Here is a 100,941-nt window from a genome sequence, read left to right as displayed (position 1 = left end):
ACCTCGACGGTGTCGCCGACCTTCTTCAGCCAGGTGGTAATGGTGCCTTCGGTGACTGATTCACCGAGCTCCGGCATCTCAATAGAGGTCGCCATGTTTGTGCACTCCTCGAAAAGTAAAGAAATCTCGTTTTAAGACGGTTATTACAAATAAGCTTACAGGGTGAAAACTCTGCTTGCCCGTGGGCTGTGCCCGCCCTCGGCTGGTACGTGGAATAGCTCATTCCAGTCAGGATTTCAGCCGGGCGGGGCGTAGTCGGATGACCGGCTACTTCGTGGCCAAATCCTCAATCACAGAGAACATCGTACGAACCGGAACGCCAGTGCCCCGCTTCGGGGTATAACCATACTCCCCGGTCGTATTGAAGGCCGGGCCGGCGACGTCAATGTGAACCCATTCAACATCCTCGCCAACGAATTCGCGTAGGTATGCAGCGGCCACGCTCATGCCGCCAAAGCGGGAATTGGTGACATTCCGCAGGTCTGCCACCGGCGACTTCAGTGCCTCCGCCAGCTCAGTTGGAATCGGCATTGCCCAACCGTTTTCGCCAATGCCCTGTGACAGCTCCGCCACGCGGTCACGGAACTCGTCGTTACCCAGTACGCCCGGGGTGCGCTCGCCAAGAGCGACCAGCTGCGCACCGGTTAAGGTAGCGGTGTCGATGAGGTGGGTCGGCTTGTCCTCACAAGCACGGACAATGGCATCTGCGAGCACAAGGCGGCCCTCAGCGTCGGTATTCAGAATCTCGATGGTCTTACCGCCGTATTGCGTAATGACATCGCCCGGACGGTAAGCCTTTCCACCGGGCATGTTCTCGGCCATTGGAACGGTTGCGGTCACCGGAGTGGATACACCTAGGCGAGCAGCCAGTACGACCGTGGCAATAACAGCCGCAGCGCCCCCCATATCGGAGATCATGTTCTCCATGCTGGCGCCCGGCTTCAGCGAGATGCCGCCGGTATCAAAGGTAATGCCCTTGCCGACCAGTCCCAGCGACTTCTCTGCCGATTCATCGCCCTTCCAGACCAGGCGCACCAGGCGCGGCCCGCGCGAGGATCCATCACCCACGGCATTGAGGCCTCCGAAACCGCCGGCGCGCAGGGCGTCGTCGTCAAGCACCTCGACTTCGAGTCCTGCGTCACGACCCAACGCCGCAGCTGCATCAGCAAACGTCTCGGGGTAGAGGTGCGACGAAGCCGTATTGACGAAGTCGCGCGCAGTAGCAACCGCATCCACAATCGCTGCGGCGCGCTTTACGACGGCATCATCAGCGCCCAAAACAACAACCTTCTGGGTAACCTCGTCGGTGTCTTCGTCGCTCTTCTGACCGGAGTAAGAGTAAGCGCCCAGCGCGAAGCCCTCGGCAGCAGCCTGCGGGTCGATGGTGCCGAGAGTGTTAAAGACAACCTTGGCCTTTTTCATACGGCGAGCAGCGGCACCACAGGCACGGCGGATGTCCTCGGCATCCAAATCTTCGGAGCCCACGCCAACACCGGTGACACTGTCGACATTCAGGCCAGCTGGAGCCGGGATTGTGGTCACAGACTCGGCCTTAGCGCTTGCGGAAACTGCCTCAAAGGAAGCGAGAAGCTGCTCTGCAACCGAACCGATGGCCTCTGGCGCGACCAGTTCGAGGCCCTCCTCGCCGTCGATAAGCGCGACGAGAACCGCGTCTGTGTCCGCGGGCAGCGACTCGCCGCCGGCGATGACCACGCGAGTGCCGATGGCCGGAAGGCGATCGGACAAAATTGCGGCGTTGCGAGAGACGCCGAACTGCGCCGAATCATTGTTAGCGGGGACTGACATGTAGTTGCATCTCCTTGTAGTCGTACTATGTGGTACACCACCGTATCCCTATTTGCCGGCTCGTGTCCTTCACCCCTGGACAACGGACTGGCGAGACAGCGCCACGACAATTGGAATGTACCCGCGCCTAGTGCCCGCGACGCTGACATTGGCCTGACTAACACGGTCTTTCGGGGGCGAGTATTAATACGACTCGATCCTCGACGGTTTAGGATGAAAGACATGTCTGCTTTGGAATTTGCAATCGAACGTAACCCGAATCCACTCTCTGATGCCGAGCGCGAGGAAATTCTGGCCAACCCTGGTTTTGGTAAGCACTTCACCGACCACATGGTCCGAATTGACTGGACTGCAGACAAGGGCTGGCATGATGCCAAGCTGCAGGCCTACGGTTCGATTGAAATGCAGCCGTCCTCTTCAGTGCTGCACTACGGGCAGTCGATTTTCGAGGGTCTGAAGGCGTACCGCATGCCGGATGGTTCCATCGTTACCTTCCGCCCGGAGCAGAATGCTCGCCGCTTCCAGCACTCCGCTGATCGCATTGCAATGCCGCAGCTGCCGGAGGAGACCTTCCTTGAGGCTATCCGCCTGCTGGTCGAGGCCGATGCAGCGTGGGTGCCGCCAGCCGGTGGCGAAGAGTCCCTGTACCTGCGCCCAATCATGTTCTCCACCGAGAGCACCTTGGGTGTGCACCCGTCCAACTCCTACACCTTCTTGCTCATCGCTTCTCCTGCCGGTGCGTACTTCTCCGGTGGCATTAACCCGGTGACCGTGTGGATTTCCCACGAGTATGTGCGTGCCGCTCCGGGTGGTACCGGTGCTGCGAAGTTCGCAGGCAACTACGCAGCCTCTCTGGCGGCTCAGCAGCAGGCAGAGGAAAAGGGCTGCGACCAGGTTGTGTGGCTGGACGCTGTCGAGCGCAAGTACATCGAGGAAATGGGTGGCATGAACCTGGCGTTCATCTACCCGGATGAAACCGCTGAGGCTGGTGTTCGCCTCGTGACCCCAGAGCTGTCTGGCTCGCTGCTGCCGGGCATTACCCGGGCATCGCTGCTGCAGGCAGCTCAGGATCTCGGCATGAATGTGGAGGAGCGTCGCATCTCCACCGAGGAGTGGAAGAATGACGCCACTTCTGGTGCCATGAGCGAGGCTTTTGCCTGCGGTACCGCTGCAGTTATCACCCCGGTCGGTTTTGTGAAGTCCGCTGAGGGAGAGTTCAAGGTCAACGGTGGTGAGACCGGCGAGTGGACTATGAAGCTGCGCGAGCGTCTGACTGGTATTCAGCACGGTGAGATTGAGGATGTCCACGGTTGGATTTACAAGCTCGTTGAGGCCTAGTTTCGGCATCGAGCTTTGGCTCGGCCGGGCCTGGGTTTGGCCGAACCTTGGTTCGGTACAGACTTAGGTATAGGCATAGGTCGGCAAAAAATAAATAAATAATAGGTACTGAAGTTTGGTACTTTCGGGGCTCCTGCTCAGCGTGTGCTGGTCAGGGGCTTCTTTTATGCTTTGCGGGTTACCCAACGACTGCGCCGCTGTGCTCCGGGTTCATGCATTGTTCATAGGGCATTTGTTTAGCCGTTAAAACATCTCTAGCGTGACCAGAGTCACTGTGAAAAACTACCAACACGATTGGTTCTCTATAAGTGGGAGAAAGTTTGAGGCGCTGTGATGGTAGTAATTCGAAACTTATTTAGAGATAGTTCCTCGTCAAGTAGTTCAAAGCGCCTAACGGTAGCCGTCGTCGTCACGCTGTTGCTGGCGGTGTGGACAATCGGGTTTACTGCTATTCCGACTCCCGTGGCTGCAGCTCAGGATACGCCTGCACCGTCCGGAGCGGAGCAGCCCGCTCCTTCGGGCGAAGGCGGCTCGGGCGAAGCAAAGGCAGAGCTAATCATGGATCTGTCTGGCTCGATGCTTGCCGACGATGCTGGAGGTACCCGCCTCGATGCGGCAAAGCGCGCATCCACGGAGCTAATTGACTCCCTCCCGGAGGACGCGCTGCTTGGCATGCTGGTTTATGGCCAGCGTGAATCCAGTGATGAAGCCAACCGCGAGCGTGGTTGCCAAGACATCGAGGTGCTGTCGCCGGTTCAAAAGGTGGACAAGGAAGGCCTGAAGGGCAAGATTGCCGGGTTGCAGGCCAAGGGTTACACCCCGATTGGCAATGCACTGCGTAAGGCTGCCGAAGAGCTAGGACCGGACGGGGAGCGGTCAATTATCTTGGTCTCCGATGGTATTGATACTTGTGCGCCTCCACCAGTGTGCGAGGTCGCCAAAGAGTTGGCTGGACAGGGCGTTGGCCTGACCATTCACACCGTGGGATTCAAGGTCGATGAAGAGGCTCGCGCTGAGCTTGAGTGCGTCGCGCAGGTATCTGGTGGACAGAGCATGACCGCCGATGATGCCAACCAGCTCGCAGACCACATGAAGTTCTTGACTCAGCGGTCAGTGCAGGGCTACGAAACCACGGGTACTCCGTTCGAGTTCTCCGAGACTAAGGAAGGCGCGAAGTGGCTCGGCGAGGGCAAGTACCAGACGACGCTGGTGCCAGAGGTTGCCCAGCACGATCGCACTCCGCTTTATTACCGAATCGCAGTGCCGAAGGGGCACAACGCGATTGTTACCTCAAAGGTGTTAGCGAATATCGATGCTGAGGGTAAGGGCCAGCAGGATGTCCGAACTGAAGTTGACGAGATCATCAATGAAACCGGCGGAAAATGCCAGGACGACGGTCGCATGGGGGCGCTGACTGGCGCCGAAGCTAGTGCCGATTCGTGGACTCCAACGTCAGCTGATGCAAGCATTCTTGATTGGGATAGCGACCGCATCGAATCCAGTTGCGATCAAACCAAGTGGCTCGTCGCAAACAACATGTGGGTCTATGATAGCGAATCAGTAGCGGACTATCGTGATGAACCCGTGAAGGTCGAGGTTAGCGTTCAGTTTGAGCCAGTGCTGAAGAAGCAGGATGCTGACAAGCTAAATGAAGGGCGGTCTTCCTCGACCGGGGACAAAGCCTACAAAGAGGCCACCTTTGGTGAAGCCAAGCCCGTAAATGGCGGCAATAACGCAGCCCAAGCGCCGGAAGTTAAATCTGGGGATACTATCTCCGACACCATCGTCCCCGGTGAGCAGAAGTACTACAAGATCCCTGTCGAGTGGGGTCAGCGACCTGTGGTTGCTGCTCGCACTGGCAATTCGGAGCGCGACAATGCCGATTCCATGGGAGTTGCCCTGCTGAATCCATTCGAGGTTTCCGTTGCGGATGGAACGATGCACTTTTATAGGGATTCCGAGGCTCTGAATTTGGCAACAGATCGTCCGATTGAGTACAACAACCGAAACACCAACGTTGGTGGACGACCCGTAGCCAACGCCGGTTACTACTACGCGACTGTCCGAATGGCTAACTATCGCCCCGATGAAGAGATAAGTGGCATCGATCAGCCGTTCCAGCTCGCATTCCTCCTGGATGACAAGCCAACCAAGGGGCCTGACTGGCGACCGACCGACAAAAATGGCCCGACTCCATCCGACAAGCCGATTCTGGCCAAGGGGGAGTCGGAAACGGAGGCGTCAGGGGATTCCTCGGAAGATGCGTCGAAGGAATCTGATTCCTCGGATACGGATTCTCAGGCATCCGCATCCGCGTCGGACTTGGAAGACGGGGGCATGAACCCGCTGGTTATTGGCACCGTTGTTGCTGTTGTGGTTGTGTTCATCGGTATCGCAGGTGCGATTGTCTACCAGAACAAGAAGCGCAAGGATTAAAAAGACCGTAAGGGTTGGGAAGACTGTAAGGGGGGGAGCTCCCGAATAGTAGGGGGGTTAACCCGCAAGAATGTGTCCGCTTGGCATATCGCCGGGTGGACACACTTTTTCTGCTTAACCCCAAAGCTGACAACCTTAAAAATTACGGGGCTGCACATGTGAAACTGTAGGAGTTTATAGCACTTCAGACCATTTTTCGGGCTATTTTTGCTATAAACGCGGTCACTAACTTGCATTGGCCCGCCGTCGCTAACATAACCGCAGTCACTAACCCCCACTTAACCCAAGCCCGGGAGTACTAGCCCAACATAGAAAAGCGCGCCCCGTGCATTGCTGCGACGGGACGCGCTTTTTTAATTAGCTGGGAGGCTAGAAGGTGTGCTCGTTCTTGGCGCCCCGGCAAACGGTCGGCGCAAAATAATTTGGGCGAGCCCCGAAACGAGCCTCCTGTACTCCGCCTTCCCGGCGGTGTGCCCTCAGAATACGTCCGCGTCAAAGCGACCGTCAATAGTTCTTTTTAAAGAAAACCCCAACGGGGGCAACGGGCGCATTTTCCCTGCTAGAACGCTATGGCAAGTACCACGGCACAGACAGCGCACGTTACCTCAATGACCGCACCAAACACGTCACCGTTGACTCCGCAGAACCTCTTGACGCAGTGCCGTGTCAGCAGCAGCGTAACGCCCAAGCTCAGTGCACAAGCGACCACGCCCACGAGCCCAACCATCCAGCCCGACACAGCTAGTAACAGTGTCCACCAGCAAGCGACTGTCACTGTGGACTGAGTACCAGCAGTCAAAGAGCCGAAGCCGCTGCTCGAAAAAGGCGGAAAGTCACGCCAGCAGGCAGTCGTTGCCGCCGCGCGAGAGGCTACAAAAGGCAAGCACAGTGCAACCACCCCAGGCCACACCTGGCCGCCAGACCACTGCGCCAGCACACTCGCCACGATTGCCGCAAAAGCAGTGGTGGTGGTCAACATCGTTAGCACAATGGAGCCCACGCCCATCGGGCCTGTGCTGGGATCTCGCAGCACCTCCTGCGCCCCCTCCGGCGGCTTATATGAGCCCAGGGCATCCGCCACATCCGCCAGCCCATCCAAGTGCATCGCTCGGGTCAACATCTGCGCCGCCACCATGATCAGGGTGCCGCCGAGGATCGGGGTGACGTCGTAAAGCGGGGGCGTGCGTAACGACGTTGTTGCAAACAACCCCGCGGTGATGAGAACGGCGCCAGCGGCGGGGACGAGCCCGGCTACTGGCAGTGCGGCAATGGCGCGGCGGCCGGTAATGCGGTCGAACACGCTCGCGCCTTTGAAAGGCAGGATGGTGAGCCAGGACAGGGCAGTGGTGATGGCCTCGGCGAGGGCATTGCCGTGAGCGGAGAGATCGCCGTTGAGGTTGTCTTGGTGAGACGGGCCGGCTTTGTCGGACAAGTCGATTAGTCCTTGGTGCTCACGCCTGCGTCGGCGAAGGTGGCCATGTTGCGCAGGACTGATACGCCGGACTTAACCAGCGGTAGGGCAGCGACGGCACCGGAGCCTTCGCCGAGACGCATCCCGTATTCGAGAAGTGGTTCCTTATCCAGGTGTCGAAGGGCAAGTGCGTGCGCGGGCTCTGCTGACCTGTGGCCAGCGACCCACCAATCGCGGGCGCCCGGAGCGAGCTGGTCAGCCAGCAGAGCAGCGGAAGTGACAACCACTCCGTCCAAAATTACAGGAGTGCGACGCACAGCTGCTTGCGCCAAGAATGCCGCCATCACGGTCATATCCGGCGAGGAAATGCGACGGAGCACCTCAACCGGGTCATTGCGCAGCCGGCGGACGCGGAACATGGCATCGCGCACGGCAGCGACCTTGAGTTTCCACCCCTCGTCATCAATACCAGTGCCTCGGCCGACGACGACCACCGGTTCGGAATTGGTCACGGCACCAATCAGTGCAGCGGCCGGAGTGGTGTTTCCGATGCCCAGGTCGCCGGCAATGAGCAGGTCAGCGCCTTCATCAACAGCGGCGTCGGCAATAGCGATGCCCGTGCGGATTGCCCTATCGACCTCATCCTCGCTCATCGCATCCTCGCGGTCGATAGAGCCACAGCTGCGACGGATACGGTACGGCCCTTCGGCATCGTGATCGAGGGAAATGTCAACACCGGTGACAGAGGCCCCTGCGATGTCAGCGATAGCGTTCACGCCGGCCCCCTTTGCCTCGATATTGGCAAGCATCTGGATAGACACCTCGGGTGGATACGCGGACACGCCACCTTGGGCAACGCCGTGGTCACCAGCGAAGACGTAAACGCGGCAATCGTTCAGGTCACGCGGAGGGCATTCGCCCTGACAAGCAGAGATCCAAATACCAAGCTCTTCCAACCGGCCAAGTGATCCTGCGGGTTTAGTCAACTGCTCATGGCGCGCGCGGGCGGCCTGTTCAGTCTCTTCGTCAGGGCGTGCTACCGGTCCAAAATAATCCGCGTTCATACTCTCAAACGCTACCCGAAAATGATTTGTGTACCGACCATTGGTGGGCAGTTATTCGCCTTGTTAAGAAGACCGTCACAGGGAGAGGCGCGGAGTGAACCTAGCTCGCCGCCTTGACTTCCATGGGGCAACCAGCCACAACTAGGACAACACGATCGCAGACAGCTGCGAGCTGCTGGTTGAGAAGACCAATTTCATCACGGAAAAGCCGCCCTGAGCGGTGCTCGGGAATGACACCGAAGCCCACTTCGGGCGACACAATGAATAGGTCGGAATCTTCGGGGAAGTTGCGCACGGCGTCGATAAGCGAGTGCGTCCACTGCGCGACGCTGCCCCTGGGCGCCTCCCATAGCCCCTGCACGTCGATGATGTGCGTCAGCCAGGTGCCGACATCGTCGAGCAGCATGCGCCGCTCCGGCGACGCGAGAGCTTCCGCCGCATCGACGTCATCAATCGTGTACCACGACACTCCGTGCTGTTGTGCTTGTGCTTGACGACGAATGCGGTGCTCCTCGACCCTGGAGTGAAAGTCACTATCACCTGGCCAGGGCCGTGCCGTTGCGATGTAGTGGAGCGCGGTTGAGCCAGCGGCATCTGTGTCATCGCCGGTTGAGGCTGCGGCGGTGGCCAACAGCTCGTGCTCAGCCCATGAGGACTTGCCCGAGCGGGCGCCACCGAGAACCAGAGTGCGCATGGGGGATGGAGCTACTTAATCTCGTCGCCGATGTTGACCTGCGGACGCGGAGTACGCAGACGACGCGGCTGAGAAGCGCGGGAGTAAGCGTAGAAGCCCAGCCCCCAGGAGCCCTCCGTGGTCTTTGGGAAGCGCTCACGCGTCAGTTTGTTGGCACGGCGGCCGATGTAGATGCCCTCGATGATCAGGGCAATGATGAGAACCATCGCGATGAGAGATGCGATGTTGGCCAGTTTCGGCAGGGAAGTGCCAATCATCATAATCAGCAGCAGAATCAGCGCGAACGGGAGGAACACGTTAGCGAGGAAGCGACGGGAATCGACCCAGTCGCGGACAAACTTGCGCTCAGCGCCCTGGTCTCGTGGCAGCATGTACCGCGGATCGCCTGCGGCCATACGCTCGTCGGCGATGCGGCGCTGCTCACGGCGCTCGGCGCGCTCGCGAGCCTTGACGGCCTTGCGCTCCTCCTTGGACATGGATGCCTTGAGCTCCTTGCGGCGCTGGCGAGCTTCCTTAGATGTTAGCGGTGCTTCGACCGGGCCACGGCGGATGCCGCGTTCGCGCTCAACCTCGTTGCGTTTCGGGGTGGGGCGCCCCTTCTTGGGAGTAAAAGCACCGCTGTGCTTCTTCCCGGACTGCTGAGACTCTGCAGCGGTGTCCTTGGCTCCGCTGGTGGCTGCGTCGTCAGCGTTGGCTGCGGCAGCCTTAGTTGCGTCAGTTGCCTTGGACTTCTTGTCATTCTTTTTCCACGGTAGATCCACGACCCCAGATTATAAGGTCTCCAAGGTGCTTCCCTAATTAGGCTGCAGGTTGAGATCGGATGGGGCTTTGAGGGCGGCCGTGGTGCGGCTGCGGTGTAGTGACGGGGCGGCTGCGGTGTAGTGACGGGGCGGCCGTGGTGCGGTTGCGGTGTCGTGGCAAAAAGAGACTTCGGAAAAAGAGAACCACGAATTGGGAATTAAAGATTGGTCGGTAAGGTTGTGATAAATAATGACGTAGCCGACCTTGGGGTCGACTCGCACACTTAAACACTTCAACAAGGAGGACACGCGCTATGACTACTGCTCAGAGCACTGGCGTTACCCTGACCGAAGCTGCGGCTGCCAAGGCAAAGGCACTTCTGGATCAAGAAGGTGCCACCGACCTGGCACTGCGTATTTCCGTGGCTCCGGGCGGCTGCGCCGGCCTGCGCTACCAGCTCTACTTCGATGACCGCAGCCTCGACGGCGATGTCTCCGAGGTTTTCGGCGGCGTCAAGCTGGTCGTTGACCGTCAGTCGGTTCCGTACCTGTCTGGTGCCACCATCGACTTTGCTGACACCATTGAGCAGCAGGGTTTCACCATCGACAACCCGAATGCCACCGGCTCCTGCGCTTGCGGTGACTCCTTCAACTAAGTCATTAGCTGAGCAGAGCTGCTAGCAGGCGCTGTAAAAGCGACGGATAGTAAAAGGCTCGGACCCACCCGTGTTAACGGAGTGGAGTCCGAGCCTTTTTAGTTCCCGCAGATACGGTGGGTTAAAGGACAAAAGTGTGTTCATCCGGCGTGTCGCCGGGTGGGCATCTTTTGGTACTTAGCTCGCAATGCGAGTTGGCGACTGCGTTTATGTTTGGCGGCGGTGGGTCGATGCGGGTTAGTGACTGCGGTTATGGCAGGCGGTGGCAGGCCAATGCAAGTTAGTGACCTCGCTTATAGCAAAAATGGTCCGAATTATGGTCTGAAAGTGCTATAAAGTTGGGCAGTTTCATACTTGCAGCCCGTATTCACATGTGTATTCACGTGTGCAGCCCGTAATTTTTGGGGATGGTGCCGTTTTTCTTCATCTGGCCTGCGCATATGGGGCTTCGGGGTCTGTTTCGTGTCGTCTGGAAAGCAAACCAAGACCCCGTTACCACGTGCGCGTGCCAGTATGGTGGATTGAATGAAAAATGGGCTTATATATGGGCTTATATAAGGAGCGAGACCTTGTATAAGCTCTATAAGCCCAATCTATGGGGTCTGGCCAGTCACTATCTTGAGCGTCAGACACACTTTGTCTATTAACCGGATACGGTGGCGGCTGGCCAGGGCTGGTGGGGGCCAGCGGGCTAGGGCCAGGGGGACTTTTGACTCAAGCATGACCTATGGCTCGAGACTAACGTTTGGTCGCATATAGGCGACCATAGGTTGACCTTGGAGCCAAACGTCAGCTGTGAGCCATAGGTGCCAAGAGTGGCCATAGCTGCCGGGCTATAGGTGCCAAGAGCAGCCGGGAGCTACCGGGGGCAGGATGAGGTTGGCGCGCGGGGACCGTCGTAAAGCGAACCAGACCGTCCTAAGAGCGAACTAGAGCTCGACGGGGTAGTCGCGCTGCTCGATGTCCGGCGTGATGCGGTCTTCGATGAAGATGCCGTGCCAGACCATGAACGCCAGGATGGTCCAGAGGCGGCGGGAGTGGTCGCGCTCGGTCGGGTGGTGCTCGGCGAGCATCTTGAGCACGGCGTCCTTATTAATGAACTCATCAGTCTGGGACTCGCGGATGATGTCCTCGGCCCAGCCGTGGAGCTCGTCGCCTGCCAGCCAGTGGCGAATCGGCACTGGGAAGCCCAGCTTGCGACGGTTGAGCACGTGTGCCGGAACGATCTGCTCCATTGCGCGACGCAGTGCGTACTTGGTAGTGCCGTGGGAGACACGCATGTCCACAGGCAGGGTCTGCGCGACATCGAAGACCACACGGTCGAGGAATGGCACGCGCAGCTCCAGGGAGTTAGCCATGGTGATTTTGTCGGCCTTGACCAGGATGTCGCCACGCAGCCAGGTGAACAGATCCAGGTGCTGCATACGGGTCACCGGGTCCCAGCCTTCAGACTGCGCGTAAATCGGCGCTGTGACATCGCTGTGGTCCCATTCCTTCTTTGCCCACGGTAGGACTTCCTGCAGCTGCTCGAAGTTAAAGGAACGGGCATTGCCGTAGTAGCGCTGCTCCAGCGGAGTGGTGCCTCGCTGCAGCAGGGACTTGCCGCGCATGCCCTCCGGCAGAGCCTCACCGACCTTAGCCAGACCGCGCAGCAGGGGAGAGGGGACCTTCTCGAACGCCTTCAGCGACAGCGGCTCCTTGTAAATGGTGTAACCGCCAAAGAGCTCGTCTGCGCCCTCGCCAGACAGCACGACCTTAACGTGCTTGCGGGCCTCTGCCGCCACGAAGTACAGCGGTACCAGCGCAGGGTCAGCTACCGGGTCATCGAGGTACCACATGATCTTCGGAATCGCACCGGCGAACTCCTCCGGCGAGACGACCTTCACGATGTGCTCGACACCGATGGCAGCGGCAGACTCCGCAGCCACATCGACCTCGGAGAAGCCCTCGCGCTCGAAGCCAGTGGTAAACGTCAGCAGGTCCGGGTTGTGGCGCTTGGCCAAAGTTGCAATAGCAGTGGAGTCAATGCCGCCCGACAGGAACGAACCCACCGTGACGTCGGCACGCATATGCTTCTCGACGCTGTCCTCCAGCGCACGGGCAATGCGGTCAAATACGTCCTGCTCAGCGCCCTTAGCCACCGGCTGAATCGGGAAGTTCGGCTTGAAGTAGCGCGTCTGCTTAACCTCGCCACCGGGTGTAACGATGGCGGTGCAGCCCGATTCCAGGCGAACAATGTCGGTGTGCAGAGACTCCGGCTCCGGCACATACTGCAGGTCGACGTAGTGCTCCAGCGCGCGCTTATTCAGCTTCTTCGCATCGATGCCCATCTCCGGCGCAGCTTCGAGCAGGGACTTCTTCTCAGAACCGAAAATCGTGCCGCGCTCGGTGGTGGCGTAGTAGAGCGGCTTAATGCCGAACGGATCGCGCGCCAGGAAAAGCTTGCGCTCGACGCTGTCCCAGATAGCAATGCCGAACATGCCGCGCAGGTGCTTTACGACGTCCGCTCCCCAGTGGTGGAACCCAACGACAATAGGTTCACCATCGCCGGAGGTATTAAAGGTGTAGCCTACCTTCTCCAGCTCCTCGCGGAGTTCGACGAAATTGTAGATTTCGCCATTGAAGGTCATGGAGTAACGATTCGGCTGATCCTCCGGTCCCCACTGCAGCGGCTGGTGGCTGTGGGCGATATCAATAATGGACAGGCGGTTGAAGCCAAAAACGGCGTCCTCATCGTGCCAAGTGCCCGCATCGTCAGGACCGCGGTGCCGCATGCAGGGCAGAGCCCTTTCGACAACGGGAACGAGCTCCGCTGCGTCAGAGTTTGCAGTCAGGATTCCGAGAAGACCACACATGCTTCGTGCGCGCACCTTTCACTTAGTGTCACTTAGTGGATTTCGGCGGCTCCGTAGCCAAAGACTCAGCGCGACTGGTTGTCGTCTGAGCCGGTGGCCGTGAAGGACCGCCGCGTGGCTGAGTAGTTGGGTTGAACCAAGATTTGGCTGGGCTAAACCCTATATTGGCGCCACATAGAAATGCTGCACCTACTTTAATGCCTTTTGAGTCAAAGAGAGAATGTCTGAGTCTGCCGTGTCTAGGTCTCGGAGCGGATTGCGTGGAGCGGTACGTGTGTCGGTGCGTGGCGCAAACACTAAAAAATTCATAGAGTTGAGAGCGTCAACTGGGTGTAACTGGTGAGAATGCCACCCCCGATAGGCGGGTCTTTCTCAGTATTTTATTAGGGCAGATATACTCAAAGGCACCCCACAGCCATATTTATTGTGGAGAAAGCTTAAGAATCGACTACTCTGCTTGGGTAGGACGAAACCTTAATCGGTTATCGAAAATTGTGTGGATCAGGAAGGCAGACACACGTGAATCAGCGTAGAAAGTTCGGAGTCGCCCGTAAGCTTGGCGTCCTCGGCGTTGCCGCCGGTAGCGCAGCCCTGCTTGCCGGCTGTGACGTTAATCCTCCGGAGAACGGCTTCTTCAAGCTGCTCCGCTTTGGTTGGCCGGAAGGTGTTACCCCGGAAGCGCAGTCCATGGGTAACTTCTGGGTTTGGACCTGGGTTGCAGCTTGGATTATCGGCATCATCGTTTGGGGTGTCACCCTTTACTCGATGGCAAACTTCACGGCTAAGAAGGCTGAGAAGAAGGGCAAGGGCGAGTTCCCGCGCCAGACTGCATACAACGTCCCGGTTGAGCTGTCCCTGACCATTCTTCCGATTCTGATCGTGATGGCTCTGTTCTTCTTCACTGTTCAGACTCAGGACAAGGTCACTGCTCTGGATAAGGATCCAGAGGTCACTGTCGACGTCACCGGTTTCCAGTGGAACTGGAAGTTCGGTTACGCCAACATCTCCGCTGACCTGATGGGCGGCCAGGAGTACAACGGTCGTATTGAGAAGCCGGCTGATGAGCAGTTCTTCACCGAGGGCGGCCACGAGGTTCCGTCCGACGAAGACCGCGCAAAGCAGAAGGAGTACCCGGTTCACGGTCGCTCCAAGGAGAGCCTCGACTACCTGCACTACGACGAGATTGAGACCCTCGGTACCACCGAAGAGGTTCCGGTCCTCGTTGTTCCGGAAGACACTGCAATTCAGTTCGACCTCGCGTCCGCTGACGTGATTCACTCCTTCTGGGTCCCTGAGTTCCTCTTCAAGCGCGACGTGTTCCCGCACCCGGAGGCCAACAAGTCCAACCGTGTCTTCCAGATTGAGAAGATCGACTCGGAGAAGATGGCTAACCGCCCGGAGGACAACCCGAGCGACAAGGTCAAGAACGCTTTCGTCGGTCGTTGTGCCGAGATGTGCGGTACCTACCACGCAATGATGAACTTCGAGATTCGTGCTGTCTCCCGCGAGGCATTCACCGAGTACATCAAGTTCCGCCAGGAGAACCCGGAAGCTACTAACGCTGATGCTCTGAAGCACATCGGTGAGCCGGCATTCGCAGTCTCCACCTCGCCGTTCAACTCCGGTCGTGTCGACACCCGCGACATGGGTGACCGTGGTGCTAACACGATTGACCTGAACGCTACCGCCAAGTAAACCCAGCAAGATTCTTACCTAAAGGAAGTTCTCAAATGAAGTCTGCAGCAAAGCTCTTCTACGGACTTACCGTGTTCCTGGGGTTCATGGCTGTCGTCTACATCTTCGGCACTCAGTACCTCCAGGACACCGGTAACGTCATCAACGAAAGCCAGGGTCGCCTTGAGTGGGCCGGCGCAACCGGCCTGGTCCTCGCAGCTCTGATGACTCTGATGCTCGGTGGATACTTCCACTTCACTGAGCGCCGCTCCGACATCACCCCGGCCGACTTCGAAGAGGCAGAGGTTGCCGACGGTGCTGGAACCCTCGGTTTCTTCTCCGCTAGCTCGATTTGGCCGTTCGTGATGACCATGGGCATCCTGCTCATGGGCTACGGCATCGCATTCATGGCCTACTGGCTGATTGTTCTTGGCGCGGTAATCCTGATCGTCGCCACCACCAAGCTCAACACTCAGTACATCACTCCGCCGGAGAAGCACTAGTCCGAGTGCAAGCCGACTGAACCACAGTCGTAGATAACCGAAAAGTCTCTCCCACTAACAAGGACGTTAGTGGGAGAGACTTTTTTGTTTTGCGATTCGGCATTAAGCGAATTCGACAGGTTTTTGCCCCTTAGGTAACTCGACGACTTCGCCGTCGGTCACCTGCAAATGACGCGCCTCGAGCGAGTTGATCATGCGGTGATCGTGGGTAATCACAATAATTGTGCCTTCAGCAGACGCTATAGCGTCCTGGACCTGCTCGATTAGATCCACACTCAGATGGTTAGTAGGTTCGTCGAGAAGCAAAATCTCTGGTGGATTGGCGACAACGAGCGCCAATGCCACACGACGCTGCTGTCCGATGGACAGATCACCTACAGGCCGATTGGCGTCCTCGGGGCTAAGCAGCCCAAAATCGTCGAGAGGCACACGCGCATTGGGCGCAAGATCGTACAATTCACGGGCGGACTTCTTTGGATTCTCCCAGTCTTGTTCTTGCGCCAGCATGGCTACTCGACAGTCCTCGCCGATGCGCACCTCGCCAGCCTGCGTCTCAACTTGCCCCATGATGGTTTTGAACAAGGTAGATTTACCGGCCCCATTCGGGCCGGTGATGACAACTTTGTCACCGGGCCGAATAGTCAGCGAACCAACCCGAATACGATCTGGAACGACTACCCCGCGCATCTTGATGTGGAAATCTTCATCGCTCCCCGAAGCAGCGCGCTTGGTTGGCAGAGGTGCGGTCAGCGGCGCGTCAAAGCCCAACAGGGCCGGGGGCCGCTCTACCCCTTCCTCAATGAGCTCCTCGAGTCGCTGTTTAGCAGAACGCACGCGACGGGCGATTTGCCGCTCGACACGACCCCCACGGCGGTCATAGGCCATCTTGTTGTTATCAGTCATTGCACGCCCCGGAGAGACCTCACGCGCACCATTCTCGATGGTGTCCTCCAGCCGATTGCGCTCATGCTCCTCAGAGCGCCACTGGTGCTCCCACAACTCACGCTGGTGGTGACGGTGCTTCGCATAGTCGGAGTAGTTACCGCGGAACAGCCCAATGCCCGGACGCCCCGGCACCAAGTCCCCAATCACAGTACAAACGGCGTCCAGGAAGTCACGGTCATGTGTTGCCACCACAACCACTCCAGGGTGGTTCTGAATGGTGTCAATCACAAGCTGGCGACCGCGTTCATCGAGATGGTTGGTGGGTTCGTCGAGAAGCAAAATCTCTGGCTTTCGGATGAGCGTAATCGCGAGCCCCAGCCGCGCCCGCTGCCCGCCAGAAATCTCGGTGGTCAGTTGCTCTGTCAGGGGAGCACCGTCCGGAGCAGTGCCGGTCAGGCCGAGGTGATCGAGTACAATCTCCGCGTTATGTTCGGCGTTCCAATCGTCGTGAGCCATGACGTCCGAGAAGACCTTCGAATACGCCTTCTCCGCCGCTTCAGATTCCTCTGGGGACTCAGCTACGGCCATCGCCTCAGCTGCCTCTTCCAACTCCGCTAGACGACGTTTCGAGGGGCCGAGAGCTTCATCGATAAGCATTTGCACCGTGGAGTCGAAAGGCGCTTCCAGCTCTTGGGACCCGAGCACACGCGTGCCAATGTGAGTCACGGTACCGCTCGTGGGCCGACGACGACCGGACAGTAGCCAAAGAAGAGTGGATTTGCCGGCCCCGTTGTCTCCGACCAGACCGAGAACGTCGCCGTCGGAAAGCGTAAGCGAGACATCGCGCAGAACGGGCGTGGCTTCGTAGTCGAAGTTGACTCCGTTGGCGACCAGCTGCGTGGCGTTGTTGGAAAGATCGGTGGTGGGGGAGGGGCTCGTAGACATAAGTCCATTTTAGTACTGGTAGACAGCACATTTGGTATCCGACATTTTTGGGCTGTAGCGAAGCCAAAGGAATTTTGGGTAACAAAAAACCACCCCGGACAACATCCGAATTGAATGTCGACCGGGGTGGTCTTATTTGAGCGCAGTAGAAAAACTACCGCTGCGTTCTACTGCTCGAGCTGGCGACGCTCTTCAGCGTTTTGAGCTTCGAGGTCACGGAACATCTGAGCCTGCTGCTCGTGGTTCTCGTGCTCGATACGAGCTGCCTCTTCAGCGATCTCCGGGGAGTCCGGGGTGAAGAAGCTACCGCGACCCGGGCTACCAGCGGCGCCCAGTTCGTTCATGGTCTTCGGGACGTAAGCACCCTGGTACTCGAGAGGAACGGCGTGGCCGTGCTCGTCGACCGGACCCAGTGGCTGGTGGACCTCGATGAAGGAACCATCAGGCAGCTGGTTGATAACGCCGGTCTCAATACCGTGCTCCAGGACAGCGCGGTCAGAGCGCTGCAGGCCGATGCAGATTCGGTAAGTGACGAAGTAAGCAATCGGAGGCAGGATAATCAGACCGATACGGCCAACCCAGGTCATAACGTTCAGCGAGATCTGGAAGTGGTAGGCAATCAGGTCGTTACCACCGGACAGGGTCAGCAGGGTGTAGAACACCAGAGCCATGGCACCCAGGCCGGAGCGAACCGGCACGTCGCGCGGACGCTGCAGCAGGTTGTGGTGAGCGTTGTCGCCGGTAATCTTCGCTTCGATGAACGGGTAAGCGAAGAGCAGGACAACCAAAATACCACAGAGCAGGGCGACCCAGAAGACTGCCGGGATGGTGTAGGAGCCCAGGTAGAGCTCCCACGGTGGCATGACACGGGCAGCACCGTCAGTCCACAGCATGTAGATATCCGGCTGGGAACCAGCGGAGACCTGCGACGGGTTGTACGGGCCAAGGTTCCAAATTGCGTTGATCTGGAAGATACCAGCGAACAGCGCCAGGAAGCCGAAGGTAATCAGACCGAAGGAAACGGACTTGACTGCGAAGATCGGGAGAATACGAACGCCGACGACGTTGTTCTCAGTACGACCAGCGCCAGGGAATTGGGTGTGCTTCTGGTACCAGACCAGAGCCAGGTGAGCGGCAATCAGACCCAGCAGCAGAGCCGGGAGAATCAGCACGTGTGCAATGTACAGGCGCGGAATGATCAGGTCACCCGGGAAGTCGCCGTTGAACATCATCCAGTGCAGCCAGGTGCCGATAATCGGTAGGCCAATGATGATTGCGGACATAATACGCAGACCAACACCGGAAAGCAGGTCGTCCGGCAGGGAGTAACCCATGAAGCCCTCTGCCACGGACAGCAGCAGCAGGATGGAACCGATGACCCAGTTAGCCTCACGCGGCTTGCGGAATGCGCCGGTGAAGAAGATGCGGAACATGTGCGCCATGATGGACACGGCGAACAGGAGAGCACCCCAGTGGTGGACCTGGCGAATGAACAGACCACCGCGAACCTCGAAGGAGATCTGCAGGGCGGTCTCGTAGGCGCGAGACATCTCGACACCGTTGAGTGGCGCGTAGGCACCGTCGTAAATGACCTTCGACATCGACGGGTCGAAGAACAGAGTCAGGTAAACACCCGAGAAGAGCAGGACTACGAAGGAGTAGAGTGCAATCTCACCCAGCAGGAAGGACCAGTGGGTAGGGAATACCTTATTGAGCTGCTTACGCATGCCGCCAGACAGGGTGTAGCGGTCATCCATATTCTTAGCAGCGGTTGCTAGTTTCGTTGGATTACTCATGACTGACGCTCCCAGAATGCCGGACCGACGGGCTCAATGAAGTTGCCCTCTGCGTACATGTAGCCTTCTTCATCAACGCTGATCGGCAGCTCCGGAAGAGCGCGAGCAGCTGGACCGAAGACCGGCTTGCCGTAGTGCAGTGCATCGAACTGCGACTGGTGGCATGGGCAGAGAATACGGTTCGTCTGCTGTTCGTACAGAGAAGTCGGGCAACCAATGTGTGTACAAATCTTCGAGTAGGCGAAGTAGTCGCCGTAGTGGAAGTTTTCCTGACCCTTGCGCAGGATTGCCTTTTCTGCGTCCTGAGAACGCAGACGGATCAGCATGACCGAGTTACGGGAGCCGTGAATCGAGTGCATGTGAGCCTCGTAAACATCGGCATCCTTGGAGTACTTGTCGCCGTCGTTGACGTCCTCCTCCGGAAGCGGGAAGACAGTTTCCATGGAACCGGCGGACAGGTCCTCTGGGCGGAGGCGTACCAGGCGGGAGACACCCTTGGTGGTGTAGCCGTGCTCGCCCTCTTCAGCGATAGCACCGGTGTCGCGGCCCAGGTAAACCTTGTGGCCCTTTTCAACGAGGGTCCAACCGGTGGTCCACAGGGTGCCGTCACCAGTGACGTCAACGTCGTGGCGTGGCTTCCACGGGTTCTTAATCATGCCACCAATCGGCAGGATCATGCCGATACCAGCCAGGACGGCACCGGTGCCAAGGAGGCCCTTGATAGCGGAGCGACGACCCAGGGTGGAGGTCTGCCAAGAATCGTTCAGCAGGGCAACGATGGTCTTCTGGTCGACTTCTTCGGACGGACCATCGTGGCGACGCTGAACCGAAATCTCTTCTGGGATGAAGCGCTTGGTGAACTTAACTGCACCAATACCCAGGGTGAGAATGCAGCCGCCGAGAGTGATACCCAGCAGCGGGGTGTACATGGTGTACAGCCACAGACCCTCTTCGCCGTGACCCTTGTAGTGCCACGGGTAGAACAGGTAGATGGCGATGAATGCCAGGCCAAGAATGACCGACAGTGCCAACCAAATGGTGACACCGCGAGCCGCGCGCTTTTCAGCCGGGTCGTTGGCAATCGGGAAGCGTTCCTTGCGGTAAGCAATGGTCACGTCATCGAGTTCAGCACCCAGACGAGCGAGATCCGCATTGCTCATCTTCGACAGCTCTTCGGAGCTGTACTTCTTGTTTTCGTGATTACTCATCGGCGGGATCCAATCCAAAGAGCGGCCGCTACGAGAGCGACGATGCCTACAATCCACATGACAAGGCCTTCAGCAACCGGGCCAATGCCACCAATGCCCCAACCACCCGGGGTTGGAGTCTCCTTGGAGTTCTTGATGTAGGCGATGATGTCCTTCTTCTCGTCAGCAGACAGCTGGCGGTCAGAGAACTTAGGCATGTTCTGCGGGCCAGTCAGCATGGCCTGGTAAATCTCCTGCTCGTTAGCAGGATCCAGAACCGGTGCGTACTTACCGCTGGACAGTGCGCCGCCACGACCGGTGAAGTTGTGGCAGGAAGCACAGTTCAGACGGAATAGCTCGGAACCGCGAGCAACGTCAGCCTTGTCAAGCTCACCGTTAGGGCCGGCGTTCTTACCACGGAGGGACTCCATAGCGATGGAGCCGTCCTCATCGCGGACGATGCCAGCGCCGCCACCGTTAGCCTGGACGTAGGCTGCGATAGCCAGCGTCTGCTCTTCGGAGTAACGCGGGGTCTTACGTGCTGCCTGAGCTTCGTTGCGGAGCATCGGCATACGACCGGAGTGAACCTGGAAGTAAACCGAGCCCTCGCCGACGCCAATCAGGGACTTACCGCGGTCCTTAACGCCCTGAAGGTTGGCGCCGTGGCAAGTAATGCAGGCAACGTCGTAGAGTTCCTTACCCTGCTGAATCATGGCGGCTTCGTCCTGCTGTGCAGTAGCCGTCTGTGCATCAGGGGTCAGAGCATTCGCGAGGAAGCCTGCGCCGGTGAGGGCGAGAGCCATAGCCATAATGCCGGAGGCAGTACGGCGCATCTTGCGGCGGCCCTTTGACTTCGGGGCCGCAGCCAAGGACGTGGTGTCCTTGGTTTCGGAGGTAGTGTTTTCCATCTTTTTCCCTTTGAGACTGTTCGTGGAAAGTGGATGGGCTGTAGGCCGTACTCAACAAAGGACGGCCGATACGGCCTACTGGATGAAGTAGATGGTGATGAACAGGCCAATCCACACGACGTCGACGAAGTGCCAGTAGTACGAGACCACAATGGCAGCAGTGGCCTGTGCCGGGGTGAACTTCGCCTTGGAGGTACGGATCAGCACCACAACGAAGGCCAGCACACCCGCGAGAACGTGGGCTGCGTGGAAACCGGTGGTGATGAAGAAGACCGAACCGTAAATGGAGTTCTGGATGGTCAGACCGTGGCTGACCAGGGTGTAGTACTCGTAAGCCTGGCCAACGAGGAAGATCGCACCAAGTGCGGTAGACAGTGCGTACCACTTACGGAGTGCGAAAACGTCGCCACGCTCGGCCGCGAACACGCCCCACTGGGCAGTGAACGAAGACGACACTAGGATCACGGTGATCACCAGTGCGTACGGGACGTTGAGGTGGCCGGTACCCCAATCCCACGATTCGCCCTGGCCGTTCGCGCGTGACACGAAGTACATCGCGAACAGACCGGCGAAGAACATTAATTCCTGAGACAGGAACACAATCGTGCCGACACTGACCATATTCGGTCGGTTCAGTGTCGCAGCACGACGTGGTGCTGTCATACCTTGATTTTCAACTGCGCTCGTCACATCTAACAGTATGTACTGTTCTTAAGGAGTAGTCACGTTGCAACCCCCATTTTTGTAAAAAAATTCCTAAAAACCCAGGTCGCAAGGAAAGGTTTCTGAGAATTTCACTAATTTTCCCCCCGGTGGGAACTTTCCGGTGTCGCTATCCGACGCGGTCAAAATTCTGCTTTCTGCTCTACTGAGATACCTAGAGTCCATCCCCCTGGACTTTTCGGGCTCGCCTCTGTCTGGGCCAGCATCGGCGATACATGTGCGTTAGCTGTCGGTCAGTTTATCGCAGGTTTGGCTCTATTTAATACCGTATTTTTCCAGTTGCCCCAATGGGGGTGAGATTTTCGGCAGACGCAAAAGGCGGACCTGGTGATGCGCGCGATATGTGGGGGAGGTATCTTGTCTTATTACGTACATCATAGTAGAAGTTTCCCAATTTGCGACTGGCGTAGTGCACCTAGTGAGCAGTATAAGCAGCAGTACTAAGGTGCAGCCGTATTAATAAAGTACGTGTACAGACTTGACTATCTAGTGGAAGGGAGTGGCGATGAGCGAGATCGGCGATAAGAGGGCGGTCGAAAACTGGCGCCATGTTCTCTCCACGATTGGCGCTGGCCGCGAGGTTTCGGGTGAGGGCATTCGATTCGCAATGGATCAGATTATGTCCGGTGCTTCCGGGGATGTGCAGACTGCAACGTTTGCATTTGGTCTCCTCGCTAAGGGGATTACGGCTGCCGAGCTCGACGCTGCAGCTGAAGGCATGCTCTCATTTGCCCGTCCTGTCCATGATCCACAGCTCGCCGGTGTTATTGAGCGCGGTGCGGTCGATATCGTGGGCACCGGTGGGGATGGCGCAAATACCGTCAACATCTCCACGATGTCCATGATTGCCATCGCCGCCTGTGGTGTGCCGGTGCTCAAGCATGGTAACCGCGCGGCTTCTTCGAAGTCGGGCGGCGCTGACATGCTGGAGGCCTTTGGTATTGATATTGAGGACGGTCTCGTTACTTCTTCGGAACATCCGGATTTTTATGTTCGCTTCCTCTTTGCTGCTCGCTTTCATCCGGCCATGCGCTTCGCTGGACCGGTGCGCAAGGAGCTAGCGGTTCCGACAGTCTTTAACCTGTTGGGGCCGCTGACGAATCCAGCACGACCGCAGGCGAGCTTGATTGGTTGTGCTTTCGAAGATCAGATGGAGACGATGGCGAACACCTTCGCCCGCCGTGGTCAGCGTGCGTTGGTGGTTCGGGGCAGCGACGGTCTCGACGAGATTACCGTTACTGGCCCCACCAAGGTCTTCATTGTGGAAAACGGTGAAGTCGCCGAAGACGTCATCGATCCTCATGACTATGGCATGGAGTACTCCGAGATTGATGCTCTTCGAGGCGGTGACCCCGCTTACAACGCTGATGTTGCACGCCGCATTTGGGCTGGCGAACTCGAAGGTCCGATTCGCGATGCAGTCATCCTTAACTCGGCCGCCGCAATTGCCATTTCGCGTGGTCTGGGTGGCCGTCCGCTAAAGGAAGTCATGGACGACTCGATTGAAGAGGTCAAGGAAACGCTCCAGTCGGGGCTGTGCATGGACATCCTTACCGCTGCAATGAAGGGTTAAGGTTCGCGTCGCGCTTCACGACGTGCTTGCTGCGCGTCAATAGCCCACTGAAGGTATTTTCCTGCGCCCAACCTGGGATAGGAATACTCGCCTCCGGTGGGCTTTATTCGTACCTCTGGGCGTTGTAGCCATTTCCAGATAATGCTGAGTTCATCAATCGATGCTCCTTTATATAAGGAGTCATCTGGAGTAACTGTTTGAGCTGAATTCTCCATGAGGTCGATGATGTAGTTCATATCCGCGCCGCGTGGCGCGGTGCTGGCGCCGGCCAACCTGCCGTAGCGAATTTCCGCTAAATGCCAGCCGCCATTGCCATCAGGGAATGCTGCTTGTAGGGATGGGATGGCTGCAAGCATGCTCAGGCGCTGCTGCTTGTCCAAGCTGATGATGAATTCCGCAGTGCGGTCACGCTGCAGTGCCGCGCGTTGGAAGCGGTGTGCTTCGGCAAGTGCTGATATCTCCACAATCATGTCTGCGATTTCATCGGTGCCGGTGGTGGAGATCTGGGCGGTTGTTATCGCAAAGTCGTCGTGAAGCTCGGAGAACCTGTCGCGAATGGCGGTGGCCGTGTCGCGTGTGCGGAAGGGGCCGAGGCTGCGAGCATCGGTGGCTGCCCGGCTGATTTTGGCTGGCCGACCGGGGCCAGCGGGGACAATGTACCAGCCGCGAGTTGGTTCGGTGCGCTGCCGGTTGTAGGGCGGGCGGAGCGCGGAGATTAGACGCGCTTCGCGGATTTCGGCAGCGAAGCCGTGTGGGCACTCGATGATCTCGACACGTTCGGCCAGGGAGACCATTTCCGTAATTTTGCGACGCGAGTCAGTGCCGTTGAAATACTGCAGGAGTCTACGTCGCAAATCGAGAGCTGTCCCTATATATAAGGGGTCGTCGTTTCTCGAGCGAAAAACATAGACGCCAGGGGAGTGCGGGGCATCATCGGCAAGGTGTCGTTTAGCGCGGATCTCGGGAACGATGGTGGGCGAGTAATGCACTAGCTCGGAGGCTGTTTGGACTTCATCGCTGGCAAGTCTCTCCATGAGGTAGTGAAGAACATCGACGGTTGCGATTGCGTCGTCAAGCGCGCGGTGAGTGGGACGATTTGGAGAACCGACGTACCGTGCGAGCTGTGAGAGTTTGAAACTGCCAACTTGTGAGCGGTCGAGGACACGACGGGCCAATGTGAGAGTGTCTACGACGCTGGGGCTTGGCCAATCTACGCCCAAATCCGTGCAAGCCTGGCGGAGGAATCCAATATCGAACTTGGCGTTATGCGCGACCCAAACGCTTCCCTGGGCGAATTCTAGGAACTGAGCTATGACAGTGCCGAGTTGTGGGGCGGACTCAACATCGGCGGTGGTGATGCCGGTGAGAGACGTAATGTGGTCGGGGATTTCCATGCCCGGGTCGATGAAGCTGGAAAAGGTGCCAATTGTTTTACCGCCACGGGTTTTGACGGCCCCAATTTCAATGATGTGGTCGTTCTTGGCCTTCAGTCCGGTCGTTTCCAGGTCTACAACGACAAAGGTGGTATTGAACAGAGAATCATCGACGGCGCCTCCGAGGGGGAAGTGCTGTTGTCCAGAATTCACGTCAATAATCCTATTCTGAGTGCTCCTGATTGTGTTAAATCTGTGAAACTTGAGCAAATTGGGCTTCCGAAAAACTGAGTGTGATGCAAAACACATTCTGGGTTCGTGGTGAAAATGCGCCGACTTCGAAGTGCTAAGTGTAAAGTTCCCTACGAACTTCAAAACGCCAGGTAGTGATAGATTTATCAAACCGTTATCATTCTGTTGTGGGGGAAGTGTCTAGTTATAACGGGTTGATAACGGTTTAGTTCTATTGATGGTAACAACGCGTCCTAAGGCGGTTTTCTTGACGGATGGCTAGACAAAACTTGATGCCATTTCGTAACCTAATCGAGACATTGAAACGGGGCCACGAAGTTGGTGCCGGTCATTGATAAGAAAACACAGAGCCTTATCGAAGCTCTGGAGGGTCTAAGTAGTGAGAACCTCGAGAGATTCGAGCCGGGGACCCACCTCAAACCTTGGGGGTGAATCCCAAAGGGAAAATCCCGGAGGGTAGGAAGTCTTCCATTCTTCCGAACCCGTCAGCTAACCCGGTCGGCTAAACAGGAAGATTTTGGAGTTTCAAAACAATGGGCAAGCACCACCGCCGTTCTAACTTTGCACGCAACGCAGTCGCATTTGGCGCAACCATCGCAGGCGTTACCGCTCTGGCCGTTCCGGCAGCTAACGCTAACCCGCTGAATGACATCCAGGGCGCACTGAATGGCTTTGATAGCCCGCAGGTTGCAGGTCTGCAGGATGTTGTTGGCAAGGTCAACGAGGTCACCGGTCGGGTTTCCGCTGGCAGCGTTGCAAACGTTGCAGCACCGTCCACCGGTTCGGCAATCGTTTCCGCTGCACGTTCCAAGATTGGTTCCCCGTATGTTTGGGGCGCCACCGGTCCGAACTCCTTCGACTGCTCCGGTCTGACCTCCTGGGCATACCAGCAGGTTGGTAAGTCCATCCCGCGTACCTCCCAGGCTCAGGCTTCCCAGGGTGCCCCGGTTTCCAGCCCGGCACTGGGTGACATCGTCTCCTTCTACTCCGGTGCTACCCACGTCGGTATCTTCTCCGGTAACGGCAACGTGATTCACGCTCCGCAGTCCGGTGACGTCGTCAAGGAAGCTCCGATGAACTACATGCCGGTTCACAACTTCGTCCGCTTCTAATCTGTTTAAACGGACGACAACTTGCGGGGCCTAGTTGCTCCGCAAAGTCTTGGCTCTTTTTAGGGTCACCGAGGTGAGCGCCCGGGTGCTGACGCTATGTACGTCGTAAAGCACTGCGGGAGGCGCTTGCCTCGTTTTTGTTTTTGCACAACGTTTGCACGACGTATGGGGTAAAAGGCCATCCTGAATGCTCCCTTTGGATACCCCTTTACGCTGGTGGTTTGTCAGTGTGTCGTTTCGCGGCAAGGCTGCTACAATTTGCTCGGTTGCGTCAAGCGGTTTGATGTGTAGATTTTCGGGGAAGAAATTTGAATACAAAACTTGAAAAGGGTGTGGATTTGTCGCGTTACCGCGGTTCTCGTTGTCTCCACCACTCTCGTCGCGGTGTCGTCGGACTTACTGTCGCGACTGGACTGACCTTCGGCTCTGTGAGCCTAGCGCCGATTGCGTCTGCGCAGGATGAGCAGCCTGCCCCGGATTTGGCTACTGCCGACGGCATCATCGCCGAGCTGGAAAAGATTTCTCGGGATACCGAAGGGGTTTCTGAGGAAGTTACCGAGCTGGATTCCCAGGTTCAGGCCAAGGAAGAGGAACTCCGCCGCGCCGAGGGCGAACTGCAGAACGCTGAAGATCAGGTTCTTCGAGCGCAAGATGACCTCAAGGTGCTATCTGGTGAGATTTCGTACTTCGCTAAGAAGCGAATGCGAGGCGAAATCGTCGACCCGTTGTCCGCTGCGCTCGGATCTACCAGTGCCCAGGACGCTATCGACCGTGCGGGATATATCAACAAGATGTTCCGCGACAATGACGAAGTTGTCAGCCGTGCGGTGCAAGCCCGCAAGGATGCGGAGGATGGCAAGGCCAATGCGCTGCGTCTGCAGAGTGATATCCGCAAGCAGCTCGATGACCTGTCCAAACGCCGCGATGATTTGGACAGGCGCAGCGCCGAATTTGATGAGCGCGCAGAGCGCGTCAAGTCCATGGTTGATTCGCTGAGCCCCGAGCAGCGGGAAATTTGGATTTCCAAGAACAACCCAATCACCGAAGGCCTGGATAAGCTGCTCGGATCCTCCGGGGCAGTCGATGCCGCGATGTCCAAGCTGGGTTCCCCGTACTCGTGGGGAGCTGCTGGTCCCTCCGCATTCGACTGCTCCGGTCTGATGTACTGGGCGTACCAGCAGATTGGTAAGTCCATTCCGCGTACCTCGCAGGCGCAGCTCGCCGGTGGCACCCCGGTAAGCCGTGACCAGCTGCAGCCAGGCGACATCATCGGTTACTACCCGGGAATCACGCACGTGGGCATGTACATCGGCAACGGTCAGATTGTCCATGCTTCCGACTACGGCATTCCGGTCCAGGTCGTTTCCATCGACCAGGGCGGCCCGTACCAGGGCGCTGTCCGCTTCTAACTAGCGGCAGGCGGCTTCGCGTCTTTTTAGTCAAGGTAGATAAACTCGGCTCCATGTCTGCGCGCGTACTGCTCATTACGAATGACTTCCCGCCTCGCGATGGTGGAATCGAGTCCTACCTGCGTGATTTCTGTGCTCGTTTGGATCCAGAGAACCTCGTAGTCCTCGCGTCCTCGCGAGCCCCCGAAGAAAAGCTCCGCGCCTACGACGAGTCGCTACCGTACCGCGTCTACCGCATGTGTGATTCCGTGCTGCTGCCGCTACCGCACGTAGCTCGCCGCGCCGCTCAGATTATTCGCACCGAACGCATTGACACCGTCTGGTTTGGTGCCGCCGCGCCACTTGGTTTGCTTGCCGACGCGTGCCGTCGCGCAGGTGCAACCCGCATTGTCGCTACCACTCATGGACATGAAGTGGGCTGGTCGATGCTGCCATTGACCCGCCATATGTTGGGGTGCATTGGTAAAAGCTCCGATGTTGTGACCTATATTTCCCGCTACACCCGTGGTCGATTCGCCGCAGCTTTTGGCCCGCAAACCGCATTTGAACGCCTTCCCTCCGGTGTTGATATCAAGAGGTTTTCCCCGGACCCCGAATTGGGGCAGGAGATTCGGAAGCGCCACGGAATCGGTGAGTCCCAGCCACTTATTGTCTGTATCTCCCGGCTAGTGCGCCGAAAAGGACAGGACATGCTTATCCGCAGCATGCCTAAGGTTCTTGAGCGGCACCCAGACACCAAGTTGCTGATTGTCGGCGTTGGTTCGCTGGAACGAGAGCTGGAAAAGCTGGCGGAAAGGCTCGGGGTCGCTGACCAGGTTATTTTTGCCGGTAAGGTCTCCTTTGAGGATCTCCCTGCCTACTACAATGCAGCCAGCGTTTTCGCCATGCCGGCCCGGACCCGTGGTCGAGGTCTCGATGTGGAAGGACTCGGCATCGTCTACTTGGAAGCACAGGCCTGTGGTGTCCCCGTGATAGCTGGCAATTCCGGCGGCGCTCCGGAGACTGTCATTGACGGTGAAACGGGCATCGTGGTCGATGGGAGCTCGGAGCGCAGTGTCGCCACCGGTCTGGTTGAGATTTTGGATAATCCGGAGCGGGCGGCGGCGATGGGAGCCCGCGGTCGGGAGCATGTCGTGCAGTCGTGGACCTGGGAGGTCATGGCTGCGCGTGCTCGCCGAATTCTCCGAACCTGCGCAAGCCCTTTATAATTAACTGTTATGGCCATCGATATTCCGATTCATCCGAGCTCAGACGAGTCCACCACCGCTGATAGCCCGGCCATCGGTTTTGATATTGGTGGAACAAACCTGCGTGCTGCGGTGGTCAGCGCTGATGGGCAGGTGTTGTACCGAGTGCAGACCAGCTCTGATGGCAGCGTGGATGCCATCGAACGTGGCATTGTCCAGACTTCTGAGCGCTTGGTTGAGCGCTTCCCAGATGTCAGCGCCATCGGCTTAGCTGTAGCTGGTTTCTTGGATTCTGACCGTCAGACGGTTCGCTTTGCTCCGCATCTGCCGTGGCGCGATGCGAACGTCGTCAAGCGTTTATCCTTGCTTCTCCCGTGCCCCCTGCAGCTTGAGCACGACGCCAACTCAGCCGCGTGGGGTGAGTATCGCTTTGGTGCGGCTCGCGGTGCGGATAACTGGGTGCTTTTTGCGCTCGGTACGGGAATTGGCGGCGCGATGATGCAGGGCGGTGAGATTTATCGCGGCGCGTACGGCACGGCACCGGAATTCGGTCACCTTACCGTTGTGCCAGATGGTCGGCCCTGCTCCTGTGGGAAACGCGGTTGCTTGGAGCGTTACTGCTCGGGTACGGCATTGGTTACGACTGCGCAAGAGCTCTCTGAATCCGGTCGCTACTTCTCTCGGCTTACCGACGGGCTCGTGGCTGGCTCGGTGACTGGTACCGATGTCGTCTCGGCTGCTCGGCAGGGGGATGATTTGGCTCTGGCTGCGGTTGATGATTTCGCTACTTGGTTGGGGCGTGGCCTGTCGATGGTGGGTGATGTTTTTGATCCGGAGTTGATTGTCATCGGTGGAGGCGTTGCCTCGGCTTCTGATTTGTACCTAGACAATGCTAAGGCGGAGTTTGCCCGGAATCTCACCGGTGCCGGCTATCGTCCGGTGGCGGAGGTGCGAATCGCTGAGCTCGGTGCCGATGCCGGGTTGATTGGTGTGGCAGATATTGCGCGCAGCGTTGTGGCTGCTGAGGATGCGGCGTCGTCCTAAAGCGTAATTTGGGGGATTTTTGGGGACCCCGCCCGCGAAAAAGTGGGGGGGAATAGCTGCGGAGTTGGATCCCTGGACGATGTGAACCTGTATAGTTTTAAACTGTGAATAATCGCTGGTACAAGTTCTTTAAGTACATCCTCATCGGTCCTTGGCTGCGGATTTATAATCGCCCCTACTACATCGGTGGTGAGAAGATTCCACAGGAAGGCCCAGCGCTGATGGTGTCGAACCACCTCGCTGTGATGGATCACTTTTTCTTCCCACTGGTCTGCCGTCGTCAGCTGACGTTCCTGGCGAAGGCGGAGTACTTCACCACGCCGGGCTTTGTCGGCGGTATTCAGAAGTTCTTTTTCTCTTCGGTCGGGCAGGTGCCGATTGACCGTACGTCTGGTGATGCGGCTCGCGATGCGCTGAATGCCGGTTTGAAAGTGCTGTCGCGCGGTGACCTACTGGGCATTTCCTTGGAGGGAACTCGCAGCCCGGATGGTCGACTGTACCGCGGTAAAACCGGTGCGGCGCGTGTGGCGCTGGAGACCGGTGTACCGGTGTTTCCAATGGCGATGATCGATACGGAGAAGGCCAACCCGATTGGTTCGTGGATTCCGCGTCCGGTGAAGGTTGGCACGATTATCGGCGATCCAATCGATCCGTCGGAGTACAAAGCCAAGTACAGCGATGAGTACGAAGCGGCCAGGGCGCTGACAGATGATCTGATTAAGGAGATTCAGAAGCTCTCGGGTCAGGAATATGTCAATGCATATGCGACCGATGTGAAGAAGTCCTTGGAGGCCGGCAACGGCTATCCGGAAGGGACCGAGCCGGGTGGCGAGCTGACTATTCCGGCTCCGGGGCCGAAGCCGACCCCTCGTCGCTGGTTTCGACGCGCTCGCTAGAATAAGGCGCAGATAGTTTTCGCGACAGCGGGGCTGCACACTTCCTATGCCGATTTGGTGCGTGGGAAGAACTGCTCGGTAGGGCTCCACATTTTTTCAGTCGCGAGATAGCCGACGCGAGGCTGAGGCTGGAGAGGATTCCACACCGTGCGTTATTTTTATGACACCGAGTTTATTGAAGACGGCAAGACAATTGATCTTGTCTCCATCGGTGTCGTAGCTGAGGACGGCCGCGAGTACTACGCGGTGTCTACCGAGTTCAATGAGAGTAAGGCTGGCCCGTGGGTGCGGGCCAATGTGCTCAATCAGCTGCCCAATCCCTCATCCCCGCTGTGGAAGAACCGGGACACTATCCGCGAGGAACTACTGGCATTTTTCACAGAACCCGGTACAGGTAGCCCAGAGCTATGGGCTTGGGTGGGGGCCTATGATCACATTGCGTTGGTGCAGCTTTGGGGCGATATGACCAAGCTGCCACAGGTCATGCCGCGCTATACCCGCGAACTCAAGCAGTATTGGGAGATGGCAGGCAAACCACGGCTGCCCAAGCAGACCGCAGGCAAGCACGACGCGCTGGCAGATGCCCAGCACAATCTAGTGAAATTTCAGCGGATTGCAGAGAAGATGCCGCTTGATTAGGCAGCGGAATTCGAATATTTGGTGACCTGACTAACACCCTTCCGGCGTGGGCACTACAATGAACTTCTGTGAGTTGGACTATTGATCTCCCTGTAGATGACCTGCCCGATCTGCCGCCGCTTCCCGGTGACATGGCTGAACGCTTTGCTGATGTCATATCGCGCCAAGCTCTACAGCAGCCAAGCTGGGATGCCCGTGCCGCCGCTAACGTGCGACGCATTCTCGAAACGGTGCCGCCAATTGTGGTCGCGCCCGAGATTCGTAAGCTTCGCCAGGAGCTTGCCGACGTCGCCAATGGTAAGGCCTTCCTGCTGCAGGGCGGTGATTGTGCAGAGACCTTTGAGTCCAATACCGAACCACACATTCGCGCCAATGTGAAGACCTTGCTGCAGATGGCCGTTGTGCTGACCTACGGCGCATCCACACCTGTCGTGAAGATGGCTCGCATCGCTGGTCAGTACGCCAAGCCGCGCTCGAAGGACATTGACGGTGACGGCTTGCTCAGCTACCGCGGTGACATGGTCAACGGCGTTGAGCCGACTGAAGAAGCTCGGGTTCACGACCCGGCTCGAATGGTGCGTGCTTACGCCAACGCCTCTGCGGCAATGAATCTGGTACGTGCCCTGACCGGTTCGGGCACCGCTGACCTGCACCGTCTGCACGAGTGGAACCGAGAGTTCGTCAGCAACTCGCCGGCGGGGGCTCGCTACGAGGATCTGGCACGCGAGATTGATCACGCGCTGCAGTTCATGGCTGCCTGTGGTGTTGCGGACTCCAACCTGCAGACCGCGCAGATTTACTGCTCGCACGAGGCACTGGTTGTTGACTACGAGCGCGCCATGCTGCGCCTGTCTGAAAACGATGGCAACCAGGAGCTTTTCAACCTCTCGGCGCACCAGCTGTGGATTGGTGAGCGCACCCGTGGTATCGAAGACTTCCACGTCAACCTTGCCGCCATGATTGGCAACCCTGTCGGTGTGAAGATTGGCCCGACCACCACGCCGGAGGAAGCTGTCGCTTACGCCGACAAACTTGATCCGTTCTTCCAGCCTGGCCGTCTGACCCTGACTTCGCGTCTGGGCAATGACAAGGTTCGCTCCGTGCTGCCTCCGATTGTCGAGGCTGTGGAAGCTTCTGGTCACAAGGTCATTTGGCAGTGCGACCCGATGCACGGCAACACCTACTCGGCCTCCAATGGTTACAAGACTCGCCACTTCGACCGCATTGTCGACGAGGTTCAGGGCTTCTTCGAGGTTCACCGTTCGATTGGTTCGCACCCGGGCGGTATCCACGTGGAGCTGACCGGCGAAGATGTCACCGAGTGCCTTGGCGGTGCGCAGGACATTTCCGATGTCGATCTGCCAGGCCGTTACGCATCCGCCTGTGACCCGCGCCTGAACACTCAGCAGTCGCTGGAGCTGGCCTTCCTGGTCGCCGAGATGCTGCGCAACTAGTTCAGCTAGGTACAACGAGTGCAGCTAGCACAGTGCTGCACTCCTTACAGTGCTGCACTCTTTACAGAGTGCTGACCGAAATGCTGTCGCCCGCTGTGGCCTTCGCGCCCGGTCGGGGTGACTGCAACACGATGCGGTCGTCATCGTTCACAGAGCCGTCGATGTCAAGCTGAAGATGCTGTTTCTCCGCTTCACGACGTGCCTGCGCAACGGTCTTACCCAGCAGCTGCGGAACCTTTACTGCCCTGGACACGGTCAGCGTGACAGTTGCATCATTGGGGTTAACCAGACGGCCTGCACTCGGCGAGATTGCGTCAACGCGGCCATAGTCGCGCGATGACGAGGACGCGTCCTTTACCTCGCTAACCTCAATGCCCGCGCGCTGCAGCATCTTGCGGGCAGTATCCTCCGACTTGCCCACCACATTGGGCACTTCGATGCCGTTGTTAATGGTCAGAGTCACAGAACTTCCGCGTTCGAGGCCAGTACCTTCCTCAGGAGACACAGAAATAACCTCGTCCGGCTCAGCAGAGGACGAGAACTCTTCCGATACTTCCCGGACTTCCAGCCCGGCCTTGCTCAGCAGCTCACGAGCTTCATCCTCTCGAAGCCCCACAATCTTCGGTACCCTCACCGGTGCCGGGCCCTTGGAATAGTGCACGGTCACAACTGAGCCAACATCGACGGACTGGCCTGGAGCGGGGACCGCAAAGACTAATCCGCCGGTGGAGACATCATCGGAAAAGACGGGGTCTCCGACCTCTTCTTTCAAGGTTCGCTTAGCTAGGGCTGCGCTGAACACTTCCTTGGAGTGGTTCGCAGGATATGCGGGCACGGTTGGGCGTCCGAGGCTGACCAGAACACGCACATCATCACCACGGACAACCCGCGCACCAGCCAGCGGCTCCGAGCCAATAATCTGGGACACTGCTACATCGTTGTCGTAGCGTTCATCGACCACCGGTTCAAAGCCCGCTTCGCTGATTGCGGTCATCGCCTGTGGCTGTGACAGCCCAGTGATGGAAGGGACCTCGCCGTAGCGGCCAGAGCCCAGCCACCATGCACCGAGGCCCATGCCCAAGGTGGCAACCAGCGCGATAATCAGCCACAATGCGCATCCGCGACGCGTCCGCTGCCTGGTAGCACGACGGCTCTTCGGCGTCTGTGTCTGAGCAGATCGCGGCTGCAGATGCTGGGGCCCCTGAGAACCCGGCGGCAGCGGATATTCGGGTGGATCCGAACCTTCAGCTGGTATGACGGCTCCGCCCTGCGGGGCTGGGGTTTCCCAAGCAGCGGAATCGTACCCATCGTGGCGTTCGAATGCGCGCGTCCGACCCGCATCCGGGTCATCGAAATCATCGAAGAGCTTCGGTGGTCCCGGTGGTAGGGGAGAGACAGGGCCACCGGGTGTGTCCGTCGAGAAGCCATAGGCATCGTGACCGAATCGCTCTGGTGTCGTCTCTGCGGTGTCGTGGCGTTCATCCGCATGGCCGATGTCCGGGTGTACCGGACGGCGAATGTCCGGGATGAAGTCCTCGGCCGCGGCGGCGTTGGCGGCAGCCGAATTCACAGGGGAAGGCACGCGGAACGGCGGCAACTCCAATTCGTCTACAATTTCTTCGAGTGCGTCGGCGAATTCCTCGGCAGTTGCAAACCGATTTTCCGGCTTGCGGGAACAAGCACGGGCGACCAACTCGTCGAACTCCTCCGGAACGCCGTCGATGAGCTCGGATGGCGGCGGGACATCTTCGTTCAGGCGCTTCATAGCGACGCCCAGCGAAGAATCGGCGATAAACGGGGTAGTGCCGGTAAGCAGCTCAAAGAGCAAAATGCCCGCCGAATACACATCGGAGGCGGGGGAGATGGACTCGCCCGTGACCTGCTCTGGGGCAAGATAAGCCACGGTACCGACGATGACGGAGTTGGAGGTCACCTTGGCATCAGCGGCCGCGCGCACTAGACCGAAGTCCGCTAGCTTCACGCGCCCGTCCGAGGCAATTAGCACGTTTTCCGGCTTAATATCGCGGTGCACCATGCCACGGGAATGCGCCACGGACAGGGCACGAAGAACCGAGCGCATAACGACGGCAGCCGCGTGCGGAGGCATCGGACCGCGCTGACGGAGCAGTTCGCGCAGTGTGCCGCCGTCGACGAATTCCATAATGAGGAACACATGCCCAGCCGGGTCTGTGCCCTGGTCATAAACATTGACCAGCGACTCATCATTGAGATGCGCGACCGCGCGAGCCTCACGTTCGAAACGGATACGGAAAGACTCGTCGTCGACAAAGCGCGGGTCCATGACCTTCGCAGCCACCCTGCGATCGAGCCGCAAATCGGTGGCGCAGTACACGGTGCTCATCCCACCGTGCGCGATGGTGGCTCCAATACGGTAGCGACCATCGAGAATCTGCCCCTCGACAAGCTGCGACATAAATCAGCCTTCCCTGTTCTAATCAGTTGCTTCTAACAAGTATATGGGGACGTACCGGCTACGAAGCCAACGCGCTAAAGTGACCAGTGTGAGAAAGATTCCAACTTGCCACGATGTCCTGAGCGCCGACGAACCCACTCTTGCGCTACCCGATGCCGCTGACCTCATTGGCGTCGCCGTCACCCGAATTCACGCATTGCTGCAGGAAGGACGCCTTATTGCAGTCAACCGCAACGGCATTGCACAAATTCCCGCTCGCTTCTTCGAGGACGACGAGGTCGCGCGTTTCGTTCCTGGCGCACTCGCATTGCTTGCCGACGGAGGCTATACGCGAGAGGAAGCGCTGGAGTGGCTATTCACCGAAGATGAGTCTCTGCCTGGGCGCCCGGTGGACGCCCTGCACGGTCATCTCGCTCGCGAAGTAATGCGCCGCGCACAGGCTATGGCATTGTAAGCTCGGACAGCGTTCTACGCCCTCGATAGCTCCTGTCGCAATCGCCCGGTCACTGCTGCGAAAAGCAGTGGTAGGGCGATTTTTGCTTTTCGAGCGCGCCCCACTTGTGCGCGCTGCGCGAAGACGTTGTAGTTAGCTCGCTCAATCTCGCCGAGGATATCCGAGTAGAGAATCTCCGCAGCACGGATGGCCTGTCGGCCGGGCACATCCAACATGTCCACGCCGACGCTGGCTTCGGCATAGAGTGCGCGGTTGCGGGCGACGAAGTAGGCCAACGTCTGGCGCACCGCAGGGGTCGTCTGCCCAGTAGCGACACAGTAACTAATTTCTTCGGTACTCACACCGAAGGCCTCCCAATCATTCAGCGGTAGGTAAATGCGGCCACGCTGAAAATCCTCGGCAATGTCGCGGAGAAAATTAGTCACCTGAAAGGCTCTGCCCAGACACTCGGCGTAGGGGGCGGCTTCTTCACGGGAGACTCCTGCGCAGGTGCCCAGGATGGGCATCATCTCCAGGCCGATGACGGCAGCGGAGCCCCACATATACGAGTCGAGCTGCTCCCAGGTTTCAAAATGTGCGATGTGGCAGGATGTGTCGGGCACGTCCATCAGCATGGAGTGGATAAAGTCCGCAGAGAGCTGTGGATCGATGTAGTAGTCGCGAAAAGTCTGCGCGGCCGCCGAGATAACGGCACGGTCGCGGTCGCGGTGGACGTCGTCAAGCGAACCGGTGACGACGGCTGAGTGGAAGAGCTCGCTTAAGTGCGTGACCGTTGCTTCGATGTGCGCGGGGGAGCAATTGGTGTCGGCGGGGCAGTCGACGTAGTCATCGACTATCCGCGCCCAGGCGTAGAGGGACCAGACCGCGCGTTGCTGACGGGGTGTCAATAGTCGTGTGGCCAGGGAATACGTGCGACCGTGGGAGGTCATAATATCGCGGCAGAGCTCGTAGGAGTTCGGCAGCGCGATGGTTGAGTGGGGCTGTGGGGTGGGCATGGACAACTATGCGACCTCGGTCGATCGCGGCAAGGGCGGTGTCGTGGAATCCGTGTTGGCGGCGGAGTTATCGTCGCGCCACGGGTACTTCCAGCCGAATTTTCCAGTGGTCAGCCAGCCGGTGGCCAGCCAGCCGAGAACGGTGATGATAATCATCCAGGGCACGTCGTAGAAGCGGTGATTGCCACCGCCGGCGAACGACAGCGACAGGATGAACGTGAACATCACGGTGCCCTGAATAACCCATCGTGGCGGGCGAATTGTTCCCATGGGGGTCAGCAAACTGGCGTAGTACCAGGGCAGTGCCACGGCATTAAAGACGCAGGCCACGACGTAGGCGGCAATCATGCCAGCGACATTGTTACGTGGCGTGGCTCGGAAGTAGAACCAGGAAATCACAAGTCCCACCAGCATGATGACAGAAGAGACCACGCGTGTGTGGCTGACAACGACGTTAAAGCCGATGTCGTCGTTGAACCACACCATGATGCCGGAAATCACACCAGCGACCGCTGACGGTGCTGCCAGCGGATTAATGACCTTAGTATTGCCACTGATCTCGGAGACCCAGCCCCAGCTCGAACCGGTCAGCCAGGTCACCACCGCAAGCGTACCGACGCAGACTGCGACCAACACGATGCCAACACCGGCAATCGCCGGAATCTTCCGCAGCATCTGTTGAAGCGTGGTGATGGGCTCGCTCCTAGTCAGCACGATCCACACTACGAAGGGCAACGCCAAGACAGCGGTGGCTTTCAGAGCGACACCGATCCCGATGAGGACAGCAGCGATCAGACCACCCGGCAACCGCTCCATGCGCAGTGCGGCAACCAGCGCCAGGCTTACCAAACCGACCATCAGTGCCTCGTTGTGCATGCCCGCAATCAGATGCAGCAGCACCAGTGGATTGAGCACGCCGAGCCATTGCGCGAAAGCCGGGTTTGCTCCAAGCGCTTGGGCGATTCGCGGAATCGACCAGACAATGGCGGCGAAGCCCAGCAGGCACACGATGCGGTAGAGAATCACACCAACGGTGATGTTGTCGCCGACGATGCGCGTGATGGCTTCACCGATGCCCAGATGCAGCGGGCCATACGGAGTAGTGGTGTTACGCCAGTCTGCGGATACCTCCAGCAGCATTGGCCCCGGGTTGGCTGCCGCACCTTCGGTGTAGGGATCGAATCCGTCGCGGACCATCGCCCCCTGCATGAGATACGAATAAACATCACGGGAAAACAGCGGGGCAGCCAGTGATAGGGGAATTGCCCAGGCCAACAGAGTGGAATTGAAACGGCGCAACGTGGACTCATCGCTGGCATCACTTGCCGCACCTGTAGCACTTTCCGTACCGCCAGGGAGGGCGGAAGCGGTTACAACGTCCCGGATAGCCCCCTTCGAAAACAGCAGCTCCCGCCCGATGCGCAGCCACGAGACCAGCAAGAGGGCAATGCCCACCCAAATCACAATCTCACAGAAAATCTGACCGTGACCGTAGGTAATCCAGTCGAGACCGAGAGCGTGAACAACACCGCCACGGTAGCGATTCGCACCGGAACCGTAGGAGCCCAGAGCGATGAGGATGCCACCGTAAACACCCAGCTGAGCACTCCGCGATAAATTCATGTCAACCTAAACAATCGATAAATTGCTGATTCATTAATCTTAGTTGGTCAGTGACCACCGGCAGACATCCGGGAGACACTCGGGGAGCTACGGCGTTTCAAACCGCTGTGCCGCAAGTCGGCCGGAAATCATGACTGTCGGCACACCAACACCCGGCACAGTCGTCGATCCCGCCAGCACCACATTCCCCGGCATCTTCGGAGAGAAGTTGCGGGGACGGAACGGCCCCGTCTGTCGGAACAGATGTGCGAGCCCAAACGGCGAGCCAACGCCCATGTCGCGTTCTCGCCATTGCTGCGGGGTGTCTATCCGTCCCACTCGCCACTTCGTGGAGATTCCGGTCAGCCCGCGGCGCTCCAGCTCGGCGGTTATCTGCGCCACATAGTCCGAACCAATCCGTGACCAGATCAGATTGGCTGACTGCAAGTTCGGGCACGGCGCAAGCACACTGACGGGCTCCCACGCCACGCCGTTCGCATCTGTGACGATGCGCTCCGGTGCGCTCACTGCAGGCCTAGTGACCAGCAACGACGGGTCTGACATCAACTTTCCATGGCGAGGTGACGAGATTTCTTCGAAGGTTTCGTTCCACTTCTCGCCAAATGAAATCAGGTGATGCCGCTTCGGCCACCTTTCGGTCTCCGAAACCGGAATCAGTCCGTGCGCCACCACTGCCGATGGGGAAAATCGTACTGGGAACAGCCGTCGCGGTCCCGTCCGCTTTACGACGTCCCGAATGCCTCGCCACTTCGATGAACCGCTGGCGGCAGAGGTGGCGGCGTCATGAAGCCAGTTCTGCAGAACCGGTAAATCAGTAGTAGCGATGACAGCATCGGTGGAGCGCTCGCCAGCTGTCGTGGTGATGGCAGAGACGAGGTCGGTCTCGTCGAGCTTCAGGCCAGTGACATCAACGTCAAATTCGATGGTGCCGCCAGCTCGGCGGACGGCCTCGGCGAGTAGTTCGACAACTGCGCCCATCCCGGAACCGAATGCGGGGGAGTGCGGATAGTAAACACCCATCGAGGTGTCCATGTGGGAGATGCAGCCGTAGACCGCACGGGCCTTGGCCGGAGGTACACCTGCGTAAAGCGCCTGGAAGCTGAACACGCGAGCGAGGTCATCATCGTCGAGGAATGCACGAATCTTAGGTTCGAGGGCGCCGAAAGCGCCGAGTCGGAGGAGCGTAGTCAGATCGCGAAGCGCGCCGGGCCCGGTGAATAGGTCAGTGACGCGGTCAAAGCTGCGTGACATGAAGTTGTCGAAGCAGGCATTGAAAAGAGTCTGTAACCACGTGCGGAGTTTGCGGTAACCGGCGATGGTGGAGCCAGTGGCACCAAAGCGTGCGAGCTCATCGGCCATCATGTCTTCGTTGGAAAAAACGTCAAGTCCACCGCGGGTGGCAAATTCGGCGCGGTAGGTCGGTGTGATTGGGGAAGCCGAAAAGCCTGGGTCGATATCGCGCGCGTAGAGGCCGACGGCGGCGAGGGCATCGTCGACAAGCGAGGGCATGGTCCATACAGTTGCGCCGGTATCGAAGACAGCGGTGAGCGATTGCCCGTCGACATCGACAGAGATGGGTTCGCTGGCGCAGCGCCCTCCGACGAAGCTTTCCCGCTCGAGGACAGCGACGTCGTAGCCATCTGCGATGGCGTAGAGTGCGGCGGTAAGTCCGGACAGACCTGCACCGATGATGGTCAGTTGTGGTTTGGCGTCCTTATGAGGCCGAGCGACCGCACGGCGCAGACGTGGGGAACTAGTGGGGACATGAGCGTTGGAAGCGGCGGACATGACTACGCAACACCTGGTCTAATGCTGGCGAGCGGTGGCTCGAACTCCCATGGCGATGAGGTTCTCGCGCGAGGTTGCAGGCAGGTCGGCGTTTTCGATGGTGGCGAAGGCGCGGCTGGTCAGACGGTCGATTTCACGTTCGACGGCATCGGCAGCGCCGGAATCAGCGATGAGATTGCGCAGTTCATCGATATCTGCAGCAGACGTGACCGAACCCAGATGCTCATCGATAAAACGTGCCTTTTCAGGTGCGGAATCGCGGTAGAGGTTCAACGCTTGGCCGACCAGGACAGTTCGCTTGCCCTCGCGGAGGTCATCGCCGGCCGGCTTGCCCGTGATCTCGGGGTCGCCGAAGACCCCCAGCTGATCGTCGCGGAGCTGGAATGCCACACCGATGTCACGGCCGAAGCTGCGGTAGGCCTCAATCAATTCCGTCGGTGCTCCTGCAATCGCGGCGCCGATGTGAAGAGGGCGCTCAATGGTGTAGGCAGCAGTCTTGAACAGATTGATCTTCTCAGCCGTGCCGACGCGGCTGTCGCGGCTGGCCTCGGCAGTGATGTCAAGCAATTGGCCGCCAAGTACCTCGGTGCGCATAGCACGCCAGGGGATAAGTGCGCGGGTCAACGCTTCCGAGCTGAGGCCCGAAGCATGCAGCATGTCATCAGCCCAGGTCAGGGCAACATCGCCAATGAGAATAGCGGCGGAAATGCCGAAGCGGTCGGCGGCTCCATTCCAGGCATTAGCCTCGTGCTTGGCTTCAAATACCTTATGAATGGTCGGTGCACCGCGGCGCGTATCAGCATCATCGATGATGTCGTCGTGGATGAGAGCACAGGCCTGAATGAGCTCTAAAGCGCTCACTGCGTTCATCACAGCTTGGGAATCCTCTGCAGGGGCGAAACGACCTTCGAGGCCGGCTGCCCCCAGCCATCCCTGCCAGGCAAAAGCTGGACGCACTCGCTTGCCCCCGTTGAGGACGAAGGAATGGAGCGAATCTATGGCCTCGCTGTAGACCGCATCGACCGAGGCGACATCGTCGCCACGGCTTTTGAGGTAATCCTCCAGCGTTTTGGTAACAGCTGCTGGCACTTCGCGGGGTTGCAGCGCGGCCAAATCCAGTTCTTCGCTCATGTGGGCCTCTCGTCGATGACGGGTAATGCTGCTTTAAGGATAGGGCACCGCTTAGTATGAGTGACTATGTCCTCAACAATGCCACTGTCGCCAGGCCGCCAAGTGACAATCCGCCAGGCACTTTCAATGCCGAGCGCGGGCAGTATTCCATTCTCAGTCGAGTTCATGCCGCCGCGTGACGACGCTGCGGAGGAACGCCTTCTCCGTGCGGCTGAGGCCTTCCACGATCTCGGGGCCTCCTTTGCATCGGTGACCTATGGTGCCGGTGGTTCTAGCCGCGACCGCACCCTGCGAATCGCCCAGCGGGTTTCTAAGCAGCCGCTTACGACACTTGTGCACCTGACCTTGGTGGAGCACACCGTCGATGAGCTGCGGGAAATCCTGCGCTCCTACCTAGACGCAGGGTTGACAAATCTGCTCGTTCTGCGTGGTGACCCTCCGGGCGACCCGCTTGGCCCATGGGTGGAGACCGAAGGGGGTCTGCACTACGCCAGCGAACTAATCGAGTTGATTAAGGCGGAGCCGGAGTTCGAGAAATTCGAAATCGGTATTGCGTCGTTCCCGGAAGGGCACTACCGCTCGCCGGATCTGGATCATGACACGCAGTACACGCTGGCCAAGTTGCGCGCGGGGGCCGAGTACTCGATTACGCAGATGTTCTTCGACATTGAGCACTATCTGCGGCTTCGAGACCGCCTGGCAGAAGCGGATCCGGTGCATGGCGCCAAGCCCATCATTCCGGGACTGATGCCGATTACGTCGCTGCGCTCTGTGCGCAGGCAGGTTGAGCTCTCCGGGGCACATTTGCCATCCGATTTGGAGGAACGCCTAATCAAGGCTGCAGATGGTGATGAGCAGGCCAACAAGGATGAGATTCGCAAGATTGGTATCGATTTTTCGACCAACATGGCAGAGCGTCTCATCTCCGAAGGTGTGCCGGGACTGCACTTTATGACTATGAACTTCGCTCGCGCTTCCCAGGAGGTTTTGCACAACCTCGGCATGGCTCCCGCATGGGGCACCGGCCAGGATATGCTGCGTGGCGGTTTTTAACTGCTAAAAGTCCTGCATGTCGCGGACTCTCCGTGCCCACAGGATGCCTAGCGCCGAGGCCAGCACACCGGCGGCTGTGGTCACACCGGCAAACAACAGGAATTGATTCCGTTTGGTGGACCCAGTCGGCGACGATGCCCAGACGGTATGGTTCTCGCCACTGGCGAGTTGCCATTCGACCTTGTTCGGCTCTGTCTGTCGGCCATTGGAGTCAGTAACCTGCTCTGGGAACGTAACGACGAAATCAACCTTCGCGCCGGGCAGGTGGGTCAAATCCATGTGGCCGTTCATTGAAATCTTGCCACCACCTGTACGGTCCAGGTCGATGTCTATGCGGTCGTCGGAAAGCTGGCGGAGCGTATCGGTGAGTTCGATGAAGTGCAGCTCGTTAAACGCGACTTCTATCTTTCCTGTGGATGAGTCGATGACTTCCTGTGAGACACGGTCGGAGAGATCTTCCGGTGCTTTCCACTGCTCAAATTGGGAACGGAATCCTTCCTCGGGTGTGACGTGAACTGTGCCCGAGACCCGGTCGTCGCCGGAAATGGTAAAGCCAGCCTGCGCGTCGAAGCAGCCGCTGAGTGGAAAAATAGCGGCTATTCCGGCGAGTGCTGCGGTGATGCGCAGATGCCGATGCCGTCGACGCGTTTTGGTAGGTTCACTCGGCGATGGTGTCACGGGGAAGATCTACTCCTAGAACTGCAAAGGGACGGGAGTCACCTGTGAAATAAAAGTTCCTTAAAACATCCTTGAAACCAAATTGACGGTAGAGCTGCCATGCTCTATTGGCCTCATTTGGGTACTCCGGGGTGGACAACAACACCCGCGCTTCCGGTCGGGAATCAACCAACTCGCGCAGCAGCCGTTTACCGAGTCCCTGCCCCTGAAAACTTGGGTGAATGTGAATCTCAGACAGTTCGGCGTAGTTGCCCAAGAGCTTGACGACGTCCGGTAGCGAGCGCCCGTCCATGAGCAATCCATCCCTGACCTGGCGATACCACCAGTGTGTATCCAAGCCTGTTCGGCAGTAGCCGATGCCAACCAACCTGCAGCGCGGATCACGGAGAGCCTGGGCAGGGGAGAGTTCTTTGGGGTGGGCGATGGCTGCGGCAGCCATGAATCCCGGTTGCGTGGTCTGCTTCTTCCACTCGTGAAGACGGCCGGGCAAGATAGCTGGGTTGTACTTCATCGCGGTGATGTAGAGCGCCACTGCTTCTTGCAGCCGGAGATTGAAGTCTCCTGCTGTCATCGGAACCACGCTGTATTTCACAGTGACCAGATTAGCGACTTAGACGAACTTGGTTGTGCAATTACTGCAATAACATTTAATCGAACAAGTGTACGAAGTTGTATCGGGTGGAGTCCGGGGTTGGGGATAGATTGCAGTCGAACCCCAAAGGGGGAATAGAAAATCCGTGCTCATGTGAATGCTCAGGCGAAAAGGAGGGCAGTGTGGTGGCAAGGTCGAATGTGGTGGAGTTCAGGGCGATTTCGCAGTCGGGTTCGGTCGCCCCGGTTGGCGTCTCAAAGCAGTCGCTGAAGCTCTTGGGGCGGGCCGAGGTCCTGCTAGCGAATGCCCAGAAGGTTGACTCTGATGAGATGCTGGAGCTTTCTTACTGTGCAGCGCTGCGCTGCGCTGGGGCGTTGTTGAATCGCGACGTTGGGTCGGTAGCTGGGGGCTCTGGCACGGGGTCTCGTTCAGGTTCGACAGCTAAGCGCCGTCGTTCGGCAACACAGAGTGCGTGGTTGCGTTTAAAGAAAGAGCAGCCTGAATTCGACAGCTGGGTATTCAAATTTGAGCAGTTCACTGCGCTGCGTGAGGAAGTCCGGTTGGGTATCGCTCGCCGCATTGATTCGCAGCGGGCGCAGGAGTTGTGGGATTTAAGCTGCGCGTTTCTAGAGGTTGTTCGGGCTGAGTTGGGTGTTTTGCCTGCGGCAGCATAAGTTGGTGGGGTCGCAGTAAAAGTTGCTTTCCTAAATAAATGGGGGATTGTCCGAATTCATGGAACAATAGAGGTGAGTCGCCCGTTGAAGGGGTAAGAATGAAGCTAACGGACGCCGCGTTAGCAGCAGGTGGCCTGTGATTAACTTTGCCGTATCGGCATTGTTAGTTGGGGTCGAGGCTCGCCAGTATCGCGGTGGGCAATGCTCAAGTAGGCGATGGAGGAATTGTGGGACTATCTGAGCACGAACAGCGGATGCTCGACGAAATCGAGTCTGCACTCTACGCTGAGGATCCTAAATTTAGTTCGACGATGGCCGGAAATGCATTCAGCTTTCCGGAGGAAAATAGCGCACCCCGTGGGTTTTCCATCCGAGTGATTGCGCTCATGCTCCTTGGTCTGCTGATGCTGATTGGTGGCGTCGCTCTTTTCTCCGTGAGTGCTTGGTTTATTGTGCTGTCGGTTGCCGGCTTCGGGCTTATGTTTGGCTCTGGTGTTTGGGCTCTGACGGGCGCCGGCAATCCAGAGAAGGCTAGTTCCACTTCGAGGCTAAGCTTCGGAAAGTCCAAGTCCGGATCGGCAAAAAGTCGTCGAGGCGCCTCTGGTGGTCGTGGCTCCTCTGGTGATTCCACGCTGGAGTCGCGTTTCCGTGGTCGCTTCGAGGGACGTTAGGGGATAGGCCTCAAGATTTAAAAGGTGAGGGCAAGTCAGTGATGGCTTGCCCTCACCTTTTTGTTTTTCTAGCTGTGAATCATTCCTACGAAGCCCTTCCCACTTCGCCCCACTAAAATTCCCCACTTTCCCCCACCTTGATCTCGAGGTGGGGAATTTTAATATGGGATGGTTTCCCTTGGCTGTCTAGGACTAGGCCTAGTTTGAGTAAACATGCAGGCCAAGGGGTTAAGGTGGGTGGGCAATCGGGCTTTGGATAGTTTTTGATAAACAACCGATGGGTAGTGGGGTGTATGCCATATAGTGTGGCTGGTGGGGTTGATGTGACATTAGGAGCGTGGGGCTACGGGCAGGTTCCCCACTTTTTAGTCGCACTTTAATTGTCGGGGAGTTTCCGTAAAAGCCCATGTCGAACGTGCTAAATCAGGGATTGTGAAATCGAATTGGCTCTGGCGTTGAGGTAAATTTTCTCCTTCCGGTGTTGATAGTGGGGGATAGTGGGGTAAAGTGGGGCGTGATGTTGATTGAGGTTGTTCAGCATTGCAGAAGTGAATATCCGATTTGCGCTTAAGGTTTGGCGAGATTTTGGCATCGCAGGAAAGCACGGCCCTCCAGCTCTGCTTGAAAAGCAACGCCTAAATCCCTGAATTCGGTAAGCGTTTGTGCGTTGACATTGAGGTTGACACGGGGATAGGAGGCCAGTGACGCATGTTTCTGGGCACCTACACTCCGAAACTTGATGACAAAGGGCGCCTGACGTTGCCGGCGAAGTTCCGTGAGGATCTCGCAGGTGGCCTGATGGTCACTAAAGGGCAGGACCATTCTCTGGCGGTGTATCCGAAAGAGGAGTTCGTCAAGCTGGCTCAGCGGGCCACTAAGGCCTCTCGTACGAATGTCAAGGCGCGAGCTTTCATCCGAAATCTTGCGGCGAGCACCGATGAGCAGCGGCCTGATGGTTCGGGGCGAATCACGTTATCGATGGATCACCGTCGGTACGCGAATCTCTCGAAGGAGTGCGTGGTTATCGGCTCTATTGACTTTCTGGAGATCTGGGACAAAGAGTCCTGGGAGGCCTACCAGGCGGAGCATGAAACTGATTTCTCCGAAGGTGAGGATGACTCGCTGTTCGGCGTTTTATAAACCGCTTGGAATAACCGAAAAGAGGGAATGTCCGCATGGACTCTGCCTGATAGCCCCTGGTGTACTTCCCCGATACCAGGTTCTGTCAGGCGGGGCCCTGTGAACATCCCCGCTTTTTGTTTTAAGCGCCGATAGCAGCATTCCCAGTAGTGCTCATGAGGTGCGGTCTGGTTGCTGGCGCGGCACTCGTCGTTAAGCAAACCGGGAATACACTCGATAGATTCTCTGACCAGTGCAAACATACCCGGTGAGGAGGGGAAATGAACGGATCGGCACCTGCGGATGATCGCAAGTCCGGCGAGTTTGGTCATGTCCCCGTTTTGCTTCATCGAGTAACTGATTTGTTGCGCCCGGGCATCGAGGCACTGGGTGACGACGCAGTAGTTGTCGACGGCACTCTTGGTGCCGGTGGACACACAGAGTATCTGTTGGAGCAGTTCCCGAAGCTCTGCGTCATTGGACTCGATCGCGATGACAATGCGTTGCGCGGGGCAGAAGAACGTCTCGCCCGCTTCGGTAATCGCTTTGTAGGGTTCCGTGTGCGTTTCGATTCGCTCGCCGATGTGCTCAGTGGCGATATCCCCGCGGCCGCTGGTGAAGGTGACGCGGAGGATATTGTCGCCCGCGCCGCTGAGAAGGGGATCGCGGGTGCGCTTTTTGATCTCGGTGTTTCCTCGATGCAGCTTGATCAGGTCAACCGTGGGTTCGCCTACCGTGTGGATGCTCCGCTGGATATGCGCATGGATGCGAGCCAGGGCATTACCGCAGCGGATGTGCTCAACACCTATTCGCACGGTGATATCGCGCGCATCCTGTCGAACTACGGCGACGAGCGTTTTGCCGGCAAGATTGCCTCGGCAATCCTTCGTGAGCGGGAGAAGGAACCGTTTACCACATCCGGTCGTCTGGTCGAGCTGCTCTACGAAACCATTCCGGCGGCGTCGCGCCGCAAGGGTGGGCACCCGGCCAAGCGCACCTTCCAGGCTCTTCGTATCGAAGTGAATCGCGAGCTCGAAGCCCTGGAAAATGTGCTGCCACAGGTCTGCGCTGCACTCGCAGTCGGTGGTCGCGCAGTGTTCATGAGCTACCAGAGTCTGGAAGACCGCATCGTCAAGAAGGACTTTGCACAGCGCGTGAAGTCGACAACCCCGCCGGGGCTCCCGATGGAGCTTCCGGGGCATGAACCGCACTTTGCTCTCATCACGAGAGGTGCGGAGAAGGCGTCGGCAAGCGAAATCGAAGACAACCCCCGAGCCGCACCGGTGAGAGTTCGCTGTATTGAGCGAATTCAAGCCGATTGACCCCACCCTTTCCAACCGAATCAACCGCACTCTTCACAATCCAAGTACTGGGAGAACTTTCGAGCATGGCAACGACAATCACGGAGCACGCCCCCACCCGGCGCACCTCCCGCGGCGGATCGGCAACTGTTGCCGGTGCCAGGACGAAGACTCGTCAGCGCGGTCGCAGCGCGCGTACGGAACAGGATCTGTACCAGCGCCGGCGGTTTGGGCGTACAGGTTCTCAGCAGGTCATCTCGGTACGTGGGCGTCGCGTTACGACGTCCTCGAGGGATAACCACAAGTTTGCCGGTGCGGCCCTAATGATTTTTCTCGTCGTCGCGGGAATCGTGATGGCGATGTTCCTGTCGGGCATCTCGACCTCGACCTCTCTGCAGCTGGATGCTGCGCAGACCAAGGAAAAAGAGCTGCGTAACCAGCTTGAGGTTCTCGAGCGGGATGTTGCTTACATGAAGTCGACCGGCGCTATCGCGCAGCGTGCCGTGGAAGAGGGCATGGTCAATCCGGAGCAGCCTGCTGTTCTGGCTACTGACCCGGAAGGCAAGGTCGTGGAAGTGCGACCGGGCAATGAGAAGCAGCAGAAGATCGTCGACCTCAACAGCGAGTCGCCGAATAACCCGCACGCGCCGTCGTCGAACCCGAAGGACACTGAGCATGTTCCGGGGATGCAGGCACCTGCTATTGAGGAAGCCCACCCACGTCCGAACGGGCTGCCAGCAACTGCTCCGTATGCGCCGCAGAACCACGCGCCCGCTCCCGCACCAGCGCCCGCTCCCGCACCAGCGCCCGCTCCCGCGCCTGAAGCTGAAGCGCCTGCGCCGGCACCAGAAGCGCCAGCACCAGTTCCGGCACCAGAAGCGCCAGCACCAGAAGCTCCGGCACCGGAGTCGGCTCCAGCGCCGTAGGAACTTAGGTAGTAAACACAGCCAAACTGGTCAACTGTCCGATAGCCTGGCGGTTCCACTGTTTTTGGGCAGGCGACTGTAAACTAATTTATTCAGTACTCGCGATGGCAGAAAATACCGCCTAAAGCTATCGCGCGCGGGAGAATCGACTTAGTAGAAAGCACTAGCGCATGATTCGATCTGGAGACGACTACCCCAACCGTGGAGGGGGGTATGACTTCGGCGAACGTGCTTACCGAATTACATCCCGTGAGCGCAGGAGCCAAAGTCGCGTTCGGGATGGTCAGCGGAGTCGGAGGCGCGATACTAATACCAATCGAAGCGTGCCCCCGCGCGAAAAAATGCGCATTAGTAACAAGGACTTCATCCGGCGACGCAACTGGTTGCAGTTTATAGGCGCTATCGCAGTTGTGGTGCTGGTCTCCCGTTTGGCTTGGGTGCAGCTCGTTGCAGGTCCTGACCTGTCGGCGGCAGCGCAGAATCAGCGCACGGTGGAAGTCGTTGACGCAGCTCGACGTGGCGCGATTCTCGACCGTAACGGAGCTCAGCTTGCCTTCACGATGGAGGCACGCAGTATTACCGTTCACCCGAATACCTTGCGCAAGTGGATTGGAGACGCCCACAAGCAGCGCCCGGATGATGTCGCTACCTACGATGAACGCCTCGAACAGATTGCCCAGGATCTGCCGAAGTTGCTCGACGTGGCCGACATCGACGCAGAGAAGTCGGGAAGCAGCCGCCGTCGTCAAGCGGAACCCGAAACCGAGGAGAACTCGGTGATGAGCACGCCGTCCCGGGTGAGCTCGAAGGAGATTCTCGAGAAGCTGCGCAATGAGGACAGCACCTACGAGGTGCTCGTGCGTAATGTCGATCCGGACAAGGCCGCTGCCATCGTGGAAAAGTATCCGGAGCTGGTTGCGGAGCGTCAGGATATCCGCCAGTACCCGAATGGGGCGACGGCGGCTAACGTCATCGGCAAGATTGGCATGGACGGCGTCGGTCAATTCGGCTTTGAAGCCTCCCGTGACGCAACTCTGCAGGGTATTAACGGTGGCAAAACCATTGACATCGCCTCTAACGGTGTGGCAATCCCGGGGTCCACGCGCGATGTTCACGCGGCTGTGGATGGTACAACGTACGAGCTAACCCTGGACCTAGACATGCAGTACTTTGTCCAGCAGCAGGTCAACCAAGCGAAGGCCAACTCGGGAGCGGCAGATGCCTCGGCAGTTGTGCTCGACGCGAAGACCGGTGAAGTGTTAGCCATGGCGCAGGCGGATACGGCTAACCCGAATAAGGATATGGGGGTCGAGGTCGAGGAAGGCCGCACTATTGGTAACTCCGCCGTATCGAACCCATTTGAGCCGGGTTCTGTGGCGAAGATTATTACCGCAGCGGCTGCTATCGAAGATGGCAAGACTACACCGGATGAGGTTTTACAGGTTCCGGGCAGTATCGATATGGCGGGTGTCACCGTGCGCGATGCATGGGAGCACGACACTCAAGCTTTTACGACGACCGGTGTGTTTGGCAAGTCTTCCAACGTCGGCACCCTGATGCTGTCAGAGCGTTTGGGGCAGGATCGCTTCGCTGAGATGCTGCATCTCTTTGGCCTGGGACAGTCCACGGGTATCGAACTGCCGAGTGAGTCTTCCGGTTTGGTGCCGCAGCGTCCACAGTGGTCTGGCGGTACGTTTGCAAACCTGCCGATTGGTCAGGGTATGGCCATGACGCTGCTGCAGATGACAGGAATTTTTCAGGCAATCGCTAACGATGGCGAGCGCATCCCGCCACGTATGATTCGCTCGACAATTTCCCCGGACGGCACGAAGACTGCAACGGAGCGCCCGGAAACAGTGCGTGTGGTTAGCCCGGAGACCGCCCGAACTGTGCGTGCCATGTTTGAAGGCGTTATGCAGTCCGATCCCACAGGACAGCAGTCGGGTACCGCTGCCGGCAATAGCATTGAGGGATACTCGCTCACCGGAAAGACAGGTACCGCGCAGAAGGTCGACCCCGATACCGGCGCGTACTCAAATTCCAAGTACCACATCACATTTGCAGGCATCGCGCCTGCCGACGATCCCCGTTTTGTCATTGGCATCATGCTTGATGAACCCCAGCGTGGTGTCCATGGTGAAGGTGGCCAGTCGGCAGCCCCACTGTTTAAGGACATTGCCGCCTGGGCGCTCAACCGCTACAACGTCCCGCCGTCGCCACCCCGCGAAGGCAAGTTGCTACTACAGCCGTAATGAGGTCACCACCGCAATGAAGTCACAGCGACAGCACTAATACCCAGATTTTTAATACTTTGGTTTCTACCAAGTGAATCTCTTGAAATTTTCCAACCTGTTGTACACCAACAACTGACTTGAAAGAGGGAACAGCCAATGACCGCCACCCTTGCGAAATTGTGTAACCTCGCGCATGGTCGACTCGACGGCATTACCGACTCTGCGGCTGAGGAGGCGGATATCGCCGCAATTGAACTCAACGCTGCCGACGTACCTGAAGGCGGAATGTTTGCTGCCGTCCCGGGCACCCGCACGCACGGCGCGCGCTACGCGCAGCAGTCGGCTGCCACAGCAATCCTGACCGACGAGGAGGGGCTGAAAATCCTGCGGGAAGCAAGGGAGACTCGCCCAGTCCTGGTTGTTGACAATGTCCGGGCTGTCATGGGGCACGTTGCTGCCGAGATCTACGATCATCCCTCAGATTCGCTGACCATCATTGGAGTTACCGGTACCTCAGGCAAGACCACCACAACCTACATGCTGGAAGGCGCGTTGCTGGCAGCTGGATGCTCGACCGGCATCATTGGTACTACCGGTACTCGCATCAACGGCCGCGAGGTTCCGTCGAGCCTGACCACCCCGGAGGCTCCGGCACTTCAGCGTCTGTTTCACCAGATGCTCGCCGAAGGTGTGACGCACGTTGTTATGGAGGTTTCCTCTCATGCACTGTCGCTGGGGCGTGTCGATGGCGTCAACTTTGATGTCGGCTGCTTCCTCAACCTCTCGCAGGATCATCTCGACTTCCACAAGACCTTGGAACAGTACTTCCAGGCCAAGGCCAAGCTCTTTGACCCTGAAGGTCCGACGCACGCTCCGAAGGCTGTCGTGTGCATTGACGACGACTGGGGAGTCCGCATGGCGGATATCGCCGCCGGTGACCCGGACGTCCAAGTCACCACTGTCCATACTCAGCATCGCGTAACCGAGAAGGTGCCAGCTGCCAAGGTCTTTGCAGAATGGCACGCCGCTGCAGCTACCGTTGCCCCCAACGGTGTCCAGCATGTCGAACTGACGCGAAATGACACCGACACAGTTGAGGTGGACGTTCCTCTGCCGGGTGCATTCAATGTTGCCAATGCCGCGGTTGCGTGGGCTGTGCTCGATGCGATTGGCCATGCTGATGACGCGGCCAAGAGCGGCCTGGCACAGGTGCGTGTGCCAGGCCGCATGGAGCGTATCGATTGCGGGCAGGACTTCTTGGCTGTGGTGGACTACGCCCACAAGCCAGCCGCAGTGGCTGAAGTGTTGGCTACGTTGCGTGCGCAGACCGAAGGCCGCGTGCTGGTCGTCGTTGGCGCCGGTGGCGACCGCGATAGTGCCAAGCGTCCAATCATGGGAACTGAAGCAGCCTGTGGTGCCGATGTTGTCATCGTCACCGATGACAACCCACGCTCCGAGGTGCCCGCTGAAATTCGTTCCGCTGTGGTCGCCGGTGCGAGAGAAGCCGTTGCCAGCGGTAAGGCCGGTTCCGACACGGTTGTTGAGGAAATTGGCAACCGCGGCCAGGCAATCCGCCGTGTCGTAGAGCTTGCCCACAGTGGCGACAGCATCGTGGTGGCTGGCAAGGGCCACGAAACCGGTCAGGATGTTGGTGGCGTGATTCACCCGTTCGATGACCGTGAACAGCTGGCCGAAGCGCTCACCCAACGACTGAAAGGCTCCGCTAATTGAGATCGTTGGGTAAGAATGCCTCTCGGCCTGCCTACCGCGAGTTATTCGCAATAGGCGGATAAAATCAAGAAATTATCCTTTACTAGGCGCCTGGAACTCTAACTAACAAGGACTATAGACATCATGATTGCCCTGACCGCCGCGGAAATCGCTCACATCGTGGGAGGTGAACTTGTCCACGTCGACGCTGACGCCACAGTGACTCAGCCCGCGGAATTTGATTCCCGAAAGATTCGCAAAGGTTCACTCTTCCTCGCTCTGCCGGGCGCACGTGTCGACGGCCACGACTTCATCGGTCAGGCTGTGGAAGCTGGAGCGACGATGGCACTGGCGGCACGAGATGTTGGGCAGCCTGCGGTCGTCGTCAAGCCCCTTGGCAAGCAGAATTCCAACGCTGACGCTTTTGCACACGATCCAGATGGTTCTGGGGCGGCGGTGCTGGAAGCGCTCGGTAAGGTGGCGCGCTACGTGGTCGACGAGCTGAAGAAGAATCAGCTACATGTTGTCGGCGTGACCGGTTCGGCGGGAAAGACGTCGACGAAAGACATGATGGCGACGCTGCTGCGTACCGACGGTCCGACGGTGGCACCCAAGGGGTCGTTTAACAACGAAATTGGGCATCCGTACACCGTGCTCCAGTGCACACCGGAGACGAAGTACCTGGTAGCGGAGATGAGTGCGCGCGGAATTGGGCATGTGGCGCACCTGGCACGCATCGCGCCGCCGACGATCGGTGCGGTGCTCAACGTGGGTACGGCGCACTTGGGCGAGTTTGGCTCACGCGAAGTAATCGCGCAGGCTAAGGGCGAGCTCGTGGAGGCGCTGCCGGCTGCGGAGCAGGGTGGTGTGGCTGTACTCAACGCCGACGATGACTATGTCACCGGCATGGCTCCGCGTACCCAGGCGAAAGTGGTTTTCTTCTCCGCCGATGAGAACTCCGAACGCCACGCAAGCGCGGATTATCGCGCCACAAATGTGCAGCTCGACGATTTTGCGCGCGCGTCCTTTGACCTGCATGTGCCGGATGGGCGCACATTCCCGATCCAGCTGCAGGTCTACGGTGCGCACCAAGTGGCCAATGCCCTGGCAGCGATTGCGGTGGCAGTGGAATCCGGTATTGATCCTGAGCATGTCGCCAAGGCGATGGCCACGCATGTGGCAGCGTCGGAGCGGCGCATGGATGTCCAGCAGCTCACTGGCAATATCGTCGTGATTAACGACTCCTACAATGCCAACCCGGACTCGATGCGTGCGGGTATTGACGCTCTGGCACGTACCGCTGCTGGCCCAACGCACAAGGACGCCTCGTCGTGGGCCGTGCTGGGGCAGATGGGCGAACTTGGCGATTCCGCTGAAGATGAGCACTCGGCACTCGGTGAATATCTTGTGAGCCGCGGCATCGATCGACTTATTGCAGTGGGAAAGAGCGCTAATGTGCATGCCCTCGCCGACAAAGCGGAAGAGTTGGGGTTAAATACTTCTAGGGTGTCGGATACATCCGCGGCCGCTGATTTGGTGGCGGCGGAGGTGCATCCGGCCGATGTGGTGTTAGTCAAGGCCTCCTATGCGGACGGTATGTGGCGAGTCGCGGATTCGTTAGCTGCCAAGGTTGGAACTACGCCAAATGGTGAAAGCGGAGAGGAAAAGTAAGTGATTCAACTTATTCTCAGTGGTGCGATTGCATTCCTGGTGAGTGTCTTTATGACACCAGTGCTTATTCGCAAGTTCTCCGCTGAAGGCCTTGGCCAGGAGATTCGTGAAGAAGGGCCGAAGAGTCACCAGCGCAAGCGGGGAACTCCGACCATGGGGGGCATCGCCATCATCGCTGCGATTGTCGCTGGTTACTTCCTTTCTCACCTCATTACTTATTTCCAGACTGGCGTGGGGCCGTCCGCGTCCGGTCTGCTGGTGATGTTCCTTGTTCTGTCGATGGGCGCATTGGGTTTTGCCGATGACTTCATCAAGCTTTATAAAGGTCGCAACCTGGGGTTGAACAAGACTGCGAAGCTAGTTGGTCAGCTGGCTGCGGCGCTGATTTTCGGCGTGCTGCTGCTTCAGTTCCCGGATGCGTCTGGTCTGACTCCGGGTACGACGAACCTGTCGCTGATTCGAGATATTTCGTTCCTGAACCTGGCTCCGGGGCCGGTGTGGTTCGGTATGTTTGTCTTCCTAGTATTTGTCTTCATTGTCATTGCTGCGTGGACGAACGCTGTCAATCTCACTGATGGTCTTGATGGCCTGGCCGCGGGCGCGACCGCGCTGCTGCTGGCCACCTACACGCTGATTTCCTTCTGGCAGTTCCGTAACTCCTGCGAGGCCTCGCTGGGTAGTGGCTGCTACAACGTCCGAGATCCGCTGGATATCGCCGTTATCTCCGTCGCAGGTCTGGGCGCTTGCTTGGGCTTCCTGTGGTGGAACGCAGCTCCGGCAAAGATCTTCATGGGAGATACCGGTTCGCTGGCTCTCGGTGGTTTGGTAGCGGGTCTGTCATTTGTCACCAAGACTGAACTGCTGATGGTTATCATTGGCTTCATCTTCGTGATGGAGGTTGCTTCCGTGGCAATCCAGATTGCGGTTTTCCAGACGACTGGCAAGCGAGTATTCCGAATGGCACCTCTTCACCATCACTTCGAAAACGGTGGTTGGGCGGAGACAACTGTTGTCGTCCGGTTCTGGCTACTCGCAGGTATTTTCAACATGATCGGCGCAGCCATTTTCTACAGTGACTGGCTCTCTCAGGTAGGCGTATTTCAATGATTAACTCACCAGACCCGACCAATCTCACCGATATCCGAAATCTCGACTTAGTCGCTACGGTGCGCTCTGGTCGAGTTCTGGTGGCAGGAGCCGGAGTTTCCGGTCGCGGTGCCATTGCGATGCTCCAGGACATTGGCTGTCCGGACGTGGTCGTCGTAGACGATTCCTCCCTTGGCGCACTCGTCGCCGCTGACTTTTCAGTTCGGCATGTCACGACCGCTGACGCTCGCGACGAGCTTGCCGACGCGGTTGCGATTGTGACCTCCCCGGGGTGGCGTCCGACCAGCCCGCTGTTCGGCGCTGCTGCTGAGGCCGGTGTCCCAGTCGTCGGCGATGTAGCACTGGCTTTCGCCGGTGACTGTGCCCAGCTGTGGGGTCCCAAGCGCACCTGGCTGGTAGTCACTGGCACTAACGGTAAAACCACCACTACCTCCATGCTGGCAGCCATGCTCGGTGAGCAGGGCGCAGCTGTGGGCAACATCGGTGTAGCTCTGTACGATGCGCTGACTGCTGAGCCTCGCATTGAGACGTTGGCCGCAGAGTTGTCCAGCTTTCAGCTGCACTGGGCTCCGAACATTCGCCCGGATGCCGGTGTACTGCTGAATCTGGCGGAGGATCACATCGACTGGCACGGTTCTTACGAAAACTACGGGTTGGACAAGACCCGTGCGCTGCGTGGTGCTGTCGCAATCTATGGTGCGGATGATGCCGATGTTGTCGAGCACGTGGAAACGATGCTGAAAAACGATGAGCTCGGCAACTTGGTCGTTGGCTTCACGGACGCTCCGCCGGAGGCACACCAGGTCGGAGTCCGTGACGGCATGATTGTCGACCGCGCTTTCGGCGGCGGCGATGCCACCGACGACGAGTCCGAGCCGGGTATTGTCATCGCTCCGGTAGCGGGAATTTCTCCTCCCGGCCGAGCAGGCGTTCTCGACGCGGTGGCTGCCACCGCGATGGCACGCAGTATCGGTACATCGCCTGAGCAGATTGCAGCGGCACTGGAAACTTTCGAAGTCCGCGCACACCGCGGTCAGATCGTCCATAAGGCAAATGATGTCGTGTGGATTGATGACTCCAAGGCGACCAACCCCCACGCTGCCGACGCTGCACTGTTCGGTCACGAGCGCGTCGTGTGGATTGTCGGTGGTCAGCTCAAGGGCGCAGAAATTTCTCCGTTGGTGGCGAAGCATGCTCATCGCCTGCAGGCGGCCGTGGTTCTGGGCGTCGATAGGCAGCTAGTCAGCGATGCGCTCTCCCGCATCGCACCTGCCGTGCCGGTCGTTGTCATTGATGACACCGACAAGGTCGATGCCATGGCAAAGGTCTGCATGGCAGCTAGTGAATATGCCAACCCGGGGGACGTGGTGCTGTTAGCACCAGCAGCCGCCAGCTTGGATATGTACTCCGGTATGGCTGAACGTGGCGATTTGTTCGCGCAATGGGCGCAGAAGGTGACATCAACTGATGGATAACTCCCGCAAGGCTCGCAATTTAAGCGCTAGCGCCGCGACGGCGCAAAAGGGGACGAGGGCTACCGATTCACAACAGCCCTCGTCGTCAAGCTCTAGTGCTCGAGAGCGGCCGGCGTGGGTGGAGCGCTTTAACGACTGGAAGTCGCGTCCGTTGTTCGATTACCACCTGCTGATGATTATCGTCGCTCTACTGACATCGATAGGCCTGGTGATGGTGCTGTCGGCGTCCATGGCCAGCGCAGGTAATGACTCGGGCAGCGTATGGTCGGTCTTCTTCCGCCAGCTGGTCATGGTGGTGGTGGGATTAATCTCCATGTGGATTGTGCTGCGAATGCGGGTGGAGTTGATTCGCTCGCTATCGACAGCAGCGCTGATTTTGTCCTTTGTTCTGCTCATTTTGGTAGTAATCCCGGGCATCGGCATTGGTCTGGAGGAAACTGGTGCGCGTTCCTGGCTGAGTATTGGTGGTATCACCATGCAGCCATCAGAAATCGCGAAGATAGCGCTGGCATTGTGGGGCTCGAAGCTACTGGCTGAGAAGGTCCGCACTGCTGTGTCCTACACCGATTTGTTTGGGCTGTTTGGTGCGGTCAGCTTCGCAATGTTGGCGCTAGTGATGCTACAGCGTGACCTCGGCATGGTCGCCTCGATGGCGTTTGTCGTGGTCGCGTTGGCGTGGTTTGCTGGCCTGCCGCGCGTATTCATCACCGGTCTGCTCGCTGCTGCGGCGTTCGCCATGGCGATTTTCACCGCCACCGCGGGGTTCCGTTCGGCGCGAATCAGGGTCTACTTGGACTCACTGCTGGGTAACTTCAATGACGTCCAAGGCGATGCCTACCAGTCCTACCAGGGCTTTCTTTCGCTTGCCGACGGATCGCTCACCGGTGTCGGTCTCGGTCAGTCGAGCGCGAAGTGGGGATACCTGCCGGAGGCGAAGAATGACTTCATTTTTGCCATTATCGGTGAGGAAACTGGTTTCCTTGGCGCACTAATGGTTATTTTGCTCTATGCAGCGCTCGGCTGGGTGGGACTTCGTATCGCTGGTCGTCAGAATGACCCGTTCCTCCGTCTGCTCGCGGGCACAATTACTACTGCAACTGTGGTGCAGGCTTTCATCAACATCGGCTATGTCGTCGGTGCGTTGCCAGTGACTGGTCTGCAGTTGCCGCTGATTTCCGCCGGTGGTACGTCGGCGATGGTCACCCTGTTTTCGATGGGTCTGCTGGCTACGTGCGCTCGTCACGAGTCGGAGGCCGTCTCTGCAATGCAGACGTCGGGACGTCCGGCGCTGGATAGGTTCCTGGGGATTCCGGAGCCGATTCCTTATGACGAGTCGCGTCGCCACGCGCCGAAGGTGCGTGCTCACCGCGACCCGCAGCGTTTTGGTCCGCCAGTGGTGACCAGTGGAGCTCGTACTCCACGCGGAGAGGGCGTGCAGGTGCGGGAAACCTATGGTGGACGAGTTGACCGTCCCAATTCGGATGCCCGTAGTGGAGGTAGCCGCAGTGGTCGAGGTGCCGCCTCGCAGCGTGGCTCCCGAGCATCCGGAAGCTCTGGAAACTCGGGAAGTGTTCGTGGTCGCGAGGTGGACTATTCCCCTCGTAGTGACAGTGGACGGACGCGGGGATTCACAGAGAGGACGCCTCGGACTGGGCGGTCACGGGGCTCCTGGTCGTCGTCAAGCTCAAGCCGGGGCAGTAGGATTCGGAGCGAAGGTCGTGGCGGACAGTCGCGTTCGCGCCAGCGCCCGGGCCGAAACAATAGGAACGGCGGTTCAGCACCGCGGAGGAGGAATCGATAACACCATGGCAGACAAGAATCTGGGCGCAGCCGCTGGGGCGAAAGGCGCTTCGGAGTTTGAGCAGTTTCGCAAGGAAGATGGCTCTGCTCCGACCATTGTGGTGGCAGGCGGTGGTACGGCTGGCCATATCGAACCCGCGTTGGCCGTGGCGGATGCGATTTTGAACCTGCAGCCGGAAGCCCGTGTAATTGCACTCGGTACGAATCGGGGCCTGGAGTCGACCCTTGTGCCGGCACGAGGTTATGACCTGGAATTGATTCCGCCAGTGCCAGTGCCGCGCAAGCCGACTGCAGATTTGTTCAAGCTGCCGTTCAACGTCACTCGCGCGGTGCGTGAGACCCGCAAGGTCTTCAAGCGTATCGACGCTGATGCGGTCATCGGTTTTGGCGGCTATGTGTCGGCACCGGCGTATTTGGCGTGCCGTGCGGGAAAGAAAATTCCATTCCTGGTGCACGAGGCCAACGCCCGTGCGGGTCTGGCCAATAAGCTCGGTGTCGCACTCGGTGGTGTCGGTCTGGCCGCAGTGACTGGCTCGGGCCTGAAGGCCGAGGTCGTTGGCAATCCCGTGCGTGCCAGTCTCGCAGCGCTGGACCGCGACGCCAAGCGCGCCGAAGCCCGCGAATTTTTCGGTTTACCGCAGGAGGGTCCGGTGCTCTTTGTGACCGGCGGTTCGCAGGGGGCACGTTCCATCAATGAAGCTGTCAGCGGTGCTGCCGCAGAGCTCGCTAACGCTGGTGTGTCAGTACTGCACGCATACGGCAAGAAGAATCACGTCGAGGTCGAGTCCACCCGCGAGGACGCCCCCTATGTCGCCGTGCCGTACATCGACCGGATGGATCTGGCGTACTCCGCCGCTGACCTGATTTTGTGCCGTTCCGGTGCGATGACGGTGGCTGAAGTTTCAGCTGTCGGTCTGCCTGCAGTGTATGTACCGCTGCCACACGGCAATGGGGAACAGGCGCTCAACGCCACTGATGTTATCGACGCTGGTGGCGGTATTCTCATCTCCGACGAGTCGCTGACTACGGCATCAATTGCCGATATCGTGATTCCGCTGGTCACGTCCCCAGAAAAGCTTGCCGACGGACGCCGCGCCCTGGTCAACATCGGACACGGTAACGCTGCGGAGAACATCGCCCGTCGGGTGCTGTCTGCGGCTGTGAACTCTAAGAAGTAAAGCGAGCATAAACATGAACGTTAATTTCGATGACTTTCAGCCGGTAACAGGAGAGCTGCCCGCAAGCGTCCACATGATTGGCATTGGCGGTGCTGGGATGTCCGGTATTGCCCGCATCCTGCTGGCACGAGGTATTCGTGTGACGGGTTCCGATGTCAAGGAATCCCGTGCGGTGGTGGGGCTGCGTGCAATGGGCGCCACCATCGCCATTGGCCACGACCGCGCGAATCTTGAGCTGGCCGGGGAGGGGGACCTGCCAGAGGCAGTGGTCATTTCCTTCGCTGCTATTCCGAAGACTAATCCGGAGCTGGCTGGTGCGCACGAGCTGAATATTCCAGTGCTCAAGCGCTCCGATGTGCTTGCGCTGTTGATGCAGGACTCAAAGCCTCTGCTCATCGCCGGTACTCACGGCAAGACCTCGACTACGTCGATGACCGTCGCCGCTTTACAGGCAGCTGGTTTGGATCCGTCGTTTGCTGTCGGTGGTTTGATGAGCAAGGCTGGCGTCAATGCTCACCAGGGCAGTGGCGACGTCTTTGTCGCTGAAGCCGATGAGTCGGATGCCTCGCTGTTGACCTACCAGCCCGAAGTGGCTGTGATTACCAACATCGAGCCCGATCACCTGGACTTTTTCGGTGACGACGAGACCTACTACGCGGTCTTCGACGCTTTTGCGGAGCGCATTAAGGATGGCGGTCATCTTGTTGTCTGTGCTGAGGATGCGCATGCGGCCGCATTGGGTGAGCGTGCGGTGGACCGCGGCATTAACGTGTTGGCTTACGGTGGGGAAGAAGCCTTAGCTAAGCACCCGAAGCTGCCGGTCGGTGCCGTTTTGCATGGCTGGACCCCGGTCGGTGGCGGCGCCCGCGTGGAGGCCACCGTCGGCTCTACCTCAGTGACGTTTGAACTGCACCAGCCCGGCCGGCACATGGCGCTCAACGCGCTGGCTGCAATGGTCGCTGGCGACTGCGTTGGAGCGGATTTGGGTCGCATGGCTCGAGGCCTGGGCGATTTCACGGGCGTGCGTCGTCGTTTCGACTACCACGGCAGCATTGCCGAAGGTCCATTTGTCGGTGCCCGTATCTACGATGACTACGCGCATCACCCGACTGAAGTCTCCGCAGTTCTCGGCGCGGCTAGAGAGCTGGTCACCGAGGCTGGCCGTGGCGAGGTCGTCGCTGTGTTCCAGCCGCACCTGTACTCGCGCACTCGCAACTTTGCCGACGAGTTCGCCACCGCCCTCTCGCTGGCGGACAAGGCCGTCTTGCTCGATGTCTTCGGTGCGCGCGAGGAGCCACTGCCGGGCGTCGATGGAGCGCTCATCGCTAACAAAATGACCATCCCCGTGACGTACGAGCCGCATTTCACCAGCGTCCCGGCTCGCGTCCGCGAAATCGCCGAACCGCACGATGTCATCCTGACTATCGGCGCTGGCTCTGTGACGATGCTTGCCGACGAAATCGTGCGCGAGCTCAGCGGAGACAACGACGAACAGGTGGAGTCGTAACACTGTGAAACCCAGCCGAAAGAAATCTCAGCACACCGACGATATAGACCAGAACGCAACAGCATCGCGGCGTCAGCGTTTAGCGCGCGCCCCGCGACGTGGCTGGCTCATCGGCGGTGGCCTGGTCGCGATTATCGCCATTGTTGCAGCGGTGGTGTGGTTTTCTCCGTGGCTGGTTGTGAAAAGCATTGACGTTGAAGGCGTCGTCCACGGTGATAAAGACGCAATCGTCGAGGCCAGTGGTATCTCCGAGAATCAAAAGCTCATTCGCTTGGACACGGATACCTCAGCGCGTTCCGTGGCGGGGCAGCCGTGGGTCGACAGCGTGACTGTCAGTCGTTCGTGGCCACAGAGCGTGACTATTTCGGTGCGGGAATTTGTTCCTATGGTGTTTATCCGCGCTACTGACGGTGAGCACCTGTTTTCCGAAAATGGTCAGGAGTTTGTCACCGCACCGCCGCCGCCGGGTGTGATCGAGGTTGTCGATGCTCCCCGCGTGGATGAGCCAGCGGACGGCAAAGTTGACCCCGAACCGCGTGTAATCAAGGCGGTTTTGACCGTCGTCAAGGCGTTGCCAGAGCCCGTCGCACACCGTGTTGAGCGGATTAGTGCGCCTTCCGAGGCAGAGATCAAGCTATTCCTGACCGACGGCTACGAGGTGTACTTCGGTTCCTCGGATAATGCGGCAGAAAAGGCACGTGCGACGGAGACTGTGCTGAACCGTGGCGAGAAGACGTGGAACGTCTCGAACCCGAGGCTGCCGACCGCTAAGGGAGAGTAGAGAATGGTGGTGCCTGGAGTGATTTCTGTGGCTAAACACTATCCCTCAAGTGCAAGTTTAAGGTAGCGACACGCGTTAAAAGGTCGCTGAATTATTTGTAGTTTTCGACCACAATGGGGTCAACAGCTTTTCGGCCATGATGCACTTTTCCGTGCGGTGTCATGGAGAGCTGTACTGCCCGGCGGCGCTCATGCTGTCGTGTGGTCCATGTGCAACGTGGCTAGATGAAATTATTTAGGACCTATAGGAAAGGGCGAGAAACGCGCAATGACCTCCCCGAATAACTACCTCGCCGTTATCAAAGTCGTCGGTGTCGGCGGCGGTGGCGTCAATGCTGTCAACCGCATGATCGAGGAGGGGCTGAAGGGTGTCGAATTTATCGCAGTCAACACCGACTCACAGGCCCTGATGTTCTCCGACGCCGATGTCAAGCTCGACATCGGACGTGAGGCAACTCGTGGGCTGGGAGCTGGCGCTAACCCTGAGGTTGGCCGCACTTCCGCGGAAGACCACAAGGACGAGATTGAAGAGACCCTCAAGGGCGCCGACATGGTCTTCGTCACCGCAGGTGAGGGCGGCGGAACTGGTACCGGTGCGGCTCCGGTTGTGGCGAGCATCGCCAAGAAGTCCGGTGCCCTGACTGTCGGCGTGGTAACCAAGCCGTTCGACTTCGAGGGTAAGCGCCGCGCACGTCAGGCCGCGGAGGGTATTGAAACCCTCAAGGAGGTCTGTGACACCCTTATCACCATTCCGAACCAGCGTCTGCTGCAGATTGGTGAGCAGGATCTGTCCATGATGGACGCGTTCCGCTTTGCCGACGAGATTCTCTACAACGGTGTCCAGGGTATTACCGACCTGATTACCATCCCGGGCATGATCAACGTCGACTTCGCCGACGTTCGCTCGGTTATGGCTGAGGCTGGCTCCGCTCTGATGGGTGTCGGCTCCGCGCGGGGCGATGACCGCGTGATGAACGCCGCTACTCAGGCCATTAACTCCCCGCTGCTGGAGTCCACCATGGATGGTGCACAGGGTGTGCTTATTTCTGTCGCCGGTGGCTCCGACCTTGGTCTGATGGAGGTCAATGCCGCCGCGTCCATCGTGGAGGAAAAGGCTGACCCGGATGCCAACATCATCTTCGGTACCATCATCGACGACAACCTCGGTGACGAAGTTCGCGTCACCGTGATCGCTACCGGTTTTGAGCAGGGTAACGGCAACCCGCTGGACAAGCCAGCTGCAGGTGCGGCTGCGCAGGATACCGAGGCCCGTCCCGCCGCTGAGCAGGCGCCACGACAGGGCAGCGCGCTGCCAGGCGGCGACAACCTCGGCACTCCGGCTCCACGTGAGGAGGAAGAGCGTCCGGTTGCACAGCCGCGCGAGCGCGAGGACCGCGACCGCTTCGTCCCGCGCACGAACCCGAATAGCGGTGGCCTGTTCACCGATAACCCGACACCGCGTACGCAGGAAAATCGCAACTACCGTGGCGCTCACCGTTACGATGACCGCGATGACCGCGACGACCGCCGTGGTGGCTACCAGGCCTCCAACGACCTGCCGGAGTGGGGCTTCTAAGAACTCATGACTGAATCCCGCCGCAGCCGAAAGATTCTGACGAATCGGCGCGGCGGGTTTTCGCTGCCACCATATGATTCCTTCAATCTTGGGGATCATGTCGGCGATGACCCGTCCGCAGTCGAACGCAATCGTCAGCGCTTGGCCGATTCTCTGGGAATCGACCGCACCCGCTTTGTTTACATGGAGCAACTGCACACCAACACGGTCACTGTCATCGACGAACCGCAATCCGAGCCCGTCCCGGCCACAGACGCCATCGTCACGACCACGCCGGATCTCGCGCTGGTAGTTCTCGTCGCCGATTGCGTTCCTGTCTTGCTTTCCGACGATTACGCGGGTGTTGCCGCTGCGGTACACGCGGGGCGAACCGGTGCTCGCAACGGAATCGTGCGTAAATCTGTGGAGAAGATGATTGAACTCGGCGCCACGCCCGAGAACATTCACGCGCTTCTCGGTGCGGCCGCTTCTGGTTACAACTACGAGGTGCCAGAGTCGATGGCCGATGACGTCGATAAGCACTTGCCCGGAGCGAAGACTCGAACGAAGCAGGGGACTGCCGGTGTCGACGTGCGGGCTGGCCTGATGCGCCAGCTCTATGATCTCGGTGTGCGGCATGTCAATGTCGAGCCCAGCTGTACGATTGACAATGAACAGTATTTTTCCTACCGGCGGGACGGGAAAACCGGCCGTCAGGCGGGCATCGTGGTTCTGTCTGAACGGGACTAAATTTCAAAGTTGTAATTTTGGCTCGTGGAATTTGCGCGTGTCTATGCGATATCGCTGACCCAACCGGTAGGTTGTGGGGTAGCACAGACTCAAATTCGCACACTAAGAAGGACGTAGCAGAAGATGGCTGATTTCTTCCGTGGGGTTTCAAATTTCTTCGGTCTCACCCCGACCGATGACGCGGCTTATGACGAGCACTATGACGACCTTGATCGCCGTGATGAGGAGCGTTTTGACGACCCCTACGCTGGTGGACGTCGTCCAGAGCGCCACCGCTACGAGCTGCGCGAAGAGGATCCACGTGAGGCCCCGAGTATGGGCTCCCGCGAGGTGGACGATTACCGCTACGGCAACCTGCATTCCGTTGCAGAGACCAAGGAGCCGGAGCAGGTCTTCATCAAGCCGGAAAGCGGCTTCCAGGACAAGTACTCCAAGGCGCCGGACATCGGTTCGCACTTCCGCGACGGTGACATCGTTACCTTCGACCTCAGCGAGTTGGACCCGTCTGAGGCTAAGCGCTACGTCGACTTCGTTGCTGGACTGGTTTTCGGTCTGCGCGGTCGAATCAAGGCCGACGGCTCCGTGTTCACCCTGTACCCGCACGGCTACGACGTTAACGAAGGTCAGTTTGATCGGATGTCAGGCTAATCAGCCGGCTCGCGTGGCTCGTTAGTGTTTCGTATCCCGATTAATTAGCTAGACTGTTTATTCGTGTCTTCACTACTGCTAGTTCTGCTTATCCTGCTGAAGCTTTTCACCTATCTGCTGTTGGCTCGCATCGTGATTGAAATGATTCAGTCATTTTCTCGCTCCTGGCGGCCAGGCAGAGTGTTCTCGTCGGTTGGTGAAGTTATTTTTGTCATCACCGACCCGCCGGTGAAGCTGTTGCGCCGACTCATCCCGCCTATGCCAATGGGCAACGTGATGGTGGACATGTCTGTGCTTGTCCTGTTCTTCATCCTTATGATTCTGCGAATGGTGCTGCAGGTGGCTCTCGGCGCAGTGGCGTAAATACCGCTAACTGTTCGCTTGGGGTTCGCAATGTGGATTTCAGTGGAGCTGTGTTGTTTTAACTGTCCCATATGTGATGTTCTCGGGCATTGAATTGCTACCGGGGGTGTTAATCGGGGGCAATTATGGGAACCCGTTGGGGAATGTAATCCGCAACGGGTTTTTGTTGTGTCTGGGGTAAAGTTCTGTGACTAAAGGTGCAGGGTAATGGCGAGGTTTAACGTTTTACTAGAACTTTGCCACTGGTTAGAACGTGGGAGATAGAGTCCTGCCCAATATAAATGGGGTGAGGACTGTGACTAGAGCAGGTAGGATTGGCCGGGTAAACAGTACTACTGGAAATAATTCTCTTAAGATTTCTTAAGAACTGTCCGCTCAAAGTGTTAGGGGAACTCACCATGCCGTTGACTCCGGCTGATGTGCATAATGTGGCTTTCAGCAAGCCTCCGATTGGCAAGCGTGGTTACAACGAGGATGAGGTCGATCAGTTCCTCGACCTCGTGGAGGACGCACTGGGTGAGCTCCAGGATGAAAACGCTGAGCTGCGCCAGCGCGTAGAGGACCTTGAAGGTCAGTTGGAACAGGGCGGTGCAGACTACGCCGCTTCCGGTGCTGCTGCCGCCGCTCCGGCTGTCGATGAGGGCAAGCTGCGCAACGAAATTGAGCAGGAGCTGCGCGCTGAGTACAACGAACGCCTGAACGCACAGCAGCAGGAGATTGAGGCTCACTACCAGGAGCGCCTGGATGCTCTTGAGAAGCGTGCGTCTGAGGCAGAGGCTGCTGCACAGCAGGCTTCCTCCGCGGACGCTGAGCAGCCGCAGCCACAGGCAGATGTCGCAAGCACCAACACTGAGTCGCAGGAAGTTAGCCTCCGCGCTGCTCGTATCCTGCAGGCTGCTCAGGACACCGCGGATCGCGTCACCTCTGATGCTGACGCTGAGGCCAACAAGCTGGTCACCGAAGCTCGTGAGAACGCTGACCGCACCGTGGCAGAGGCCAACGAAGAGGCTGAGCGCACTCTCACAAACGCTCGCAACGAAGCCAACGCAACTCTGGCTGACGCCAAGGAGCGCAGCGAGCAGATGCTGGCTGATGCCCGCAACGAGTCTGAGTCGACCCTCACTGACGCTCGCCAGCGCAGCGATCAGATGATTAGCGACGCAGACGCTCGCTCCAACGCCACCATCACTGCGGCACAGCAGAAGGCAACCGCGCTGCAGGAGGACGCAGAGCGCAAGCACCACGAGATTATGACCACCGTCAAGGAGCAGCAGACCGCTCTGGAGGGGCGTATCGAAGAGCTGCACATCTTCGAGCGCGAGTACCGTACCCGCCTGAAGACCTTCCTGGAGTCCCAGCTGGACGACCTGAACTCTCGCGAGTCGGCTGCCCCGGCCGACGGCTACAACAACTAATCACGTAGCCAGCACGTACAAAGCCACTGCGCTTGACCGCCCTAAGAAGGGGAAGGTCGAGCGCGGTGGTTTTTGTTGTCTTCGCCTGTGAAACTCTCGTTCTCAGTTCTGGTCGGAGTTGTAGCAGTTCTTTGAGACACTGGTATACTGACTGCAACATACGCAATGAGTCGGCGATCACCGGGGAGCGTTTCGGAAGAACGGTTCAGCAGAAATAGTTGGGCCCAGTAGAACCGAACGGTTTGGCACCGTTACAAAGCCTTATTAAATAAGCGGGCTATCGCGTGAAACAGCATGGTTCTTGTTCGCAGGAACCGTCGTAAAGCGTGATGCCAAGCGGGGTGGTACCGCGCGAGACTCCTTTTCAGCGTCGCACGTAAAGCGCTGAGGGTAAGGCACGCGTCCCCGTGGTGAGTATTGATGATGTTCGACCACGGAAGTGACGTAAAACGGTGACTAATCCGAACGATGTAAACGCCTCTACTGAGGCCACTCCGGCAGGTGGCGCGTATCCGCGTACCGCTGACTTTGGCAAGTACACCTCGAGCCCGAAGTTCCCGGAGCTGGAAGAAAAGGTCCTGGAGTACTGGGGTAAGGACAACACTTTCCAGGCATCTATTGACCAGCGTGATGGTGCTGATGAATACGTCTTTTATGATGGCCCGCCGTTCGCCAATGGTCTGCCGCACTACGGTCACTTGCTGACCGGTTACGTCAAGGACATCGTTCCGCGTTACAAGACCATGCGTGGCTACCAGGTTGGTCGTGTCTTTGGCTGGGACTGCCACGGTCTGCCGGCTGAGCTGGAGGCGGAGAAGCAGCTCGGTATTAAGGACAAGGGCCAGATTGAGGAAATGGGTCTGGCGAACTTCAACAAGTACTGCGGTGAGTCAGTACTGCGGTACGCAGGCGAGTGGAAGGAATACGTCACTCGTCAAGCGCGTTGGGTTGATTTCGACGGCGGTTACAAGACCATGGACATGGGCTACATGGAGTCCGTAATCTGGGCCTTCAAGGAGCTGTATAACAAGGGCCTGGTCTACCAGGGCTTCCGTGTGTTGCCGTACTCTTGGGCAGAGCACACTCCGCTGTCCAACCAGGAGACCCGCCTGGATGACTCTTACAAGATGCGCCAGGACCCGACCCTGACAGTCACTTTCCCGTTCACCGGCGCCAAGTCCGGCTCCGCCGCGGAGAAGACCCTGGCGGACACCCCGGTGCTCGCTGACACCTCGGCTATTGCCTGGACCACCACGCCATGGACGCTTCCGTCCAACCTCGGCCTGGCCGTTAACCCGAAGGTCACCTACGCCGTAGTTAAAGTCGGCGAGGATTCCTCCGTACCGGAGTTTGCAGGTAAGACCTTCCTGCTGGCAGAGGCGCTGATTGGTGCCTATGCCAAGGAATTGGGCGAGGAACACGAGGTCGTAGCCACCTTCGCCGGCGCTGACCTGGAAGGCCTGACCTACCAGCCAATCTTCGACCACTTCGCTGAGCACCCGAACGCTTTCCAGATTATGGTCGCTGACTACGTCACCACCGAGGACGGCACCGGTGTCGTCCACCAGGCCCCGGCCTTCGGTGAAGACGATATGAACACCTGTAATGAGTACGGCATTGACGTCATCATTCCGGTGGACATGGACGGCAAGTTCACCTCCCAGGTGCCGGAGTACCAGGGCAAGCTGGTCTTCGATGCCAACAAGGACATCATCCGTGACCTGAAGGCTGCTGGCCGCGTCGTCCAGCACCGCACCATCGAGCACTCCTACCCGCACTCCTGGCGTTCGGGCGAGCCGCTGATTTACATGGCGCTGCCAAGCTGGTTTGTGTCCGTTACCAAGATTCGCGAGCGCATGGTGGAGCTCAACCACAACGAGATCGAATGGATGCCGGAGCACGTTCGCGACGGTCAGTTCGGCAAGTGGCTCGAGGGCGCACGCGACTGGAACATCTCCCGTACCCGCTACTGGGGTTCGCCGATTCCGGTGTGGGTCTCCGATAACGACGAGTACCTGCGTGTCGACGTCTACGGATCCCTCGACGAGCTGGAGGCGGACTTCGGCGTTCGCCCGACCACGCTGCACCGCCCGGAAATCGACGAGCTCGTTCGTCCGAACCCGGACGACCCGACCGGCAAGTCCATGATGCGTCGCGTCCCGGATGTTCTGGATGTCTGGTTCGACTCCGGTTCTATGCCGTTTGCGCAGTTCCACTACCCGTTCGAGAACAAGGAGTGGTTCGAGTCCCACGCACCGGCCGACTTCATTGTGGAGTACATCGGCCAGTCCCGCGGCTGGTTCTACCTGCTTCACGTCCTGTCGGTGGCACTGTTTGACCGCCCGGCGTTCAAGAAGGTCGTCGCCCACGGCATCGTGCTGGGCGATGACGGCAACAAGATGAGTAAGTCCAAGCGCAACTACCCGGACGTCAACGAGGTCTTCGACCGCGATGGTTCCGATGCCATGCGCTGGTTCCTCATGTCCAGCCCGATTCTGCGTGGCGGCAACCTGATTGTTACCGAGCAGGGCATTCGTGAGGGCGTGCGCCAGGCACTGCTGCCGATGTGGAACGCGTACTCGTTCCTGCAGCTCTACGCTTCCAAGCCGGCCGAGTGGTCAGTGGACTCCGACAACATTCTGGACAAGTACATCCTGGCCAAGCTCGCAGCGACTGTCCGTGCGGTCACCGAGCACCTGGACAACACCGACATTGCTGCCGCTACCGACGAGGTCCGTCAGTTCTGTGACGCACTGACCAACTGGTACGTGCGTCGCTCCCGCGATCGCTTCTGGGCCGGCGATGTCAAGCACCCGGAGGCCTTCAACACTCTGTACACGGTGCTGGAGGTTCTCACCCGCGTGGCAGCTCCGCTGCTGCCGATGGCCACCGAGGTCATCTGGCGCTCGCTCACTGGTGGCCGTTCGGTGCACCTGGAGGATTGGCCGGACGTCGATAAGCTGCCGACCGATGACGAGCTCGTGGAGTCCATGGACATCGTCCGCAATGTCTGCTCGGCAACGTCGCGTATCCGTAAGGCCAACCAGCTGCGCAACCGTCTGCCGCTGAAGAAGCTGACGATGGCATTCCCGGATGCTGAGCGTCTGCGTGAGTACACCGACATCGTTTCCTCTGAGGTCAACGTCGACGAGGTGGAGTTCACCTCTGACGTAGATTCGGTGGGTCGCTTCGAGGTCTCCGTCAATGCTCGCGTTGCCGGTCCGCGCCTGGGCAAGGATGTCCAGAAGGTCATCAAGGCTGTGAAGTCCGGCAACTATGAGGTTGTCGACGGCGTGGTTGTTGCCGATGGCATTCCGCTGCAGGAGGGCGAGTACACCCGCAACCTGGTCGCGATCTCGCCGGACTCTACCGCTGAGGTAGACGGCGTCAATGGTCTGGTCGTGCTTGACACCGAGCTCGACGAGGACCTGGAGTCCCGTGGCTGGGCCGCTGACCGTATCCGCGGTCTCCAGGATGCCCGCAAGAACGCTGGCCTCGAGGTCACCGACCGCATTTCGGTGAAGCTGCAGGTGCCGGCCGAGCGCGAGGAGTGGGCCAATCGCCACGCTGACCTGATTGCCCGCGAGGTTCTCGCAACCGCTTTCGAGGTCGTCGCTGGCGGGGAATCGCTGAGCTACGACGTGGCAGACGGCTGCTCGGCGGATATTGCCAAGCAGTAGGGGAGAGTAATCTCTATGCCGACATCCGGGCGGTGGGTTCTGCACATCGACATGGACGCGTTTTTCGCGTCCGTCGAGCAGCTCACCCGTCCGACTCTGCGCGGGCGCCCAGTTCTCGTCGGCGGACTGGGCGGACGAGGCGTCGTCGCTGGCGCCTCCTATGAAGCCCGCGCATACGGCGCCCACTCAGCCATGCCGATGGCTCGCGCGCGCCGACTCATGCCGCCGACCGCAGTGACGGTCAGTGCGCGCAAGGGCATCTACGGGCCGGTGTCGCGCCGAGTGTTCTCTGTGATTCGCGAGCGCGTGCCCGTGGTGGAGCAGCTCAGCGTCGACGAGGCCTTCATGGAACCCGAAGAGCTGCAAGGCGCCTCGAAGGAGCAGGTCATAGCCTGGGCGGAGCAACTGCGGGCAGATATTCGGCGGGAGACCGGTTTGGCCTCGTCGATAGGCGCGGGTGCGGGCAAGCAGTACGCGAAAATTGCGTCCGGCCTGGCGAAACCCGACGGCGTGTATGTGCTGGACCCCGCACGTAATCACGAACTGTTGCACCCGTTGCCGGTGGAGAAGCTCTGGGGCATTGGCCCTGTCACCGCTGCGAAGCTGCACACGATGGGCGTGGAGACAATCGGAGATTTCGCCGCCATGTCCCAGCGTGATGTCGAGGTTTCGCTGACGTCCAAGACCGGTGTGATGCTGTGGCAGCTGGCGCAGGGGAGAGACAATCGGCCGGTCAAGGAGCGCGATGTCGCCAAGTCTGTATCGGCGGAGTACACCTATCCCGAGGATTTGGAGTCGCAGGCCCAGCTCCACACCGCCATCGATCGCGCAGGTGAGTCCGCTTTTCGACGGCTCGAAAAAGATGGCCGAGGTGCGCGCACCATCACTTGCAAGGTGCGTCTGTCCGACCTGAGCATTCATACCCGTTCTGAGACGCTCGCCTATGCCACACAGGATTTCGACACCCTCATGGCTGTCGCTCACCGCATCGCGTTCACTCCCGCGGAGGTCGGTCCGGTGCGCCTGGTCGGCGTTGGTTTCTCCGGGCTGGATTCGCACATGCAAGAAGTTTTGTTTCCCGAGCTCGACCGCACTATCACCGTCGAAGATCGAGTGCCGGCACCAACGCTTTCCGACGCTCCCGCCGGCCTGGTCGAACTATCTGGAACCGGCGCGCTGCCGACCTTGAGGCTTTCCGACTCCAAGTGGGCACCTACATCGGATGTGCACCACAGTGAGCATGGTCATGGTTGGGTGCAGGGATCTGGGCACGGGATTGTGACCGTCCGCTTTGAAAGCCGCACCAGCGGCCCAGGGCGCATGATCACTCTGAAGGAGGACGACCCGGAACTGCGTCCGTGCTCAGCGGTGTGCAGTTTGGACTGGCCAGAGTGGCTGGCTTCCGACGAAGAAGCAGCTCTTGACCTGCCGCAGCCTGAGCGTGAAAGCGAAGACGAGGTTGGCCCCGACGCGGATGCTTGATGTAGCTACTTGATACGATTGTCCGGCACGGTTGACCGATGCGGTTGCCTGCCCCCCCCGGTGTCGTTCGGGGCACCCTGTTTTTACGCTGCCCGTAGACTGGGGCACTATGACTATCGAATCCCGCATTGCAGAGCTCGAGGCAGTTCGCCGCGCCTCGCTGCGCAACACCAATCGAGATCCGAATCCGTCGACCACTCTTCCAGATGACGGCCTGGACAACCGCCAGCGCATGCTGAATGGTCAGTGGTATATCGCTGACCATCCGGAATCACAGGCTCTGAACGTGCGAATTGGCCAGGTCACAGCTGAATTTGAGGTCGCATTTCACAAGGACCAGCAGGCGGCGCAGCAAGTGCTGGCACCGGCACTGGGGTCTTTCGGAGAGAACAGCACCGTTCGCCCGCCGGTCTACCTGGACTACGGCGACAATATCCACATAGGTGACAACGTTTTCATTAACTTTGGGCTCACCGCACTCGACGTGGTGAAGGTGACAATCTGTGACTATGCGCAGCTCGGACCCAACGTGCAGCTGCTTCCACCAGTACACCCACTGGGAGCTGAGGCCCGCGCAGCTTACCTGGAGTCTGGAGATGAAATCATCATCGGTCGCAATGCCTGGATTGGTGGCGGCGCCATCATCCTGGGCGGTGTGCACGTCGGCGACAATTCCGTGGTCGCCGCAGGTGCCGTGGTGACTAAGGACGTTCCCGAGGGCGTAGTCGTGGCAGGCAACCCGGCGAAAATCATCCGCATCATCGAGGGGTGATTTAGAACAGCGTCTGCGGATGCACATTCGCGGCCAGCGCAGCGGCGAGAATGATGCGCGCCTGCGGTGCATGCACGCAACCAGCGTTAATCACACCGTGTCGCGCCAGCGTCGCACCGCCACCGGCACCGCCGTAGGCTGCGTGGACATCACCACGCGGGACGCGCGTTGCCATCACGACGGTCACATCAGCGGCAATGGCTCGGTCAATGGCAGCGGCAAACTCATCGGAGACATTGCCAGCCCCCAGGCCTTCTACGACAATGCCGCGTGCACCGGCAGCGACTGCCGAATCCAGCAGTGATCCATCTGCACCCAAGTATGCAGGGATAATCTCTACCTTCGAGTCCGCTAAAGCCGTCAAAGGCAGCGGATCTGGACGAACCGGCTCCTCCGGGGCATTAGTGGCAAAAGCCAAAGGATCGGTCGTGTGCCACTTTGTCGCACCTCGCACCGGCAAGACCGCGTGGCCAAAGACAATGAGAACGCCAATTCCCTGTGCAGAGGCATCGGAGGCAATGGTCACGGCCTCAAAAAGGTTGCCAGGACCGTCGGTTTCCGGGTGATCATAGGGAAGCTGTGCCCCAGTAAAGACAACTGGACGCGAGTCAGCATGGAAAACATCGGCAGCCATGGCCGTTTCTTCCATCGTGTCCGTGCCATGAGTTACGACGACACCGTCCACGGAGTCGTCGTCAAGCACTTCGTGAATAGTGGCGAGAATACGATCGACATCGTTGAGTGTGAGACTCGACGAGTCCAACATGCCGAGCTCACGCACCTCTAGCTCCAACATGCCCTCGGGGTAACGCTGCGCGACCGCTGCGACGAGCTCCGCGCCCGAGATGGTCGGAGTCAGCGCACCATTGCGATCAGTGGTGCAGGCGATGGTGCCGCCGGTGGTGATGACAACGATTCGGCGAGGGGAGGCCGTGCTAGCAGAGGCCGAGCTAGATGGGGAGTGATCCTGAGTCGACATGTCCACCATCTTACCCAGGCGATGTTTTGGCCTTGTGTAGGATTATAGGAGGCGTGAAGCCAGCGAATCTTCACGCAGATTCTATTGGAGTAGTGCACATATGAAAGTCCCCTGCAACCAGCGCGTTAGCGGCATTCGCTGGCGCACAGCGCGTGGTGTGACAGTAGCGACGATGGTCTCCGTCAGCGCGCTTGGGCTCGCTGCCTGCGGCGGTGGCAATACTGCAGCGCCGACGAGCGAGTCGAAGCCATCCAGTTCGGCGGAACCCGTCATCATGCTGCCGACGCGCGCGGAGCTTAACGACGTTCTCGCACGCCTGATTGACCCCGATCTGCCTATCGAGGAAAAGGCTCTGACGATCGAGGACGGCGATGCCGCCGGAGATTTCTTCGACATTGTCACCCACAGTGCCAATGAGCAGGAAATCAGCTTTGATGTCATTGACCCGGTCACGCCGGGATTCACTACTAAGCAGGCCGTAGCCGGTGTCAATATCCTCCGTCCGGAGGAAGATCCGATGCTCGTGGAGCAGGTGGACTTTATCCACCGGGATGGCCGTTGGATGCTGAGCAAGGAATGGGCCTGCAACCTGGCATCGACACTTGATCCGGAGCACAAGCCTGGGTTCTGCCTCGCGCCGGGCAAGACTCCTCCGCCGCCTCCGCCGCCGGAGGAAGAAGCGCCTGTTGAGGAAGCGCCGGCCCCGGCTGAGGAAGTGCCGGCCCCGGTTGAGGAACCTGCACCGGCTCCGCCTCCTGAACCACCGGCTGAGGAGGTCCCGCCGCCGCCTCCCGCGCCTGAACCACCGGCTGAAGAGGCTCCGCCACCGCCGCCACCACCGCCGCCGCCGGCTCCGGCCGAGGACGCGCCGCCTCCGCCACCACCAGCGGCTTAGGTGCCGTCGGACCAGGTGTTACGGCCTAGTCCGGTCGGGTGCACTGGCTACACAATAGAAAGTGACCTAGTTCATGGCAGTTCCGCCCATATTTTGGGCAGAAAAGTGCTATAAACTAGGTCAGTTTCTTATCTTCTAACCTTGCGAGGACCCCAGATGTTCTTCGCGATCTACTTCTTCGACCCGCTGTCGTCCTTAAACTCCAGCCCGCGATGGGTCTGCTGAGTGATGCGCACATCGGAGTTGCCATCGCCGTAGGTCACGGCGGTCACAAAGTCGATGTTGCCCTTCACCGGTAGGGGCTTGGTCAGGTCGATGGTCACGCGGTCGGCCAGCATGTCAGTCGTGGCCTCGACAACCTTCAATGCACCCTCGCCGCCGGTGTCCAGTTCAGTAACGGTAGGCACCTGCTTGACATCGACTTTCAAATTAACAATGTCGCCCGCACGGCTCAGCAAGGTATAGGTCACCTTCTGCGTCATCTTGGTCTGACCTTCGACCTCGCTTTCCACCGTCCAGGTTGCATCGGTTCCGATGTCCTCGGTGGGGAAGATAATCGGTACGGAATGCAATTGCTGCAGAGCCATCTCCACACCAGCGCGAGCGGTATCGGTCGCCTTCTCCGGCGCCCCCAACCTAAGTTCCTTGACCTCGCCTGTGACCGTTGTCGACCAGTCAGAGATGAAACCCTGTGCGGTGGCGATATCCGCGTTCAGCTCATCGTTGGAGCCGTGGGGTTCACCCACCTCTGAGGTAATCACGCGAGTATCGTTATCGCTGGTAACAGTACTGGTCAGGGGGATTTCCAGGCGGGTGTCAGGGAAAGTCTGGTCGCTGTCGGCGTTACCGCCGCGCTGTGCGAAGCCCTGTGTGACCGCCACGGTCGACTCCTGCTCAGCGCCGTCGTCCTTCCAACGCACGCTCGCCAGCTCACCGCTACCAGCACTGGTCAATTCGATCTTGGGGCTAGCGATATCCACGGGCTGCGTTTCCACCGCGCTTTTCGACGAGCACGCGGCCAGGGATACCACAGTGGTAGCGGCAACAACTGCGGTGCCGAGCCTCGCCAGCAGGCCACGCTTGGTGTGACCAGCTCGGTCGCTGAGGCCAGGTCGACGGAACCACGAGGAGGTCGTGTCTCCTGTACGTCGTAAAGCGGAAGGGGCCGGAACAAACTGAGATTGGAAACGTCGAGTCACACCGGTTAGCGTACCGGTTTCGTGGTGGATAGGAACCACCCGGGCGGTGTCAGTTGGCTGAATATGGGTTTGTTAGGTCATTATGGGACAGTGACTAAGAAGGAAACGAGGACATATTTCCCGCGGCGGGGGATTCTCGCGGCGGTCATTGTGTCAGTTGCGATTGTCGACCAGCTGACCAAGATCATCGCTTTGAACACTCTCGATGGCCGTCCTGCGGTGCAGGTGATCGGCGATCTCTTCGAGTTGCGGCTCGTTTTTAACCCCGGTGCGGCCTTCTCCTTTGGTACGAACGCCACCTGGGTTTTTACCACGTTGCAGCTGGTTTACATCCTGGCTGTGATGTATTTTTCGAATTGGCTGCGCAGTCCGGTATCGGCGACTGCTGCAGGGCTCATCGCCGGTGGTGCGCTGGGCAACCTCATTGACAGGGTGTTTCGGGAACCTGGCTTTTATGTCGGCCATGTCGTCGATTTCCTGTCGGTGAAGGGTTTTGCTGTATTTAATATCGCGGACTCCGCGATTACTGTGGGCGTTATTATCCTCGTTATCTGGATGATTTTTTCCAAGGAGCCGGATCTCTTCGCTGATCAGATTGCAGCAGAGAAGAAATCTGCTCAGAAGCATCAGAAGCAGTCGGCGGAGGGAGGACAGCAGTGAGCGGCAATGCAGTCAATGGCGATGCAGCACTCGGGGGAGCACAACAACCAGACCGAGAAACTCGGCAGATGCCCGTCCCACCGGGCTTGGCCGGTATGCGAGTAGATGCCGGTGTGGCTAAGTTGCTGGGGCTCTCGCGTACAGCGGTGGCTGACCTGGCAGCAGCTGGGGACATCACGGTCGATGGCGTGAGTGTTGGTAAGTCTGACCGCCTGGAAGAAAATGCTTTCCTCTCCGTGCTGTTGCCGCCGGTGGAGAAGCCATTGGTTCCCAAGGAGGAACTCGTCGAGGGCATGGATGTGCTCTACCACGACTCCGATTTGGTGGCTGTGCACAAGCCTGTTGGCGTGGCTGCGCATCCGTCGGTCGGTTGGGAAGGACCAACGGTTATCGGTGGGCTGGCGGCTGCTGGTTTTCGTATTTCCACCTCCGGTCCTCCGGAGCGAAAAGGCATCGTTCACCGCCTGGACGTTGGTACCTCTGGCGTGATGGTTGTTGCCTGCTCCGAGCGGGGCTACTCCGTGCTCAAGCGGGCGTTCAAAAACCGCGAGGTGTCGAAGACCTACCACGCCCTGGTACAAGGGCATCCGGATCCGCTGTCGGGGACAATTGATGCACCGATTGGCCGTCACCCTTCCGCGGGCTGGCGCTTTGCAGTCCGGCAGGATGGCAAGCACGCGGTGACACATTACGAAACGCTTGAGGCCTTCGCCCCAGCAACGCTGTTGAAGGTGAACCTGGAGACTGGACGCACGCATCAGATTCGCGTGCACTTCTCTGCGCTGAATCATCCGTGTTGTGGCGATCCCATGTACGGTTCGGATCCAGCATTGGCCAAGCGGCTAGGGCTCAACCGCCAGTGGCTTCACGCCGTCTCGCTTGGCTTCCACCATCCGGCAGATGGTCGCTGGATGGAAATCGAATGTCCATACCCAGATGATTTGAACCACGCATTGGAAGTTTTGAGGCAGGGCGCATGACGCAGACTTCATCGGGATCTAAGAATCCACAGCGCCGTGAACCTCGTGCGAAAAGCACTGGTGACGGCAGTATTTCGCCAGCTGTGGCACTAATCTCAGGTTTCTGCGTTGTTGTTTTGGTGATTATCTTGGCGGTCGCTTCGACATCTGATCGCGTGAGCAAGCCGCAGAATATCAACGGCGATGCGCTCGGCCCGGAGCCATGGGAAGCGGTCGAGGAGTACGTAGAGCGTGCCGACGAGTCCCTTGAGCAGATGAAGAAGGAGGACTACCGGCTAAAGCATGGCCAACCAGTCGTGGAGGACCCGAGGTTTTGGGCGATGGTGACTTTTGACCGGCTGCTCGACGCGCAAGAAGCGGCACAGGTATATGAAAAAGAGCCCTCGCTGCGAGTATCGACTGCGATTATCGGTGGCGTGAGTACACGGCATTTGGCGCAGCCGAGTAAAACGGTGAGTGAAGAAAAGCTGCTGCAAGATCAGCTGGAGTTAGCGGCTGCCTACGCAGACGTCGCGATTGACGACGAACGGCTCGGCTTCAACGGCTTACTGGTCTATGGTGACGCTGAGGCATTGATGGATGTTAAGAAAATGCCGGATGTTAAAGCAGTTGAGGCCCTACCGTCAGATGCGGCGCGTGGTCGTTTTGGTATTCGACCGGTACTGAGTTCTGGTTTCACGGATAAAGAGCCGCTTTTTGCCCCGGGGCTGAGCCAGAACTAAGAGGCCAGAGCCAAGCCAGCCTCAACGAGAACGAAAAGGAGTAAGTCAACAGTGATTCAGGCATTCGGTGCGTACCTTTTGTGGGCGCTGTTTCCGCTCTACTTTCCGCTGCTGGAGCCAGCGGGAGCCGTGGAGATTTTGGCGCACCGATTCGTCTGGACCCTTGTCTTTATGGTTATCGCCCTCAGCTTCATGCGCGCATGGCCAGAGCTGAAGGCCGCTAGTGCCAAGACATGGGGCACCATTTTTATTGCGGCACTGTTGATCTCGGTTAACTGGGGTGTGTACGTCTACCTTGTCAACAATGGGCAAGTGGCGGAGGCCGCCCTGGGGTACTTCATCAACCCACTGGTCAGCGTATTGTTGGCGATGATTTTCTTCCGCGAGAGCATCTCGCGGTTGCAGCTCGGCAGCGTGATCCTGGCCACCATTGCGGTCATTGTTCTCACTATCGGTGTGGGACACCCGCCGTTGGGTGCGCTGGCGCTGGCGTTCAGTTTCGGTTTTTACGGCTTGATGAAGAAGCGGGTATCGCTTTCCTCCGCAGCTTCGCTGACTGCCGAGTCCGCTGTAATCACACCGATCGCGCTGGCCTACATCCTCTGGTTGAGCTCCAACGGGCAGAGCACCTTTACCTCCGAAGGAACCGGCCACACGCTGCTTATGATGAGCGCCGGTGTTGCTACCGCCATCCCGCTGCTGCTCTTCGGCGAAGGTGCCAAGCGCCTGCCACTGGCCACCTTGGGCCTGATGCAGTACATCACGCCGGTTCTCCAGATTACTTTGGCTGTTACCGTGCTCGGTGAGGAGCTCGAACCGGAGCGCTGGATTGGCTTCTTCATCATCTGGGGTGCCGTCGCGCTGTTCATCTGCGACCTCATCCTGAAGATGCGCCGTCAGCGTCGGGTACGCCGGGAACTCCGCAAGGCTGGCATTGAACCGGCCACGGTTCCCGACGATGCCGCCGACGAGACGGATGGGGCGGTTGCCCGGGACGTCGTAAAGCCTGGAGATAACTAGCAGAAAAGGTCACGTAGGTGCTCGTTGAGGAAGATTCCCTGCGGGTCGACCTTTTCGCGTAGCGCCTGGACCTCGCCAAACAGCGGGTAGCGCTGCGAAAAATCCTCCGCGCGGAGCGTGTGCAATTTGCCCCAGTGAGGGCGCCCCTCGTGAGCCTTGAAGATCGGCTCAATGAGGTTGAAGTACTCCCGGTAATTTTCCTTCCAGTAGCGGTGGATAGCGATGTAGGCGCTGTCGCGACCGTACGCCGTGGACAGAGCGACATCATCGGCCTTGGCGGAGCGTACCTCGATGGGGAAGGAGATCTTCATTCTCTTGCGGGCAATTGCGTCGCGAATCTCCCCGAGGACATCGGAAGCGGCTTCGAGCGGGACGGAGTACTCCATCTCGGAAAAACGCACTCGGCGCGGCGAGACAAAGACCTTGTGCGCCTCATTGGAGTAGCGACGCTCTGGCACGGTGTTGGTGGCAATGCGGTTGATCGTATTCGTCGTGGCGGGAATGGCCTTGGCAATTTCGCAGCACGCCAAAAGTCCCATGTTGTTGACGACTTCGTCATTGAGATAAGTGCGCGCGCTGCCCAGGCGTTGCTTTAGGCTGTTGCGGCTCGGGCGGCGGTGGCGCTGCGGTTCGATGCGAGTATTGTGTTTGACCAGCGTCTCGCGCTGTCCCGGGAACCAGAAAAACTCCAGGTGGTCAGCTTCTTTGCAACGCTCAGGGAAACTCTTGCGCAGGGAATCAAACTCTTCGCGGTGCTCGTCGGCATGCAAATCAAACGCCGGTACGACGGACATCGTGATCTCCGTGAGCACGCCAAAGACACCCAGTCCCAGTCGTCCGAGGCGGTAGAGTTCGCCGTCGATTCCCTCTGCGCCGGGGTAGCAGTGCCTGACGACGCCATCCGCGGTGACAATCTTGAATCCCTTCACGGTGCCCGCGAAGCCAGTGAATCCAAGGCCGGTGCCGTGCGTACCGGTGGAGATTGCGCCGGCCAGCGACTGTGGATCGACGTCGCCCTGGTTGGGAAGCGCCCATCCGAGCGGGCGCAGAATACCTGGAGTGTCGCGCAGGCGAGTGCCGGCACGCAGAGTGGCGGTTTGGTTGGCCGCGTCCAGTTCGACCAGGCCAGCGCAGCGGTCGAGTTGAATGCGATGCCCATCGGTGGTGGCCACGGACGTAAAGGAATGACCGGCTCCCAGCGGACGCACCGTAGTGCCCTCGGTCTTCGCTGCCTTAATTACCGAGATGACGCCCTCGTCATCGTGCGGCTGATGCATATAGGACGGGGTGCACGACTGAGTGTGAGCCCAATTGTTCCACCGCGAGTTGGCAGCAGCTTTCGCCTGCGCGCGCCTACGTACACGTGGTACGCGGGATTCAACCGTAGAGACGGTGAAGCGGGCGTTGTTGTGTGAATTGCTCATGTGAAGATCAATCCCTTTCCTCGGTACGTGGGCCAGTGGGCGATGATGTCGCCGCCACGAACGGCGATGACTTCTTGTGTGTGCTCGGCTATTTCGCCGGCTTTGGCGTGTCGGAACCACACGGGGTCCCCCAGCGAAATTGCATTGGCAGCCTTGCCTAACAGCGGAGTCTGCACCTCACCGGGGCCTTCCTCCGCCGCGTAGCGCAGACCAGTGGGGTACCAGGGGGTTGGCAGACGGTCAGCTCCCGCCGGACCAGAGGCAATCCTCCCACCGCCGGACACCGTGACCACGCCCTTCTTCGGACGCCGCGTCGTCGGCAACACAAACCAGGACGCCGGGCGTAGATTGAACGCGCGATAGTTATCGAACAGGGTTGGTGCCAGGAATCCTGACCCCGCCGCTGCCTCGGTTACTGCAGCTTCGGCGCAGGTTGACTCCAGCGATCCCGTGCCACCGCCATTGACAAACTCCAGCGGCCCCGCCACCTTTTCGACGGCAGCGACGACCTTGGCACGACGCTTCGCCAGCTCCTTCCTGGACACGGCTTGCATGAGGCGAATCGCCCGCGCACGCGGAGAGTTTCCGGCATCGCCCACTCCGGCGATGTGCCCCTCGTACATCATGATTCCCGCTAGCTGCAGTTCTGGCTGGGTAACAATCCGCCTGGCAAACGCCGCTGCCTGCTTCGGTGAGAACAGGTTGGAGCGCAGCGTGCCAATGTGCACGCCGGGCAGGGGGCGAAACGACGTGTCGACGTCCATGCACACTCGAATCGGTGCATTCTCGCTTGCCGACGACGCCAGCGCCTGAAGATGCTCGGGACGGTCAACCATGACGCAGATGGCAGCGCGCGCTGCATCATCGTCGGCAAGCGCTGAGATAGCGCGGGCGTCAAGCGTTGGATACGCGACGACGATGTCGTCGCTGATGCCTTCTCGGAATAGATACAGTGCTTCTGCCAGCGAATATGCGAGCACGCCCTGGAAACCGGGGAAGGCCAGGACGTGTGAGATGAGCTGCGGAATGCGGATGGACTTCGAGGCCACGCGAATAGGCGTACCGTTTGCACGGCGGAGCATGTCGCGGGCATTGGATTCGACTGCCTCGAGGTCGACGACGACTGCGGGAAGGGAAGTGCAGTTAAGCAGCGTGTCGGTAGCTAGTGGCGGGCGGGCTGTCTGGGACGTCTGTACCGGCAGCGCCTCGGGAAGGTGAGACGTCGATGTCGGAGCCGGGCGGGATGTGCCCGAGGACTCCGGGGCAGAAGCTCGAGAAAGTTTCATGCCCTAAAACGTAATCATTGTCCACTGTCACTGTCTTTGGTTTAGAAAAGAAAACCAGAATTTTTCACCGGCAGAGTGCGTTAGGTCGGGTTATTAGCTAGACCAGCCAGCTGTAACGGGCGGCGTCCATATCGGAGGTGATGACATCGCCATCGATGAGGTATCCAGCGGCGACGGGGCGGCGGTCGATAGTCGCGAGAACCTCGTCGAGCTCGTGCTTGGGGAAGTAGGTGAAGTTGCCGTCAGAAAGTGGTGCGAACATGGTGTTGCTCCTTCGAATCTTTGCTCGGAGTTAACAGAAGGGCTAGCGGTCGAGAGAAAACATGAGGACTTCCTCACGAACTGTGGTGTTGAGTATTGTCGACTGGTTTTGGAAAGTAAAGGAAGTGGCGGGGTGATGTTGCACACGTCTTTAGCTATAACTGTCCTGATATAAGAGCTGCGCTGGATAAAACCTATTTGGCCAGGAGTGTTCGAAGGAATCGTGTTCAGTCCGGGGGATTGTCTACAATCTGGACTCATGGCTAACTCCTCCTTCGTGCACCTCCACAATCACACCGAGTACTCGATGCTTGACGGCATGGCGAAGATCGATTTGCTTGCCGACGAGGTTGCGCGACAGGGAATGCCTGCAGTCGGTGTCACCGACCACGGCAATATGTTTGGCTCAAATGCTTTCTATCGGCAGATGAAGTCCAAGGGCGTCAAGCCCATTATCGGTATTGAGGCCTATATGGCGCCGGAGAGCCGTTTTAATAAGAAGCGCATTCAGTGGGGTGAACCGCATCAGCGTCGCGATGACGTCTCGGGGCGCGGTTCCTACTTGCATCAGACCATGTTGGCTGCGAATGCACAGGGTTTGCGGAACCTGTTCTACCTGTCGTCGATGGCATCGTATGAGGGGCAAATTAGTAAGTACCCGCGTATGGATGCCGAGTTGGTGGCGGAACGCGCCGAAGGCATTATCGCGACCACTGGTTGTCCGTCGGGTGATGTGCAGACGCGTCTGCGTCTGGGGCAGTTCGACGAAGCTCTGCAGGCCGCCGGTATGTGGCAGGATATCTACGGTAAGGAAAATTACTTCCTTGAGCTGATGGATCACGGGCTGGATATTGAGACTCGTGTGCGTAGTGAGCTGCTGGAGATTGGGCGGAAGCTGAACCTGCCGCCGCTGGTTACTAATGACTGCCACTATGTCACCCGTGACCAAGCTAAAGCGCACGAGGCCATGCTCTGTGTGCAGACGGGTAAGACGCTCAATGACCCGGACCGTTTTAAGTTCGACGGTGACGGCTACTTCATTAAGTCCGCTGAAGAAATGCGCGCTACCTGGGACCATCTAGTCCCGGGTGCCTGCGATAACACACTGCTCATCGCTGAGCGCGTCGAGGACTACGACGAGCTGTGGGAAGAGCATCCGCACGACCGCATGCCGAAGGCCGACGTGCCGGAGGGGGAGACACCGACGACGTGGCTCCATCACAACGTGATGGAGGGGCTGCGCAAGCGCTTTGAGGGGCGCGAGGTGCCGGAGGAGTACATCCGGCGCGCGGAGTATGAGATTGAGGTCATTGACGGTAAGGGATACCCGTCGTACTTCCTCATCGTGGCGGAGCTGATTCGTCATGCCCGCGAGGTGGGCATCAAGGTCGGTCCGGGGCGTGGTTCCGCTGCCGGTTCCCTGGTCGCGTATGCGACGTGGATTACGAATATTGACCCGATTGAACACGGTTTGCTCTTCGAGCGATTCCTGAACCCAGAACGTCCGTCCGCACCGGATATCGATATCGACTTCGACGACCGCCGTCGCGATGAAATGATTCGCTATGCGGCCGACCGCTGGGGCGAGGACAAGGTCGCGCAGGTAGTCACCTTCGGTACGGTGAAGACTAAGCAGGCCCTGAAGGATTCGGCGCGTGTACAGTTCGGCCAGCCGGGCTACCAGATTGCAGATCGCATTACTAAGGCGCTGCCACCTGCGATTATGGCTAAGGATATCCCGCTGAGCGGTATCGTCGACCCGGAGCACCCACGTTACGGCGAGGCCGCCGAAGTTCGGCAGCTTATTGAGGCCGACCCGGATGTGGCCCGAATTTACGAGACGGCTCGTGGTCTCGAGGGCGTCGTCAGGCAGACCGGCGTGCACGCCTGTGCCGTGGTGATGGCGTCGGTGCCACTCTTGGATCACATCCCGATGTGGAAACGACAGGCTGACGGTGCGATTATCACCGGCTGGGACTACCCGGCATGTGAAGCCATTGGTCTGTTGAAGATGGACTTCTTGGGTCTTCGAAACCTAACGGTTATCGGTGACTGTATTGAGCACATCAAGTCCAACCGGGACGAGACAATTATGCTTGATGAGCTTGAGACCGATGACCCAAAGGTCTACGAGCTGCTGTCGCGCGGTGACACCCTCGGTGTGTTCCAGCTTGATGGTGGCGGCATGCGTGAGCTGCTCAAGCGTATGCAACCGACGGGCTTCGAGGACATTGTCGCATCGCTGGCGCTATACCGTCCGGGCCCGATGGGCGTGAACGCGCACTTTGACTACGCGGATATTAAGAATGGTCGCAAGCCCTACAACGCCATCCACCCGGAGCTGGACGAACAGCTGAAGGAAATCCTGGAAGAAACGCACGGCCTGATTGTGTACCAGGAGCAGATCATGAAGATCTCGCAGAAGCTGGCGAACTACACGGCGGGTCAAGCAGATGGTTTCCGTAAGGCCATGGGTAAGAAGAAGCCCGAGGTGCTGGCCAAGGAGTTCGTGAACTTCGAAGGCGGCATGCTGGAAAATGGTTTCTCCAAGGATGCGGTCCAAAAACTGTGGGACATTATTCTGCCCTTCGCCTCGTACGCGTTTAACAAGTCCCACGCGGCGGGCTACGGCCTGGTGTCCTACTGGACCGCGTATCTGAAGGCCAACTACACCGCTGAGTACATGGCGGCGCTGTTGACCTCGGTAGCAGATGACAAGAATAAGCTGGCCATCTACCTGTCTGACTGTCGCCATCTGGGCATCAAGGTGTTGCCGCCGGATGTCAATGAATCGGGTATGGATTTCGAGCCGGTCGGTGAGGATATTCGCTTCGGCCTCGGCGCTATCCGCAACGTCGGCCACGATGTGGTCGCGTCGATTGTGAAGACGCGCGAGGAAAAGGGCAAGTTCACGTCGTTCTCGGATTACTTGGACAAGATTGAGACGCTGCCATGTAACAAGCGCATCACTGAATCGCTGATTAAGGCCGGTGCTTTTGACTCGCTCGGGCACCCACGAAAAGGGCTTGCGCTCATTCACGAAGAAGCCATTGACTCGGTGCTGTCGACGAAGAAGGCTGCAGATAAGGGACAGTTCGACCTGTTCGCTGGCTTCGGTGGGGATGAGGACACCGGTTCGGAGAGCATCTTCGAGATCCGCGTGCCCGATGAAAACTGGGAGCGTAAGCACGAGCTCACCTTGGAACGAGAAATGTTGGGCCTCTATGTCTCTGGGCATCCGCTCGACGGATTTGAGGAATCGCTGGCAGCGCAAACTGATACGGCGCTGACCACCGTGGTTAGTGGAGAAGTTGCTAACAATACCGAGATCACTATCGGTGGCATTGTCTCCAGCGTTGACCGTCGTGTGAATAAAAACGGTCAACCCTGGGCGATTATCGGCATTGAGGACCACAACGGCGCGCGCGTGGAAATCATGGCTTTAGCGAGAACCTACGCAATGATTGCCACCAGCATTGCTGAGGACGCCATCGTGCTTGTTCGTGCTCGCGTTCAGTACCGCGATGACCGCATGAGTGTGGTCTGCGATGACTTGAAGCTGCCGGATCTTGGCCGCAATGGCTCCACGTCGGCGCCACTGCGTCTGACCATGCGTACTGATCAGTGCACTCCGGAGATGATTGCCAAGCTGAAGTCCGTACTGCTGGACAACCCCGGCGACTCGGACGTTTACCTCAAGCTTGTCGACGGCGATTCTGATGTCACCTTGGTTCTTGGTGAGCACTTGCGGGTCGACCGTGATGCCAGCTTGATTGGTGATTTGAAGGCAACAATCGGTGCCAGCATTTTGGGGTAGCGTATCGCGACCCTGATTGTCGCAACCGGTTATGCGACCGAGTAGAGTCTTAGCTCATGAGTGAGAATTCTGTGCCTGCTTCCCAGCCCGAACGCCGACTTGTCCACGCGGCCGATATCCAGATTGCGCAGGCACGAATTTCTTCGGTCATTGCGGCCACTCCGCTGCAGTTCAGCCCGCGTCTTTCCGAAATCACCGGCGCTAAGGTGTTCCTCAAGCGGGAAGACCTCCAGGATGTCCGCTCGTACAAAATTCGCGGCGCTTACAACGCGATGGTTCAGATCACCGCGGAAGAGCGAGCTGCAGGTGTCGTTGCGGCCTCCGCAGGTAATCACGCACAGGGAGTGGCCTACGCCTGTCGTCAGCTTGGCATCAAGGGGCGCATCTATGTGCCCAATGCCACGCCGAAGCAAAAGCGCGACCGCATCGCATACCACGGCCGCGATGCCGTTGAGATTGTCGTTGTCGGAGACTCCTTCGATGAGGCCGCCGCAGCAGCGCGCGCCGACGCGCAGCGCACAGGCGCCACCATGGTGGAGCCATTCGACTCCTTCAACACCATCGTTGGCCAGGGCACTGTCGCAGCTGAAATCATTGCGCAGCTCTCCGGCCAGGGGCTGACCCTGGACACCATCTGTGTACCGGTCGGTGGCGGTGGTTTGCTCAGCGGTGTCACTTCCTATCTGGCCGATATGTCACCAAACACGCAGGTGATGGGTGTGGAGCCTGCAGGTGCGGCATGCATGCGCGCAGCTCTGGAAAACAACGGCCCCATCACACTGGGACACACCGATCCGTTCGTCGATGGTGCTGCTGTGGCCCGCTTTGGTGACCTGCCGTGGCACATCCTGGAGGCCAATCGCAACCGCGTTCATCCGATGATTGCGCCGGAGGGCGCGGTCTGTGAGGCGCAGCTGGATCTCTACCAGAACGAGGGCATCATCGCCGAGCCGGCCGGTGCGCTGTCCGTGGCAGCTCTGGAGCAGATGCAGTTCGAACCGGATGAAGTAGTTGTCTGCATCATTTCGGGCGGTAACAACGACGTGCTGCGCTATGCCGAAATTATGGAGCGTTCACTGGTCTACCGCGGTCTTAAGCACTACTTCCTGGTGAATTTCCCGCAGAAGCCGGGTCAGCTGCGCATGTTCCTCAGCGATGTCCTCGGCCCCGATGACGACATCTCGCAGTTTGAGTACCTCAAGCGCAACAACCGTGAAACTGGTGCAGCACTTGTCGGTATTGAGCTGCGTCGTGCCTCTGACCTCGATGAATTGCTGTCGCGCATGGACGCCTCGCCGCTGAAGTGCCGCCGTCTGGTTCCCGGCACGCCAGAGTATGACTTTTTGACCTAGACTTGCGGAGTCAATCTGGGAAAACTCACTGGTAGTCCTCCCAGGTCCACCAATCAAATGAATCTTTTCGAGCAAGCTTTGTAGCGAAAGGGAGCGTCCACCCACTATGACTGGGGCAAGCAGTGTTGACCAGGGTGTCCGAGTGGAAAATACAGTGATTGTCGAAATGTGGCTGGCTGCTGCAGAGCAGGATCTGGCCACCCGGATTCCGGGGTTGCTGGAATCTGCCACGCAGGCCAAGGTTGAGCCACTGTTTGTTTGGTCAGGGCTGTCGATGGACGAGGTCGAGCGCATCGACCGCTTCCTGGGAACCCTCCTGGCTCACCATCTGGCCGGTGGTACAGCTGCAGATATTGAGGCCGCGAAGAGTGTCGTTGACAATCATCCGCTGGTCACACTCGCCTCGCTGGTAGGCCGCGCCGCGCGTGTTGCGTCGGCAAGCGAAATGTGGCTGGACTGGCCGGCTGCTCTGCAGCTGGATCCAGACGCTGACACTACCGGCGCGCTCACCTCGCACCTCGCCGCCACAGTGCCGACAATGCTGGCCAACGCTGGTTTGCCTAACGACGTCGACAGCGACCAGGCCGATTCGGATGAGCTGCAGCGGGCGGCACAGGTTCTTTTGCTGCACGCGGGTGTACAGCTGTCGGTGATGCCACTGATTATCGAACGCTGTGAGGAACTCGCCGGAGTAGCGGAGCTGACCAACCCTTCGGCCAATGACCTGGTGCAGGCGCTATCGAAGGTTCATCCGCTACTCGAGGGGTTGCTGACCGAAATCGCGGAGGCAGAGGATGGTGTTTACCCGCTGGCCTTGCGCCAGCTGGCTAGGACGGCACCTCGCCAGACGCACAAGTTGTTCAAGGCAACCCTGGGTTACACCATTGCCACCGCCGCTGATCCGGCCAACTGGGAAGCTCGGGAAGAACTTGGCCAGCTCGATGCGGGGCTGCCGCCCATTCTGGTGTCCGCTGCGCGCGAAGAATTGCGTATGCGTCCTGCGGGTACTGCGAATCGTCGTGAAGCCGTGGGCGTGGTGGCAACGACTGGCCGCCCGCAGCTGTACTTCGATGAGCTGACGCAGACCGTTGGCGTACAGCTGCCGACGCCGCTGGATCCGGCGGGACGGACTTGGCGCGTCACCTTCGGCGGCACGGTAGCAACGACGCCGGTGGTTGGGCTGCAGGATTCGCTGCCACGTCCGGTGGTGACCATCGATGAGCCGGTGCGCGATGTGCTGGTGGAAATCGGCGATGAGAAACACTGGCGAGTCCCGGCGATTAGCACTGAAGACCCGATTCTCATCTTCGGTGCCGACGGGCAGTCGGTCACGGACAAGGTATCGCTGCACTCGACATCCGCAACGGTGGTCTACCCGGTCGATGCCACACTCGTTGACCCCGTCACGGGTGCTGAGGTGCCATTCCTGTCGGATCCGTGCCCATTTAACTGGGAACTGTGGCAAGTCGCTGAAATTGATCTCCGCGATGTCCATGCAGTTCAGGTTCGTCGCGCCGGCGTGGCGGGCGAAGTTCGATCGGCTTCGCCACAGCGTCAGCCGCGAATGACCATGCCGCACGCGCGTCTCGACGGCACGGTGTCCGCCTACGGCACCCCGGTTTACGCCGGCGGGCCGGTCGCAGTGTTCCCGCCGACGCTGTCCGGTAAGGACGAGTCCTGGCGTGCCATCGTCACCGATTTTGGCGGCTACGGTGCGTTTACCACGGATTCCGTCATGATTTACGACCTCGAGGTACCCGCCGCGGGCGGCGAAGTCGAGATTCTTACCGATGATGACTATCCGTGGGTCGGCGAGTTCGTGGTCCGCCTGGTCAATCCGCGCGGCCGCAGCTTCCAGAAGCACTTCGCCATTGCCGAGCAGGCCGACCTCACGATCACGTACAGCGGCGGTGGCGACGGCTTCCGCATCCCAACCATCGATGGTCTAAGTCCCGCTGACATCCGCGTTGTTTCGGGCGACAAGCCGCTGGACGCCGAGCCCGCCATCGTGCGCCTCGGGGCGGACGAAATCACCGGTACCGTCGAGCTTTCCACCGACGAAGGCGCATGGCTGCAGCTGCAGGTCACGCCAGGTACGCTGCAGTTTGAGGTCCCGCTTGCCGACGAATCCGTCGCCCGCCGCACCACTACATTGGTCACCCGTCCGAAGCGTGTCGATGCCTTCGGCAAGATTGTCGTCAATGCCCCAGGCGAGCTGCGCCATGCGCATGTTGCAGTTTCCAGCGGTGAGCGCGACATCTGTCGGGTCCCCATCAAGCGTTTCGGCGATACTGGCTATGCGGAGTTTGGCAAGTTCGCTGACCGTATCTCCCTGCTGAAGGCCCTGCGCATCAGTTTGGACTGGACACGTGTGACGGGACGTAAGCGCCTGTCTGTACCACTGGTGGAGGCTTCCTCCCGCGATGCCATCCGCCAGATTGCTTTCAACGATGAAGCCACTGACATCATCGAGATTGATGTCGCTGACGATGTTTCGCACTTGCCGATGACCCTGTGGCTCTGGGCTGCAGGTCAGCCGTGGCGCGAACCCGTCGCTCTTGAAGTCGTAGAGGGCGAATGCGAGCTTCCCGACGAGCTCCGCGGCCTTGGCCCATTCGTCGCGCAGGTGACTCTCGGCGTGGAAAAGGAACGCCACCCGCAGTGGCCGGCGGCTGGGTCGATCATTCTGCATCATGTCGATGATGCGGAGGCTATCGACCTCGGCAGCGAGGACGCTAATCCCGTTGCTCGCGCGCAGGAGCTGTGGGGCGAGCTTAATCAGGACCAGCTCGCACGTCTGTGGACGCTACTGGTGACTCTGCGCGCTGGCCGTGCAACCGCGATGGCGCAGGCAAATCCGCTGCTGGCCGCACCTATGTTGGGTGCCATCCTGTGTGCTGAACCGCGCGCTGGTCTGGCTGCGTTGAATCGGTCGGTCATTGCGCTGGATGATCAGCCAGGTATGTTTATCGCCTCCGGACTTGTGCTGGGAGACTTCAGCGCCACCAAGCCGGTGCCGGGACGTCGCCGTGTTCCGTGGCTCGGTGCTTTGGCAGCGCTGGCGGATCTCACTGATGAGAGCGTGGACCGTTCTCGACAGTTGGATTACCTGCGCACAACTGGTGGCCAGGGACTGCTGGATATTGCCGCCAGCGGCCAGGACACCACTTTAGAGTCCGCCACCATCGACCAGAGTTCAGTGCAGATTACCTCGCTGCCGGAAGCACAGGCTAGCGCTATTTTGTCGCAGGTCTTTGATCCTTACCGCATGGTCCCGGGCCCACTGACCGACGATGACGCTCGCTTCACTGCGATTTACGAAGTGGTGCGCAATCGCGCTGAGATTGTGGAATCCGGTGTGATGACCCGACTCGCCGCAGCCTCTCGGGTGCTTTTCAAGACAGTGTCGAAGGCATCGCCTCGACTGCGCAAGGCGGTCAATGTGCGCTTCCACAAGCTCGACGGCATCGATGCGGATGATCCTTCGCTGCACTGGACTCTGGTGCCGGGCACGTCTCTACTTATTGCAGTGGCTGCCCGTGTACTGGCCCGTACTCAGGCTGAGAGCTCCGACGCTAGTGTCGCCGCTGTCCGTGAGCTGATTCCGATGTGGGCGCAGCTGGCAGACCTGGTGCCGACTCTGGTGATGAGCGATATTCTCATCGCAGATGCGTTGGTGGCTCACGTACTTCACGGTGATGTCACCGAGCTGCCGTGGCCAGTGCCAGCTTCGGACGCTGATGCTGAGGCTGACACTGCAGCCGCCGCGGAGTCTGAGGGAGAGTTTGAGGGAGCAGCTGGAGATGAAGCTGCTGCTGGGGCCGAAGACGCCGCTGACGCGGAGGACTAGCCTGGCTGACTAGCTCAGCGAAATGACAGCGTAGCCCCAGGCCGGGAGTGAAATTTCGGGGCCAGCAGATTCGTCGTTGACGATGCTGGCCGCTGCGCCTTCAAAGGTGTGCAGGAGGTGCGCGGAACCGAACTCGGAGTCGAGATTGACGCTGGTTTCAGCGTCGGAGAAGTTCGCTACCAAAGCGACAGTTTCAAAGGCGTCAGAGCTGCGGGCACCAACTTCGCGCTCGTCTTGACTGCGCACCACGACGAGACAACGGTTGTCCTCGTCGTACTCGGTCACGACAGATGCCGACCACGGAGTGCGCAGAGACGGGTGAGACTTCCGCAGCGCGAAGAGATCGCGGTAGGCAGACAGAATAGTGGCGTGCGAGCCCTCCGAGACCTCCTGCCAATTGAGCTTCGAGCGGTTAAAGGTCTCCGGATCCGATGGGTCGGATACCTCCTTTGGATTCCACCCGGCACGGGCGAACTCACGAAGACGTCCTTCGCGGGTGAGCCGCTGCAGCTCCGGATCTTCATGGGAACAGAAGAACGCAAACGGGGTGGAAGCGCCCCATTCCTCACCTTGGAAGAGCATCGGGGTAAAAGGACTACAGGCGATAACTGCTGCCTTTAGTACCTGCTGAGCCGGGGTGAGGTTCATGGACGGACGATCACCGATTGCGCGGTTACCCGTTTGATCATGCGTGGTCGTGTACGTCACAAAAGCGTGCATGGGCTGGACGGACAGGTCAAAGGGGCGACCGTGAGTACGACCGCGGAACGTTGACATTGAGCCGGTATGCCAGAAGCCAGTTTCCAAAGCACTAGCTAGCGCTTCCACCGAACCAAAGTCCGAGTAGTAGGCGTGGTCCTCACCAGAGACCAGCGTGTGCAGCGCATGGTGGACGTCATCATCCCACTGAGCGTTGAGGCCAAATCCACCGGCAGCGCGGGGGCGGACCAAGCGCGGATCATTCTGGTCGGACTCTGCAATCAAGGACCGGGGAATACCAGTCTCGGCTGCGACTGTGTCTGCGACAACCTGCATCTGTTCCAGAATGTGGAATGCGCCCTCGTCATGCAGGGCATGGACCGCATCCAGGCGCAGGCCGTCGACGTGGTAGTCCACCAACCATTGGCGTACCGCATCCAAAATGTACGCACGCACCTCATCAGAGTTGTCGCCAGTGAGATTGACAACCTCACCCCAACCCGTCGAACCACCAGAGGTGTAGGGGCCGAAAAATCCCACGTAGTTGCCGTCCGGGCCGAAGTGGTTATAGACCACATCAAGAATGACGGCCAAACCCTTGCTGTGGCACGCATCAATCAGCTTCTGCAGACCGCGCGGGCCACCGTAGCCCTCGTGCACGCTGTGCCAGGACACACCGTCATAGCCCCAGTTTCGATCGCCGCCGAAAGGCTGCACAGGCATGAGCTCAATGTGCGTCACTCCCAGCTCAGTCAGGTGGTCCAGGTGATTCACCAGACCGGCGAAATCACCGGAATCACTGAAGGTACCCACATGCAGCTCATAAATCAGACCGCCCGGCAGAATACGGCCCGACCAGGCCGAGTCCTTCCACTTGTAGGCGCCCAGGTCAATGACCTCGGAGAAACCATGCGGACCATCCGGCTGGGACTGGGAACGCGGATCCGGCAGCGGGATCGTCCAGTCACCGACGCTAGGGGAGGAGCCGTCCCCCGATTCGCTGTCAGGCGCGCCGTACCCCGCATGCGCCCGCAGTGAAAATGCGTAGCGATCTCCGGGCGTGCGTGCCACATCAGCTTCGAACCAACCAGAGTTGGCGTCGTAGCCATCAGCGGCGTCAGCGATTGGGTGCATATCGAAAATCGCTGGCGCGTCAGGATCGCCCAACAGCAAACGGACTTCGGAAGCGTACGGTGCCCAGACTCGGTAGTTGCTCATAGGCACCATGGTAGGTCAGTCAGCGGATTGGCACAGTGAAACTTTTTCGAACACCACGGATTCGAGGTGAGTCCGAGGTCAGTTTGAGTTGGGGCAGAGCAGCGGTGATTGGGTGTGCTCCAAGCCCATACGCCACAATGGACATCATGACCACCGACCCATCCACTTCGACCGAAACGACGCAGAATCAGCGTGACATCGAGCTGATTGTCCCAGTCGACGGCGACATCGTCACGAATGAAATCGAGATTAAGAAATCCCGCTTCATCACGTGGATCGCGCGTGTCGACGACGAAGACAGCGCCCGCGAGGTCATTAATTTGGCCAAGGCGGAGTACCCAGATGCCCGCCACCACTGCAGCGCATACATTCATGAGGTGGTCGGCGGGAATCGTGTAGAGCGATCTTCGGATGACGGTGAACCCGGTGGTACGGCAGGTCGCCCTATGCTCGATGTACTGCAGGGCTCTGGAATGACAAATGTCACCGCCGTAGTAATCCGCTATTTTGGCGGCATCAAATTGGGCACGGGTGGGCTTGTGCGAGCCTATTCGGATTCAGTCTCACATTGTCTAGAGAAAGTGACGCGCATGCGGCGCGTGCAGCGAGCCTTAAGAGTGGTGAGTGCCCCTGCCGCAGATGCCGGTCGCATCGAAGCCGAACTGCGTGCTCGTGGCTACGACATTGTGGAAACGCGGTGGGGACAGAACGTGGAGTTTTCCATTGCGGTGACCGCCGAAGGGATTGCGCAGCTTGACGGCGAAATGCAGGCGCTGACCAAGGGGGCTAGTGAGCCGTCTAAGGACGGCGGCGAAATCTGGTGGGAGCTGCGCGCCTAACACCCGCTAATCCTGGGCTGAGGACTCTTCGCCGTTGTGTGCGCCGCGATGGCGCTTGAGAATCTCTACCAGTTCGTCCTTATTCTCCGCAATCTTTTCGGGCCGGCCGAAGACGCAGACTGCCGCGACAGTAGCCCCGTCTTCCTCCACGGCGATGGAGACACCATCGACTCCACCGCCTTCGGCAATACCCGGGGCAGCACAGACGCCGGTTTCTGCGATTTCCCCGGCCTGGCGGAGGAAGTCATCCACATAGACCTGGTCTTCCGGTCGTGCGGAGTTCAGATAAGACCACAGTTCGCGCTTTTCAAACCGGCTCATCAAAACCCACCCTGCAGAGGTGCGCAGCAGTGAGCGTGGCAGGAAGTTTTCCGTCAGGTACTGGTAGCGCATGGACTCACCGACGGTTTTAAGGTAGAAGAGCTTGCCACCAACTGGCAGCGCGAGCACGGTAATCAGGCCGGTTTCGTTGTGAATCGCCTCGAGCTCGGCCGTTGGTACGTTGACCATGCGACGACCGGCCATGACATTGAGCAGAAACGGTGCCATGCCGAGCGTGTAACGCTTGTTGGACTCGTCGAGGTAACCTGTGACGGTCAGACCGTTGACAAGGCCCTGCGTGGTACTGAGCGGATAGTTCAGCGTGTGGGCGATGTCAGTGAGGGTTAGGCCTTCGTTAGAGCGCGCAACGAGTTCGAGGATCGCCGCAACGCGGTCGACCATGCGGTGGCGGGGGCGGACAGTTTCTGTCATAGGACTAACTCTAGCAACCAAACTACGCTATTGCGTTAATTGCCTACCTAAATAGGAAGAATTAGCAGGTCGGCTATGTCTGTACATATTTTTTCGAATTGTACGTCCCATCGACCGATGCGGTACGTCAGGTCGACCAGAACGCTCTAATATGTATCCCATGAGCTATCTTCAGCCCCAATCTCAGAACCCCATTGAGCTCCGCAAGAACGCGGTGCGAAAGTATTCCCGCAATGCCGTTGTTTGGGCAGGCAGCGGTGTCGTCGGCGGCGCAGTGCTCGGACTCATTGCCTCAAGCATGTCACTATTCCTTATCCTGGCAATCGTCGGCCTGGTCGGCGGTTTTATTAATTGGCAAAAGGTTCAGCGGATTGTGAACCACAAGGATCCACAGTAAATGGCAGCTCAGCAGGTATTGTCCACTGAACCAGTGCGCATCGATGCCTGGATCTGGGCGGTCAGGTTGCTGAAAACTCGCTCATTGGCGGCAGATGCCTGCCGCGGTGGCCACGTCAAAGTCAATGGTGAAGCCGTGAAGCCTTCGGCTCTGATTGTCCCCGGAGACAAGGTGAGGTTGTGGGCCAACCACCGTGAGTACATCGTTGAGGTAACCAAGACGGTGAAGAAGCGAGTCGGAGCGCCCGTTGCCAGGAAGTGTTATATCGACCACTCACCACCGCCTCCTCCGAAAGAAATTCTCGCTTCTATGCCGATGCGCGACCGCGGTGCGGGACGGCCTACGAAGCGCGATCGGCGTCAGCTCGACCGTCTTCGTGGCCGTCGCTCGTAGGCACTCCGGCCTCAGTTAATTGCTGCAATCGCGCGCGCAAGCGAGCTGGTCGACGCTGTGGATTATGGCTGGTATCCGCAGTGGCCTCAATGTGCTTGTGACCGCGCGCCGCAAGCAGCAAGTCATCGATTACACGCACATGACCTGGGGTGAAGCGGTACTTCATGGCCTTACTTACCGCGCTGAGACGCTGCGGATTAAGTAGCTCACGCAATTGCCCGACAGTACGAATCCCATTGAGCTCCAACAGTTCCTCCGCCCAGCCGTAATGCTCCGATTTTGAGCGCGGTGCATCCGGAAGCAGCATTGTCAGCACACCCGGCAGGGTTTCCTCGGTCACCACAATGTCATCGGCCGTGGTCTTTGCAGGAACAGAGTTCTGTTCGCCTTCTCCATGCGCGGAATTGTCCGGTGTCGATTCCTCCAGTACGGCAACGACTTGGTCGAACTGCTGGTCCGCCAGTTCAATGAGCCCAGCGGCCAGTGCAAAAGCTCGATCAATCCGAGGGTCTGTCGCGCCCTCGGGTGCTTTGTAGCGAATATCGTGTTCAAACTCCGCCCACGCATGCTGTAGGACCGTGCGCAGCTGTACCTCAAACTGCATGTCCGCATAGGGAGTCAGTTCTGACGGCGCCGCCGTCGACACCTTGCAAATCAAGTGCTGAGAGCCATATCCCAGCCGGCCGCTAACCCGCGTCTCCGCTGTCTTGTCAATCGTTCGTAACACAATCAGCGAATCTCCCAGCGCGTCCATAATCGCCGGAATTTCCGTCGAATGGTATGTGGTCACGCGCACGCCGATGATGTCGTGGATATCGTGCCACGGGTCAGGGTAGACGTAGCTGCCATCCGCTTTACGACGCAAGGCCTTCTGCCGCAGGGAGCGAAAGGACTTCACCCGCGCCGTGACATTGTCAAAGGCCAGACCAGCATCGGAGAGAATCTCCTTAATCGCGTCGACAAAGTCCTGTGCGGCGGTGGAGTGCCGAGTTGTCCATGAGTCGTATTTCGACTGCAGCGCACGTGTGACTTCCCGGTCCTCCGCCAGCTGAGCCTTGCGGGTTTGCTCGCGGGAATCGTCGGCAAGCGAATCCTTCATGCGTTTAGTCGTCATCATCCTCGCGGACGAGCAGCGCCACCGGGAAGGAGTTGAACAGGGAGGACACGGCGACGGTGCCCGACCATGTGTGACCGGTAAAGCGGTCAGTCCAGAATCCCTCAGGCAGCGTGACAGTGGTATCGCCCCAACCGCCTTCGCGCTGCAGCCCCAGGGGACGGCGCGTCACCAGTGCGATGACATCCTCCGGCTCACCCTTAGGTCCACGTGCTGCACCGACCAGATGGCGCTCGCCCACGCCAACAGCGAAAACCGGCTGGTAGGCGCCGCCGACGAAGGATTCTGGGCGCTCCGCACGCAGCTTCACGCCGTGGTGAGTCACCATCAGCTTTACGACGTCCGCATCGGCATCTGTAAAGTCCTCCGGCAACTCAGCTGGGTGCTCTGGGCTCTTCGTCACCGACGCGACCTCATCGCGGGCAACCTTATCCAGTGCCTCGACGCGCGCAGCGTAGTCGACGAAGCGGCGGTTGTCGGGGTCAACCAGGGAGTCTTCTGGGAACTCCGCACCCTGGTAGGTATCGGGAATACCGGGGCCGACAAGCTGCAGGAGTTTGCGTGACAGCGATGTAGTCAGGGCAGCCGGCGCAATGGAGCGGACGAACTCTGTGATGGAGTCGGTCAGCGGACCGTCGAGAAGCGCGTCGATCCAGCTACGAATGCCGAGCTCGAATTCTTCGACCGGCTCGGTCCAAGAGGTATGAACATCTGCCTCGCGGATGGCCTTAATGGCGTAGTTGTGGAGACGTTCGCGCAGTTCATCGGTGATTACGCCGTCGGTGGGCCACACACCGATGATGTTCTGCAGCAGGAAGTAGCCGGTGGCGTCGTCCGGGGCTGGTGTGATGGCCATCCAGTTGCGGACGTTTTCGGCCCAGTCGCCGGAGACATCAGACAGTTGAAGAATGCGGGCTCGGACATCTTCGCCGCGCTTGGTGTCGTGCGTGGACAGCGTGGTCATGGTCCGTGGCCACAGGCGAGCGCGTTCCGACTGCAACAGGTGGAACTCCGCTGCCGACATCCCGTAGCGGCCGAGGTCGCCGCCGACCTCGTTCAGGCTAATCAGGCGGCAGGCGCGGTAGAAGGTGGTGTCTTCCACACCCTTTGCCATGACCGCACCACAGACCTGCGCGAAGCGTGTGGCGGCTTCACCGCCGGCGACCAAGCCTGCGGAGATGAGGTCGAGAGCGAAGACACGGGAGGGGAAACGCGCCGCCATCTCGCCAATGACCGTGGAAGCAACGCGTGACAGGGAGACATAGTCCGAGCGGTAGACAGGCATGGCTGCGACCAGCTTGCAGATGGTGTCGATAAGCACCTCATCGCTGACGCTGGTGCCACTGATAGACCAGTTGTCGCGGCGCAGAGCACGTGCTAGACGACGGACTTCTGCGGCCAGCTCGTGAGCCGCGACATCGTGCTTGAGAGCCTGCGCAGTCGCCTGCACGGCGGTCTTGTCCCACGTCGAACCGGACTGTTGCAGAGCCAGCATGCTCATGGCGTCCCGGGAGTCGCGGTTGACGAAGACGTTGTCGAACTCGCGGAGGGCATCGTAGCCCGTGGTGCCGTCAACCTGGAGCCTCGGATCCAGCGGTTCTTCCGCGCCCAGAATCTTCTCGATGACCAACCACTTGTCATCGCCAAGCAGTCGACGCAGCTCGCTGAGGTAGCCGAACGGGTCGCTGAGACCATCCGGGTGGTCAATGCGGACACCGTCAATGATGTCCGCGGCTAGCAGTTCGCGGACGATTCGGTGAGTGTGCTCGAAGACCACCGGGTTTTCCTGGCGAATGCCGGCCAAACCGTTGACGCTGAAGAATCGACGGTAGCCAATAACCCCGTCCTTCCAGTACATCAGGCGATAGGCCTGGCGATCATGTACTTCCTGCGGGGTGCCGTTTTCGGTGCCGGGGCGTACTGGAAGGGCGTTGTCGTAGTAGCGCAGCAGTGGCTCGTCGCCGGAGGTGTCGAGCTCCAGCTTGTCGATGTCCTCCGGAGATCCCAGAATCGGCAACCCCATCTTGCCGTTAGCGCCGTTGTCCTCGTGCCAGTCAATGTCGAAGTAAGGCTCGAACTGAGAATCCTTGCCATAAGTCAGAACATCCCACCACCAGGTATTGAGCTTCGGCTCATCAACACCGAGGTGGTTCGGAACCAGGTCGATAATGATGCCCAGGCCGGCCTTGTGAGCCACCTGGGCAAGGTTCTGTAGCTCTTCCATACCGCCGAGCTCAGGGTTCACCGTCGTCGGATCGATGACATCGTAACCATGGTTCGACTCCGGCACGGAGGTGAGGATAGGAGACAGGTACAGGTGCGAGATTCCTAGGTCTGCCAGGTAGCCGACCTGTTCAGCCGCGTCGGCGAACGTGAAAGCGCGCCCGTTCGGGTCGGCCTTGGGGCCACGGAGTTGGAGACGGTAGGTGGACGTAATTGGTCGGCGAGTCATGTCCCCCTTTATACCGCCCACCAGGAAAAGCTGCTGACCAATCGCAGCGGCAGGAGTCGAATCCTGGTCTGTGCCCGCCGACTGGTTCAGTATTTCGTCCTCGAACGGGGCCTAAAAAGGTGGAATTCCGTCATCGCCGGGCAGAGAAGTGGAACCAAACAGCGGCACCGATTCGCCGGTATTGTCTCCGCTGGTGGTACCGGCCGTGCCGCTAGCTGCTTCTCCAGCCTCTGACCCGCTATCCTCATCCGGGTTGAGGCCGAGCGCCGTAAAGAGCTCCTTCTCGCTCCAAATCTGGATTTCCTGGCCTTCAGCCTGCAGCTGTCGAGCTCTCTTCTCCTTCGAGGTCACAGAATCCCACGGGCCGGCGACCAAAATGGTCGTTTTCTTCGTGACACCCTTATTGATATTCGCGCCCGCAAAGGCGATCTTGTCCCACAAAAAGCCCTTATCATACGGCGTAAAATCCCCAGTCAACGTCACGCGCTGTTGGTACAAAAGGCCGCTGGGATCCGCGTCCGGTTTCGGCTCGGGAATAGTATCCGGCGTCTTGGCCGCGTCCCACTTTGCATTGCGACGTGGACGACGCGCCGGAGCCGAACCACCAGTCTTGGCACCAGTGCTGGCGCCAGTTCCGGCGTTAGTCCCTGCGCCTGTGCTGGCGACACCAGACGGATCGTAGCGGACCATTCGTACCCGACCACTGCCAATCTGGCCCAGGTTCAGCGAGGCCTTCTGGCTCAAATCCTTAACAGAGGTCGCACGCTGCTGCTCCATCAACCACAGCGCCACCTCCGCACACGCGACCGCATCTGCCGTCGCATCATGATGATTCTCCAGCGACGTTCCCGCAGCCTCCGCCAATGTTGACAGCTTCAAATTGGGCAGGCCCAACTGCATCTGACGAGCCCACATGTAGGTACACGCAAAATCCAACTTCGGTGCCGCGACGCCCTCAGCCCGGCACGCCCGCGACAGAGCCGTGAAATCAAACCGCGCATTGTGAGCAACTACGTCCAAATCCCCGACGACTTCAACGAACTTCGCCAGCTGCTCCGGAAACGTCGGCTCACCAGCAACATCCGCCGCCGTGATGCCATGAATTGCCACGTTGGCCTCATCAAAATACTCCAGCCCCTTTGGCGGACGGCACATCCAGGAATAACGCTCGGCTACCTTCCCGCCACGCACAACCGCGACACCAAGCTGAATAATCGAGCCCGCATCTTCATTTGCCGTCTCCACATCGAACGCGGCAAACGGCTCGATATCCGACGCCGCAACCTCATCACCCGAAGGAAGCGGTGCAAAGGGGACAGAGTGCTTTACGACGTCGACCGCGCCCTGAACCACACTCACACCCTCGGTGGCTGCCGCGCGTTGTGCTACCCACGGCATCAAAGTGGAAGTAAATGCATCAGCCGAGTTGTAGAACTCCGGATTCTTGGCCATCTCTGCCATGAGATCTGACAGCAACTGTGCCGCTGCCTGACGATGAGGCATCACGCGGACCTTCGGCAAAGTTGCCCCGAGATTGACCGTGCCGGGGAAGAACCGGGTGGCCGGAGCGTAGACACTGTTTTCAGTTGTGGATGCGACCTCCGCAACGTCGGCAAGCGGAAGAGGCTTCGTGGGGGCGGCGCTGGCCGTGTTGAGGGTGTGGGTAACGCGGAGCCCATCTGCGGTAATAGTCACCGTGTCGCCGGTGAGCTCGAAGACGACGGCGGGCTCGGAGGATGGCGTGGTCGTAGTCATGCACTAGATGGTAGCGCCGATGTCGGATTGAGCCTTATAGAGGCTGCGGTACCTGCGGTTTTCGTCGTGTATATGTGGTGCCGAGAATGTGGAAATGTCCACAGAAATAGGAATATTTATGGAGCGTTCGGGCAGTGGGGGTGTCCGTACCCCTGAAAACCACATGTTTTGAGGGATTAAATGTCCGGATGCATTTTGAGTGGGCGCTACTTATACTTTTCGACGAACGGCGGTAACTCGTCGTTCGAGCTTTTTGAGCTCAAGCGAAGGGCAAAGCGGAAACAACGTATGCCAGTGAAGCGACGAAATAAGGAGTAAACATTTTGAGCACGCATCCTGTGCACCCTGGTTCTATCCTGAACGACAATTTCCTCGAGCCACAACACCTCTCTATCTACCGACTGGCTCTGGCCATCGGTGTGCCAAGCTCGACCCTGGAGCGCTTTCGCACTGGCCGCACTGCGGTCACCACTGACCTCGCAAACCGTCTGTCCGACTACTTTGACACCGAGCCGGAGTACTGGTTGAACTCTCAGGCAGAGTTCAATATGCGCGCATCTGCGTAAAAGGCTTCACACGAGCTCGGCTCCCACGTGGCTGATTAACTCAATGCGAGTTAGTGACTGCGTTTATGGCTGGCGACGCTGGGGCGATGCGAGTTACTGACTGCGTATATGTCAAAAATGGCCCGAAAAATGGTCGGTAGGGTCAGGCGGTCATTGCATCATGGATAACACCAGAGATTACCTC

The 100,941-nt window shown here is 58.8% G+C and carries 79 protein-coding genes and 1 riboswitch; of the genes, 49 read left to right on the top strand and 30 right to left on the bottom strand.

Annotated features, from left to right (window positions below; all coding sequences use genetic code 11):
* Together ADA16_RS10900 and ADA16_RS02930 are read right to left on the bottom strand one after the other, a co-directional pair.
* On the bottom strand, window positions 1-95 hold a 95-nt coding region (locus ADA16_RS10900), incomplete at its 3' end, for a biotin/lipoyl-containing protein (protein ID WP_152680715.1).
* Between the two features lie 172 nt (window positions 96-267).
* On the bottom strand, window positions 268-1,806 hold the full coding sequence (locus ADA16_RS02930; protein WP_048759038.1) for a leucyl aminopeptidase: 1,539 nt from the start codon (window positions 1,804-1,806) through the stop codon (window positions 268-270).
* A 222-nt stretch (window positions 1,807-2,028) separates the two neighbouring features.
* On the opposite strand from ADA16_RS02930, the gene ADA16_RS02925 reads away from it, so the two are divergent.
* A complete protein-coding gene (locus ADA16_RS02925; RefSeq protein WP_048759036.1) occupies window positions 2,029-3,144 on the top strand; it encodes a branched-chain amino acid aminotransferase in 1,116 nt (371 codons plus the stop codon).
* Window positions 3,145-3,477: 333 nt separating this feature from the next.
* Window positions 3,478-5,580, top strand: coding sequence for a vWA domain-containing protein (locus ADA16_RS02920; protein WP_082150636.1), 2,103 nt, complete (start codon window positions 3,478-3,480; stop codon window positions 5,578-5,580).
* A gap of 559 nt (window positions 5,581-6,139) precedes the next feature.
* Here ADA16_RS02920 and ADA16_RS02915 read toward each other — a convergent pair.
* The 4 genes from ADA16_RS02915 to ADA16_RS02900 all read right to left on the bottom strand — a co-directional run bounded on the left by ADA16_RS02915 (window position 6,140) and on the right by ADA16_RS02900 (window position 9,510).
* Entirely contained in the window at window positions 6,140-7,012 is an 873-nt protein-coding gene (locus tag ADA16_RS02915) for an adenosylcobinamide-GDP ribazoletransferase (RefSeq protein WP_048759032.1), read from the bottom strand.
* Between the two features lie 5 nt (window positions 7,013-7,017).
* Window positions 7,018-8,055, bottom strand: a complete 1,038-nt coding sequence (gene cobT, locus ADA16_RS02910) for a nicotinate-nucleotide--dimethylbenzimidazole phosphoribosyltransferase (protein ID WP_048759029.1) — start codon at window positions 8,053-8,055, stop codon at window positions 7,018-7,020.
* A 100-nt stretch (window positions 8,056-8,155) separates the two neighbouring features.
* Entirely contained in the window at window positions 8,156-8,749 is a 594-nt protein-coding gene (locus tag ADA16_RS02905) for a bifunctional adenosylcobinamide kinase/adenosylcobinamide-phosphate guanylyltransferase (protein ID WP_048759028.1), read from the bottom strand.
* 11 nt (window positions 8,750-8,760) lie between these two features.
* Window positions 8,761-9,510 (bottom strand): DUF3043 domain-containing protein, encoded by a 750-nt coding sequence (locus tag ADA16_RS02900; RefSeq protein ID WP_048759026.1) that lies wholly within the window; start codon window positions 9,508-9,510, stop codon window positions 8,761-8,763.
* Between the two features lie 293 nt (window positions 9,511-9,803).
* Here ADA16_RS02900 and ADA16_RS02895 point away from each other — a divergent pair, with 293 nt between their 5' ends.
* Complete coding sequence (locus ADA16_RS02895; RefSeq protein ID WP_048759023.1) at window positions 9,804-10,145, top strand: HesB/IscA family protein; 342 nt, start codon at window positions 9,804-9,806, stop codon at window positions 10,143-10,145.
* 929 nt (window positions 10,146-11,074) lie between these two features.
* Here ADA16_RS02895 and asnB read toward each other — a convergent pair.
* Window positions 11,075-13,000: an asparagine synthase (glutamine-hydrolyzing) gene (asnB, locus tag ADA16_RS02890; protein ID WP_048759021.1), complete on the bottom strand. Its 1,926-nt coding sequence runs from the start codon at window positions 12,998-13,000 to the stop codon at window positions 11,075-11,077.
* 519 nt (window positions 13,001-13,519) lie between these two features.
* On the opposite strand from asnB, the gene ADA16_RS02885 reads away from it, so the two are divergent.
* The gene (locus ADA16_RS02885) at window positions 13,520-14,695 is read left to right on the top strand and encodes a cytochrome c oxidase subunit II (RefSeq protein ID WP_048759019.1); all 1,176 of its coding nucleotides are present in this window, start codon (window positions 13,520-13,522) and stop codon (window positions 14,693-14,695) included.
* Window positions 14,696-14,730: 35 nt separating this feature from the next.
* A complete protein-coding gene (locus tag ADA16_RS02880) occupies window positions 14,731-15,177 on the top strand; it encodes a cytochrome c oxidase subunit 4 (protein WP_048759017.1) in 447 nt (148 codons plus the stop codon).
* A 102-nt stretch (window positions 15,178-15,279) separates the two neighbouring features.
* On the opposite strand, the gene ADA16_RS02875 is transcribed toward ADA16_RS02880, so the two are convergent.
* From ADA16_RS02875 to ADA16_RS02855, 5 genes are all read right to left on the bottom strand, one after another.
* Window positions 15,280-17,007, bottom strand: coding sequence for an ABC-F family ATP-binding cassette domain-containing protein (locus tag ADA16_RS02875; RefSeq protein ID WP_048759016.1), 1,728 nt, complete (start codon window positions 17,005-17,007; stop codon window positions 15,280-15,282).
* Window positions 17,008-17,174: 167 nt separating this feature from the next.
* Window positions 17,175-18,803: a cytochrome b gene (locus ADA16_RS02870; protein ID WP_048759014.1), complete on the bottom strand. Its 1,629-nt coding sequence runs from the start codon at window positions 18,801-18,803 to the stop codon at window positions 17,175-17,177.
* Entirely contained in the window at window positions 18,800-20,011 is a 1,212-nt protein-coding gene (locus ADA16_RS02865) for a ubiquinol-cytochrome c reductase iron-sulfur subunit (protein WP_048759012.1), read from the bottom strand. Before ADA16_RS02865 ends, ADA16_RS02870 begins: the two co-directional genes overlap by 4 nt.
* Window positions 20,008-20,898 carry a c-type cytochrome gene (locus ADA16_RS02860; RefSeq protein WP_048759010.1) on the bottom strand — a complete coding sequence of 297 codons (891 nt, stop codon included), beginning with the start codon at window positions 20,896-20,898 and terminating at the stop codon, window positions 20,008-20,010. The genes ADA16_RS02865 and ADA16_RS02860 overlap by 4 nt, the downstream gene beginning before the upstream one ends.
* Before the next feature lie 75 nt (window positions 20,899-20,973).
* Entirely contained in the window at window positions 20,974-21,588 is a 615-nt protein-coding gene (locus ADA16_RS02855; RefSeq protein ID WP_152680714.1) for a cytochrome c oxidase subunit 3, read from the bottom strand.
* A 538-nt stretch (window positions 21,589-22,126) separates the two neighbouring features.
* On the opposite strand from ADA16_RS02855, the gene trpD reads away from it, so the two are divergent.
* Window positions 22,127-23,194, top strand: a complete 1,068-nt coding sequence (gene trpD / locus ADA16_RS02850) for an anthranilate phosphoribosyltransferase (RefSeq protein ID WP_048759006.1) — start codon at window positions 22,127-22,129, stop codon at window positions 23,192-23,194.
* Here trpD and ADA16_RS02845 read toward each other — a convergent pair.
* Window positions 23,191-24,780 (bottom strand): DEDD exonuclease domain-containing protein, encoded by a 1,590-nt coding sequence (locus ADA16_RS02845; RefSeq protein ID WP_048759004.1) that lies wholly within the window; start codon window positions 24,778-24,780, stop codon window positions 23,191-23,193. The two genes, trpD and ADA16_RS02845, sit on opposite strands and share 4 nt — an antisense overlap.
* Window positions 24,781-25,193: 413 nt before the next feature.
* A riboswitch (cyclic di-AMP (ydaO/yuaA leader) is annotated at window positions 25,194-25,338 on the top strand.
* 14 nt (window positions 25,339-25,352) lie between these two features.
* Here ADA16_RS02845 and ADA16_RS02840 point away from each other — a divergent pair.
* The 7 genes from ADA16_RS02840 to ADA16_RS02810 all read left to right on the top strand — a co-directional run bounded on the left by ADA16_RS02840 (window position 25,353) and on the right by ADA16_RS02810 (window position 32,560).
* Window positions 25,353-25,931 carry a C40 family peptidase gene (locus ADA16_RS02840; RefSeq protein WP_048759003.1) on the top strand — a complete coding sequence of 193 codons (579 nt, stop codon included), beginning with the start codon at window positions 25,353-25,355 and terminating at the stop codon, window positions 25,929-25,931.
* 338 nt (window positions 25,932-26,269) lie between these two features.
* A complete protein-coding gene (locus tag ADA16_RS02835) occupies window positions 26,270-27,340 on the top strand; it encodes an NlpC/P60 family protein (protein WP_414629641.1) in 1,071 nt (356 codons plus the stop codon).
* A gap of 53 nt (window positions 27,341-27,393) precedes the next feature.
* Window positions 27,394-28,548, top strand: a complete 1,155-nt coding sequence (locus ADA16_RS02830; RefSeq protein ID WP_048759001.1) for a glycosyltransferase family 4 protein — start codon at window positions 27,394-27,396, stop codon at window positions 28,546-28,548.
* 9 nt (window positions 28,549-28,557) lie between these two features.
* The gene (locus tag ADA16_RS02825) at window positions 28,558-29,571 is read left to right on the top strand and encodes an ROK family glucokinase (RefSeq protein WP_048758999.1); all 1,014 of its coding nucleotides are present in this window, start codon (window positions 28,558-28,560) and stop codon (window positions 29,569-29,571) included.
* A 104-nt stretch (window positions 29,572-29,675) separates the two neighbouring features.
* Complete coding sequence (locus tag ADA16_RS02820) at window positions 29,676-30,467, top strand: lysophospholipid acyltransferase family protein (RefSeq protein ID WP_048758997.1); 792 nt, start codon at window positions 29,676-29,678, stop codon at window positions 30,465-30,467.
* 147 nt (window positions 30,468-30,614) lie between these two features.
* Window positions 30,615-31,106, top strand: a complete 492-nt coding sequence (locus ADA16_RS02815; RefSeq protein WP_048758996.1) for a polyadenylate-specific 3'-exoribonuclease AS — start codon at window positions 30,615-30,617, stop codon at window positions 31,104-31,106.
* A gap of 68 nt (window positions 31,107-31,174) precedes the next feature.
* A complete protein-coding gene (locus ADA16_RS02810) occupies window positions 31,175-32,560 on the top strand; it encodes a class II 3-deoxy-7-phosphoheptulonate synthase (RefSeq protein WP_048758994.1) in 1,386 nt (461 codons plus the stop codon).
* 61 nt (window positions 32,561-32,621) lie between these two features.
* Here ADA16_RS02810 and ADA16_RS02805 read toward each other — a convergent pair whose 3' ends face one another.
* Window positions 32,622-34,994, bottom strand: coding sequence for a Stk1 family PASTA domain-containing Ser/Thr kinase (locus ADA16_RS02805; RefSeq protein WP_048758989.1), 2,373 nt, complete (start codon window positions 34,992-34,994; stop codon window positions 32,622-32,624).
* A 79-nt stretch (window positions 34,995-35,073) separates the two neighbouring features.
* Here ADA16_RS02805 and ADA16_RS02800 point away from each other — a divergent pair, with 79 nt between their 5' ends.
* Window positions 35,074-35,448, top strand: a complete 375-nt coding sequence (locus ADA16_RS02800; RefSeq protein WP_048758987.1) for an Rv2175c family DNA-binding protein — start codon at window positions 35,074-35,076, stop codon at window positions 35,446-35,448.
* A gap of 14 nt (window positions 35,449-35,462) precedes the next feature.
* On the opposite strand, the gene ADA16_RS02795 is transcribed toward ADA16_RS02800, so the two are convergent.
* From ADA16_RS02795 to ADA16_RS02780, 4 genes are all read right to left on the bottom strand, one after another.
* The gene (locus ADA16_RS02795; protein WP_048758984.1) at window positions 35,463-36,443 is read right to left on the bottom strand and encodes a phytoene/squalene synthase family protein; all 981 of its coding nucleotides are present in this window, start codon (window positions 36,441-36,443) and stop codon (window positions 35,463-35,465) included.
* Between the two features lie 6 nt (window positions 36,444-36,449).
* Window positions 36,450-38,066 (bottom strand): alpha-(1->6)-mannopyranosyltransferase A, encoded by a 1,617-nt coding sequence (locus ADA16_RS02790; protein ID WP_048758982.1) that lies wholly within the window; start codon window positions 38,064-38,066, stop codon window positions 36,450-36,452.
* Between the two features lie 87 nt (window positions 38,067-38,153).
* Window positions 38,154-39,854 carry a phytoene desaturase family protein gene (gene crtI, locus ADA16_RS02785; RefSeq protein WP_048758979.1) on the bottom strand — a complete coding sequence of 567 codons (1,701 nt, stop codon included), beginning with the start codon at window positions 39,852-39,854 and terminating at the stop codon, window positions 38,154-38,156.
* An 18-nt stretch (window positions 39,855-39,872) separates the two neighbouring features.
* The gene (locus tag ADA16_RS02780; protein WP_048758977.1) at window positions 39,873-40,985 is read right to left on the bottom strand and encodes a polyprenyl synthetase family protein; all 1,113 of its coding nucleotides are present in this window, start codon (window positions 40,983-40,985) and stop codon (window positions 39,873-39,875) included.
* Window positions 40,986-41,051: 66 nt separating this feature from the next.
* Between ADA16_RS02780 and metF the strand changes: the two genes are divergently transcribed.
* On the top strand, window positions 41,052-42,038 hold the full coding sequence (gene metF, locus ADA16_RS02775) for a methylenetetrahydrofolate reductase [NAD(P)H] (RefSeq protein WP_048758974.1): 987 nt from the start codon (window positions 41,052-41,054) through the stop codon (window positions 42,036-42,038).
* Window positions 42,039-42,041: 3 nt separating this feature from the next.
* Here the strand turns inward: metF and ADA16_RS02770 are convergent, their stop codons facing one another.
* Both ADA16_RS02770 and ADA16_RS02765 read right to left on the bottom strand, forming a co-directional pair.
* On the bottom strand, window positions 42,042-42,716 hold the full coding sequence (locus tag ADA16_RS02770; protein WP_048758972.1) for an LppM family (lipo)protein: 675 nt from the start codon (window positions 42,714-42,716) through the stop codon (window positions 42,042-42,044).
* On the bottom strand, window positions 42,697-43,287 hold the full coding sequence (locus ADA16_RS02765) for a GNAT family N-acetyltransferase (protein WP_048758970.1): 591 nt from the start codon (window positions 43,285-43,287) through the stop codon (window positions 42,697-42,699). Before ADA16_RS02765 ends, ADA16_RS02770 begins: the two co-directional genes overlap by 20 nt.
* A 206-nt stretch (window positions 43,288-43,493) precedes the next feature.
* Between ADA16_RS02765 and ADA16_RS02760 the strand changes: the two genes are divergently transcribed.
* The 22 genes from ADA16_RS02760 (at window position 43,494) to ADA16_RS02655 (ending at window position 72,126) form a co-directional block, all read left to right on the top strand.
* On the top strand, window positions 43,494-43,982 hold the full coding sequence (locus ADA16_RS02760) for an SAV_6107 family HEPN domain-containing protein (protein ID WP_239659316.1): 489 nt from the start codon (window positions 43,494-43,496) through the stop codon (window positions 43,980-43,982).
* A 227-nt stretch (window positions 43,983-44,209) separates the two neighbouring features.
* Window positions 44,210-44,653: a DUF3040 domain-containing protein gene (locus ADA16_RS02755; RefSeq protein WP_048758967.1), complete on the top strand. Its 444-nt coding sequence runs from the start codon at window positions 44,210-44,212 to the stop codon at window positions 44,651-44,653.
* Between the two features lie 708 nt (window positions 44,654-45,361).
* A complete protein-coding gene (mraZ, locus tag ADA16_RS02750; protein ID WP_048758965.1) occupies window positions 45,362-45,793 on the top strand; it encodes a division/cell wall cluster transcriptional repressor MraZ in 432 nt (143 codons plus the stop codon).
* 260 nt (window positions 45,794-46,053) lie between these two features.
* Window positions 46,054-47,094 carry a 16S rRNA (cytosine(1402)-N(4))-methyltransferase RsmH gene (gene rsmH, locus ADA16_RS02745; protein WP_048758963.1) on the top strand — a complete coding sequence of 347 codons (1,041 nt, stop codon included), beginning with the start codon at window positions 46,054-46,056 and terminating at the stop codon, window positions 47,092-47,094.
* Between the two features lie 65 nt (window positions 47,095-47,159).
* On the top strand, window positions 47,160-47,999 hold the full coding sequence (locus ADA16_RS02740; protein ID WP_048758962.1) for a hypothetical protein: 840 nt from the start codon (window positions 47,160-47,162) through the stop codon (window positions 47,997-47,999).
* A 341-nt stretch (window positions 48,000-48,340) separates the two neighbouring features.
* Window positions 48,341-50,251 carry a peptidoglycan D,D-transpeptidase FtsI family protein gene (locus tag ADA16_RS02735; RefSeq protein ID WP_048758960.1) on the top strand — a complete coding sequence of 637 codons (1,911 nt, stop codon included), beginning with the start codon at window positions 48,341-48,343 and terminating at the stop codon, window positions 50,249-50,251.
* A 138-nt stretch (window positions 50,252-50,389) separates the two neighbouring features.
* Complete coding sequence (locus tag ADA16_RS02730) at window positions 50,390-51,964, top strand: UDP-N-acetylmuramoyl-L-alanyl-D-glutamate--2,6-diaminopimelate ligase (RefSeq protein WP_048758958.1); 1,575 nt, start codon at window positions 50,390-50,392, stop codon at window positions 51,962-51,964.
* Window positions 51,965-52,087: 123 nt separating this feature from the next.
* Window positions 52,088-53,614: a UDP-N-acetylmuramoyl-tripeptide--D-alanyl-D-alanine ligase gene (locus ADA16_RS02725; RefSeq protein ID WP_048758956.1), complete on the top strand. Its 1,527-nt coding sequence runs from the start codon at window positions 52,088-52,090 to the stop codon at window positions 53,612-53,614.
* A complete protein-coding gene (mraY, locus tag ADA16_RS02720) occupies window positions 53,615-54,721 on the top strand; it encodes a phospho-N-acetylmuramoyl-pentapeptide-transferase (protein WP_048758954.1) in 1,107 nt (368 codons plus the stop codon). It begins immediately after the preceding gene.
* A complete protein-coding gene (gene murD, locus ADA16_RS02715) occupies window positions 54,718-56,196 on the top strand; it encodes a UDP-N-acetylmuramoyl-L-alanine--D-glutamate ligase (RefSeq protein ID WP_048758951.1) in 1,479 nt (492 codons plus the stop codon). The genes mraY and murD overlap by 4 nt, the downstream gene beginning before the upstream one ends.
* Window positions 56,189-57,997 carry a peptidoglycan glycosyltransferase FtsW gene (locus tag ADA16_RS02710; protein WP_048758949.1) on the top strand — a complete coding sequence of 603 codons (1,809 nt, stop codon included), beginning with the start codon at window positions 56,189-56,191 and terminating at the stop codon, window positions 57,995-57,997. Before murD ends, ADA16_RS02710 begins: the two co-directional genes overlap by 8 nt.
* Before the next feature lie 4 nt (window positions 57,998-58,001).
* Entirely contained in the window at window positions 58,002-59,174 is a 1,173-nt protein-coding gene (gene murG, locus ADA16_RS02705; RefSeq protein ID WP_048758947.1) for an undecaprenyldiphospho-muramoylpentapeptide beta-N-acetylglucosaminyltransferase, read from the top strand.
* A gap of 13 nt (window positions 59,175-59,187) precedes the next feature.
* Window positions 59,188-60,681 carry a UDP-N-acetylmuramate--L-alanine ligase gene (murC, locus tag ADA16_RS02700; RefSeq protein WP_048758944.1) on the top strand — a complete coding sequence of 498 codons (1,494 nt, stop codon included), beginning with the start codon at window positions 59,188-59,190 and terminating at the stop codon, window positions 60,679-60,681.
* A gap of 4 nt (window positions 60,682-60,685) precedes the next feature.
* Window positions 60,686-61,462 (top strand): cell division protein FtsQ/DivIB, encoded by a 777-nt coding sequence (locus tag ADA16_RS02695; protein WP_048758942.1) that lies wholly within the window; start codon window positions 60,686-60,688, stop codon window positions 61,460-61,462.
* Window positions 61,463-61,729: 267 nt separating this feature from the next.
* A complete protein-coding gene (gene ftsZ / locus ADA16_RS02690; RefSeq protein ID WP_048758939.1) occupies window positions 61,730-63,037 on the top strand; it encodes a cell division protein FtsZ in 1,308 nt (435 codons plus the stop codon).
* Between the two features lie 6 nt (window positions 63,038-63,043).
* Window positions 63,044-63,766 carry a peptidoglycan editing factor PgeF gene (gene pgeF, locus ADA16_RS02685; RefSeq protein ID WP_048758937.1) on the top strand — a complete coding sequence of 241 codons (723 nt, stop codon included), beginning with the start codon at window positions 63,044-63,046 and terminating at the stop codon, window positions 63,764-63,766.
* A gap of 123 nt (window positions 63,767-63,889) precedes the next feature.
* Window positions 63,890-64,414, top strand: coding sequence for a cell division protein SepF (sepF, locus tag ADA16_RS02680; RefSeq protein ID WP_048758936.1), 525 nt, complete (start codon window positions 63,890-63,892; stop codon window positions 64,412-64,414).
* Window positions 64,415-64,477: 63 nt separating this feature from the next.
* Window positions 64,478-64,777, top strand: coding sequence for a YggT family protein (locus ADA16_RS02675; protein WP_048758934.1), 300 nt, complete (start codon window positions 64,478-64,480; stop codon window positions 64,775-64,777).
* A 398-nt stretch (window positions 64,778-65,175) separates the two neighbouring features.
* Complete coding sequence (locus tag ADA16_RS02670) at window positions 65,176-66,192, top strand: DivIVA domain-containing protein (protein ID WP_048758933.1); 1,017 nt, start codon at window positions 65,176-65,178, stop codon at window positions 66,190-66,192.
* 452 nt (window positions 66,193-66,644) lie between these two features.
* Window positions 66,645-69,872, top strand: a complete 3,228-nt coding sequence (ileS, locus tag ADA16_RS02665; protein WP_048758931.1) for an isoleucine--tRNA ligase — start codon at window positions 66,645-66,647, stop codon at window positions 69,870-69,872.
* Between the two features lie 15 nt (window positions 69,873-69,887).
* Window positions 69,888-71,354, top strand: coding sequence for a DNA polymerase IV (locus ADA16_RS02660; RefSeq protein ID WP_048758929.1), 1,467 nt, complete (start codon window positions 69,888-69,890; stop codon window positions 71,352-71,354).
* A gap of 109 nt (window positions 71,355-71,463) precedes the next feature.
* Entirely contained in the window at window positions 71,464-72,126 is a 663-nt protein-coding gene (locus tag ADA16_RS02655; protein ID WP_082150635.1) for a DapH/DapD/GlmU-related protein, read from the top strand.
* Between the two features lies 1 nt (window position 72,127).
* Here the strand turns inward: ADA16_RS02655 and ADA16_RS02650 are convergent, their stop codons facing one another.
* On the bottom strand, window positions 72,128-73,114 hold the full coding sequence (locus ADA16_RS02650; protein WP_048758927.1) for an asparaginase: 987 nt from the start codon (window positions 73,112-73,114) through the stop codon (window positions 72,128-72,130).
* A 91-nt stretch (window positions 73,115-73,205) separates the two neighbouring features.
* On the opposite strand from ADA16_RS02650, the gene ADA16_RS02645 reads away from it, so the two are divergent.
* Window positions 73,206-74,000: a hypothetical protein gene (locus ADA16_RS02645; protein ID WP_048758925.1), complete on the top strand. Its 795-nt coding sequence runs from the start codon at window positions 73,206-73,208 to the stop codon at window positions 73,998-74,000.
* Between the two features lie 170 nt (window positions 74,001-74,170).
* Here ADA16_RS02645 and ADA16_RS02640 read toward each other — a convergent pair whose 3' ends face one another.
* Window positions 74,171-75,199, bottom strand: a complete 1,029-nt coding sequence (locus ADA16_RS02640) for a hypothetical protein (RefSeq protein WP_239659314.1) — start codon at window positions 75,197-75,199, stop codon at window positions 74,171-74,173.
* A 90-nt stretch (window positions 75,200-75,289) separates the two neighbouring features.
* Here ADA16_RS02640 and lspA point away from each other — a divergent pair, with 90 nt between their 5' ends.
* From lspA to rarD, 4 genes are all read left to right on the top strand, one after another.
* Window positions 75,290-75,859, top strand: coding sequence for a signal peptidase II (lspA, locus tag ADA16_RS02635; protein ID WP_048758921.1), 570 nt, complete (start codon window positions 75,290-75,292; stop codon window positions 75,857-75,859).
* 68 nt (window positions 75,860-75,927) lie between these two features.
* Window positions 75,928-76,839, top strand: coding sequence for an RluA family pseudouridine synthase (locus ADA16_RS02630; protein WP_040361184.1), 912 nt, complete (start codon window positions 75,928-75,930; stop codon window positions 76,837-76,839).
* Window positions 76,836-77,561, top strand: a complete 726-nt coding sequence (locus ADA16_RS02625) for a hypothetical protein (RefSeq protein ID WP_048758920.1) — start codon at window positions 76,836-76,838, stop codon at window positions 77,559-77,561. The genes ADA16_RS02630 and ADA16_RS02625 overlap by 4 nt, the downstream gene beginning before the upstream one ends.
* A 51-nt stretch (window positions 77,562-77,612) precedes the next feature.
* A complete protein-coding gene (rarD, locus tag ADA16_RS02620; RefSeq protein WP_048758918.1) occupies window positions 77,613-78,581 on the top strand; it encodes an EamA family transporter RarD in 969 nt (322 codons plus the stop codon).
* On the opposite strand, the gene ADA16_RS02615 is transcribed toward rarD, so the two are convergent.
* From ADA16_RS02615 to ADA16_RS11215, 3 genes are all read right to left on the bottom strand, one after another.
* Complete coding sequence (locus tag ADA16_RS02615) at window positions 78,578-80,005, bottom strand: D-arabinono-1,4-lactone oxidase (RefSeq protein ID WP_048758916.1); 1,428 nt, start codon at window positions 80,003-80,005, stop codon at window positions 78,578-78,580. The two genes, rarD and ADA16_RS02615, sit on opposite strands and share 4 nt — an antisense overlap.
* A complete protein-coding gene (locus ADA16_RS02610; RefSeq protein ID WP_048758914.1) occupies window positions 80,002-81,291 on the bottom strand; it encodes an alanine racemase in 1,290 nt (429 codons plus the stop codon). Before ADA16_RS02610 ends, ADA16_RS02615 begins: the two co-directional genes overlap by 4 nt.
* A gap of 97 nt (window positions 81,292-81,388) precedes the next feature.
* Entirely contained in the window at window positions 81,389-81,553 is a 165-nt protein-coding gene (locus tag ADA16_RS11215) for a hypothetical protein (protein ID WP_162837141.1), read from the bottom strand.
* A 258-nt stretch (window positions 81,554-81,811) separates the two neighbouring features.
* On the opposite strand from ADA16_RS11215, the gene dnaE reads away from it, so the two are divergent.
* From dnaE to ADA16_RS02595, 3 genes are all read left to right on the top strand, one after another.
* On the top strand, window positions 81,812-85,369 hold the full coding sequence (dnaE, locus tag ADA16_RS02605; RefSeq protein ID WP_048758912.1) for a DNA polymerase III subunit alpha: 3,558 nt from the start codon (window positions 81,812-81,814) through the stop codon (window positions 85,367-85,369).
* 56 nt (window positions 85,370-85,425) lie between these two features.
* Window positions 85,426-86,721, top strand: coding sequence for a threonine ammonia-lyase IlvA (gene ilvA, locus ADA16_RS02600; RefSeq protein WP_048758910.1), 1,296 nt, complete (start codon window positions 85,426-85,428; stop codon window positions 86,719-86,721).
* A gap of 106 nt (window positions 86,722-86,827) precedes the next feature.
* Window positions 86,828-90,571: a hypothetical protein gene (locus ADA16_RS02595; protein ID WP_239659313.1), complete on the top strand. Its 3,744-nt coding sequence runs from the start codon at window positions 86,828-86,830 to the stop codon at window positions 90,569-90,571.
* 9 nt (window positions 90,572-90,580) lie between these two features.
* Here the strand turns inward: ADA16_RS02595 and treZ are convergent, their stop codons facing one another.
* Window positions 90,581-92,497, bottom strand: coding sequence for a malto-oligosyltrehalose trehalohydrolase (gene treZ, locus ADA16_RS02590; RefSeq protein ID WP_048758908.1), 1,917 nt, complete (start codon window positions 92,495-92,497; stop codon window positions 90,581-90,583).
* A gap of 137 nt (window positions 92,498-92,634) precedes the next feature.
* Between treZ and ADA16_RS02585 the strand changes: the two genes are divergently transcribed.
* Window positions 92,635-93,327 (top strand): YigZ family protein, encoded by a 693-nt coding sequence (locus ADA16_RS02585; protein WP_239659312.1) that lies wholly within the window; start codon window positions 92,635-92,637, stop codon window positions 93,325-93,327.
* A gap of 6 nt (window positions 93,328-93,333) precedes the next feature.
* Here the strand turns inward: ADA16_RS02585 and ADA16_RS02580 are convergent, their stop codons facing one another.
* Entirely contained in the window at window positions 93,334-94,080 is a 747-nt protein-coding gene (locus tag ADA16_RS02580) for a helix-turn-helix domain-containing protein (protein ID WP_048758906.1), read from the bottom strand.
* A gap of 151 nt (window positions 94,081-94,231) precedes the next feature.
* Between ADA16_RS02580 and ADA16_RS02575 the strand changes: the two genes are divergently transcribed.
* Both ADA16_RS02575 and ADA16_RS10895 read left to right on the top strand, forming a co-directional pair.
* Window positions 94,232-94,477 (top strand): hypothetical protein, encoded by a 246-nt coding sequence (locus tag ADA16_RS02575; RefSeq protein ID WP_048758905.1) that lies wholly within the window; start codon window positions 94,232-94,234, stop codon window positions 94,475-94,477.
* The gene (locus tag ADA16_RS10895) at window positions 94,478-94,870 is read left to right on the top strand and encodes an RNA-binding S4 domain-containing protein (RefSeq protein ID WP_082150634.1); all 393 of its coding nucleotides are present in this window, start codon (window positions 94,478-94,480) and stop codon (window positions 94,868-94,870) included.
* Here the strand turns inward: ADA16_RS10895 and ADA16_RS02570 are convergent.
* The 3 genes from ADA16_RS02570 to ADA16_RS02560 form a co-directional block, all read right to left on the bottom strand.
* Entirely contained in the window at window positions 94,818-95,984 is a 1,167-nt protein-coding gene (locus ADA16_RS02570; protein WP_065421318.1) for a GTP pyrophosphokinase, read from the bottom strand. The two genes, ADA16_RS10895 and ADA16_RS02570, sit on opposite strands and share 53 nt — an antisense overlap.
* Window positions 95,974-98,436, bottom strand: coding sequence for a malto-oligosyltrehalose synthase (treY, locus tag ADA16_RS02565; protein WP_048758904.1), 2,463 nt, complete (start codon window positions 98,434-98,436; stop codon window positions 95,974-95,976). Before treY ends, ADA16_RS02570 begins: the two co-directional genes overlap by 11 nt.
* Window positions 98,437-98,547: 111 nt before the next feature.
* Window positions 98,548-100,191 carry an exonuclease domain-containing protein gene (locus tag ADA16_RS02560; protein ID WP_048758903.1) on the bottom strand — a complete coding sequence of 548 codons (1,644 nt, stop codon included), beginning with the start codon at window positions 100,189-100,191 and terminating at the stop codon, window positions 98,548-98,550.
* 323 nt (window positions 100,192-100,514) lie between these two features.
* Between ADA16_RS02560 and ADA16_RS02555 the strand changes: the two genes are divergently transcribed.
* Window positions 100,515-100,757 (top strand): HigA family addiction module antitoxin, encoded by a 243-nt coding sequence (locus ADA16_RS02555; protein WP_048758902.1) that lies wholly within the window; start codon window positions 100,515-100,517, stop codon window positions 100,755-100,757.
* The last annotated feature ends 184 nt before the right edge of the window (window positions 100,758-100,941 follow it).

It is taken from the genome of Corynebacterium vitaeruminis (assembly GCF_001054325.1).
GTDB lineage: Bacteria > Actinomycetota > Actinomycetes > Mycobacteriales > Mycobacteriaceae > Corynebacterium > Corynebacterium vitaeruminis_A.
This window is presented reverse-complemented; position numbering and strand designations above follow the sequence as displayed.

Excerpts from the sequence above, each read along its gene's own strand:
- ADA16_RS02710 (WP_048758949.1), top strand. The coding sequence starts at position 56,189 with ATGGATAACTCCCGCAAGGCTCGCAATTTAAGCGCTAGCGCCGCGACG.
- crtI (WP_048758979.1), bottom strand. The coding sequence starts at position 39,854 with ATGTCCGCCGCTTCCAACGCTCATGTCCCCACTAGTTCCCCACGTCTG.
- ADA16_RS02630 (WP_040361184.1), top strand. The coding sequence starts at position 75,928 with ATGCCCGTCCCACCGGGCTTGGCCGGTATGCGAGTAGATGCCGGTGTG.
- ADA16_RS02780 (WP_048758977.1), bottom strand. The coding sequence starts at position 40,985 with ATGAGCGAAGAACTGGATTTGGCCGCGCTGCAACCCCGCGAAGTGCCA.
- pgeF (WP_048758937.1), top strand. The coding sequence starts at position 63,044 with ATGACTGAATCCCGCCGCAGCCGAAAGATTCTGACGAATCGGCGCGGC.
- asnB (WP_048759021.1), bottom strand. The coding sequence starts at position 13,000 with ATGTGTGGTCTTCTCGGAATCCTGACTGCAAACTCTGACGCAGCGGAG.
- metF (WP_048758974.1), top strand. The coding sequence starts at position 41,052 with ATGTCCTCAACAATGCCACTGTCGCCAGGCCGCCAAGTGACAATCCGC.
- dnaE (WP_048758912.1), top strand. The coding sequence starts at position 81,812 with ATGGCTAACTCCTCCTTCGTGCACCTCCACAATCACACCGAGTACTCG.
- ADA16_RS02655 (WP_082150635.1), top strand. The coding sequence starts at position 71,464 with ATGACTATCGAATCCCGCATTGCAGAGCTCGAGGCAGTTCGCCGCGCC.
- mraZ (WP_048758965.1), top strand. The coding sequence starts at position 45,362 with ATGTTTCTGGGCACCTACACTCCGAAACTTGATGACAAAGGGCGCCTG.
- treZ (WP_048758908.1), bottom strand. The coding sequence starts at position 92,497 with ATGGTGCCTATGAGCAACTACCGAGTCTGGGCACCGTACGCTTCCGAA.
- ADA16_RS02870 (WP_048759014.1), bottom strand. The coding sequence starts at position 18,803 with ATGAGTAATCCAACGAAACTAGCAACCGCTGCTAAGAATATGGATGAC.
- ADA16_RS02730 (WP_048758958.1), top strand. The coding sequence starts at position 50,390 with ATGACCGCCACCCTTGCGAAATTGTGTAACCTCGCGCATGGTCGACTC.
- murG (WP_048758947.1), top strand. The coding sequence starts at position 58,002 with ATGGCAGACAAGAATCTGGGCGCAGCCGCTGGGGCGAAAGGCGCTTCG.
- ADA16_RS02740 (WP_048758962.1), top strand. The coding sequence starts at position 47,160 with ATGGCAACGACAATCACGGAGCACGCCCCCACCCGGCGCACCTCCCGC.
- ADA16_RS02925 (WP_048759036.1), top strand. The coding sequence starts at position 2,029 with ATGTCTGCTTTGGAATTTGCAATCGAACGTAACCCGAATCCACTCTCT.
- ADA16_RS10895 (WP_082150634.1), top strand. The coding sequence starts at position 94,478 with ATGGCAGCTCAGCAGGTATTGTCCACTGAACCAGTGCGCATCGATGCC.
- ADA16_RS02660 (WP_048758929.1), top strand. The coding sequence starts at position 69,888 with ATGCCGACATCCGGGCGGTGGGTTCTGCACATCGACATGGACGCGTTT.
- ADA16_RS02905 (WP_048759028.1), bottom strand. The coding sequence starts at position 8,749 with ATGCGCACTCTGGTTCTCGGTGGCGCCCGCTCGGGCAAGTCCTCATGG.
- ADA16_RS02575 (WP_048758905.1), top strand. The coding sequence starts at position 94,232 with ATGTATCCCATGAGCTATCTTCAGCCCCAATCTCAGAACCCCATTGAG.
- ADA16_RS02645 (WP_048758925.1), top strand. The coding sequence starts at position 73,206 with ATGAAAGTCCCCTGCAACCAGCGCGTTAGCGGCATTCGCTGGCGCACA.
- ADA16_RS02560 (WP_048758903.1), bottom strand. The coding sequence starts at position 100,191 with ATGACTACGACCACGCCATCCTCCGAGCCCGCCGTCGTCTTCGAGCTC.
- ADA16_RS02570 (WP_065421318.1), bottom strand. The coding sequence starts at position 95,984 with ATGACGACTAAACGCATGAAGGATTCGCTTGCCGACGATTCCCGCGAG.
- ADA16_RS11215 (WP_162837141.1), bottom strand. The coding sequence starts at position 81,553 with ATGTTCGCACCACTTTCTGACGGCAACTTCACCTACTTCCCCAAGCAC.
- ADA16_RS02930 (WP_048759038.1), bottom strand. The coding sequence starts at position 1,806 with ATGTCAGTCCCCGCTAACAATGATTCGGCGCAGTTCGGCGTCTCTCGC.
- murC (WP_048758944.1), top strand. The coding sequence starts at position 59,188 with ATGAACGTTAATTTCGATGACTTTCAGCCGGTAACAGGAGAGCTGCCC.
- treY (WP_048758904.1), bottom strand. The coding sequence starts at position 98,436 with ATGACTCGCCGACCAATTACGTCCACCTACCGTCTCCAACTCCGTGGC.
- ADA16_RS02585 (WP_239659312.1), top strand. The coding sequence starts at position 92,635 with ATGACCACCGACCCATCCACTTCGACCGAAACGACGCAGAATCAGCGT.
- ADA16_RS02625 (WP_048758920.1), top strand. The coding sequence starts at position 76,836 with ATGACGCAGACTTCATCGGGATCTAAGAATCCACAGCGCCGTGAACCT.
- ilvA (WP_048758910.1), top strand. The coding sequence starts at position 85,426 with ATGAGTGAGAATTCTGTGCCTGCTTCCCAGCCCGAACGCCGACTTGTC.
- ADA16_RS02920 (WP_082150636.1), top strand. The coding sequence starts at position 3,478 with ATGGTAGTAATTCGAAACTTATTTAGAGATAGTTCCTCGTCAAGTAGT.
- ADA16_RS02580 (WP_048758906.1), bottom strand. The coding sequence starts at position 94,080 with ATGACAGAAACTGTCCGCCCCCGCCACCGCATGGTCGACCGCGTTGCG.
- ADA16_RS02875 (WP_048759016.1), bottom strand. The coding sequence starts at position 17,007 with ATGTCTACGAGCCCCTCCCCCACCACCGATCTTTCCAACAACGCCACG.
- ADA16_RS02725 (WP_048758956.1), top strand. The coding sequence starts at position 52,088 with ATGATTGCCCTGACCGCCGCGGAAATCGCTCACATCGTGGGAGGTGAA.
- sepF (WP_048758936.1), top strand. The coding sequence starts at position 63,890 with ATGGCTGATTTCTTCCGTGGGGTTTCAAATTTCTTCGGTCTCACCCCG.
- ADA16_RS02825 (WP_048758999.1), top strand. The coding sequence starts at position 28,558 with ATGGCCATCGATATTCCGATTCATCCGAGCTCAGACGAGTCCACCACC.
- ADA16_RS02790 (WP_048758982.1), bottom strand. The coding sequence starts at position 38,066 with ATGAATTTATCGCGGAGTGCTCAGCTGGGTGTTTACGGTGGCATCCTC.
- rsmH (WP_048758963.1), top strand. The coding sequence starts at position 46,054 with ATGAACGGATCGGCACCTGCGGATGATCGCAAGTCCGGCGAGTTTGGT.
- cobT (WP_048759029.1), bottom strand. The coding sequence starts at position 8,055 with ATGAACGCGGATTATTTTGGACCGGTAGCACGCCCTGACGAAGAGACT.
- ADA16_RS02765 (WP_048758970.1), bottom strand. The coding sequence starts at position 43,287 with ATGACAGCAGGAGACTTCAATCTCCGGCTGCAAGAAGCAGTGGCGCTC.
- ftsZ (WP_048758939.1), top strand. The coding sequence starts at position 61,730 with ATGACCTCCCCGAATAACTACCTCGCCGTTATCAAAGTCGTCGGTGTC.
- ADA16_RS02735 (WP_048758960.1), top strand. The coding sequence starts at position 48,341 with ATGCGCATTAGTAACAAGGACTTCATCCGGCGACGCAACTGGTTGCAG.
- ADA16_RS02615 (WP_048758916.1), bottom strand. The coding sequence starts at position 80,005 with ATGAGCAATTCACACAACAACGCCCGCTTCACCGTCTCTACGGTTGAA.
- trpD (WP_048759006.1), top strand. The coding sequence starts at position 22,127 with ATGAGCGAGATCGGCGATAAGAGGGCGGTCGAAAACTGGCGCCATGTT.
- ADA16_RS02650 (WP_048758927.1), bottom strand. The coding sequence starts at position 73,114 with ATGGTGGACATGTCGACTCAGGATCACTCCCCATCTAGCTCGGCCTCT.
- ADA16_RS02805 (WP_048758989.1), bottom strand. The coding sequence starts at position 34,994 with ATGTCGCAGCTTGTCGAGGGGCAGATTCTCGATGGTCGCTACCGTATT.
- ADA16_RS02595 (WP_239659313.1), top strand. The coding sequence starts at position 86,828 with ATGACTGGGGCAAGCAGTGTTGACCAGGGTGTCCGAGTGGAAAATACA.
- murD (WP_048758951.1), top strand. The coding sequence starts at position 54,718 with ATGATTAACTCACCAGACCCGACCAATCTCACCGATATCCGAAATCTC.
- ADA16_RS02865 (WP_048759012.1), bottom strand. The coding sequence starts at position 20,011 with ATGAGTAATCACGAAAACAAGAAGTACAGCTCCGAAGAGCTGTCGAAG.
- ADA16_RS02795 (WP_048758984.1), bottom strand. The coding sequence starts at position 36,443 with ATGCCCACCCCACAGCCCCACTCAACCATCGCGCTGCCGAACTCCTAC.
- ADA16_RS02610 (WP_048758914.1), bottom strand. The coding sequence starts at position 81,291 with ATGAAACTTTCTCGAGCTTCTGCCCCGGAGTCCTCGGGCACATCCCGC.
- ADA16_RS02670 (WP_048758933.1), top strand. The coding sequence starts at position 65,176 with ATGCCGTTGACTCCGGCTGATGTGCATAATGTGGCTTTCAGCAAGCCT.
- ADA16_RS02830 (WP_048759001.1), top strand. The coding sequence starts at position 27,394 with ATGTCTGCGCGCGTACTGCTCATTACGAATGACTTCCCGCCTCGCGAT.
- ADA16_RS02895 (WP_048759023.1), top strand. The coding sequence starts at position 9,804 with ATGACTACTGCTCAGAGCACTGGCGTTACCCTGACCGAAGCTGCGGCT.
- ADA16_RS02840 (WP_048759003.1), top strand. The coding sequence starts at position 25,353 with ATGGGCAAGCACCACCGCCGTTCTAACTTTGCACGCAACGCAGTCGCA.
- ADA16_RS02860 (WP_048759010.1), bottom strand. The coding sequence starts at position 20,898 with ATGGAAAACACTACCTCCGAAACCAAGGACACCACGTCCTTGGCTGCG.
- ADA16_RS02880 (WP_048759017.1), top strand. The coding sequence starts at position 14,731 with ATGAAGTCTGCAGCAAAGCTCTTCTACGGACTTACCGTGTTCCTGGGG.